The organism is Geodermatophilus amargosae, from assembly GCF_900116515.1.
In the GTDB taxonomy this organism is placed as follows: domain Bacteria; phylum Actinomycetota; class Actinomycetes; order Mycobacteriales; family Geodermatophilaceae; genus Geodermatophilus; species Geodermatophilus amargosae.
Genome location: NZ_FPBA01000014.1, coordinates 56,306 through 152,277 on the forward strand (window position 1 = coordinate 56,306; position 95,972 = coordinate 152,277).

Annotated in this window: 79 protein-coding genes and 5 pseudogenes (1 of these 84 cut by a window edge); 35 read left to right on the top strand and 49 right to left on the bottom strand. The window is 72.7% G+C overall.

Annotated features, from left to right (window positions below):
- The 4 genes from BM414_RS17590 to BM414_RS31420 all read right to left on the bottom strand — a co-directional run.
- Positions 1–88, bottom strand: partial view of a hypothetical protein gene (locus BM414_RS17590; RefSeq protein ID WP_093581381.1) — the beginning only. Its footprint begins 218 nt before the window's first position; 88 of the gene's 306 nt are visible here — the first part of the coding sequence; its start codon is at positions 86–88; the stop codon falls past the left edge of the window.
- The gene (locus tag BM414_RS17595) at positions 85–849 is read right to left on the bottom strand and encodes a ParA family protein (RefSeq protein ID WP_093581383.1); all 765 of its coding nucleotides are present in this window, start codon (positions 847–849) and stop codon (positions 85–87) included. The genes BM414_RS17590 and BM414_RS17595 overlap by 4 nt, the downstream gene beginning before the upstream one ends.
- A 318-nt stretch (positions 850–1,167) precedes the next feature.
- Positions 1,168–2,187: an adenosine deaminase gene (add, locus tag BM414_RS17600; protein WP_093581527.1), complete on the bottom strand. Its 1,020-nt coding sequence runs from the start codon at positions 2,185–2,187 to the stop codon at positions 1,168–1,170.
- Positions 2,188–2,487: 300 nt separating this feature from the next.
- Positions 2,488–3,882, bottom strand: coding sequence for an alpha/beta hydrolase (locus BM414_RS31420; RefSeq protein ID WP_139245933.1), 1,395 nt, complete (start codon positions 3,880–3,882; stop codon positions 2,488–2,490).
- Positions 3,883–3,966: 84 nt separating this feature from the next.
- On the opposite strand from BM414_RS31420, the gene BM414_RS17610 reads away from it, so the two are divergent.
- The gene (locus BM414_RS17610; protein WP_217644785.1) at positions 3,967–4,935 is read left to right on the top strand and encodes a GlxA family transcriptional regulator; all 969 of its coding nucleotides are present in this window, start codon (positions 3,967–3,969) and stop codon (positions 4,933–4,935) included.
- A 150-nt stretch (positions 4,936–5,085) separates the two neighbouring features.
- Here BM414_RS17610 and BM414_RS17615 read toward each other — a convergent pair whose 3' ends face one another.
- Positions 5,086–5,475 carry a hypothetical protein gene (locus BM414_RS17615; RefSeq protein WP_139245934.1) on the bottom strand — a complete coding sequence of 130 codons (390 nt, stop codon included), beginning with the start codon at positions 5,473–5,475 and terminating at the stop codon, positions 5,086–5,088.
- Positions 5,476–6,117: 642 nt separating this feature from the next.
- Between BM414_RS17615 and BM414_RS17620 the strand changes: the two genes are divergently transcribed.
- From BM414_RS17620 to BM414_RS17630, 3 genes are all read left to right on the top strand, one after another.
- A complete protein-coding gene (locus BM414_RS17620; protein WP_281246750.1) occupies positions 6,118–7,335 on the top strand; it encodes an APC family permease in 1,218 nt (405 codons plus the stop codon).
- A 114-nt stretch (positions 7,336–7,449) separates the two neighbouring features.
- On the top strand, positions 7,450–7,923 hold the full coding sequence (locus BM414_RS17625; protein WP_093581391.1) for a universal stress protein: 474 nt from the start codon (positions 7,450–7,452) through the stop codon (positions 7,921–7,923).
- Between the two features lie 445 nt (positions 7,924–8,368).
- Complete coding sequence (locus BM414_RS17630; protein WP_245784803.1) at positions 8,369–10,483, top strand: glutamine synthetase III family protein; 2,115 nt, start codon at positions 8,369–8,371, stop codon at positions 10,481–10,483.
- Between the two features lie 513 nt (positions 10,484–10,996).
- Here BM414_RS17630 and BM414_RS17635 read toward each other — a convergent pair.
- The 4 genes and pseudogenes from BM414_RS17635 to BM414_RS31620 all read right to left on the bottom strand — a co-directional run.
- Positions 10,997–11,881 (bottom strand): Rieske 2Fe-2S domain-containing protein, encoded by an 885-nt coding sequence (locus tag BM414_RS17635; protein ID WP_093581395.1) that lies wholly within the window; start codon positions 11,879–11,881, stop codon positions 10,997–10,999.
- A gap of 138 nt (positions 11,882–12,019) precedes the next feature.
- The gene (locus tag BM414_RS17640; RefSeq protein ID WP_093581397.1) at positions 12,020–12,286 is read right to left on the bottom strand and encodes a hypothetical protein; all 267 of its coding nucleotides are present in this window, start codon (positions 12,284–12,286) and stop codon (positions 12,020–12,022) included.
- Positions 12,287–12,630: 344 nt separating this feature from the next.
- On the bottom strand, positions 12,631–12,738 hold the full coding sequence (locus BM414_RS30915; RefSeq protein WP_245784804.1) for a hypothetical protein: 108 nt from the start codon (positions 12,736–12,738) through the stop codon (positions 12,631–12,633).
- A gap of 79 nt (positions 12,739–12,817) precedes the next feature.
- Positions 12,818–12,898, bottom strand: a pseudogene (locus tag BM414_RS31620) (hypothetical protein); the annotation flags it as partial.
- Between the two features lie 41 nt (positions 12,899–12,939).
- Here BM414_RS31620 and BM414_RS32000 point away from each other — a divergent pair.
- From BM414_RS32000 to BM414_RS31835, 4 genes and pseudogenes are all read left to right on the top strand, one after another.
- Positions 12,940–13,032: pseudogene (locus BM414_RS32000) on the top strand (tyrosine-type recombinase/integrase); the annotation flags it as partial.
- 18 nt (positions 13,033–13,050) lie between these two features.
- Positions 13,051–14,064: a tyrosine-type recombinase/integrase gene (locus tag BM414_RS17650; protein ID WP_245784805.1), complete on the top strand. Its 1,014-nt coding sequence runs from the start codon at positions 13,051–13,053 to the stop codon at positions 14,062–14,064.
- A gap of 174 nt (positions 14,065–14,238) precedes the next feature.
- Positions 14,239–14,535, top strand: a complete 297-nt coding sequence (locus tag BM414_RS17655; RefSeq protein WP_093581401.1) for a hypothetical protein — start codon at positions 14,239–14,241, stop codon at positions 14,533–14,535.
- A 162-nt stretch (positions 14,536–14,697) separates the two neighbouring features.
- A pseudogene (locus BM414_RS31835) lies at positions 14,698–14,943 on the top strand (GNAT family N-acetyltransferase); the annotation flags it as partial.
- Positions 14,944–14,972: 29 nt separating this feature from the next.
- Here BM414_RS31835 and BM414_RS17665 read toward each other — a convergent pair.
- The 3 genes from BM414_RS17665 to BM414_RS17675 form a co-directional block, all read right to left on the bottom strand.
- Complete coding sequence (locus BM414_RS17665; protein WP_093581403.1) at positions 14,973–15,839, bottom strand: alpha/beta fold hydrolase; 867 nt, start codon at positions 15,837–15,839, stop codon at positions 14,973–14,975.
- A gap of 138 nt (positions 15,840–15,977) precedes the next feature.
- Positions 15,978–16,931 carry a DoxX family protein gene (locus tag BM414_RS29515; RefSeq protein ID WP_175551657.1) on the bottom strand — a complete coding sequence of 318 codons (954 nt, stop codon included), beginning with the start codon at positions 16,929–16,931 and terminating at the stop codon, positions 15,978–15,980.
- Between the two features lie 31 nt (positions 16,932–16,962).
- The gene (locus tag BM414_RS17675) at positions 16,963–19,041 is read right to left on the bottom strand and encodes an MFS transporter (RefSeq protein WP_217644790.1); all 2,079 of its coding nucleotides are present in this window, start codon (positions 19,039–19,041) and stop codon (positions 16,963–16,965) included.
- A gap of 117 nt (positions 19,042–19,158) precedes the next feature.
- Between BM414_RS17675 and BM414_RS17680 the strand changes: the two genes are divergently transcribed.
- Positions 19,159–21,516, top strand: a complete 2,358-nt coding sequence (locus BM414_RS17680; RefSeq protein WP_093581406.1) for an ATP-binding protein — start codon at positions 19,159–19,161, stop codon at positions 21,514–21,516.
- Between the two features lie 223 nt (positions 21,517–21,739).
- Here the strand turns inward: BM414_RS17680 and BM414_RS28530 are convergent, their stop codons facing one another.
- The gene (locus tag BM414_RS28530) at positions 21,740–22,072 is read right to left on the bottom strand and encodes a hypothetical protein (RefSeq protein WP_139245936.1); all 333 of its coding nucleotides are present in this window, start codon (positions 22,070–22,072) and stop codon (positions 21,740–21,742) included.
- 43 nt (positions 22,073–22,115) lie between these two features.
- On the opposite strand from BM414_RS28530, the gene BM414_RS32005 reads away from it, so the two are divergent.
- Positions 22,116–22,904, top strand: coding sequence for a winged helix-turn-helix domain-containing protein (locus BM414_RS32005; protein ID WP_483866621.1), 789 nt, complete (start codon positions 22,116–22,118; stop codon positions 22,902–22,904).
- Here BM414_RS32005 and BM414_RS31425 read toward each other — a convergent pair.
- Positions 22,877–24,904, bottom strand: a complete 2,028-nt coding sequence (locus BM414_RS31425; protein ID WP_093581410.1) for an ArnT family glycosyltransferase — start codon at positions 24,902–24,904, stop codon at positions 22,877–22,879. The genes BM414_RS32005 and BM414_RS31425 overlap by 28 nt on opposite strands.
- Complete coding sequence (locus BM414_RS17695; RefSeq protein ID WP_093581411.1) at positions 24,901–26,175, bottom strand: bifunctional glycosyltransferase family 2/GtrA family protein; 1,275 nt, start codon at positions 26,173–26,175, stop codon at positions 24,901–24,903. Before BM414_RS17695 ends, BM414_RS31425 begins: the two co-directional genes overlap by 4 nt.
- Before the next feature lie 177 nt (positions 26,176–26,352).
- On the opposite strand from BM414_RS17695, the pseudogene BM414_RS17700 reads away from it, so the two are divergent.
- The 3 genes and pseudogenes from BM414_RS17700 to BM414_RS17710 form a co-directional block, all read left to right on the top strand.
- Positions 26,353–26,806: pseudogene (locus tag BM414_RS17700) on the top strand (transposase); the annotation flags it as partial.
- A gap of 194 nt (positions 26,807–27,000) precedes the next feature.
- Positions 27,001–27,825: a DMT family transporter gene (locus BM414_RS17705; protein WP_342716235.1), complete on the top strand. Its 825-nt coding sequence runs from the start codon at positions 27,001–27,003 to the stop codon at positions 27,823–27,825.
- Between the two features lie 745 nt (positions 27,826–28,570).
- Positions 28,571–29,773, top strand: coding sequence for a tyrosine-type recombinase/integrase (locus tag BM414_RS17710; RefSeq protein ID WP_175551658.1), 1,203 nt, complete (start codon positions 28,571–28,573; stop codon positions 29,771–29,773).
- A 573-nt stretch (positions 29,774–30,346) separates the two neighbouring features.
- Here the strand turns inward: BM414_RS17710 and BM414_RS17715 are convergent.
- The 9 genes from BM414_RS17715 to BM414_RS17755 all read right to left on the bottom strand — a co-directional run bounded on the left by BM414_RS17715 (position 30,347) and on the right by BM414_RS17755 (position 42,942).
- On the bottom strand, positions 30,347–30,883 hold the full coding sequence (locus BM414_RS17715) for a DinB family protein (protein ID WP_093581416.1): 537 nt from the start codon (positions 30,881–30,883) through the stop codon (positions 30,347–30,349).
- Between the two features lie 470 nt (positions 30,884–31,353).
- Positions 31,354–32,769 carry an MFS transporter gene (locus tag BM414_RS17720; protein WP_175551659.1) on the bottom strand — a complete coding sequence of 472 codons (1,416 nt, stop codon included), beginning with the start codon at positions 32,767–32,769 and terminating at the stop codon, positions 31,354–31,356.
- 395 nt (positions 32,770–33,164) lie between these two features.
- Positions 33,165–33,827, bottom strand: a complete 663-nt coding sequence (locus BM414_RS17730; RefSeq protein ID WP_093581422.1) for a GNAT family N-acetyltransferase — start codon at positions 33,825–33,827, stop codon at positions 33,165–33,167.
- A gap of 102 nt (positions 33,828–33,929) precedes the next feature.
- Positions 33,930–37,193: a heavy metal translocating P-type ATPase gene (locus BM414_RS17735; RefSeq protein WP_093581424.1), complete on the bottom strand. Its 3,264-nt coding sequence runs from the start codon at positions 37,191–37,193 to the stop codon at positions 33,930–33,932.
- A gap of 219 nt (positions 37,194–37,412) precedes the next feature.
- The gene (locus tag BM414_RS17740) at positions 37,413–39,938 is read right to left on the bottom strand and encodes an ABC transporter permease (protein ID WP_245784809.1); all 2,526 of its coding nucleotides are present in this window, start codon (positions 39,936–39,938) and stop codon (positions 37,413–37,415) included.
- A 5-nt stretch (positions 39,939–39,943) separates the two neighbouring features.
- Positions 39,944–40,741, bottom strand: coding sequence for an ABC transporter ATP-binding protein (locus tag BM414_RS17745; protein WP_093581428.1), 798 nt, complete (start codon positions 40,739–40,741; stop codon positions 39,944–39,946).
- Positions 40,742–40,805: 64 nt separating this feature from the next.
- Entirely contained in the window at positions 40,806–40,940 is a 135-nt protein-coding gene (locus BM414_RS31430; protein WP_281246751.1) for a hypothetical protein, read from the bottom strand.
- Positions 40,941–41,045: 105 nt separating this feature from the next.
- On the bottom strand, positions 41,046–41,279 hold the full coding sequence (locus BM414_RS17750; protein WP_093581430.1) for a heavy-metal-associated domain-containing protein: 234 nt from the start codon (positions 41,277–41,279) through the stop codon (positions 41,046–41,048).
- A 115-nt stretch (positions 41,280–41,394) separates the two neighbouring features.
- Entirely contained in the window at positions 41,395–42,942 is a 1,548-nt protein-coding gene (locus BM414_RS17755; RefSeq protein ID WP_093581432.1) for an MFS transporter, read from the bottom strand.
- Positions 42,943–43,069: 127 nt separating this feature from the next.
- Here BM414_RS17755 and BM414_RS17760 point away from each other — a divergent pair, with 127 nt between their 5' ends.
- The 3 genes from BM414_RS17760 (at position 43,070) to BM414_RS17770 (ending at position 47,582) form a co-directional block, all read left to right on the top strand.
- Positions 43,070–45,775, top strand: coding sequence for an AAA family ATPase (locus BM414_RS17760; protein WP_093581434.1), 2,706 nt, complete (start codon positions 43,070–43,072; stop codon positions 45,773–45,775).
- A gap of 146 nt (positions 45,776–45,921) precedes the next feature.
- Positions 45,922–46,395 (top strand): DUF6010 family protein, encoded by a 474-nt coding sequence (locus tag BM414_RS17765; RefSeq protein WP_093581436.1) that lies wholly within the window; start codon positions 45,922–45,924, stop codon positions 46,393–46,395.
- Positions 46,396–46,451: 56 nt separating this feature from the next.
- Positions 46,452–47,582, top strand: coding sequence for a flavin-containing monooxygenase (locus BM414_RS17770; protein ID WP_245784806.1), 1,131 nt, complete (start codon positions 46,452–46,454; stop codon positions 47,580–47,582).
- Between the two features lie 134 nt (positions 47,583–47,716).
- Here BM414_RS17770 and BM414_RS31625 read toward each other — a convergent pair.
- The 4 genes and pseudogenes from BM414_RS31625 to BM414_RS17785 all read right to left on the bottom strand — a co-directional run.
- Positions 47,717–47,878: pseudogene (locus BM414_RS31625) on the bottom strand (DUF4389 domain-containing protein); the annotation flags it as partial.
- A gap of 48 nt (positions 47,879–47,926) precedes the next feature.
- Positions 47,927–48,304, bottom strand: a complete 378-nt coding sequence (locus BM414_RS31840) for a DUF4389 domain-containing protein (RefSeq protein ID WP_425432360.1) — start codon at positions 48,302–48,304, stop codon at positions 47,927–47,929.
- Positions 48,301–49,383 carry an NAD(P)-dependent alcohol dehydrogenase gene (locus BM414_RS17780; RefSeq protein WP_245784807.1) on the bottom strand — a complete coding sequence of 361 codons (1,083 nt, stop codon included), beginning with the start codon at positions 49,381–49,383 and terminating at the stop codon, positions 48,301–48,303. The genes BM414_RS31840 and BM414_RS17780 overlap by 4 nt, the downstream gene beginning before the upstream one ends.
- A gap of 128 nt (positions 49,384–49,511) precedes the next feature.
- Positions 49,512–52,250 (bottom strand): LuxR family transcriptional regulator, encoded by a 2,739-nt coding sequence (locus BM414_RS17785; protein ID WP_175551660.1) that lies wholly within the window; start codon positions 52,248–52,250, stop codon positions 49,512–49,514.
- Positions 52,251–52,439: 189 nt separating this feature from the next.
- Between BM414_RS17785 and BM414_RS17790 the strand changes: the two genes are divergently transcribed.
- From BM414_RS17790 to BM414_RS17800, 3 genes are all read left to right on the top strand, one after another.
- Positions 52,440–53,336 carry an ATP-binding cassette domain-containing protein gene (locus BM414_RS17790; protein ID WP_093581442.1) on the top strand — a complete coding sequence of 299 codons (897 nt, stop codon included), beginning with the start codon at positions 52,440–52,442 and terminating at the stop codon, positions 53,334–53,336.
- A gap of 62 nt (positions 53,337–53,398) precedes the next feature.
- Positions 53,399–54,235 carry an ABC transporter permease subunit gene (locus BM414_RS17795; RefSeq protein WP_093581444.1) on the top strand — a complete coding sequence of 279 codons (837 nt, stop codon included), beginning with the start codon at positions 53,399–53,401 and terminating at the stop codon, positions 54,233–54,235.
- Positions 54,236–55,006: 771 nt separating this feature from the next.
- A complete protein-coding gene (locus BM414_RS17800; protein ID WP_093581446.1) occupies positions 55,007–56,296 on the top strand; it encodes an acyl-CoA dehydrogenase family protein in 1,290 nt (429 codons plus the stop codon).
- On the opposite strand, the gene BM414_RS17805 is transcribed toward BM414_RS17800, so the two are convergent.
- Together BM414_RS17805 and BM414_RS17810 are read right to left on the bottom strand one after the other, a co-directional pair.
- On the bottom strand, positions 56,196–57,173 hold the full coding sequence (locus BM414_RS17805; RefSeq protein ID WP_139245939.1) for a helix-turn-helix transcriptional regulator: 978 nt from the start codon (positions 57,171–57,173) through the stop codon (positions 56,196–56,198). The two genes, BM414_RS17800 and BM414_RS17805, sit on opposite strands and share 101 nt — an antisense overlap.
- Before the next feature lie 189 nt (positions 57,174–57,362).
- Positions 57,363–58,157, bottom strand: a complete 795-nt coding sequence (locus BM414_RS17810) for a FadR/GntR family transcriptional regulator (RefSeq protein WP_093581448.1) — start codon at positions 58,155–58,157, stop codon at positions 57,363–57,365.
- 110 nt (positions 58,158–58,267) lie between these two features.
- Here BM414_RS17810 and BM414_RS17815 point away from each other — a divergent pair, with 110 nt between their 5' ends.
- The 4 genes from BM414_RS17815 to BM414_RS17830 all read left to right on the top strand — a co-directional run bounded on the left by BM414_RS17815 (position 58,268) and on the right by BM414_RS17830 (position 62,320).
- The gene (locus tag BM414_RS17815) at positions 58,268–58,783 is read left to right on the top strand and encodes an acetyl-CoA carboxylase biotin carboxyl carrier protein (RefSeq protein ID WP_175551661.1); all 516 of its coding nucleotides are present in this window, start codon (positions 58,268–58,270) and stop codon (positions 58,781–58,783) included.
- 61 nt (positions 58,784–58,844) lie between these two features.
- On the top strand, positions 58,845–60,302 hold the full coding sequence (locus BM414_RS17820; RefSeq protein WP_093581452.1) for a carboxyltransferase: 1,458 nt from the start codon (positions 58,845–58,847) through the stop codon (positions 60,300–60,302).
- Between the two features lie 87 nt (positions 60,303–60,389).
- On the top strand, positions 60,390–61,577 hold the full coding sequence (locus tag BM414_RS17825; protein WP_093581454.1) for a thiolase family protein: 1,188 nt from the start codon (positions 60,390–60,392) through the stop codon (positions 61,575–61,577).
- Positions 61,574–62,320 (top strand): tyrosine-protein phosphatase, encoded by a 747-nt coding sequence (locus tag BM414_RS17830; RefSeq protein WP_175551662.1) that lies wholly within the window; start codon positions 61,574–61,576, stop codon positions 62,318–62,320. The genes BM414_RS17825 and BM414_RS17830 overlap by 4 nt, the downstream gene beginning before the upstream one ends.
- A gap of 10 nt (positions 62,321–62,330) precedes the next feature.
- On the opposite strand, the gene BM414_RS17835 is transcribed toward BM414_RS17830, so the two are convergent.
- From BM414_RS17835 to BM414_RS17845, 3 genes are read right to left on the bottom strand one after another with little or no spacing between them, the layout of a single operon-like run.
- Positions 62,331–63,101 (bottom strand): tyrosine-protein phosphatase, encoded by a 771-nt coding sequence (locus BM414_RS17835; protein ID WP_093581458.1) that lies wholly within the window; start codon positions 63,099–63,101, stop codon positions 62,331–62,333.
- Complete coding sequence (locus BM414_RS17840) at positions 63,098–64,585, bottom strand: AMP-binding protein (protein ID WP_093581460.1); 1,488 nt, start codon at positions 64,583–64,585, stop codon at positions 63,098–63,100. The genes BM414_RS17835 and BM414_RS17840 overlap by 4 nt, the downstream gene beginning before the upstream one ends.
- Before the next feature lie 43 nt (positions 64,586–64,628).
- Complete coding sequence (locus BM414_RS17845; RefSeq protein ID WP_093581462.1) at positions 64,629–65,366, bottom strand: SDR family NAD(P)-dependent oxidoreductase; 738 nt, start codon at positions 65,364–65,366, stop codon at positions 64,629–64,631.
- 290 nt (positions 65,367–65,656) lie between these two features.
- On the opposite strand from BM414_RS17845, the gene BM414_RS17850 reads away from it, so the two are divergent.
- On the top strand, positions 65,657–66,358 hold the full coding sequence (locus BM414_RS17850; protein ID WP_217644792.1) for a PEP-utilizing enzyme: 702 nt from the start codon (positions 65,657–65,659) through the stop codon (positions 66,356–66,358).
- Positions 66,359–66,371: 13 nt separating this feature from the next.
- On the top strand, positions 66,372–67,937 hold the full coding sequence (locus BM414_RS17855) for a hypothetical protein (RefSeq protein ID WP_093581466.1): 1,566 nt from the start codon (positions 66,372–66,374) through the stop codon (positions 67,935–67,937).
- Positions 67,938–68,013: 76 nt separating this feature from the next.
- Here BM414_RS17855 and BM414_RS17860 read toward each other — a convergent pair whose 3' ends face one another.
- Genes BM414_RS17860 through BM414_RS17890 form a run of 7 tightly spaced genes read right to left on the bottom strand, consistent with a single transcriptional unit; the run spans position 68,014 to position 76,056 of the window.
- Complete coding sequence (locus tag BM414_RS17860; RefSeq protein ID WP_093581468.1) at positions 68,014–68,703, bottom strand: HAD family hydrolase; 690 nt, start codon at positions 68,701–68,703, stop codon at positions 68,014–68,016.
- Positions 68,700–70,157, bottom strand: a complete 1,458-nt coding sequence (locus tag BM414_RS17865; RefSeq protein ID WP_093581469.1) for a pyruvate carboxylase — start codon at positions 70,155–70,157, stop codon at positions 68,700–68,702. Before BM414_RS17865 ends, BM414_RS17860 begins: the two co-directional genes overlap by 4 nt.
- Complete coding sequence (locus BM414_RS17870; protein WP_093581471.1) at positions 70,157–71,701, bottom strand: class I adenylate-forming enzyme family protein; 1,545 nt, start codon at positions 71,699–71,701, stop codon at positions 70,157–70,159. The genes BM414_RS17865 and BM414_RS17870 overlap by 1 nt, the downstream gene beginning before the upstream one ends.
- A complete protein-coding gene (locus tag BM414_RS17875) occupies positions 71,698–73,092 on the bottom strand; it encodes an acetyl-CoA carboxylase biotin carboxylase subunit (RefSeq protein ID WP_093581472.1) in 1,395 nt (464 codons plus the stop codon). The genes BM414_RS17870 and BM414_RS17875 overlap by 4 nt, the downstream gene beginning before the upstream one ends.
- A gap of 5 nt (positions 73,093–73,097) precedes the next feature.
- Positions 73,098–73,655, bottom strand: a complete 558-nt coding sequence (locus tag BM414_RS17880; protein ID WP_093581474.1) for an acetyl-CoA carboxylase biotin carboxyl carrier protein — start codon at positions 73,653–73,655, stop codon at positions 73,098–73,100.
- Complete coding sequence (locus BM414_RS17885; RefSeq protein WP_093581476.1) at positions 73,652–75,451, bottom strand: pyruvate, phosphate dikinase; 1,800 nt, start codon at positions 75,449–75,451, stop codon at positions 73,652–73,654. The genes BM414_RS17880 and BM414_RS17885 overlap by 4 nt, the downstream gene beginning before the upstream one ends.
- Entirely contained in the window at positions 75,451–76,056 is a 606-nt protein-coding gene (locus BM414_RS17890) for a hypothetical protein (protein ID WP_093581478.1), read from the bottom strand. Before BM414_RS17890 ends, BM414_RS17885 begins: the two co-directional genes overlap by 1 nt.
- Positions 76,057–76,284: 228 nt before the next feature.
- Here BM414_RS17890 and BM414_RS17895 point away from each other — a divergent pair, with 228 nt between their 5' ends.
- Complete coding sequence (locus BM414_RS17895) at positions 76,285–77,088, top strand: SDR family NAD(P)-dependent oxidoreductase (protein ID WP_175551663.1); 804 nt, start codon at positions 76,285–76,287, stop codon at positions 77,086–77,088.
- A 21-nt stretch (positions 77,089–77,109) separates the two neighbouring features.
- Here BM414_RS17895 and BM414_RS17900 read toward each other — a convergent pair whose 3' ends face one another.
- Positions 77,110–78,306 (bottom strand): thiolase family protein, encoded by a 1,197-nt coding sequence (locus BM414_RS17900; RefSeq protein ID WP_093581482.1) that lies wholly within the window; start codon positions 78,304–78,306, stop codon positions 77,110–77,112.
- 32 nt (positions 78,307–78,338) lie between these two features.
- On the bottom strand, positions 78,339–78,686 hold the full coding sequence (locus tag BM414_RS17905) for a glycosyl hydrolase family 2 protein (protein ID WP_093581484.1): 348 nt from the start codon (positions 78,684–78,686) through the stop codon (positions 78,339–78,341).
- A gap of 597 nt (positions 78,687–79,283) precedes the next feature.
- Here BM414_RS17905 and BM414_RS17910 point away from each other — a divergent pair.
- Positions 79,284–80,024 carry an SGNH/GDSL hydrolase family protein gene (locus tag BM414_RS17910; protein WP_175551664.1) on the top strand — a complete coding sequence of 247 codons (741 nt, stop codon included), beginning with the start codon at positions 79,284–79,286 and terminating at the stop codon, positions 80,022–80,024.
- A 624-nt stretch (positions 80,025–80,648) separates the two neighbouring features.
- Here BM414_RS17910 and BM414_RS17915 read toward each other — a convergent pair.
- On the bottom strand, positions 80,649–82,127 hold the full coding sequence (locus BM414_RS17915; RefSeq protein ID WP_093581488.1) for an amidase: 1,479 nt from the start codon (positions 82,125–82,127) through the stop codon (positions 80,649–80,651).
- A gap of 164 nt (positions 82,128–82,291) precedes the next feature.
- On the opposite strand from BM414_RS17915, the gene BM414_RS17920 reads away from it, so the two are divergent.
- Both BM414_RS17920 and BM414_RS17925 read left to right on the top strand, forming a co-directional pair.
- Positions 82,292–82,528: a site-specific integrase gene (locus BM414_RS17920; RefSeq protein WP_093581490.1), complete on the top strand. Its 237-nt coding sequence runs from the start codon at positions 82,292–82,294 to the stop codon at positions 82,526–82,528.
- An 18-nt stretch (positions 82,529–82,546) separates the two neighbouring features.
- Positions 82,547–82,726, top strand: a complete 180-nt coding sequence (locus BM414_RS17925) for a hypothetical protein (protein ID WP_093581492.1) — start codon at positions 82,547–82,549, stop codon at positions 82,724–82,726.
- Between the two features lie 189 nt (positions 82,727–82,915).
- Here the strand turns inward: BM414_RS17925 and BM414_RS17930 are convergent, their stop codons facing one another.
- From BM414_RS17930 to BM414_RS17945, 4 genes are all read right to left on the bottom strand, one after another.
- Positions 82,916–83,365: an SRPBCC family protein gene (locus tag BM414_RS17930; RefSeq protein ID WP_175551665.1), complete on the bottom strand. Its 450-nt coding sequence runs from the start codon at positions 83,363–83,365 to the stop codon at positions 82,916–82,918.
- A gap of 381 nt (positions 83,366–83,746) precedes the next feature.
- Positions 83,747–84,001 (bottom strand): hypothetical protein, encoded by a 255-nt coding sequence (locus BM414_RS30295; RefSeq protein ID WP_093581495.1) that lies wholly within the window; start codon positions 83,999–84,001, stop codon positions 83,747–83,749.
- Between the two features lie 794 nt (positions 84,002–84,795).
- A complete protein-coding gene (locus tag BM414_RS17940) occupies positions 84,796–86,223 on the bottom strand; it encodes an MFS transporter (RefSeq protein ID WP_093581497.1) in 1,428 nt (475 codons plus the stop codon).
- 18 nt (positions 86,224–86,241) lie between these two features.
- Entirely contained in the window at positions 86,242–87,123 is an 882-nt protein-coding gene (locus BM414_RS17945; protein ID WP_093581499.1) for an SDR family oxidoreductase, read from the bottom strand.
- A gap of 70 nt (positions 87,124–87,193) precedes the next feature.
- On the opposite strand from BM414_RS17945, the gene BM414_RS17950 reads away from it, so the two are divergent.
- Together BM414_RS17950 and BM414_RS30300 are read left to right on the top strand one after the other, a co-directional pair.
- Complete coding sequence (locus BM414_RS17950; RefSeq protein ID WP_093581501.1) at positions 87,194–87,805, top strand: TetR family transcriptional regulator; 612 nt, start codon at positions 87,194–87,196, stop codon at positions 87,803–87,805.
- Positions 87,806–88,317: 512 nt separating this feature from the next.
- A complete protein-coding gene (locus BM414_RS30300; protein WP_217644793.1) occupies positions 88,318–88,941 on the top strand; it encodes a pyridoxal phosphate-dependent decarboxylase family protein in 624 nt (207 codons plus the stop codon).
- 332 nt (positions 88,942–89,273) lie between these two features.
- On the opposite strand, the gene BM414_RS17960 is transcribed toward BM414_RS30300, so the two are convergent.
- Positions 89,274–90,890 (bottom strand): acyl-CoA synthetase, encoded by a 1,617-nt coding sequence (locus tag BM414_RS17960; protein ID WP_093581503.1) that lies wholly within the window; start codon positions 90,888–90,890, stop codon positions 89,274–89,276.
- Positions 90,891–91,210: 320 nt separating this feature from the next.
- Here BM414_RS17960 and BM414_RS17965 point away from each other — a divergent pair, with 320 nt between their 5' ends.
- On the top strand, positions 91,211–91,732 hold the full coding sequence (locus tag BM414_RS17965; RefSeq protein ID WP_245784808.1) for an NAD(P)H-binding protein: 522 nt from the start codon (positions 91,211–91,213) through the stop codon (positions 91,730–91,732).
- 101 nt (positions 91,733–91,833) lie between these two features.
- Positions 91,834–94,365: an excinuclease ABC subunit UvrA gene (locus BM414_RS17970; RefSeq protein WP_093581505.1), complete on the top strand. Its 2,532-nt coding sequence runs from the start codon at positions 91,834–91,836 to the stop codon at positions 94,363–94,365.
- Positions 94,366–94,640: 275 nt separating this feature from the next.
- On the opposite strand, the gene BM414_RS17980 is transcribed toward BM414_RS17970, so the two are convergent.
- Entirely contained in the window at positions 94,641–95,144 is a 504-nt protein-coding gene (locus tag BM414_RS17980; RefSeq protein WP_093581508.1) for a MarR family winged helix-turn-helix transcriptional regulator, read from the bottom strand.
- A 116-nt stretch (positions 95,145–95,260) separates the two neighbouring features.
- Between BM414_RS17980 and BM414_RS17985 the strand changes: the two genes are divergently transcribed.
- Positions 95,261–95,635 carry a DoxX family protein gene (locus BM414_RS17985; RefSeq protein ID WP_093581510.1) on the top strand — a complete coding sequence of 125 codons (375 nt, stop codon included), beginning with the start codon at positions 95,261–95,263 and terminating at the stop codon, positions 95,633–95,635.
- Positions 95,636–95,676: 41 nt separating this feature from the next.
- Positions 95,677–95,972, top strand: a 296-nt coding sequence (locus BM414_RS17990) for an alcohol dehydrogenase catalytic domain-containing protein (RefSeq protein ID WP_175551667.1), incomplete at its 3' end; no start/stop codon positions are given.

Genomic DNA, 95,972 nt, shown 5'->3' on the forward strand with positions numbered 1-95,972 from the left:
GGGCGGCCTGGCGAAGGTCGGCCAGCAGGTCGTCCTGCAGTGTGCGCGGGCGTGCGCGCGGCGTGGTGGTCGATCCCGAGGTGGTCATGCAGGCACCCTTTCGGCGGCGAGTACCTCGTCCGCGAGCGCCGTGTAGGCGGACGCAACGGGGCTGGTCGGATGGGAGAGCACGACGGGTCGCTTGGCGAGCGTGCTGGTCGGCACTCTGCGGGACAGCGGGACACGGGTCGTCAGCAGCGGGAGATCGGTGCCGACGAGGGCGCCTGCGACATCCCGAGCAGCACGTCCGCGCTCATCCCAGACGGCGCAGGCCACTCCGATGAGGACTGCAGAGGTGTTCTCGTAGGCGCGGTGCTGCTCGAGGAAGGCCGCGACCCGCGCGACCCCGAGGGCGGAGCCGGGGTCACTCGTGTAGACCGTGAGCACGGCGTCCGCGGCGCACACCGCAGCGAGGGTGAGGCCGCCCAGGTCGCCTCGGGTGTCGAGGACGATGTGGTCGTAGTCACCGAGGAGTGGTCGGAGGACACGCCGGACGCTGGTGACGAGGCCACCTGTGCTGGCCAGCCGGGCGGCAGCGGTCTCCAGCGCCGGGTGGGCCGGCAGGAGGTCGAGCCCAGGGGCGACGTCGTGCCGGATGACTGCTCGGGTCTCGGTGGCCGGGTCGTCCAGGAGCGCAGCCAAGCTGTCGTCCGGCCGTTCGGCGACGACCCCGAACGCCCGCCCGAGGCTGTCTTGTGGATCGACGTCCACAGCGAGCACCCTGCCGCGGCGGGCAAGAGCGGCGGCGAGGTTTGCTGCGGTCGTCGTCTTGCCCACACCGCCCTTGGAGGAGCAGACAGCCAAGCGCATGCCAGGAGTGTGTCGACGAGAACTCAGGAGCCAGGGAGGCGGGCCGCTGCTCCCTTGGGATCGTTCCCCACGTGCCTCAATGTGCCCAGCGTCACCATCTGCGCCCCGGCTCCAGGCGTCGGCCGACGTGGCCGACCGGAGACCGGCCGAACGCCGGGAAGATGCCCCGCGCCTGAAGATGCCCCGCGCCTGAAGATGCCCCGCGCCTGAAGATGCCCTGCAGCTGCAGGTGCCCTGCAGCTGCAGGTGCCCTGCAGCTGGGGACCCCGGCGAGACTCGTCCACTGGCCCTCTCCGCGGGCCTCGTCGTCGGGGGGGCTCAGCCCGGGAGAACGGCGTCGACCTCGTCGAGGAAGCGGGCCTGCAGCGTCGTCGGCAGCCAGGCCATCTCGAACGAGTTGCGCGCCAGGGTACGGACCTCGGCGATGCTCAACGGCGTCTCCTGGTGCACCCGCAGAAAGCAGTCGGCAACGTAGCCGTCGAAGTACGCGGGGTCATCGGAGTTCACGCTCACCAGCACGCCCGCGTCGAGCAGTCGTTTGGTGGCGCCGTCCCAGGCGGAGCCACGGACGAAGCTGTTGGAGATCGGACAGACCGTGAGCCCGATCTCGCGCTCGACGACCTCCGCGAGCAGCGCTGGGTCCTCCAGCACGTTCACGCCATGATCGATCCGATCGACGCCGATGACGTCCAGCGCCTGGCGGATGTGGTCATGCGTGCCCGGCTGGTCGAGGTCGCAGTGCATGGTCAACAGGTAGCCCTCCACGCGGGCCCGGGCGAAGACCTTCTCGAACTTGACCGGCGGATTGCCCCGCTCGTCGGAGTCGAGCCCCACGCCCACGATCCAGTCCTTGTACGGCAACGACTCCATGAGGGTGGCCATCGCGTACTCCGCGGAGAAGTCGCGCAGGAAGCACATGATCAGCGAGACGCGCAGGTCGAGGGTGCGGCGCGCGTCGACGACGGCCCGGCGCAACCCACGCAGGACGGTACCGAACTCCACGCCGCGCGACGTGTGCGCCTGGGGATCGAAGAAGATCTCGGCGTAGCGGACGTTCTGCGCGGTGGCCCGGGTGAAGTAGGCGGTCGCCAGGTCGTAGAAGTCCTGTTCGGTGATGAGCACCTGCATGTTGCGGTAGTAGCCGACCAAGAAGCTGGCCAGGTCGTGGAAGGGGCTCTCCCGCTTCATCTCGGCGGCGTCGGCGTAGGGCAGGTCGATGCCGTTGCGCCGGGCGAGCTCGAAGACCAGCTCGCCCTCCAGCGTGCCCTCGATGTGCAGGTGCAGCTCACACTTGGGCACCGCCGCGATGAAGCTCGCCACGTCCAGGTCAGTGGTCATGATCAGAGTGTTGCCCCATCCCATCGGCCCGTCGAGCCGTCCCACTCCGGGGACCGGCCAGGTCCGGTCAGGGCAGGTGGTCCACCCTGCTGGCGCAGCAGCTGCGGCTCGGCCCTGGGCGGCGGCAGCGGCGGACGAGACCAGGCCGGTCACGCCTCGGAGCCGTGGAGAGGTCGAGGCTGCGCGCCCAGGCCTGTCCTGTGCATCGGGTGCGCGGGCCGAGGACGAGGCAGGCGCCGGGAGCGATTCACGGCGGCCGCCCGGGCACGCGGCTGACCCCGTGCGCCGGCCGGGGTCCGCTCAGCTCCCCGGCACCGCTGTCCGCGTGCTCACCGCCTGCACCACGTCCTCGATGGCGGCGACGCTGAAGGCGGAGTCGGAGGCGTCGAGGAGCAGGGGCGAGTGGGTGGCTGGTACGAGCCGGTGGGCGCTGGCGGGGGAGAGCTCCGCCAGGGCGTCCTGGGCGGCCGGCCAGCCGGGTTGGGTGTCGCCGGCGGTGGCGGTGACGACGACGAGCGGCGTGCTGCCCATCCCGGTCAGAACCTGTGCCTGCTCGAAGACCGCGGGGTAGGCCGCCACCTCGTCCCGCTCGGCGCGCAACTGCCGGGTGCTCCAGTCGAACGCCTGCATCTGAGCCCGGGCCGCGGGCGGGAGGTCGGCCGGGACGCCGGAGCTCAGCAGCGGGCCGGCGCCGAGGCGCTCCAGGGTGGGGAGCAGCGCCGTGGACCTCCGCAGGAGCGAGTACGTGCCGGGGTAGTCGGGCAGGGCGGTGAACTGCTGGGGGCTCGCGGAGTCCAGCAGGACCAGGCCGGCGACGTCGTCGGGGTAGTCCGCTGCGTAGACCATCGCGTACGCGCCGCCCACGGAGTGCCCGGCGAGCACGTACGGACCGCGCTCGCCCGCCCGGCTCAGCAGCGCGTGCAGGTCGGCCGCCACCTGGACGCCGTCCTTCGGTCCCGGCGCGCTGTCGCTCCACGCCTGGCCGGCTCGGTCGTAGGCGCACACCCGCGTCGTCCCGGCGACGGCGGGCTGCACGAGACCCCAGGCGGCAGAGGTCTCGCCCATCCCACCCAGCAGCACGACGGTCGGGCCGCCGGTGCCGGTGCAGGTCAGGTGCAGCCGGCGGTCGCCGACGTCGTACAGCTGCCCGGGCATGGGCGGCGGGCTCCCGGCCACCGCCGTCCGCAGGGTCGCCGCACCGCCGCCGAGCGAGGCGAGCACCAGCAGGACCAGTCCGGGGGAGAGCAGCCAGAAGGGGACCCGGACGCGCATCGACCGAACGGCACGGACGGTGGTCCAGGCCGCGAGCGCGAGGAGGAGGGGCGGCCAGAACCAACCGGCGGCGGTCAGGGACCCGTCGCCGGGGGCGAGGACGAGCAGCGCCGCACCGACGGCGCCCAGCGCGGCCGCCGGCACCGCCGCCCAGCGCTGCGGCCGGTCGCTGAGCGTCGACGACCCGAGGGCGAGTGCAGCCCAGCCCAGCGCGAGGCCGAGGAGTCCTGTGCCGGAGAGGACGTGCTCGGGCGCGCCGGCGAAGACGCCGACGGACAGCGCCGCGGCAGCGAGCGGGCCGATCACGACCGACCCGTCCACCACCCAGGCCAGGCGGCGTGCCGACGCGCGGCGGCTGCCTCCCGGCGAGTGCCGGCGGCCGGAGGGTCCCGTCGTCGTGGGGGAGGCGGCTGTCGTGGACACGAGACCACGATGGGACCCGGAGCTTCGACGGCGCCAGGACGCCGATTTGACGATCTCGGACATGCCGAGCCGTACAGTGCGGGGGTGGCTGCCCTCGACGTCGCGGTCGTCACATTCCCGTCGGCGCAGATCCTGGACGTGACCGGCCCGCTCGAGGTCTTCTCCAGCGCCACCCACCTGCTGCCGGCGGCGGAGTACCGCACGCAGGTGGTGAGCACGTCGGGCGGTCCGGTGCTGGCCAGTTCGGGGTTGTCGTTCAGCACCACGGCGCTCTCCGACGTCGTGGAGCCGGTCGACACGCTCGTGGTCGCCGGCGGCCGGGACATGGACGCGGCGCGCACGGACGAGGACCTGCTGGCCCACGTCCGGCAGCTGGCGGGCAGCGCCCGACGGGTCACCTCGGTCTGCTCCGGGGCCTTCGTCCTGGCAGCCGCCGGGTTGCTGGACGGGCGTCGGGCGACCACCCACTGGGCCGAGTGCCAGCTGCTGGCGACCGCGCACCCGCAGCTGTCGGTCGACGATGATGCGATCTACGTGCGCGACGGCGACATCTGGACCTCCGCCGGCGTGACGGCGGGCATCGACCTCGCGTTGGCCCTCGTCGCCGACGACCACGGCGCGCGGGCAGCGGCGGTGGTCGCCCGCCACCTGGTGGTCTACCTGCGGCGGTCCGGTGGGCAGGCGCAGTTCTCCACGCTGCTCGCCGCGCAGGCAGCCGAGAGCGAACCGGTGCGGGAGCTGCTGGCGTGGCTGCCTGACCACCTCACCGCAGACCTGTCCGTGCCCGCCCTGGCCCGCCGGGTGCACCTGTCCGAGCGACAGTTCAGCCGGGTGTTCAAGGCCGAGGTCGGCGCGACGCCGAGCGAGCACGTCGAGGGGTTGCGGCTCGAGGCAGCCTGTCGGCTTCTGGAGACGACCGGCCACGCCGTCGACCACATCGCCCGCATCTGCGGGTTCCGGGTGCCGGAGACGATGAACCGCACGTTCCGCCGTCGGTTGAACACCACCCCGGGAGACCACCGCCGGCACTTCGGCCACCTCGCCGGGCAGTAGCCGTCCCCCTCACCGACGACTGCTCGGGCTTCGACCCTCGCCGGGCACGGACCCGCGTCGTCCCTGCGGGTGGCATGCCCGCGATCCGCTGCCTCCGAGGTCGACCTCGCCGGAGGCGTAGCGGCCTCGGGACTCGGGCGCGTGCGGTCGTCACCACCCCACCCGCAGGTCCGCGAGGATGGCGACAGTGAGGAGGACGGCAGCGACGAAGTCGACGGTGGCGCAGAACGGGGGCCACCACCGGGTGTTCGCCACGAACCCCGTCCGGTGCTGCCAGAGATCCTTGAGACCGTGCCCGGCCAGTCCCGCGACGAGCACCCATCCCGATCCGTTCACCCCCACCGCTGCGATGACGACGAAAGCCGAGGCGACGCAGGTCTCGACGGCCAGGACCTGGGTCCGCCCGTCGGCGACTCCGAACCCGATGTAGACCGCGGCGATGAGCGAGAGCCCGAGTGCGTAGACGGTTGCCGGGTCCAGCCACGAGAAGGCCAGCGGCGACGCAGCCTGGAGGCTGCCCCACAGCACTCCCCAGGCCACCGGCGTACGCAGGGCCCGGCCGCGAAGGACGTCGGTGCCCGGCCGCCGAGCGTCCGCGGCGTGCGGCAGACCAGTCATGACGGTCGGCCGCCCATGCGCTCACCGGAGGTCGCAGGACAGGACCTTCGCCCATTGCTCACCGGCAGGTCGTCCGTCGGCGGACCCAGGGGGCTGCGCCCGCCGGTGCACAGCTTGTCCGGGAGCGCGTGCTGACGGAGCGCGGCGGCGGCGAGCGGGCCGACGGCGGCCGAGCCGGCCGCCAACCGGGCCAAGCGACGTCGGCAGGCCCGACCGCCTTCCTCCCGCGCATCACCGTCCTCGACTGGTTCCGTCTTCATGAGTGGTGCTGCAGTCGTGGGCACGGACCGAGGCTGGGTCAGCCGCATGCGCGGCGCCAGGACGCCGTGTTGACGATTCCGGCCAGGCAGATCCCGTACGGTGTCGGGGGCCGGGCAGACGTCGCGGTGGTCTCTCCGTCGGCGCAGGCCCTCGGCGTGACCGGTCCACTGGAGGCCCTTCTCCGGCGCCACGTCTGGTCTCGGGCGCGGGATGCCGCACGCTCAGGGAGCCGCGGATGACGTCCGGTGGGCAGGTCACAGGAGTCCGCGCTGTCCCGGTCGTTCGAGCCCGCGGGCACTCTCGATGACGAACCCCCACCGCTCGGAGCGACGGGGGTTCGGCTCGGTGTCCGAGGGGCGACCCGCTACACACGCACACGACTCGACGGCTGGTGACGGGCCGTCATCTCGTGTCCGAGGAGGGACTCGGGCACCGCGACGGGGGCCCCATCCATCAGCGGCCCCCGTCCTGACCTTCTTCATCACGATCTGCATGCTGTCGGCCAACATGGCCGCCGTCGGATCGCTGGCGTCGGGTTTCGTCCGGTACTTCGCCGGGGTCGTCGGGATGTCCGAGGACGCGGTCGTCCCGACGCTGCTGATCGCGCTGGCCTTCATCACCGTCATCACGGTCATCAACCTGATCGGGATCAGTGAGTCGGTCGTGGTGAACGTCATCATGACGTTCATCGAGATCAGCGGCCTGGTGATCATCATGATCATCGGGGTCGTCGCGCTGTTCACCGGCATCTCCGACCCGGGCGTGCTGCTGCAGTTCAGTGGCGAAGGCAGCAAGGCCATCGCCGTGGTCTCCGGCGTCTCGCTCGCCTTCTTCGCCATGACCGGGTTCGAGAACGCGGCCAACGTGGCCGAGGAGACGATCGACCCGTCCCGGGCTTTCCCGCGGGCGCTGATCGGCGGCATGCTGACTGCCGGTGTGGTCTACGTGCTGGTCTCCGTCGCCGCAGCCCTGGCCGTGCCGATCGACGTCCTGTCCGGCAACACGCTGCTGGAGGTGATCCGGGCCGGGATCCTGCCGATCCCGGTGAGCGTCATGCTGATCGTCTTCGGTCTGATCGCCATGATCGCGATCAGCAACACCACGCTGGTGACCGTCGTCGCCCAGTCCCGGATCCTGTACGGGATGGCGCGCGAGGACATCGTCCCCTCGGTGTTCGCCAAGGTCCACCCGACCCGCCGCAGCCCGTACGTGGCGCTGCTGTTCGGTGCCGCGGTCGTGGGCGCGCTCCTGCTGATCGGCGCGCTGATCCGACTGAGCGGCTCCGACATCGACGTCGTCGACCGACTGGCCACGATCACCGTGGTGTTCCTGCTGTTCATCTACGCGTTGGTGATCGTCTCCTGCCTCAAGCTGCGGGGCAGCGACGAGACCCCGGACACCTACCGGGCGAGCACCCCGCTGCTGATCCTCGGCATCGTCGGCAACCTGGTGGTGCTGGTCTACACCGTCGTCGACGACCCGGGCGCGCTGCTGTGGGTGGCCGGGCTGCTGGCGATCTGACTGGTCCTCTTCCTGGTCCAGCACTTCGGCAAGAAGCGGGTGCGGCCGGCGGGCGCCGAGGGCGGGGACCCTGCAGCCGCCGACGCTCCGCCGACCGACAGGGGACTCTGAGCCATGCACGTGATCGTCGCCACCGACGGGTCCCAGGCCTCCCTGGCGGGCGCCAAGCAGTTCCAGTGGATCGCCGACTCCCGCGAGATCACCGACGTCACCGTGGTGGCCGTGGTCAGCCCCTACGCCGCGGTGCCGTTCGCCAACGAGCTCACCGAACGCCGCAACGTCGAGCCGACCGACTTCAGCTTCCAGGCGGAGGCCGCGGCCGCGGTCGACCTGGTCGCCGGCGTGTTCGACGGCTGGGGTCCGACCATCCACAAGCAGGTGCGCAGCGGTTCGCCCGCCTCGGAGATCATCCGGGCGGCCGAGGAGGTCGGCGCCGGCCTCATCTCGCTGGCGTCCGGCAGCCGCGGGCTCACGGCGACCATCCTGCTGGGCACCACCGCCTCGCGCGTGCAGCACTCCGCGCCCTGCCCCGTGCTGGTGTGTCGGCCTTCCCGCACGGGCGACGCGAGCGCCGCGCCGGTCGGCTGATCTCGGGGGCGCGCCCCTCCGGACTCCCCGCCCGGCCCACTCGCCTGTCTCCACGTCGCGGACCTCGTCCCCGTGTAGCCCCCTCGCGATCCCGGTGGAGACCGGGGACAGCACCAGGGGGTTGGAGCGCCTGCTCAGCCGAGTGCGTGGCGGACGAGGCAGGCACGACGACGAGGACGACCGGAAGCATTCCGGTGGTCTCGGCGAGGTCGAGCGAGCGACTGGAGCGTCGGACGCCGTCTCGAGTGCGAGGCAGTGGCGGCACGCATCGCGAGTCCGGTGTTCACGGGCGCGAAACGCCCCCGGTGCGGGGCGTTCCTAGGTTGGTGGCATCGGGTTTCGCCGGGGTTCCCGAACGCACCGCCATCCCAGGGGAGCCGCCATGAGCGGGAACGCCGTTCGTACGCAGGCCATCACAGGCGTCGAGGCCTATGCGCCCCCAGCCGTGAGCTTCACGGCCGGAGAGACCCCGGGTGAGGTCTTCGGCGCCAATGTCTTCAGCAAGGCCGAGATGCAGAAGCGGTTGCCCAAGTCGGTCTACAAGTCCGTCCTCGCCACCATCGACCATGCCGCGCGACTCGACCCGCTGGCCGCCGACTCAGTCGCCGCGGCGATGAAGGACTGGGCGATGGAGAAGGGTGCGACGCACTATGCGCACGTCTTCTACCCGCTGACCGGGCTGACCGCGGAGAAGCACGACAGCTTCCTGGAACCAGCCGGTGACGGATCGGCGTTGGCCGAGTTCGCCGGCAAGACCCTGGCCCAGGGTGAGCCGGACGCCTCCAGCTTCCCGAGCGGCGGGCTGCGCAACACCTTCGAGGCCCGCGGGTACACCGGCTGGGACGTCACCAGCCCGGCCTACGTCCTGGAGAGCCCCAACGGGAACACACTGTGCATCCCGACGGTCTTCGTCTCGATGAACGGCGAGGCTCTCGACCACAAGACCCCGCTGCTGCGCTCTCAGCAGTCGATGGCCAGGCAGGCCGAGCGGGTGTTGCGCCTGTTCGGGCACGCCGCGCCGGACGCGGTGGTGTCCTACTGCGGCCCCGAACAGGAGTACTTCCTGGTCGACCGGCACTTCTTCCTCGCCCGGCCGGACCTGCTCAACGCCGGCCGCACACTGTTCGGCGCGAAGCCGCCCAAGGGCCAGGAATTCGACGACCACTACTTCGGTGCCATCCCCGAGCGCGTGCTGGGCTTCATGATGGACACCGAGCGAGAGCTGTTCAAGCTCGGTATCCCGGCCAAGACCCGGCACAACGAGGTCGCGCCCGGGCAGTTCGAGATCGCCCCGATGTTCGAGCGCGGGAACGTGGCCGCCGACCACCAGCAGTTGCTGATGACGACGTTCAAGCGACTGGCGCGGAAGCACGGCATGGAGTGCCTCTTCCACGAGAAGCCGTTCGAGGGCATCAACGGCTCGGGCAAGCACGTCAACTTCTCCCTCGGCAACGCCACGGAAGGCAACCTGCTGCTACCGGGGGACACCCCCCACGAGAACGCGCAGTTCCTGGTGTTCTGTGCCGCGGTGATCCGCGGAGTTCACAGGTACAGCGGTCTGCTCCGGGCCTCGGTCGCCTCGGCGAGCAACGACCACCGCCTCGGCGCCAACGAGGCACCCCCGGCGATCATCTCGATCTTCCTCGGGGACCAGCTGGCCGACGTCTTCGACCAGGTGGCCAAGGGCGGGGCCACGTCGTCCAAGGAGAAGGGGACGCTGATCATCGGCGTCGACACTCTGCCGGTCCTGCCGACCGACCCCGGCGACCGGAACCGGACGAGCCCGTTCGCGTTCACCGGCAACCGGTTCGAGTTCCGGGCACCCGGCTCGCAGCAGACGGTCGCCGGCCCGATGGTCACGATCAACACGATCATGGCCGAGGCGCTGGACCACATCGCCACGGAGCTCGAGGCCGCCGTCGCCGCCGGTACCGAGTTCAACGTCGCGGTGCAGAAGCTCCTCGAGGAGATCATCACCGAGCACGGCGCCGTCGTCTTCAACGGCGACGGCTACTCCGATGACTGGCAGGTCGAGGCGGCGGCGCGTGGGCTGCCGAACCTGCGGACGACGTTGGATGCGCTCCCCGAACTGGTCTCGGAGTCGGCGATGCAGCTCTTCAGCACCTACGGGGTCTTCAGCGAGCGGGAGATGCACAGCCGGTACGAGGTCGGGCTCGAGCACTACGCGCTGACCGTGGGCGTGGAGGCGCGCCTGACCCTGGAGATCGGGACGACGTCCGTCCTCCCCGCGGCGGTGCGTCACCAGACCGAGGTCGCGCAGAACATCGGCGCGCTCAGGGCCGCCGGCGTGGAGGCCGACACGTCAGCGCTGGACGAGGCCACCCGTCCGCTCACCGAACTGCGGGTGGCGCTGGCCGGTCTGCGCTCGGCACTGGACGAGCACCCCGGCTCGACGGTGATGGACGAGGCGCAGCACGTGCAGGACGCGCTGCTGCCGGCGATGGCGGCGGTGCGGGCAGCGGTCGACGTGCTCGAGGGCCTGGTCGCTGACGACCTGTGGCCCCTGCCGACCTATCAGGAGATGCTCTACATCCTCTGATCAGGCACGACAGATCCTCTGTTCAGGCACGACGCTGCGCTGGAGCGCGTCGGGCCGAGTGCCACGGGACCGGCGATGGAGGCGGGCTTGTGGCCGGCCGGTGCGGCGCGTCCGCCCCGCGTGCGCAGCGGTGTCCGGGGGCGCCGGTGGTCCGCTGGTGCCGGCGGGTGCGGCTGCCGCGGCGGTGGGGTCGCTGGCGCAGGTCGGGATCGGATCGTCTGCGCCGCCGAACCGTTCGAGCGGGCTGTCCAGCAGGTTGGCGTCGAGGTGTCTCGGAGGCAGCCTTCAGGGGGCGACGCGGCGTCAGGACTCGTGCCAGGACGATGCGGGCTCGCCCCGACAGCTCTGGTGCCCCGGGCGGGCGGACCCAGAGCACCCAGTCGCGTCGTCAACGGCCCGACGGGAGCGGGGCGCGGTTCGACCCTGCTGAGGGTGCGCGGACCGGTCCTCCGTGACCAGTGCCCGAGCCGTGCTCCCGTGAGGAGCGGCGCAGCGGGATGGGCGTGAGGACGCTCAGCTGCGGCCCTCGACCACGCTGCGGGGATCGACGTCCTCTCCGGCCAGTCCCCGCGCGTCGTGGTGCTGCTCGTGGAAGGCCAGCCACTCCTGGCCGAGCTCCTCCCGGCGCGCCCGGTCGGTGTTCTCGCGGAAGAGGGGCAGGGGGTCACGCTCCTCCTCCTGCAGGTGCTCCTCGTTGACCTCGCGGGCCCTCCGTAGTGCGTGCCGCCAGCCCTCGCTGCCGACGGCGTGCTCCTGCACTGTCCGGACGCTGTCGCGGATCTCGTTGTGGTCGTGGACCGCGTGCTCGGCTTCCTCGGCTCCCTCGTCGGCGGCTCGCGCCAGCTTCGGATAGAGGATGGCCTCCTCTGCGCTCGCGTGGATCTCGAGGAGGTCGCGCAGGGTGGCCCACGCTGCCGTCAGCTCCGGTGCATCCGTCAGCGAGTCGATGGCCTCGAACTGGCGGCGCATCGCCGCGTGTTCGAGCTCCACGAGGACGGTGACGTCGGTGTCCGGACGCGCGGCGGGCGACGGCCCCGCGTCCTCGTGGGCCGCTCGGTCGTCCTCGGCCGGCTCGGGGTCCTGCGGCTCACCGAGGACGAGTGCTCCGTCGGCGACCGTGACCGACCAGGTGGCCACCCCGGATGGCGCCGGGCCGTCCACGACGGCGCCGGTCGTCACGTCGAAGGTGGCCATGTGGCACGGGCAGACGACGGTCTGCCCGTCCAGCTCGCCCTCTGCCAGGGAACAGCCGGCGTGCGGGCAGGTGTCGTCGAAGGCGTGCAGGGTGCCGTCGAGCATGGCGACTGCCACGACAGAACCCTCGTGCTCGGCGGTCACCATCTCCCCCTCGGCAGGAGGTGCGGGCGAGGACGGCTCCGATGGGGGCATGCCGGCCATCTACCCACGGCCGGTCCGGCTACCCGACCGTCACGTCCCGCGACCACGGCTGCACCCGCGGCTTTCAGAGGTCGTGACGAGCACCTCGTGCCCCAGCGCCTCGTGCGCGCGGTGGTACCGATCTGCTCGAGCGACGGGTCATCCGATCGGCACGCCGTTCAGCGCGGCGGTGACCGCCGCCTCCCCGTGCGCTCCCGTGGTCGGGAAGACCGGGACGGGACCGTGGTCAGCCCCGACGAGCAGCTCGACCCCGGTGCAGTCGAGGATCACATCCTGCGCTCCCGCGTCCAGGAGCTGTTCGATGACCTGCCGGCACAGCTGGCGGGACTCCGTCCGCACGGTGCCGAGGCACAGCTCGTCATAGATGACCGGTGGAGCCCGGCCCGGTCCGGAGACCGTGAGCACTGCGGAGTCAGTGGCCGTGCCCGCCGAACCGCGGAAGCCGCCTCCCCGTCCGGACACCGGTGACGCGCGGCTCACCGCTGCGAGCGCAGTCCACCCGGTCACGGTCTGCCCGACCGGCGTGCCGCAGCGGGCCGGTCAGGCCGACCCGTCCGCCGACGGTGTAGCTCCGTGGGCGACCTGCGCGCAGGTGGGGCAAGGCGTGGCGTGCCGCTCCTCCTGCAGGGAGCGCTGGAGGTCGAAGGGACCACAGCGGGGGCAGCGGACTCGTTTACCGGCACGGGTGCTCCTGTCGGAGGGAGTTGGCCGGTGCTCCGGGCCGGTGAGGCCCGGAGCACCGGTGCGGGTCAGTCGGCGGTGAGGTCGCGGCCTCCGCCGGCGCCACCGGGGAGGATGTTCCGGTCGAAGATGGACAGGGGGATGCTGAGGGACACAGCGCTGTTGGGGATGTCCACGACGCCGCCGATGCGTCCCTCGATGGGGGGCGGCGCCGAGGAACAGATAGGCCTGCTCGAAGGTCCAGTCCAGGGTGGGCATCAGGTAGTTGATGGCGTTGAGGCAGGCCTGGCGGTAGGCGACGGTCGCGTTCACGTAGTAGTTCCGGCCGCCCCCCACGCCCGAGCAAGCAGCGCCTGGACGCCCATCTCACCGGGTGGATGGGGACCCAGCGATTGCGCCCGTCCACGGTGTCCTCCTACCGGAGGAACATCCGGCTGCACATCGACCCCTACCTCGGGGCGCAGACGGTCGCCCGGCTGACCGGCCTGATGGTCGACGCCTGGATGCGCCAGCTCGAGGTGTCCGGAAGGGCCGACGGAACGGGTGGTCTGTCGGCGCGGGCCGTCCGATACGGCTTCATCCTCCTGCGAGCGGCGCTGAGCGATGCGGTCAGGCAGGGGCGGCTGGCGGGGAACCCGACCGACCGGGCGACCCCGCCGAGCCCGTCGGAGGCTCGGCCGCCAGAGATGCAGGCCTGGACCGCAGCTGAGCTCGCCCGGTTCATGCGCTGGGCGGACGCCGATGACCCAGACCTGGCCATGTGCTGGCGGCTGCTGGCGGCCACCGGGATGCGCCGGGGTGAGGTCCTCGCGCTGCGGTGGCGCGACGTCGACCTGGACGCTGGCCGGCTGCAGGTGCGTTGCAGCGTCGGGACGGTCAAGGACAAGGGCGCCGGCCAGCGACTGATGGAAGGCCCGACCGAAAGCGGCCAGTCCCGGGTCGTCGACCTCGACGCCGGCACCGTCGCCGCGCTCCGTGCCTACCGGGCGGCCCGTGAGCAGGTGTCACCTGGCTTGGTGCGGGATTCCGCGCTGGTGCTGAGCGGGCTCGACGGCAGCCACCGCCACCCGGAGCGGTTCTCCCGCCGCTTCACCGCCCAGGTCGTGCGAGCACGCAAAGCACTGGGGGAGGAGCAGTTGCCGGTGATCCGGCTGCACGACCTGCGCCACACCCACGCCACGCTGCTGCTTGCCGATGGCGTGCCGGTGAAGCTCGTCTCCGAGCGCCTGGGGCACGCAAGCGCCACCATCACGCTCACCGTCTACCAGCACGTGCACCCCGGCATGGGCCGGCGCGAGGTCGGCCTGCCACCGCGTCGGCGCCGGATCTCGCGCCTCCGCCACCCCGACCATGTCGTTCCCGGCCGCTCTGGCGGCTGCCGCACCGACATCGACTCGCCGGGACTGTGTGACCGGCTCGCGCCACACGGCCCTGCATCACCTCCGCCGAGGAGCACGCATGACCGGAGAGCAGGAGCTCGGGCAGGACCGCGATCGCCCTGACCGGCCGGCGGGCGTGCGCTCAGCCGGACCTCCGGTGCCAGACTTCTGGCAGCCCTTCTTGCCTGCGGGCTGGCGATCGTCGTGGCGTTTCAGGTGTCGCTGGTCGCGGGCGCTCCATGGGGCGCCGCCGCGTGGGGCGGGGCCCAGCCCGGCTAGCTGCCCACGAGCCTCCGGGTGGCGAGCACGTTCAGCGCCGCACTCCGGCTGCTCGCCACCTTGACCGTGCTGTCGCGGGGTGGGGTCACGACGGTGCCCGTCCCGTACTCCTTCAGCGCGCGTGCGTTCTGGGCGCTGACCGCGATCCTGGGGGTCGGTGCGGTGACGATCGCAGCCTCGCCGAGCAACTGGGAGCGCTTCGGCTGGGCACCCTTCGTGCTCGTACTCGCCGTCCTCTCCCTTCGGCGGGCCCGGTCCCCGATCGACGGGCACGGAAGGATCCCAGACACCATTGAACGGAGCGGGATGGCATGACGCCGGACGTGGCCACGGGCTACCTCGCCTCCCCGGAGGCGCTCCCGGCAACGGTCGTAGCGCTCCGGTCCGGGATGCCGCCGGAGTGGTCCAGCTACCTCGTCATCGACCCCGTGGAGGACCTCGTCGTGGGATCGGCGGGTTCACGGACCGCCCGTCGACGGGGTCGTGGAGATCGGTTACAGCGTGGCCCCCGACCACCGTGGACGCGGGCACGCCACCGCCGCGGCGGGGCTGTGGCTCGACCTCACAACGCGGAAGGGGGTCTCGTTGGTCCGGGCGCACACCCTGGCGGAGGAGAGCCCATCGATGACCGTCCTGCGGGGGCTCGGGTCGCTGAGATCGACGACGCGGAGGACGGTCCGGTGTGGCGGTGGGAGCGCGCACCGGTGCGGACGGCGTGACTGACGACCGTCCCCGGTCGCTCGTGGGGGTGCTCACCGTCCTCCGGCGCGGCCGGTGTTGTCCATGATCGCGCGGATGAGCAGCGGCCACGCCCCACGAGGCAGGTCGTGGCCCATCCCGGGGACGAGCACGAGGCGGGCGCCGGGGATGGCCTCGGCCGTCGCGTGCCCGCCGGAGGGATGGCACATCAGGTCCGCGGTGCCGTGGATGACGACGGTGGGGACCGTGAGCAGGTGGAGCGCCTCGGTCCGGTCCGGGGCGGCGCGCACGGCGCGGTGCTGGCGTCGACGGCCGTCGCGCGCGTCGGGATCGCGCTCGAACGCGAGCGCGCTGACCCGCCGCAGCTCGTCGAGGTCCTGGTCGAAGCCCGTCGACCCGATCAGGGAGAAGACCCGAACGCGGCGTTCGATCGCCTCCTCCTCGGTCCGGGGCGGTCGGGCCAGGGCGTGGCGGAAGACGCGCAGGGAGGTCCGGCCCTTGCCGCGGCGACCGGGGGTCGACATCAGCGAGGCCAGCGAGCGCACGCGACGGGGATGCCTGATGGCCATCGTCTGCGCGATCATCCCGCCGAGCGAGGCACCCACGATGTGCGCTGAGTCGACACCGAGGGCGTCGAGGAGGCCGACGGCGTCGTCGGCCATGTCCTCGAGGGTGTAGCGGCGTCCGGGCAGGTGTGTGGAGCGGCCTGCGTCGCGGTTGTCGAACCGGACCACTCGGAAGCCCTCGGCCGCGAGTTGCCGGCAGAAGTCCTCTGGCCAGTGGATGAGCTGGAAGCCCAGGCCCATGATCAGCAACATCGGAGGGGCATCTGGGTCCCCGAACGCGTCGTAGCAGAGGTCCACCTCGCCGACGGTCGCCATGCGCGGTGGGTGGTACGGCACCGCAGCGGCGGCGCTCATGCCACGGCCTCCTGCACCTGGGCCCGGTCACGGTGGTGGGAAACGCGGAGGCTGGCCACGGAGGTCTCCTTGTCCTGTGCTCGGGAACGCGGGGAGGCGGGGCGACGTAGGCGCTGCGTCGCCCCAGCCAGTTGACGCTCACTTCTCCTGTTCGGGCGTCCGCCCCGCACCCGTCGCGGCGTGTGATCGATCCGACGGGAGCTCCGAGTCCGGCCGGATCGACCCGGTCAGCGCGCGCACCTCGGCCCAGGTCGTAGGGACTGTGACCTGCGCAGGGTCGAGGATGTGGAACGTCGAGCTCCGCATGCGGGTGCGGTAGGACCGCATGACGCCGACGTGTAGACGCGACCGGGTGTACTCCTGCAACGCCGGCTCGTCGGCCCACGACGACCAGGTCCAGAACGTCCCGGCCAGCGGGCTGGCGGCCAGCCGCAGCGTGATGGCGCCGGCCGAGGTGCGGAAGGCGCGCCGCAGGCGCAGTGCGGCGCGGAGGAACCCCGGGACGTCCCGCAGTGATCGCAGCTCCAACCGGGAGACCATCACCACCCCGGGGCAGGACGGGTGCGCGGACCCGTGGGTCGGCGGCAGCGTCACAACCGGCCTGGCAGGGTCCCTTCGCTCCGGTGGTGCGCTGCGCTCGTCGCGGCGCAGGCCGGCCCAGACGGCAACGGCGGCGGCGATGAACACGATCTGGATGACCGTCCGGACACCGAGCGGGGTCGGCGCCTCGCCGTTCAGCCCGGTGCCGGACAGGGCCGCGTAGACGTTGGCGGGGAACATCGCGAGCAGCAGGCCGGTCAGGCCCGCCGCCGACCAGCGTGCTGTAGGCCGCCACAGCAGCCCGGCCGCCCCGGCCAACTCCAGGATCCCGGTCGCGGTGACCAGCAATCCGGGTGCCGGCAGCGCCGGCGGCACCATCGCGATCAGGTCCTCCCGCAGGGCCACGAAGTGGGTGGTGCCGGTCATGGCGAACATCGCGGCCAGTCCACCGCGTAGCGCGGTGGTCCAGTGCCCGTGCAGTGACCGCGAAGTTGCAGCGGAGATGACGATTACGACGCCGGTCGTGCTGATGAGGACGAGCAATGGGGCCATGGTGACCTCTCCGTTCCAGGGTTGACGGCGGCTAGATCCGCCCGGACAGGACTCGGGTGACGTGGAACGGCCGTAGCCGTGTCGCTGCGACGAGCGCCAGGCCGGCGAGGACGACGGCCGCGCAGGCGGCGGTGGCGCTGAGGCCGGAGGTGGCTGCGTCGCGGATGGCGGCGATCAGCTCGACGCTGGCCGCTGTGTCGGGACGTGCGGATACCACGGCCACCGCCGCCGCGAGGCTTTCCCCTGCGGCCGATGGCGCTTCGGTGGTCGTCGCGGACGGGAAGTCGGCGCTGAGTGCCTGCCGGTGGACGGCTGTGGCCAGGCTGCCGAGGACGGCCACTCCGAGGGCGAGTCCCAGTTCGCTGGTGGTCTCGGACACGGCAGCGGCGGAGCCGGACCGCTCGGGAGGGGCCGAGGCCACGATCAGGTCAGTGGTCGCGGTGAACACCGGGCCGAGGCCGCCATGGATGACGGCGATGGCGACCGCGGCCATCAGCGGACCGTCGGCACGGGAGAGCAGGAGGCTGCCGGCTGCCGCGGCAGCCAGGCATGCCGCCAGGACGGAGTGCACCTGGCCTCGCCGGAGCAGGCCCGGGGCCAGTAGCGACCCAGCCGCCATCGCGAGAGCCGCGGGGGTCAGCCACAGCCCGGCGCGGAGCGGGGACAACGGCTGCGCCATCTGTATGTACTGGCTGAAGACGAGGAAGAGGCCGCCCGTGGTAGCCGCGGTCACCAGTCCGATCGCCGCGACGATGCGGAAGGACCGCTGGGCGAACGGGCGGAGGTCGAGCAGCGGAGTGACGAGCCGGCGCTGTCTCCGGGTGAACGTCACAGCGCAGCCCACGCCGACAACTGCCGCCGGCAGCGCCGTGGCCACAGCCGACCATCCGTGTGCTGCGAGTTCTTTGACGGCGTAGACCATCGGCAGGACGGCGGTGAGCGACAGGCCAACGCTGGTCACGTCGAGGGCACCTCTGCCCGTACCGCGATCCTCGGGCAGAACGACGGACCCTGTGACAAGCACCAGGAGGGCCACCGGCACCGCCGGCAGGAACACCGAGCCCCACCAGAAGTGCTCGAGGAGCACGCCACCGAGCACTGGGCCGAGGGTGGCACCGGCCATCAGGCAGCCCATCCACAGCGCGATCGCTCGCCGGCGCTGGCGCGGATCGCCGAACATGGTGCTGATCAGGGCCAGCGTCGAGGGCATGAGCGTCGCTCCGACGATGCCGAGCAGACCGCGCACACCGATCAGCACCTCGGCGGTGGGGGCGGAGGCCGCCAGAACGGAGAGGACGGCGAAGGCGCTGGTTCCCACCATCAGCAGTCGGCGTCGGCCGATCCGGTCACCCAACGACCCCATGGTGATCAGGCAGCCGGCGATGAGGAAGCCGTAGACATCGGTGATCCACAGCAGCTGGGTGCTGCCGGCCTGCAGCGCAGCGCCGAGCTGGGGCAGCGCCAAGAAGAGCACACCGATGTCGGAAGACACCATCGCCGTCGGCAGGGCGAGAACCGCGAGGCCGGTCCACTCCCGTCGCGTCGCTGGCCCTACCGGGGCGAGGTCGGCAGATCGTAGGGCCACAGCCCCTCCCGATGGTCGGGGAATCCCGGTTGCCGAACGCCGGGCTCCGGGGAACCGGGTGTCATGCGACGTACCGGCCACCGGCGAGTGCAGCCGAGTGCTGGCGAAGGAGAACCTGCTCTGGCCGCTGGAGATGGTGGATCCGGGCTGTTCGGGCGGACGCCGCGACAGCTGAGAGGCACGACGGCGCGGTAGGCCGCGATACCCAGGCTGCCGAAGAGGGCCAGGCCCGAGGGCGGTGCCGAGTTCCACGGTGGTCTCCGCGATCGCCGCCACCGATCCGGCGCGCTGGAGTGGCGCCGCGTCGACCTCGGCGCTCTCCTGTTCGCACTGCCACAGCTGGACGAAGCTGGAGACGACCGCCGCGGGCAGGGTCGGGATCGCCGGAGCAGGCCATTCCGGGCGCCCGGCCAGCCGTCCCTCGTTCCTGCTCTCCGTGGGTGAGGCGATCCGACCCACAGTCAGCAGCTGGCCGCGGCCAGGCACCTGGGAATTCGTGAGCCCGTCGGCGAGCACTCCCTCCATGCGGCAGAGCGTGGATGCACCGGGCTCGAGGGGGCCACGAAGAGGTCCCACTCACCGGCCCACTCACTAGACTGAGCGGGCGCTGGCTGGCGCTGGGAGCAGACAGGAACGGCGGGCATGTCGCTCAGCGGTGTCGAGGCCTTCGGTGCCCGACTGCGGCGTCTCCGCCACGCCGCAGGGCTCACTCAGGAGCTACTGGCGCACTCGGCCGGGCTGAGCACCAATGCGGTCAGTCAACTGGAACGCGGCCTGCGCCGGCATCCCTATCCGCACACCCTGGGCGCGTTGGCCGACGCGCTGGGTCTGGACGGGGCCGAGCGGGCGGCATTCGTGGCGCGGCCTGCGCCGCCTGACTCCAGCGCAGGATCGGGGTCCTCGTCAACCCTGGCAGATGGCTCGCCCGGTGCGGACACCTCGCTCATCGGCCGTGACGACGAAGCGAAGTCGCTCGTGTCTCGCCTCACCGGCGTCGCCGGCGGCCGCCTGCTGACCCTCACCGGTCCTGGCGGGGTGGGCAAGACCCGTCTCGCGGGTGATCTCGCAGCCCGCATGCGGAGCGCGTTCGCCGACGGCGTCGTCTTCGTACCACTTGCTTCCCTCACCGACCCCTCCCTCGTCGTCCCGACGATCGCGCGGGCGGTGGGACTGCGCGAAGAAGCGCAGACGCACCCCGGCGAGTTGCTCAGCGAGCACCTGCGGGACAAGAGCCTGCTGCTCGTGCTCGACAACTGCGAGCACCTGCTGGCCGCCGCTCCTCGGATCGCCGAACTCTTGTCGGTGTGCCCGGGCCTGCGGATCCTGGCGACCAGCCGCAGCCGGCTCGGTGTCCGCGGCGAACGGGCGTACCCGGTCGAGCCGCTGGCCGTGCCGGAGGCCGGGGCGGCCACCGATGTCGATCGGGTCTCGAACGCCCCAGCGGTGCAGCTGTTCCTCGCCCGGGCCCAGGATGCCGACCCGGAGTTCGCGTTGACGCCTGACAACGTCGAGGAGATAGCCGAGATCAGCCGGCGCCTGAGCGGACTACCGCTGGCTCTGGAGGTCGCGGCTGCTCGGGTGAGGTTCCTCGGCTCGACGCAGCTGCTCGCCCGCCTGGACGAGGTAATGGGCCTGCGCGGCGCGCGAGACCTGCCGGAGCGACAGCGGACGCTGCGGGCGACGCTGGACTGGAGCCACGACCTGCTCTCTTCGGCCGAGCAGGTGCTGTTCCACCGTCTGGCGGTCTTCGCCGGGGGCTTCGACCTCGAGGCGGCCGAGGCAGTCAGCGCGGGGGGCGTCCTGACGCCGGACGTCGTCCTGGCCTCGCTCGAGAACCTGTGGGAGCAGGCGCTCGTGCGCACCGCTGCGGTCTCGGGTCCCGCTGGGGTCCGGTACGGCATGCTGGAACCGGTCCGGCAGTATGCGCTCGAGAGACTGGCTGACAGCGGCGAGGAAGACGGAGCTCGCGCGCGCCATGCCGCCTGGTACCTGACCCTGGCCGAACGGGTTGAACCCGAGCTGAGCGGGTCGGAGCAGACCGGGTGGCTGGAGGTCCTCGAGGCTGAGCACGGCAACTTCCGAGCCGCCCTCGCCCAGACACTCAGGCGCACGGAAGACGACACCGCGCTGCGGCTCGCGGTGGCGCTGCGGCTGTTCTGGTACGTGCGCGGCCACCTTCAGGAAGGACGCCGATGGCTGCAGGAGGCGTTGACCGCCTGCCCGTCCGCCGCGCCACCGCTTCGCGGCGCAGCACTGGAAGCACTCGGTCACATCGCGGTGAAGCAGGGGGACATCGCCGCCGCCGAGAGCTCCTACGCCCAGGCCCTGGCACTCGCCAGGACGTCCGCGAGCACCCCCGCGACCGCCGCGGCGACGGGCGGGCTGGCGGTGGTGGCGCTGTGGACCGGCGCCCACGAGCGAGCGACCCAGCTGTCCCGGCAGAGCATCGCGCTGTGGCGGCAGACCGACAACGCCTCCGGCCTTGCGAGCGCGCTCAACGCTGCCGGTCTGGTGGAGATCCAGCGGGGGCGCCACCGGGACGCGATCGTGCTGCTGGAGGAAGGGCTGGCGGTCTCCAAGGCGGCTGGGGACCAGGGGCTGACGGCCGCTCACCTGAACAAGCTCGGCTGGTGCAGCCTGGAGGACGGCCATCTGGACCAGGCCGCCCGGTCCTTCGGCGACGCCCTGGCCCGATTTGCCCGGCTGGGGGAGCAGTGGCTGGCCGCCGACTGCCTAGACGGTCTCGCGCGGGTCTCACTCGCACAGGGCAGGCCGACGAGGGCGGCACGGCTGTGGGGAGCCGCCGACGCGCAGTGCGTCGTCATCGGCGCCACCACCCTGCCGCTGGATCCTTCCGTGTACGAATGCCTCACGAGCCGGGCGCGCGACGAGATGGGCGAGGACGCGTTCGCCGAGGCATGGGCACAGGGAGCCGCCCTAAGCCCCGACCGGGTCCTCGGTGAGGCGCTCGCAGGTATCGCCATCGAAGGCGCCGAGTAACCAGCAGCAGCACATGACGCCGACGGGTCGCCCGGAGCCCGCAGTCCCCTTCCCCGGACCCCCGCAACCCCCTCGCAACGCCACGTGGTGGTCAACTCGGGCAGTAGCGGCTGTTCGAGCGGCCCCGACGTCACCTATGCGGGACCAACCGATCGAACGCAAGGACCGCTGACACGGCGTCCGAGCAGGCCCAACGTCAGGAGGCACCTGGAACGCCCCCCACTCAGGCGGTCGAGTCCCACCACTCATTCGCAGGAAGTGAGTGGGTGGTGTGCGCGCCGGTGTTCTCCCGAGGTCGCCGGTGGTCCTGTTGCTGGGGCCTGGCGGCATCGGCAAGACACGGCTCGCTGTGGCGGCGGCGCGGCGCCCCGACGTCCATCTCGACGGTGGCGCCTGGCTCGTTGAACTTGCCACCGTCACCTCGTCGAGCGACGTGCCCCGGGTCGTGGCCGACGCTCTGGCAGTCCAGGACACCGCGGAGCGCACCCTGAAACAGTCGGTCGTCGCCGCCCTTCAGGTCGCGGCTCCGCTCGTGGTGTTGGACAACTGCGAGCACGTTCTCGGCGGTGCCGCACCCTCGCCGCCGCCGTCGCCGAGGGGTGCGCGGGCGCGCGGGTGCTGGCGACGTCCCGGGAGGCGCTCGGCATCGCCGACGAACGTCTCGTTCACCTGGAACCTCTCGATCCGGCCGGGCCGGGCGCCGAGCTGTTCACCGAGCGCGCCCGGACGGTGTCACCGACGTTCGACCCGCACGCGCGGCGAGCGAGATCGAGGAGATCTGCCGACGCGTCGACGGGCTTCCGCTGGCCATCGAGCTGGCCGCCGCCCGGCTGACCCAACGCCAACAGGCGTTGATCAAGCGGCTCTCGGTCTTCCCCGGCCCGCTCGACCTCGACGGGGCGGCACACGTGGCCGGTGATGACCAGTTGGACTCAGCCGACGTCGACGACCTGCTGCAGGACCTCGTCGAGCGGTCGATGCTCGCCGTCGCGTCCGGCCCGTTCGGCCGACCGTTTCGCCTGCTGGAGACCGTCCGCGAGTTCGCCGCCGAGCAGCTCGCATGGGACCCCTCGCCCGACGCGGTTGCCGAACGGCACGCGCAGTGGTGCCTCGGCCAGGTCGCCCAGGTCCACCAGCCGCTCGTCGGCCCGGCCGAGATCGACGGTGTCGCCGGCTCGGCCAGCTCTGGCCCGATCTCCGTGCCGCCGTCGACCGGGCCGTGCGCATCGGCGACCTTCAGCTGGCTCCACCCACCCACCCCTCGACGTGCGAGGGCCGGACCCTGTCCAGCGTCAGGCACCCGACCGAGCTGTCGACGATGTGGGTGCGTGCGACACCGGCGTACGTCGATGGAGGCCGATCAGTCGGCCGGCTTGCCCACGTCGTAGATCGTCACTCCGTCGACCGTCTCTGACTTGAAGGTCTCCGCGACCCAGGCGGCGATCTGCGACGCGGCGTCGCTGCCGCCGTTGCTGGGCAGCCCCAGTCCGTCCCCGATGAACCAGTGGATGCGGCCCTCAGCCACGTACTGCTGGAACTCTTCCAGGGTGGGGGAGGGGTCGCTGCCGTTGAACCCGCCGACGGCCATCACCGGCAGCCCGGTGGCCAGCTGGTAGCCGGCGGCGTTGTTCGCCCCGACGGTCGCGGCGGCCCAGGTGTGAGACGAGGCGTCCTCCGACAGCAGCGCCGCTACCTCGTCGCTCACCTGACCGGCGCCGAGCAGGCCGCCGGTCGCGCCGCCTCCGCCCGGGACGGTGGTGGCGGCGCCGTTCCCGGGCGCGCCGGCTAGCCCGGGGCCGTTGGAGCCGCCCGGCGGCGGGCCGCCCGAGCCGGCCGCGCCGGGTCGTGGGGCGCCGGGACCCGTCGGGACGACGACCCCCGTGCCGGTGGCCCCAGACATCGCCGGTCCTGCGGTCGGGATGGCGCCGGTGTGCGGGGTCGCGGCCGTCTGCACTCCATAGGCGGCCGGACCGGCGAGGCCGACGACGATGCCGACGGTGAGCAGCGCCGCGACGATCCTCCGGCCGAGGCGGTCGACGACGAGCAGGCCGGCCGCGGTGAGCACGCCGGCGGCCAGCACCACCCACTTCAGCCAGGGGAGGAAGTCCGCGGAGCGGGCCAGTAGCACCCACGCCCACAGAGCCGTGCCCGCCATCGTGGCCGCCAGGACGAGCCGGGCCCAGGTGCGGCCGCGCCGCTGCCACACCAGGGCACCGCCGATGCCGACCAGCGCGGCGACCGCCGGGGCCAGGGCGACGGTGTAGTACTCGTGGAAGATGCCGGCCATCAGACTGAACACCGCGCCGGTGACCAGCAGCCAGCCGCCCCAGCTCAGCAGTGCCGCCCGGGGGACGTCGGTGCGAGGCGCCCGGCCGACGATGACGAGGCCGGCGACCAGCAACACCAGCGCCGCAGGCAGCAGCCAGGCCACCTGCCCGCCGACCGCGGCGCCGAGCAGCCGACCGATCCCGGCGTCCCCGAAGCCCGGTGCCGGACCGACGCTGCCGATCTCCTCCCCGGTGAGCCGGCCCAGGCCGTTGTAGCCCCAGATCAGCTCCCACACCGAATCCGTCTGCGAGCCACCGATGTAGGGCCGCTGCGACTCCGGCACGAGCTCCACGACCGCGACCCACCACCCGCCGGCGACCAGCAGGGCGACACCAGCACCGAGGAGATGCCGGATTCGCCGTCCCAACGTCGTGGGCGCGGCCACCAGGTACACCGCTGCGAACGCCGGGACGACGAGCAGCGCCTGCAGCATCTTGGTGAGGAACGCGAATCCGACGAGGACGCCGGCCAGCGCGAGCCATCGCACTGACGCTCCTTGCACCGCCCGGGTCAGCGCGTACGCCGCCAGGGTGAGCAGCAGCACCAGCAGCGCGTCGGGGTTGTTGAAGCGGAACATCAGCACCGTGACGGGGGTGAGCGCCATCGCCGTTCCGGCGAGCAACCCGGCTCCCGGCCCGGCCACCCGCCGCACCGCCAGGTACAGCACCCCGACGGTCGCCACGCCCATGAGCGACTGCGGCGCGAGGACGGACCACGACGAGAGCCCGAACAAGCGCACCGACAACGCCATCACCCACAGGGCGGCCGGCGGCTTGTCCACGGTGATCGAATTGGCGGCGTCGGAAGAGCCGTAGAAGAACGCCGCCCAGTCCTGGGAGCCGGCCTGCGCGGCCGCGGAGTAGTAGGCGTTGGCCCAGCCGGAGGCCGACAGGCCCCACAGGTAGAGCAGACCCGACCCGGCCAGCAGCCCCAGCAGCGCCGGGCGCACCCAGGTGGGGTCCTCGCCCCGGCCGCGCGTCAGTCGGCCGAGCCGGCCGCGCCCGGGAGGCGCCTGCGGGGACGGGCCGGAGGTGGGCGGGGTGTGGACCGCAGTGCTCATCGAAGAGACTCCCTCGAAGGTCGGGCGGAAGGGGGTGCGGGCACGGCGGCGGTACGGAACACCCAGCCGCGAAGGAGCAGGAAGCGCAGCAGCGTGGCCGCGGCGTTGGCGGCGAGCAGCAGGGCAGACTCGAGGGCCGTCGCCGGAGCGGGGTCGACAGCGTGCAGTAACGCGAGCGTCCCGCTGGTCAGCGCCAGGCCGAGGACGAAGACGAGCAGCCCCTGGACGTGGTGACGTGCGGCGCCGTCCGGGCCGCGGATGCCGAAGGTGATCCGCCGGTTTGCCGCGGTGTTGGCCACCGCGGTGACGAGCAGCGCCACCAGGTTCGCCGCCTGGGCACCGGTCATGTCGCGCAGCAGCAGGAACAGCAGCAAGTAGGCGACCGTCGAGGCCCCGCCGATGAGCGTGAAGCGGACCAGCTGGGCGGCCAGCCCGGCGGAGACGCCGGGCACCGGGTTCGGCAGCGGTCGGCGGCCGATCTGTGCGCGGAGTTCGGCGACCGGCAGCCTGCCGGTGGCCAGGGCGCGCATCATCCGGGCGATGCCGGCCAGGTCGGCCTTCGCTGTGGCGAGGACGTCGACCCGGCTGTCGGGGTCGTCGACCCAGTCGACGGGCAGTTCGTGGATGCGCAGCCCGGCCCGCTCGGCCAGCACCAGCAGCTCGGTGTCGAAGAACCAGCCGCTGTCCTCGACCAAGGGCAACAGCCGGGCGGCGACGTCGGCGCGGATCGCCTTGAAGCCGCACTGGACGTCCGACAGAGAGGTGGCCAGCGTTCGGCGCAGCAGCAGGTTGTAACCGCGGGAGATGGCCTCGCGCTTGAGCCCCCGGACCACCCGCGAGGACCGCGCCAGTCGTGTTCCGATGGCCACGTCGGAGTGGCCGGTGATCAGCGGCGCAACCAGCGGCAGCAGTGCGGCGAGGTCCGTGGAGAGGTCAACGTCCATGTAGACGAGGACCGGCGCGTCCGAGCCCAGCCAGGCGGTGCGCAGTGCCCGCCCGCGGCCGGCGTCGGGGACCGTGAGCACCTCGACGTCCGGCAACTCCGCGGCGAGCCGGTGCGCGACCTCCAGCGTGCGGTCGGTGCTGCCGTTCTCCGCCACAGTGATCCGGAACGGGTACGGCACCGCCTCGGTGAGATGAGCGTGCAGGCGGCGCAGGCACCGCTCCAGGTCGCCCTCCTCGTCGTGCACCGGGACGACGACGTCCAGTACCGGACTCCCGCGTGCGGCGGTCCCGGCACTGCCGGGGCGCTCATCCAGTAGGGATGGCATGGCGTCACGGTGGAAGGGCGAGCTGGGGACAGACTCCTCAGTTCACTGAGGATCGGCTGTGAACCGCGGCCGCCTGGCCCTCCGCCGCTGAGGTCGAGAGGATGGGCCTCGCCCCCTTGGAAGACGTTGCGGAACTGGGTCCTCGGGCTCTGACCGCCAGCGCCCCATCGGCGCAGCGTGCCGAGCAGGTCGTCGTCGGCGTCTTCCCCGCACCGCGGCTGATCCGTGACGAGCTGTGGGCGCTGGTCGAGCCGCTGATCCACCCCGCAAGCCGGCGGTGCACGGCCGCACCGGCCGGCCCCGGACCTCGGACCGGGACGTGTTGGAGGGCATCGCGTTCGTGCTCTCGACCGGCATCGGCTGGGCCAAGGTGCCCGGTGAGCTGGGCCACGGGTCGGGCTGGACCTGCTGGTGCCGGCTGCACGAGTGGGCCGACGCCGGCGTGTTCGACCAGCTCCACCAGGCCGTTCCCGACCGGTTGGGCGAGGCGGGCCGGCTGGACTGGCCCCGGGTCAGCCTGGACTCGGTCAGCGTCCGGGCGAAAAGGGGGCGAGATGATGGGCCGACCCTCACCGACCGGGGCAAGGCCGGCAGCGAGTACCACCTGCTCGTCGACGCGGCAGGGCTGCCGCCCGCGTCCAGTACTCGACGGCTCGATCTCGCCGCTACCGGGCCACACCGCTCCGCCTGACGAGTCAACGGCGGTCGGGCAGTGCCGTGTGTCGTCCTCGAGCGGGCTCCATGTCACGGACCTCCTGGTAGTTGCGGCACTAGTACCGCCAGCGTCTTCCTGCTGCCGGAGTGGTCGCGCACGGTCTCGGGGTGGTGAGTGGCCTACTCGTTGCGTTGTGCGCCGGGGTGCTGTGGGGAACGGCCGACTTCGCCGGGGGCCGGCTCAGCCGGCGGCTACCGCTGCTGGTGGTGGTCGTCTGCAGTCAGGGTGCCGGCCTTGTATCGCTGCTCCTGGTCATTCTCGCGCGCGGACACATCACCTCCGGCGCGATCGGTTGGGGCGTGGTGGCCGGGGTGCTCTCGCTGGGGAGCGTCACCTGTCTCTATCGAGCGCTTGCGGTGGGGACGATGAGCGTGGTCGCTCCGCTCGTGGCCACCTCCGCCGCGGTCCCCGTGCTGGCGGGGGTCTTCGGTGGGGAACGCCCTGGGGCGGCGGCTGCGACGGGCATCGCGTTGGCGTCGGCCGGGATCGTGCTGGTGAGTAGGCAGGTGGCGCTCGAGCCGCCGCTGGATCACCGACTCAGCGTCGTCCTGGCGGTGGCTGCTGCCCTGTTCGCCGGGGCCCAGCTCGTGGCACTGCAGCGCGCCGGCGCCATCGACGCGTTGACCGGAGTGGCAGCCAGCAGAGCCACGAGCGTGGCGGTCCTCGTCTGCGTGCTGATCCTCAGCCGAGCGTCCGCGCCGGCGCGGGCCCTGCCGGGCGCCGCGTTGGTGGGGTTGCTCGACACCGGGGCGAACCTGGCCTACACCCTGGCGAGCGCGCGATCGCTGTTGTCGTTGACCGCAGTACTCGCCAGCCTCTATCCCGTGGTGACGGTCGCCCTCGCGCGGCTGCTGCTGCACGAACGCCTGCGCCCGGCCCAGCGGGTCGGTGCCTCACTGGCGATGACAGGCGTACTGCTGATCGTCAGTGGATGACGTCGGGCCCGTACGGCACGCGGGGCACAGGAACGACCCGGTACAGCAGCGCACCTCGGTCGGCGGCGGATCGGACCGAACGGCAGTGAACGCCTCAGGCGCCTGAGCGACACTGTCAGTACAGCGCTGACCGCCAGCGGATGACTCAGAGGTGAGTGGGGGACAAGCAGCTCGACAACCGGCGGCGGGATCCTCCTGCCGTTCCTCGTGATGCGGAGCGGTGCTCGACGACCCTTCACCACGGCCGCCCTGAGTCACGAGGGAGTCGGACAGGCCAGGCGGGTGTCCTCGCAAGTCAGGACGCCTCTCCTGACCACCGATCCGCCTGCGTTCGCTGCGGTTCGCTGCGGTTCGCCATCGTTCCGTATGTCGTTTGATCTGCGCATTCAAACTTCGACGAACTGTCGCGGACACGCTGCCGTCGCCTAGGGGTTTCCGGCCGTCAAGGGGTCACCTCATCGAGCCAGCCTTCGGTCGCGCCACCGGCAGCGGTGCCTGATCTCCGCCGGACCAATCCGTCGCGATCGGGACTAGAGGAGTGCTGGAGACGAACTTGAGAACGCGGGTGAGGCTTCAGTGAGGGCTGATGGACCGCCTCTCCCACCGCGGCAGGTGGTCCACAGACCGTCGTGTGTCCACAGATTGCTGGTTCGGCAGCCGGTGGTCCGCTGTCGGCGGTAGTCCGTCCTCGGGGCTGGCATCGAAGGCGCCGAGCCCTCGACGCACGAGGACGTGGAGGCGGTCGATGGCGGGCACGCGACGGCGTCAGGCAGGCGAAGGCGGGATCAGCGAGTACCAGACGAAGGCCGGCCCACGCTTCCTCATCAAGTACGCCGCCCAGCGGGCCGATGGCACCAAGCGCGTGGTCCTGAAGCGGGGCTTCCGCACCCGCCGGGAGGCTGCTGCGGTCCTGCGTGCGGAGATCCGCAAGACCGAGATGGGGGAGTGGGTCGATCCGAGCAAGCAGCGGCTGGACGCCTACCTGGCCGAGTGGATGGCGGCTCAGCGACTGCACCCGTCCACGATGTCCTCGTATCGGAGGAACATCCGGCTGCACATCGACCCCTACCTGGGTGCTCAGTCCGTTGCCCGGCTGACCGGCCCGATGGTCGACGCCTGGATGCGCGAACTCGAGGCGTCGGGGCGGGCCGACGGAGCCGGTGGCCTGTCGGCACGGACTGTCCGCTACGTCTTCACCATCCTGCGGGCGGCGCTGAGCGACGCGGTCCGACAAGGACGGTTGGCCGTGAACCCGACCGACCGGGCGACCCCGCCGAGCGCGTCGGAGGCTCGCCCGCCGGAGATGCAGGCCTGGACCGCAGCCGAGCTCGCGCGGTTCATGCGCTGGGTCGACGCCGACGACCCCGACTCGGCCATGGGTTGGCGGCTGCTGGCGGCCACCGGGATGCGCTGTGGCGAGGCGCTCGCGCTGCGCTGGCGTGACGTCGACCTCGACGCCGCTCGGCCGCAGGTGCGCCGCAGCGTAGGAACGGTGAAGGACAAGGGCGCCGGCCAGCGCCTGGTGGAGGGGCCGACCAAGACCGGACAGTCCCGAGTGATCGACCTCGACGCGGGCACCGTCGCTGCCCTCCGGCGCTACCGCGCCGCCCGGGAACACGTGTCGGTAGACCTGGTGCGGGACTCCGCGCTGGTGCTGAGCGGGCTCGACGGCAGCCACCGCCACCCGGAGCGGTTCTCCCGCCGCTTCACCGCCCAGGTCGTGCGAGCACGCAGGGCACTGGGGGAGGAGCAGTTGCCGGCGATCCGGCTGCACGACCTGCGCCACACCCACGCCACGCTGCTGCTGGCCGACGGCGTGCCGGTGAAGGTCGTCTCGGAGCGCCTGGGACACGCGAACGCCACCATCACGCTCACCGTCTACCAGCACGTGCACCCCGGCATGGGCCGCGAGGCCGCCGACCGCTTCGCCGCCCTCCTCGAGGGCTGACCGGGTGCGATAGGTATCAAATAGGTATCACGAGGCCCTTTGGCCCTGAGACGGCGCCGCCCCGGGCCTCTGACCTGCAAAGACACCGGGGCGATGCTGTGTCCGAGGGGGGAGTTGGACACCGTGGACTGGGAGCCGTCCCACCTGCTGCCTGCCCGGTGGGGGAGGGGCGCGGTGTGCGCGGCTTCGTGGTCATGATCGGAACGTAGCGCGCCGGTCGGACAGTGCAAGATCGTCGCCGCTGGTCAGACGGGGCCTGGCCGCACTGTGGGCCGCGCCGCTGGACTGACTACCCGGACCTGTTGGTGCCAATCGCTCGGAGATTGGCCGACGAAGCGATTGGCACAAGCAACTCGTGGCACAGGCACCCGCCGGGGCCCGGGCTCCCTGCCGGCCCGAGGCGGCCCTCGGCGGCGTCGAGGAGGTTCGGCCGCCCGACGAGTAGTCCAGCGACGTCCCGGAGCTGTGCCTAACGCTAGGAGCCTGTTGATGCCCGACCGGCGTTCGTCGCGTCGGCCGCCGGCGTTCGGGCGGTCACGAGCGGTGCGGTCGTGTCCGGTCCGGAAGGAGCGGTCACCGGAGTTGGGCGGCCAGCTGCTGGGCGTGGTCGAGCTGGTGTCTCGGGAGGAAGTCGAGCACTTCAGCGACGCTGATCCGCCCGTCGACGGCGTGGAGACCGGTTCGGTCCAGCTCCGTGGCGCCCACGCCGGCCACGGTCCGCAGCAACTCGTCCTGCGCCCTGCTTAGCTCTTCAAGCAGTTGCGCCGGCGGCCTGGACCGGTAGTCGGCCAACCGCTCCGGAGCGTCGGTGGCGAAGTCGGCCAGCTGCGGCTGGCGCTCCCGGCACATGCGCCTCAGTCGATCGGTGAAGATCCGGGCGCTGTCGCGGAGGTGTCCGGCAACGTCACCGACGGTCCAGTCCAGTTCGGTGGCGTACTCGGGGAAGTGGCCGAGGCGAATCAGCCGGTTCCGGTCCTCGGGGTGTAGGGCTGCGTGCCAGCGGTCGTCGGAGGCTGCGGCAGCTACGAGCAGGGCGACCCTCGACTGCTGGGCTTCGAGTGCGACTGTGGACCTTGCGACTAGGCCCGGTACGGAGCCGATCACCGTCATGCCGCTGAGGATCTCCGGCCGACCGTTCCAGCACGAGGGAGCTGGCCGCCGGGAATCGCCGGAAACCTGCCAGCACGAAGCCGCCGGGGTGGGATGCGGCGGAGCCGGCCGTGACGGTCCGATTCCGCAGGCGCCGTGGCAGCGCGGGCCGCCGACAGCCGCGATCGGGAGGCGGCGGCGCGGCTGGGCCGCGCGCAGCCGAGCCCACCGTCGGAGGCCAGGCGCGGCTCTGTAGACGGGCGGTGACGCCCTCGCCCTCGGCGACCTCTACGTCAAGTCCGGTCACCGAGACCTCGGGAGGGTCGGCTGCTCATGGCCCCGCTCTCTGACGTTGCCCGAGCAGCCGCTGATCCGCTCCGGCGTCGAGCTTGACAACCTGGACGCCAGCGCGGCACCGCTGCCTCGGCGCCAGGCGGCGGCTCGAGGTCCTCGACGCCTGGCAGCCCGCCGGGGACGCCGCTGTCGCGGCGTCAGGTGCGTGACAGGGGCGACGCAGACGCGTCCCGCTGTACGGCGAGGGCTGGTCTCCGAGCGTCCCTCCGTACCTCGAGTTCCGCGAGGTCGACCGAGTACGTTTCCGGCCCGCGCGTCGCACCGGCCGCCAACAGTGCCGCTCCCACGGCAAGGAGCACGAGCTGGGTGTACTCGAACGGCATCACCCGGCCGAGGCCGGCCAGGTAGAACGCCGACAGACTCGGCAGCACCACGGACAGGCTGTAGCCGATGCCGAACCCCGACGATCGGACAGCGGTCGGGAACCGCTCGTTGCAGTAGCTCGACGCGGCGCCCCACGCGCCGACGACCAGTACGTGCACGACCGCGACCAGGGCGAACGCCGAGGCGACGCCGATCCGCGCGTTCGCCACGACGGCGTAGACCGGCAGTCCGAGAACGACCGCGACGACCGCGCCGCCGAGCAGCACCTGCCGTCGTCCGATGACCTGGCTCGCCATTCCCACGGCAACGACGGTCAGGAACAGGACGACGTTGGCCGCCAGCAGTGCCCACGTCACCGCGACCGGCGAGGTGTCGTACTGCGTCAGCAGCAGACGCGGCATGACGGACACGACGCTGCCGCTCATCAGCCACAGGCCGGTCATGAGCAGGAGCACCTGGGTCAGGTCACGCCGCAGCGTTCCGTGGGCCAGTGCGCGCAGTGGGCGGTCGATCTTCGGGGTCTGCTGCCAGACGTCGGACTCCGGGACCCGAGCGCGCAACAACAGGAGCGCGAACCCGAGGCCGGCGCCGAGCAGGAAGGGGATGCGCCAGCCCCACTGCACGTAGGGCGACGCGGGCCCCCCGGCGGGTGCGAGTGCAAGCACGGCGAGGACGACGAGGCTGATGAACACGTAGGCGAGCGTGTAGGCACCCAGCAGAAGCCCGCCCAGCAGGCCACGGGCACGAGGTGGACAGTGCTCGAACGCCAGCGGTGTTCCGGCGCTGTACTCGCCGCCGAGGAAGATGCCGTTGACGAAGCGCAGTCCGACCAGCAGTGCCGGTGCCAGAGCTCCCCACGCCGCATACCCGGGCAGCAGCCCGATCGCCGCGGTGCAGGTGGAGAACCCCGCGACCGACATCAGGGTCAGCCGCCGACGGCCCAGACGATCGGCCAGGTGACCGAAGAGCAGCGCTCCGATCGGCCGGCCGAGCATGGTGGCCGCGAACGTGCCGATGAACAGCACACTGGCCAGGTCGGCCGACACGCTGGCCGGCTGGAAGTACGCGATGGCCGGCGCGAGGGCCACAACGGGCAGGTACACGTCCACCATGTCGATCCAGTAGCCGGCCCAGCCACTGGCCATCGCACGCCGCTGCCGGTCATCGGCCCGGCGCAGCGCGACGATCTGCTCTCGCGGCCTCGCCCGGAAGGACATGGGCTCGTCCACAACCGTCATCGGATGGACCCCCAGCGGCGGCGTCGCGGTCGGCAGGAGCGGCGATGAGGACACCGCTGCGTCCCACCGTCGTCAAGACGTTCCGGGGCCGAGGCTGTTCGAGGCAGGGGATCCGGTGCTCAGCGCCTCTGCCGCGCCGGAACCGCGGGGCCGCGACAGGCGGTCCGGATGCCGTCGCACGGGCTTGCGGCTGGCCGTCGGTCAGCGGCGTGGGCCGGTGAATCGCCGCCCGGCACCCTCTTGCGGGATGAGGGCGTGAGGGCCCTGCTCTGTGTCGGGGTGCGGAATGGTGTCGGCCCACGTCGGGGCCAGCGCCCCGCCAGGCTGGGCGGAGTCCGCTGGGGTGCCGGCCTCGCAGGTCACGATGAGAGCGATCAGCAAGCCGTTCACCGAACGCGCTCCTGCCAGTTGTCCTCCGGGCCGGCCGCGGTCGCCGCCCGATCGGCGGCCGTCGTTCCCGGACCGCGAAGCATCAACCAGGTGCGCGGGCCACCACCGGGCAGGTCGACGACGCCGACCACCGCGAAGCGGAGTCGGCGGTAGAACCGCACATTCGGCTCGCCGCTCGTCTCCAGCCACACCGGCAGCCCGTCCCGGTCGGCGCGATCGAGCCCCGGGGCCAGCAGCGCGGCACCGAGCCCCTGCCGCTGTCTGTGCTGCACGACGCCCAGGCTGGCCAAGGTCAGGTGCCGCTCACTCGGGCGCCGGCCGGCCAGCACCTCCTCGGCTGCAGCGGCGGCCGCCGCCCGGTGCCCCGCCAGCTCGGCGGCCGCCGGGCCGACCCGCTGCCACACCTCGTCGGGGATCCCGGTGCTGGGCATCCAGACGGCGACGCCCAGGAGTTCCTGCCCCGCCTCCCCGACGTCGACGCGGCCGAAGGGCACGGCGACGGCGGACAGGTAGAGGTAGTGCAGGGCCCGCAGCCGCTCGCCGTGGCCGTCGGCGTCGACCGTCCATCGGGTCCACGGGTAGTCGGTGAAGGCGGCGGCGAGCACCTCGGCGGCGGCCGGGACGTCGTCGGGCCCAGCCGCGCGCACGTGCAAGGTCATGGGTGCCTCGGTCGGTTCTGAGGGCGTGTTCGGCGGGCGGATCAGGTGGTCGAGCAGCAGCCCCGCATGCTGATCGCAGCATGCGGGGCCGCCGGTTTGCGTTCAGGTCGCCTCGACGGTGAACGGCACCGTGATGACCTGGCCGTCGGCCAGCCGGAACTGGGCCCACAGCTGGTAGGTCCCGGCGGTCGGGAACTCGGCGTGAACGTCGAGTTCCGGCCCGAAGGTCTGGCCCGGCAGCGCGAAGACCGGGCGGCCGGACGCGTCGGTGACCTCGGCGTGCTCGTGGGCGAACGTCGCCCCGTCGACCCGCATCACGACCACGTGGCCGGCGGCCGCCAGGTAGGGCTGGAGGTCGTCGACCGGTCGACCGGTCCCGGCGTCGGTGAAGGTGAAGTCCAGGTCGCTGCGCCCGCCACCCACGGCGTCCCCCTCCAGCTCGACGCGGACGCCGTCGACCACCACGCTCCGCGGTCCGGCCGCCAGGGTCACCGGCTCGGGCGCCGGACCGGCCACCGTGATCACCTGCCGCTGGTGGACGTCGCTCATCTCGCCCTGCTGGCGGAACTCGGTGTTGACGATGTACCGGCCGGCGGTGGGGAACGTGAGCTCGACGGTGAGCTGCCCGGGCTCGCCGGTGGGCTGCGGGTGGACGTGGGTGAACGTGCCCAGGTCCTCCCGGGTGGCGATGAGGTGCATCCATGCCTCGTGGCTGCGGGTGAGGTCCTCGACCGGGTCGCCGGTGGCGGTGTCGACGACGGTGGCGACGAGCCTGGCAGGCTCGCCGGGTCGGATCTGTGCGGGCAGCTCCAGCCGCACCTCGGTGCTCGCCTCGGCGGCATCGACCGGTGGCATCTCGGCGGTCATCATCTCGCTCATCGCCGGGCGCATCGGCATGCCGGTGCCCTGCATCCAGGCCAGCGTGCCGTTCATGCCGCGCTCGGCGAAGTCCATCCGGGACACCGCGGTCAGCCCGGCGCCGAGGGCTAGCGCGACGACGGCGACGCCGGTCAGGTAGGCGTACTGGCCGATCCGGGCGCGCAGCGGCGGGTGCAGGATCTCCGAGGCGGTGGCGGGCCGGCGGAAGCGGCGCAGCCGCAGCGCGTTGGTGACCACGCTGACCGAGCTCATCGCCATCGCCGCGGATGCCAGCACCGGGTCCAGCAGCAGGCCGTTCCAGGTGTACAGGGCGCCGGCGGCGACCGGGATGAGCAGCAGGTTGTAGCCGAACGCCCAGGCCAGGCCCTGCTTCATGGTGGTGACGGTGCGCCGGGACAGCGCGATCGCGGAGACGATGCCGCGCAGGTCGCCGCCGACGAGGGTGATGTCGGAGGCGGCGATGGCGACGTCGGCGCCGGTGCCGATGGCGATGCCGACGTCGGCGGCGGACAGGGCGGCGGCGTCGTTGATGCCGTCCCCGCAGAAGGCGACGACGTGTCCCTCTTGCTGCAGGCGGCGGACCTGCGCCGCCTTGTCGGCGGGCAGCACCTCGGCCAGCACGTGCTCGATGCCGACCTGCTCGGCGATCGCAGTGGCGGTGGCGGCGTTGTCGCCGGTGAGCATCCACACCCGCAGGCCGAGTGCCTGCAGCTGGGCGACCGCATCGGCCGACTCGGGCTTGACCGTGTCGGCGACGGTGAGCACCGCGGCCGGGGCCCCGTCCACGGCCGCGAACATCGGTGTCTGTCCCGCGGCGGCGGCCGCGGCGGCGATGTCGGCGAGGGGGGTGACGTCGACGCCGCGGGCGGCCATCAGCGCGGCGTTGCCGACCAGCACGTGTCGCTCGCCGACGACGGCGTCGATGCCGTGACCGGGGACAGCGTCGAAGGAGCGCAGCGGCGGCAGGTCGAGGAAGCGGGCGGTGGCGGCGGCGACGAGCGCCTCACCGACCGGGTGCTCGCTGCCGGTCTCGGCGGCGGCGACCAGGGCCAGGATGTCGTCCTCGTCCCAGCCGCCGGTGGTGGTGACGCCGGTGAGGGCCGGCTTGCCGCGGGTGATGGTGCCGGTCTTGTCCAGGACGACGGCGGTGACCCGACGGGCGGTCTCCAGCGCGTCGCCGTTGCCGATGAGGATGCCGAGCTCGGCGGCGCGGCCGGTGCCGACCATGACCGCGGTCGGCGTGGCCAGACCGAGCGCGCACGGGCAGGCGATGATCAGCACAGCGATGGTGGTGGTGATCGCCATCGTCATCCGTCCGGTGTCCGGGCCGAACAGCGCCCAGGCGGCGAACGTGGCGGCGCCCAGCAGCAGCACGATCGGCACGAACCACGCCGAGACCCGGTCGGCGAGGCGCTGCATCGGCACCTTCGCGCCCTGCGCGTCCTCGACCAGGCGGACGATCTGGGCCAGCGCGGTGTCGGCGCCCACGGCGGTCGCTCGGAGGACGACGGTGCCGGTGCGGTTGATCGTGGCGCCGATGACGGTGTCCCCGACGCCCTTGTCGACCGGCAGGCTCTCACCGGTGAGCATGCTCTCGTCCACCGCGGTCGCGCCGTCGGTGACGACTCCGTCGACCGGGACCTTCTCGCCGGGCCGCACCCGGACCAGGTCGCCGACGACGACCTGATCGACCGGGACGTCGACCTCGGCGCCGTCGCGCAGCACCCGCGCGGTCTTCGGCGCGAGTCCGACCAGCGCGGTGATCGCCGCGGCGGTGGCCTTCTTGGCGCGGGCCTCCAGCCACCGGCCGGCCAGGACGAGGGCGAGGATGACCAGCGAGGTCTCGAAGTACACGTGCAGCGGCAGACCCCAGCGCTCCGCGGCGGCCGGCCACAGCGTGACGAAGGCGCTGTAGCCGTAGGCGACACCGGTGCCCAACGCCACGAGGGTGTTCATGTTGGTGCTGCGGTGTCTGGCGGCGGCCCAGGCGGCGCGGTAGATGTCACCTCCGGCCCAGAACTGCACGACGGTGGCGACCACGAGGATGGCCGGCATCAGCCAGTCCATCGTGTCGATGTACAGCGGCACGTACATCAGCACCATCAGCCCGAGACCGGTGGCGAGGGTGATCTGCCACTTCCGCTTGAGCGCCGTCACATCGGACTCGCCGTCCCGCTCCTCGGTCACGGCGTCCATCCCGACCCGGGCAGCCTCGGCGGGGGGCTGGGTCTCGCGGCGCGGGGTGGCGGAGTACCCCGCCCGGGTCACCGCGGCCGTGAGGTCCTCGAGGTCGACCTGGGCGGGGTCGAATCGGACGGTGGCGACCTCGGTGGCCAGGTTGACCTCCGCGCCGGTGACGCCGGGAACGCGGTTGAGTGCCTTCTCTACGCGACCGACGCAGGAGGCGCAGGTCATGCCGCCGATGTCGAGGGTGCAGCTGGCGGGCTCGGTTGTCGCGGCGGTGGTGGCCGGTGCGGTGGTCGTCATCGCGGTCTCCAGGCTGGAGGGGGCTCGGTCGGGCTACGGGGTGATCGTTGGTGGCGGTGAACGGGCTCGGACCGGGGAAATCGCCAGGTTCTGCTGGGCTGATCGGCCGGTGCGGAGCTGGCACGGGTCAGTTGTCGACGGCGAGCGGGGTGTACGCGGGCGGCGGCGAGACGGCACCCTCGGGGCGCCGGCCCGCCCGATGGGGGCCGGCGCCCCGAGTCACTGGGTGGCGATTGCGGTCAGCACGTCGAGCCGGGCGGCGCGGCGGGCGGGCAGCAGCCCGGCGACCAGCCCGGCGAGGACCGCGGTGGCGACGACGGCCAGCAGTTGCCCGACGGGAACCTCGATGACCAGGGCGTTGTCTGCGGACAGTCCGGCCAGGGTGGCCGCGGCCAGTCCCAGCCCGAGGGCGACGCCGGTGACCACGGCGACCGCGGCGATGAGCACCGCCTCGGCGCGGACCATCCAGGACAGCTGCGCCCGCGTCATGCCGACCGCCCGCAGCAGCCCGATCTCCCGGGTCCGTTCGACGATGGACAGCGCCAGGGTGTTGGTGATGCCCAGCAGTGCGATCAGCACCGCGAACCCGAGCAGCACGGTGATCAGCCCGAGCACCTGGCCCACCGCGGCGGCGCGGCCGGCGGCGGCCTCGGCCTGGTCGAGGACCTCCGCGTTCGGGAAGTCCGCGACCGCGGCCCGCAGCGCCGTACGCGCCGCCGCCGGGCCGACACCGTCGGCGAGGGCGACGTAGACGGTGGCGTCGACGTTCTCGCTGAAGTGCTGCGCGTAGGTGCCCAGCGAGAGGACGTAGCTGGTCGACAGCGCCCGGGCCGAGTCGTCGGCCATCAACCCGACCACTCGCAGCCGCTGTTCGCCGTCCCGGGAGAAGGTCATCGCCAGCGTGTCGCCGACGGTCAGGCCGCGCTCGGCGGCGACGTCGGCGGCGAGCACGACGCCCCCGCCGTCGAGCGCAGCCAGTGCCCCGCCGGTCATCTGCACGTCGGCGACCTGCGGGAGGGTGGCCGGGTCGACCGCGGTCAGTGCACTGGTCATGTCCCCGTCCAGCCAGTGCCCGAAGCGGACCGAGGAGGTTGCGGCGACCTCGGGCAGCGCAGCGACGCGGGCGGCGACCTCCGGGGAGAGCCCGCCGAGCATCTCATCGCGGGAGCTCTGCACCAGCAGGTCGGCGGTGATCGCCTCGGTCGAGCTGGCGCCGATCGCCTTCACCGAGCTGCCGAGCACCGCGACGAAGGAGATCAGCGCCAGGCCCAGCGCCAGGGCCATCGCGGTGGCCGCGGTGCGCCGCGGGTTGCGCACGATGGACTCCCGGGCCAGCTGCCCGGGCACGCCGAGGCCGGTCAGCGGGCGACCGACCGCCTGCGCCAGCCGCGGCGCGAGCACGGGGCCGAGCACGACCAGTGCGGCCAGCAGCAGCACGGCGCCGAGTCCGACGCCGACGATCTGCCGCAGCAGCGCGGCGGTGCCGAGCTGGACCACGCCGAGGCCGAGCAGGATCCAGCCGGTGATCAGCCGGCCCCGCCGGGGACCGGCGGGCGCCGGGTCGGAGACCCGCATCGCCTCGACCGGGGCGGTGCGGGCAGCGCGGCGGGCCGGGCCGAGCGCGGCCAGCAGGGTGATCAGCGTGCCCGCCACGAGGCCGACGACCAGCGTGCGGACGGTGACGGTCAGCGGGCCGTCGGGCAGCGCCAGCCCGGCACTGGAGGCGAAGCCGCGCAGCGCGTAGGCGGCGCCGACGCCGACCGCGGTGCCGCCGGCCGCGCCGGTGAGCCCGACCAGCAGCGCCTCGCCGAGCACCAAGCCGAGCACCTGCCGCCCGGTGGCACCGGCGGCGCGCAGCAGCGCCAGCTCCCGGGCCCGGTGAGTGAGCACGATGCCGAACGTGTTGGCGATCAGGAACGCCCCGACCACCAGCCCGGCCGCGGCGAGCGCCAGCAGTACGATGCGCAGGTAGTTGATGCTCTCCTTGGCCGCGTCGGCGCTGGCGGCTGCGGCGTCCTGGCCGCCGGTGACGGCGTACTGCGCACCGAGCGCCGCGGCCAGGTCGGCGCGCAGGTCGGGCACGGCGACACCGTCGGCGGCGATCACGTCGACGGCGGTGACCCCGGAGCCGAGGTCGAGCAGCGTCTGCGCGGTGGGCAGGTCGACCAGCACCACGGTGCTGTTGGTCAGCCCGTCGCCATCGCCGATGCCCGTCAGGCCGACCACGCGCAGCGGCCTGCTGGCGGTGGCGGAGACGGTGACGGTGTCGCCGACGGCGATGCCGTGGTCGGCGGCGGTGGCGGCGTCCAGGACGACTTCCTCGCCGTGCGGGGCGTGCCCGGCGCGCAGGGTGTAGGCGGTGAACGGGGCCTCGGCCCAGGTGCCGAGGATCGTCGGCCCGGCCGGTTCCACGGCGGTGCCGCGGACCTGCAGCTGCCCCGGCCCGGAGGCGACCGGGCGGACCCGGTCGACACCGGCGGTGCCGGCGACGCGCTCGGCGAGGTCGGCCGGCAGCGGGTCGCGGGCCACCTCCACGCCCATCGCGGCGTCGAAGGCGGCGGCGCCGCGGACGGTGAGGTCGACGCCGGCGGCGGTGGTGCGGAACTGCTCGTCCAGCAGCCGGGTGCTGGTGTCGGTGAGCACCAGGCTGCCGGCGACGAAGGCGACGCCGAGCGCGACGGCCAGCCAGGTCAGCGCCAGCCGAGAACGGTGCGCGAGGGCGTTGGAGAGCGACAGGCGCCACATCGGGATCACGCCCCCACCGGCTCGTCGAGGCGGGTCGCGTCCAGGCCGGCGAGGCGGGCGAGCACGGTCTCGGCGGTCGGGTCGGTGAGCTCGTCGACGATGCGGCCGTCGGCGAGGAAGACGACGCGGTCGGCGTAGGCGGCGGCGACCGGGTCGTGGGTGACCATGACGATCGTTTGGCCGTAGGTGCGGGCGGCGTCGCGCAGGAACGCCAGCAGCGCGGCGCCGGAGCGGGAGTCGAGGTTGCCGGTCGGCTCGTCGGCGAAGACCAGCTCGGGGCGGGCGATCAGCGCGCGGCCGACGGCGACCCGCTGCTGCTGTCCGCCGGAGAGCTGGCCGGGACGGTGGTCGAGCCGGTTGGCCAGGCCGAGCATGTGCACGAGCTCGTTCATCCAGGCCGGGTCGGGTCGCTTGCCGGCCAGGGTGAGCGGCAGGGCGATGTTCTCCGCTGCGGTCAGTGCCGGGATGAGGTTGAACGCCTGGAACACGAAGCCGAGCCGCTCGCGGCGCAGCAGGGTGCGGTCCCGCTCGGCCAGCGTGGTCAGGTCGGTGTCGCCGATGAACACCTGGCCGGCGTCGATGCCGTCCAGGCCGGCGAGGGCGTGGATCAGGGTGGACTTGCCCGACCCGGACGGGCCCATGACGGCGGTGAACTCTCCGGCCGGGATGGCGACGCTGGCGGAGTCGAGGGCACGGACGGCGGCCTCGCCGCGGCCGTAGGTCTTCACCACGTCGACCGCCCGGGCGGCGATCGCGGGCCGGGTCTGCGGCGGCGGGGCGAGCTGGGGATCCGTGACGGTCATGGCTTCTCCTGCGGGGGCGGGTCGCCGGGCGGCGAGCGGGTCGAGGTGGGCAGGGCGGCGGCGGTCAGGGGCAGGGACACCGGCGGGGGCGGCGCCACGGCCGGGCAGGTCGCAGGCAGCGGACCACCCGGGCCTGCTGTGCCTCGCGGATCAGTTCTTGCTGGCGGAAGCGGATGAGGTGCTCGTGGGCGAAGGTCATGGCGGGCTCCTCGCGAGCGGTGACAGACGGCTGGGGGCGGCCGTTGCCCGGGTCGTGCGGGCGGTGGCGCTGGTGGACGACCCGGGCAACGGGGTGCGGGAAGGGCTACGGAACGAGGGCGTAGCCGGCCTCGTCGATGGCGGCGGCGATGTCGGCGCGGTCGACGGGGCGGGCGGCGGTGACAGTGACGGTGCCGGTGGCCAGGTCGACGGTGACCGACTCGACGCCGTCGACGGCGGCGATCTCGGTGGTGACCGCGCGCTGGCAGTGCGCGCAGGTCATGCCGGTGACGGTGAAGGTGGTCGAGCCGATGAAGGTGCGGGGCGTGCCGGACAGCATGGGAACTCCTTGAAGGTCGGTGGTGCGGTGGTGGTGCGGTCGGTGATGAGAGTCGGCGCGGAAGGGGGTGCGTCTCACCGGGGAAATCGCCGGGATTCCGTCCCGGTGGCCCGGGTCAGTGGCCGTGCCCGCCGGGGCCGTGGACGCCCGCGCCGGCTACGGGCTTGCCGGCGGGAACGGTGAGCAGGGTGAGCAGGAAGAGGGCGGCGAGGACCCCGGCGGTGGCGGCGAAGGCGCGGCCGTAGCCGTCGATCAGGCCGGCGGATGTCGCGAGGTCCCCGGCGACGGCGGTGAGCCCGGCGACGCCGAGAGCGGCGCCGATCTCGTGGCCGGTCATCATCAGCCCCGAGGCCAGACCCGACTGGTCGTCGGGGACGTCGCTCATCGCGGCGACTGCGATGGCGACGAACATCGGGCCGACGCCGGCACCCACGAGCAGGAGACCGGGCAGCACGTCGGCGGCGTAGGACGTTCCGCCGGCGTGCGCGGAGAGCAGGAGGACGCCGACGGCCATGATGGGCAGGCCGGTGAGGATCAGTGCCCGGGCGCCGACGTGTCCGATGACCTTCGACGCGACCGTGGCGGCTGCCGTGATGGCGGCGGCCAGCGGCAGGAACCGCAGACCGGTGACGACCGCGGAGGCGCCGAGGACGCCCTGCAGGTACAGCGAGGTCAGGAAGATCGCGCCGACCACCACGCCGGTGACGCCGGCCATCACCGCCGAGGCGGAGACCAGCGAGCGGATCCGCCAGGTGGCGGGAGGCACCAACGGATCGGCGGCCCGGCGTTCCAGGAGGGCGAATGCGCCGAGCAGCGCCGCGGCGAGGATGAGGGAGACCCAGGTGCGCGGCGCCGTCCAGCCTGCGGAGCGGGTGGCCTCGATGCCGAACACCAGGGCCAGCAGCCCACCGACCAGGGTCAGTGCACCGGGCACGTCGAGGCGCCGCAGCGCGCCGGGCTGCGATCCGCCGCGGGCCACCGACCGCATCGTGCCGAGGACGACGGCGGCGCCGATCGGCACGTTGATGAAGAACACCGCACGCCAGCCCAAGGCGCTGGTGAGCGCGCCGCCGAACAGCACACCGGCGGCGATGCCGAGGCTGCCGACAGTGCCCCACACGGCGAGGGCGGTCTGCCGCTGCCGGCCGGCGTAGGCGGTCATGATGATCGACAGCGCGGCCGGGGTGAGCAGCGCGGCACCGGCACCTTGGGCGGCGCGACCCAGGATGAGCGTGAGCGGGGTCTGCGCCAAGCCGCTGACCAGCGAGGCGGCGGTGAACAGGCCGATGCCGGCGAGGAACGCGCCCCGCCGGTTGAGCAGGTCGGCGATCCGTCCGCCCAGCAGCAGCAGGCCACCGGAGAGCAGCACGTAGGCACTGATCACCCACTGGTAGTGGGTCGCTGACAGGCGCAGGTCCTCGCCGATGGACGGCAGCGCGACGTTCACCACCGACACGTCCAGGATCACCATGAACTGCGCGGCGATCATCAGCGCGAACACCGTCCACGGCCGGCGCGGCTCGTCGTCGGCGGCGGCCGCCGAGTGGCCCGGCGCCGGGTGGACCGGCTGCCCGTGGGCGTGGGCGGGGGGTGCGCCGTGGCTGGGGCCGTGCGGTCGCTCGGCGGTGTGGGCAGCCGGTTCGGCGGTGGGGTGGGCCGACATGGCTCCTCCTCGGGTGGGGTCTGCGGTGTGGCCGCCACGCTCGCCGCCGCCGAGGTCGCTCACGCCGGGAGAATCACCAGGATCGTGATCACCGGCCCTGTCCGCGGCGGTCGGTACGGTTCCGCTCGTGCTGGTCGGACGGGACCGCGAACGTGCGGCGATCACTGCGCTGCTCGACGCCGCGCGTGCCGGAGCCGGCGGGTCGCTGGTGGTCCGCGGCGTGGCCGGGTCGGGCAAGTCGACGCTGCTGGCCGACGCGGTGACGGCCGCCTCCGGCATGCGGGTGATGCGCACGTCGGGGGTGGAGTCGGAGTCCCCGCTGGCGTTCGCCGCGCTGCAACGGCTGCTGTGGCCGCTGCGCCCCCGCATCGACAGCCTGCCCGCGCCACAGCGCGCCGCGCTGCGGGCCGCACTGGGCGAGGCCGCGGGCGAGGGCGACCGGTTCCTGGCGTTCCTGGGCACGCTGAGCCTGCTCGCCGACGCCGCCGAGGACGCACCCGTCCTCGCCGTGGTCGACGACGCGCAGTGGCTGGATGACGCCTCGGCCGCGGCGCTGCTGTTCGCCGCCCGCCGGCTGCAGGCGGAGCGGGTCGCGCTGCTGTTCGCCGCCCGCGACGGCGAGGCCTACGGCTTCGACGTCCCTGACCTGCCGACAGTCGTCCTCGGCGGCATCACCGGAGCGGCCGCCGACACGCTGCTGGCCGCCCGGGCGCACGGTGCGGTCGACCCGGCGGTCCGCGACCGGCTGGTCGCCGCCACCGCGGGCAACCCGCTCGCCCTAGGTGAGCTCGCCGGGGTTCTGACCGGCGACCAGCTGGCCGGCCGGGCACCTCTGCCGACGGCCCTGCCGCTGACCGGCGGGGTGGAGCGCGGGTTCCTCGACCGCTACCGGCGGCTGGCCGAGCCGACGCAGCGCTTCGTGCTGATCGCCGCCGCCGACGACACCGGCCTGCTGACCGTCGTGCGCGACGCCGCCGAGGAGCTGGACGCCGGCGAAGAGGCCCTCGACGAGGCCGAACGGTCCGGGCTGCTCACGGTCGACGGCAACGCCGTCTCCCTCTACCACCCGCTGGTGCGCTCGGCGGTGTACCGCGCAGCGACCAGCGCCCAGCGCCGCGCCGCGCACCGGGCGCTGGCCGACGTGCTCGGCGCCGACCCCGACCGCCGCGCCTGGCACCTGGCCGCGGCCGCCGACCGCCTCGATGACGCCGTCGTCGCCGCGCTCGACGGGGTGGCCGAGCGTGCGTCCGGGCGGGGCGGACACGAGGCGGCCGCCGCCGCCTGGGCACGCGCCGCGGAGCTCACCGCGGACTCGGCCGCGCGGGCCCGCAGGCTCGCCGCCGCGGCGCACGCGGCGTGGTTCGCCGCACAGCCGGAGCGGGCCAACTCGCTGGCCGAGGCGGCCCGCCCACTGGCCACCGATCCGCTGCTGCGCGCCGACGTGGACCGGCTACGGGCACGGGTGGAGTGGAACGTCGGGTCGCCGCTGGTCGGGCACCGCATCCTGCTGCACGCGGCTACCGAAGTCGCCGACGTCGACATCGACCGCGCCCGGGCGATGACCATGCTGGCCGCGGCGGTCGGCACCCACGCCGGCGAGGGCGCCGAGGACATGACCGCCCAAGCGGCCCGGCTCGGCGACCCGGCCACCGCCGACGACGACCGCGGCCGCTGCTACGCCCGGCTGCTGTCCGGGTTCGTGCACGCCCGCGCCGGGCGCTGGCCCCAGGCCGCCGCGCAGTTCCGCCCGGCGTTCACCGAGTGCGACGCCGGCGAGGACGAGTACCTGCGGTCCAACCTCGGCGTGGCCGCCTTCCTGCTCGGCGACGCCGAGTCCGTCCTCACCCAGCACACACGGCTGCTGTCCTGGGCGCGTGAGTCCGGCGCGCTGGTCACCATCGTCTACGCGCTCACCCTACGGGCATTCGGCGAGATCGCCACCGGTGACTGGCGGGCGGCCCTAGCCGGCGCAGCCGAGGCCCTCGACCTGGCCACCGGCAGCGGCCAGCCAGCGCTCACCCGATTCCCGCACGCCTGGCTCGCGCTGCTGGCCGCGCTCCGCGACCAGCCCGCGCAGCTGGCCGAGCACCTCGCCGCGGTGGACAGCACCCCAGGCGCCGGGGTGACCGCGCCGATCGTCGGCGACCTCATCCGCTGGGCCCGCGGACTGACCGCCGACACCCCCGCGGCGGCGGTGCATCACCTCCAGCAGCTGGGCCAGGGCACTGCCACCGTCGCCCGGCTGGCCGCCCTCGACCGGCTGGAGACCGCCGTTCGTGCCGACCGCCCCGACCTGGCGCGGACCTGGGCCGACGAGCTCGAGGACTTCGGTTCGGCCGTCGACGCCGGATGGGCGCTCGCCGCCGCCGCCTACGGCCGGGCATTGCTCGCCGAGGGGGCAGACGTCGAGGCGGAGTTCGAACGGGCGGTCAAGCACGCTGACGCCACCACCCACCGGTTCGACCGCGCCCGCATCCACCTCGGCTTCGGCGAGCACCTGCGCCGAGCGCGCCGTCGCGTCGACGCCCGCGCCCACCTGCGCGACGCCCTGGAGGTGTTCGAGGAACTCGGCGCCACCCGCTGGGCGACCCGCGCGACCACCGAACTACGGGCCTCCGGAGAGACCGCCCGCCGCCGTGACGTCACCACCACCACCGAACTGACCGCGCAGGAACGCCAGGTCGCGGCCCTGGTCCGACAAGGCCTGTCCAACCGGGACGTCGCCGCACGGCTGTTCGTGTCCCCACGCACCGTCGACTTCCACCTGCGCAACGTCTTCAGCAAGCTCGGCGTGGCCTCCCGCGCCGAGCTCACCGCACTACCGCTCGACTGACCCCCCCCCAGCACGCCCCCCGGGGCCACCCGCATGTCCGACCTGGCGGTCACCCCGGTGGCGGACCTGGCGGTTTTCCCGGCGTGACCCCGCCGGCCCCCTCCTAGCGTTCGAGCCAGCCCAGCCCGGACCAAGGAGCCCCTCTCATGACCCGCACCACCGCGGCGCCCACGGAGTTGGCCACCCGCCGCAGCGGCGGCCTACGCGGCGCGCTGGCCCGCCGCTGGCCGGCCGCGCTCGGCGCCGTCGCCGCCGTCTCCAGCCTCGTGCTCGTCGCCCCGCTGCCCGCTCCCGCGCAGGTCTCGATCAGCGCCTGGTGCGTGCTGCTCGCCGCGGTGATCTACCTGACCTGGGGCACCGCCCGCGGCGACCTCGGCGACCGGCGGCTGCTGACCGCGCAGACCGCGGCCGTCCTCGCCTTCGGCGCGGTGGCCATGGCGGCGGTCGCCGTCGACCCGGCCACCGCCCGCTACGTGCTGGCCGCCGGCTGGCTCGCCCACGCCACCTGGGACGTCGCCCACCACCGCATCGGGCGGGTCGTGCCCCGCTGGTACGCCGAGACCTGCCTGGTCGCCGACCTCACCCTCGCCACCGTGCTGCTCACCATCGGCCTCGGCTGACCGCCGCTGGCCCGCCAGCCCTGCCCGTTCCACCCGTCGTCCTGTCAGGAGATCTCATGCCCACGCCGCTGCCCCTGCCCCGCTCCACCGCCGATGAGGTCCTCGATGTGCTCGTCGTCGGCGCCGGCCAGGCCGGCCTCGCCCTCGGCCACCACCTCAGCGCCCAGGGTGCGGACTTCCTGCTCGTCGACGCCGCACCCGAGATCGGCTCCTCGTGGCGGTCCCGCTGGGACTCGCTGCGGCTGTTCAGCCCCGCGCAGTACGACTCGCTACCGGGCCTGCCGTTCCCCGCACCCGCCGACACCCACCCGACCAAGGACGAGGTCGCCGACTACCTGGCCGCCTACGTCGACCACTTCGCCTTGCCGGTGCGCCTCTCCACTCCGGTGTTCAGGCTGCACCGCGACGCCGACGGCACCTTCGCGGCGACCACTCCGACCGGCACGGTGCGCGCCCGGCAGGTCGTCGTCGCCACCGGCCCGTTCCAGACCCCGCACATTCCCACCCTCGCCGACCGGCTGGACCCGGACGTGAGGCAGCTGCACAGCGCCGAGTACCGCAACCCCACCCAGCTGCCCGGCGACGGCCGCGTGCTCGTCGTCGGAGCGGCCAACTCCGGCCTGCAGATCGCCGCCGAACTGGCCGCCACCCAGGCGGTGACGGTGGCCGTCGGCACCCGTCCGACCGAGCTGCCCCAGCGCATCGCCGGCCGCGACTTGTTCTTCTGGCTGACCCGCTCGGGGTTCTTCACCGTACCCAGCCACACCCGTATCGCTCGCCGGCTGCGGGCGCGCGGCGATCTGGTCATCGGCACCCGCAGCCGCGACCTGCGCCGCCGCGGCATCGACTTCCGGCCGCGGCTGACCGACATCGACGGCCGCACGGCCCGGTTCGCCGACGGCAGTAGCGTCGCCGTCGACGCGGTCGTGTGGGCCACCGGCTACCGGCCCGACTACTCCTGGCTGCACGTACCCGGTGTCGTCGTCGACGGGGCCGTGCGCCACACCGCCGGGGTCACCGACGTGCCCGGGCTGTACTTCCTCGGGCTGCCGTGGCAGACCTGCCGCGGCTCGGCACTGCTCGGCTTCGTCGGCGCCGACGCCGCCGCTCTCGCCGGCCGCCTGGCCGCCGACGCCGCCCAGCCCGAGCGGCCGACGCCGGTGACCCCGGCGGTTCTCCAGGCGTGACGCCGGTTCCGCGGCGAGGGCGGGACGGGTCCGGCGGCACCGAGCCGGGGTCGGTGCCGCCCCTGGTCGAGCCGGAACGGCGGATAGCGGTCGGTCATGAGCGCCGCGTAGGTAGCCACCCGCAGCGCCCACCGGTCGATGCCGAGGACGACGTCGTGGAGCGGCCCGGGGTAGCGGGCGGTGAACAGCAGCACGATCGCGGCAATCAGGACGAGCAGGCTCAGCAGGCCGCCGGCGCCCCAGTCGGTGCCCCAGTCGCTGTGTCCCGCCGCGGGTGCCCAGCCACAACCCGCCACCGACGAAGACGGCGAGGACGAGGAAGTGCGGGATGACCAGCAGCCACTTCACGAAGATGAGGCCCCGGGACAGCCGTTCGGGGTAGGCCACGTCCAGGTCCGCCGGATAGTCGGGCACGTCGGCAAGCGTGAACGACGAACAACGGTCGGTGCCCAGGGCGCCGTAGCCGTAGCCGTAGTAGTGCACGCGCCAGGACCACCGCATGACTCCGACGTTGAGGTCGAACAGCGACCCGGATAGCGACCCGTGAACAGGATCGCGAAGAACGCGATCACCGTGACGACGACAAGGGCCACCGACAGGAAGAACAGCACGACGTAGTGCGGAATCAACAGCAGCCACTTCACCAGCCACAACCCGCGGGAAAGCGACGGGTCCAGTGCCGCGTCGACGCGTACCGGATAGGACGTCCGGGGATCGGTCACGTCACGCTCCCCGAGGCCGGGGTCTTGACGTTGCAGGGGCGAATGGAGACGACGAGCTTGCCGCGGGCCTGCCCGCCCTGCATCCGCTCGATGGCCGCAGGGACCTCGCGGAGGGGGTAGATGCGGTCGATCGCGGGGACGAGCTCTCCGGCCTCGATCAGGTCGCGCAGGGTCATCAGGTCGGCGGCCTTCTCCGACGCCACGAACGTGCCCATCTGCTGACCCACGAACAGCGACAGCACCTTGGCCCGGATCCCGCGGTCACTGCCACCGAGCAGCCGTCCGCCGGTCTCTCCGCCGACGATGACCAGTCGTCCGCGTGGGGTGAGGGCGCGCCGGAGACGTGGCAGCCGGGCGTTGCCGCCGATGTCGATGATGACGTCGAAGCGGGGTCCGCCGTCGGCGAAGTCCTCATGGGCGTAGTCGATGACGTGATCGGCGCCCCGCGCCCGGACCAGGTCCGCCTTGCTGGTGCTGCACACACCGGTGACCTCGGCGCCCGACGCCTTGGCGATCTGCACCGCGAAGCTGCCCACTCCTCCCGAGGCGCCGATGACCAGCACCTTCTCACCGGGATGGACGCGTCCGAGGCTTCGGACTGCCTGCAGGGCGGTGCCCCCGGACACCGGGACGGCGGCCGCCTGCTCGAAGGAGAGGTTCGCCGGCTTCCGGGCCAGCTTGGCCGGTCGGGCGGACACGTACTCGGCGAAGGTGGCGGTGGCCATCCCGTACACCTCGTCGCCCGGGACGAAGCCGGTCACGTCGGCGCCGACGGCCTCGATCGTTCCGGCCAGGTTCCGGCCCGGGTTGGCGTACTTCGGCCGACGGAGACCGAACCCCGCGATCCGGATGGGGTAGGGGAGGCCGGCCATCATGTGCCAGGTCCCCCGGTCCACGCAGGCCGCGTGCACGCGCACCAGGACCTCGTCGCCTGCGATCGTGGGCTGGTCGATCTCCGTCAGCCGGAGGACGCCCTCGGGGTCAGGGCCGTAGCGGTCCTGGACGATGGCCGACATGGTTCGACGGCCGGGGGATGGGGCGTCGCCCATCTCGACGACATCTTCAGCGTGCACGTTCACGTTCTTCACCTCATGTGGGTCGACGGGGCTGACACCACGAGGATCCGGAGTGCGACGTCGCCGTCGCCTCCGTGGAACTACCTGGGTCGGACGATGTGCGTCAGGCGCTCGTCACCGGTCGCACGCGATCAGCTGAGATCGAGCTGGGCCATCTCGCCACGGGACCGGACGCCGAGTTTCTGATAAGCGTTGCTCAGGTGGTATTCCACGGTCCGAGGGCTGAGGAACAGCCGGGCGGCGATCTCGCGGTTGGCGAGGCCGGAGCTGACGAGCAGGGCCGTCTGCCGCTCCTGCGGCGTGAGATCCCCGGTGGTCGTGCTGTTCCGTTTGCGGGCTGTCACGCCGGACGCGCGCAGCTCTTGCCGCGCCCGCTCAGCCCACGGTTCGGCCCGCAGGTCGTCGAACACCTGGAGGGCGGCGCCGAGGTGGGAGCGGGCGTCGACGCGGCGGCGGTTCCGTCGCAGGAACTCCCCGTACGCCAGTTGCGTGCGGGCCTGCCCGAACGGACGTCCGGCGGCCTGATGCAACTGGAGGGCGTCCTGGAAGTGCCGCTCAGCGACGTCGCCATGGGTGAGGAGCGCACGTCCGTGCTCGGCGATCGCTGCAGGGGCCGCCGCCCCGACCTGGGCGGCCCACGCCGTCAACTCGTCGACCACCTGCTGGACGACGTCGGTCCGGCCGGCGCGCTGGGCGACCTCCAGCCGGTCGAGTGCGGCGGACCGGCAGATCGTCGGATGACGGATCCGCTCGAGGTGGTGCAGTGCCCCGTGGGTATCGGAGGCGTTGGCGGCGAGTACGCCCTCGGCCCACTCGGTCATGTCCACGGCCGCCGCGCCGACGATGCCCATGGGGCCATCAGCGCGCATCGCCTCGAGTTCGGCCAGCGGGTCCGGCCGGGCGGATTCACCGCGGAACGCCGCCAGCAGCCCCAACCACGCCAGCGGCATCGCGGTCAGCGGCGCCTGCCCTACGCCGCGGGCGAGGACGAGGGCCTCGTTCGCCGACGCTGCTGCCCCACTCCAGTCCCCGTCGGCGAGCTGGGCGGACGGGAGTCGCGACAGGGCCCACACGGCGTTGGTGAGCGAGCCGCCGTCCCGCGCCAGGGCGAGGAGCCCTCCGTAGGTCCACCGGATCGCTTCGCGATCGGCGAGGTGCAGAGCCGCCACGCCGAGGTTTCCCAGCAGGTCGGGGTCCGGGGGGAGCGATTGTCCGATGCGGAACGCGTCGTGCCAGGCGGCTGCGGCGCCGGCCATCTCGCGGCGGAGGAAGTAACGGTGGCCGCGCAGGAGGGCCGCGAAGCACCGCAGTCGCGCCGGTGCACTCTCCTCGGCGGCCCCCGAGAAGTTGACGTCTTCGTCGGCGGGGATGTCCCAGCTCCAGGTCGCCAGAGCCGTGGCCAGCATCGCCATCTCGAGGGCGCGGGCGCTGTCGAGGACGGCGACGTCCCGGGCGGCACTCAGGACGATCCGCCGTCCTGTCTGCGGCGAACCGATGTGCCACTCGATCCTGCCCCGGAGCCAGTCGACGTCGGCACGCAGCAACGGGTCGTCCGTGGCCTCGCGGGCACCGTCGGCCAGGGTCCGCGCGCGGGCACCGTCACCGGCCAGCCAGGCGCTGCTCGCGGCAGCGAACAGACGCTGCGCCCGGGCACCGGCAGAGCAGCTGAGTTCGGCAGCACGCTCGGCAGCCCTGCTCGCAGCCTCGTGTCCGCCGCGGCGGGTGGCGCGCCCAGCGAGTGCGTCGAGGTCACCGGCCACGGCGTCGTCGAGGCCGGTGGTGGCGAGTGCGGCATGCCAGGTCCCGCGGTCCGGGTCACCCGCCGCGGTCAGCACGGCCGCCAGCACCCCGTGCGTGCGCTGCCGCTGCGACGCGCTCGCTGCGCTGTAGACCGCTGAGCGCACGAGCGGGTGCCGTAGCCGGACGTCGTCGCCATCGACGTGGAGCAGCCCTGAGCGCTCTGCGGCGTCCAGCGCCCCATCACCCGCGCCGAGTCGAGCGGCCGTCTGCCGGATGATCGACAGCCGGCCGGAGTCATCGGCGGCGGCAGCCAGCAACAGCGCTTGAGCGTCGCCGGGCAGCCGGCGGCACCGGTCCAGGAAGGCCCTCTCCACCCCCTGCGTCAGCGGTAGCTGTGCCGGGAGCCGCAACCGCCCGGCGAGCTGCCCCTCGGACAGGACGGTGGGGAGTTCGACGAGCGCGAGTGGGTTGCCGCCGGTGCGGATCCGCAGCTCGTCGCGCACCGCGACGCCCATCTCGACGCCGACGTGCTGGGCGAGGAGGGCGGAGGCCGCGTCGGCGTCCAGGCCGGGTACGACGAGTTCGGGGACGCCGAGCGCGTCGAAGTGGTGCTCTTCGCCGTCGCGGGCGGCGAAGAGCAACGCGAGGCGGTCGGCGTGCAGTCGACGGGCGACGAAGAGCAACGCCTCGGCAGACGCCGCATCGAGCCAGTGGGCGTCGTCGATGATGCAGATGAGCGGCTGCTTCTCCGCGGTCTCGGCCAGTAGCGACAAGGTCGCTGCGAACACGAGGAAGCGTTCGTCGGTCGACCCGTCGCCGCCACTGCGGTCCTCGTCCTCACCCAGCGCGCCGCGCAGCGCCCGGGCCTGGACGGGCGGGATGCGCCCCAAGTTCCCGAGGACGGGCCGCAGCAGCCGGTGCAGCGCCGCAAAGGGCAGCGGTGACTCGGACTCGATGCCCGCGGTCCACAGGACGGCGACGGCGTCGGCACGGTCGATCGCGTCGGTCAGCAGCGCGGTCTTGCCGACCCCCGGCTCACCGTGCACCACGAGGGCACTGCCACGGGCATCGATGGCCCCGGCGACGAGCAGGTCGATCCGGGCTCGCTCCGCTTCCCGCCCGTGGAGCACGTCGCGGACCGTACTCCGTTCCAGCGCGGGGGAGCCGGTCCTCGCACCCGCCGGACGCCGGCATCGCCACACCGCTCAGGGGTGCTCAGTTCCACGGGGATCCCCGTGGTTCCACGGAGGCGACCACGCCTCGCCGCGAGCAACCTCGACAGCATCCACACCAGCGATGACAGGCCAGGAGTGCCACTCATGATCACGGTTTCAGATCTCACCAAGCAGTACGGCAAGCGGCTTGCCGTCGACGGCATGACCTTCGACGTGGCCGCCGGCCGGGTGACGGGCTTCGTCGGACCGAACGGCGCGGGCAAGTCCACGACCATGCGGATGATGGTCGGGCTGACCCGACCCGGCCGCGGTGACGTCCGCTACTCCGGTGTCCACTATCGGGACCTCAAGCACCCCGCGCGGACCGTTGGCTCGGTGCTCGACGCCCGCTGCATGCACCCAGGTCGCACCGCCCGGAACCACCTGCGGGCCACTGCTGCCCTCAGCGGGATCCCCACAGCCCGGGCCGAGGAGGTCCTGGCCGAGGTCGGACTCGGGACGGCGGCGGACCAGCGGGCGGGCAAGTTCTCCCTCGGCATGCGTCAGCGGCTCGCGCTGGCCGGAGCCCTCCTGGGGGACCCGCAGGTGCTCCTGCTCGATGAGCCGTCCAACGGTCTCGACCCTGACGGCATCCGTTGGCTGCGGGACTACCTACGCGACTTCGCCCGCCGCGGTGGCACGGTCTTCGTCTCCAGCCACCTCATCGGCGAGCTCAGCATGTTCGCCGACGACCTCATCGTGGTCGGCGGCGGCAGGCTGCTCGCGGCCGAATCGGTCCAGGAGATCACGGCCCGCAACGACGTCGCTGTGCTCATCCAGACCCTCCAGCCGGCCGAGCTCGCCTCCCGTCTGGCCGCACACGGCCTCGTCGTCGAGGTAGCAGCCGACCGGCTGATCGTTCGAGGAACCACCAGGGCGGCCGTCTCACAGATCGCGTTCGACAGCCGCATCCAGGTTCTCGAACTCCGCGAGACGTCCCGCTCCCTCGAAGACAGCCTGCTGGACATGACCAGGGCCTCCGCCGAGTTCGCCAGCGCCTGATCCCTCTCGACCCATACAGCCCGCCCGATCCGCCCATCTCGACACTCCCGAAGGACGAGACCATGACCACCACAACCGCGACCACGTTCCAGCGGCCGGCGACCACCGTGCCCTCCGAGCACCGACCGGAGATGCGCTCCACCGGCGATGGCGCCAGGGCCGTCGGTGCCGCACTGAGGAGCGACTGGATCAAGGTCTCGACCGTTCGAGCGAATCGAGCGCTGCTCCTCTTGACCATCGCCGGCGGCCTACTCGTCTCGTGGGCAGTCGGGGTGATGGTGACCGACCAGGTTCAGTACGTCGCCCAGGTCGGCTTCTTCTGGACCAGCGTGACGTCGATGTTCGCCGCGATCGGCGGGGTCCTGCTGTTCGGCTCCGAGGTCCAACACGGCACCCTGGCCAGCGCGCTCGCCGCTCGGCCGGCGCGCTGGGTGCTCGCACTGTCCAAGACGCTGACCGCCGCCGCCCTCGGCCTGGTGATCGGAGCCGCCGGACTCGCCGGCGGCTTCGGCGGTGCGGTGCTGGCCGGCCTCGGTGCGGGCGACACGTCGGCACTGGCCGCCTCCGTGGGCTGGGCTCTGGTCTTCACCATGCTGTCGGCGGTGCTGGGGCTGGGGACCGCCATGGTCGTCCGCAACACCACCGCGGCCATCGCAGGGATCCTGGTCTGGGGGTTCGTCGTCGAGAACCTGATCAAGCTCTTCCTCGCCGAAGAGGTCGCCCGCTTCCTGCCCTTCATCGCGGGTAATCACCTGCTGGCCTACAGCTCCGACTTCGAGACGCCCGGGACGCTCGCCGTCGCCCTCACCCAACCCGAGAACGCACTCGTCTTCGGCGGGTACGCCGGGGTCACGTTGGTGGTAGGCACCGTCCTGCTGTACCGGCGGGACACGAACTGACCGAGTGCTCGACCCCATCGCCCCGGCCGCCTTGCGCGGCCGGGGCGATCGCGCCGCTGGGCAGCCCCGAGCACCGGGTTGTCGTTCCACGCAGCGGCCCGGTGCGGTTGCTGGTCCAGCTCAGCGGCCCCGACGGCGTGGCCGCAGGTCAGCGACTGCTGGATGAGGTGAGGCGCCTCAGCGACCAGGTGTCGTTGCCGCGCTGTCCGGCGGGTCCGCCGATGATCCTTGCGGCCGATCGGCGACAGGAGTGAGCTCGGAGGCCGACCGCGGCGAATGACGAGCGTAGCTGCTCGTCCTGCGGGTCGCCGCCAGCGCATGAGACCGGGCCGAGATCGTCCTTCAGGTGCCGAGCTGGCCCGCCGACATCAGAAACCGAGGACCCCCCGCCGGCCCTCAGACCGTGGGGTACAACTCGGTGTCCGAGGGGCGACACGGTCCATACGCACACGGGTCGGAGTCCGCCGTGGCTGACATCGAGGGCGGACTCGACGGCTCGCGGGCGACCTGGAGGCAGGCTGTCGAGACGCAGGTCGAACGTCTGCAGGGCCACACCAGCCGGCCGATGGCAGACACCGGCCGCCGTGACGTGGAGCCGCCTGTCGATGTCCGGCAGTGGCGAGTATCACTATGGTCTCCCCGCGTGAGGGCGGGCGCGCAGCCGCCACCTGCGCGGTGAGGTCCGTGATCCGGTCCTGCCCGTGCGGAGGACCGGAGACTCCTGCGCCGGGCAGGGCGCAGCGGACGTGACCAGCCAGGGAGAGGGAGATCATGCAGTTCAGCGAGCAGGGCAGGACGGCCCTGGCCGAGGTCCAGCGGTTCATGGTGGACCACGTCTACCCGAACGAGCGCGAATACCACGAGCAGCTCGAGCGGGTGGGGCCGGCCGGCTATCCGCCGATCATGGACAAGCTGAAGGCGGCCGCACGTGAGCGTGGGCTGTGGAACCTGTTCCTGCCGCACCTCGAGCCGGACCACCCCGGCACGAAGCTGTCGAACCTGGACTACGCGCCGATCTCCGAGGAGCTCGGCAAGGTCGGGTTCGCGTCCGAGGCGCTCAACTGCAACGCGCCGGACACCGGCAACATGGAGGTCTTGAACCTCTACGGATCGGCGGAGGTCAAACAGCGGTGGCTGCTCCCGCTGCTGGAGGGCGAGATCCGCTCCGCGTTCTGCATGACCGAGCCCGACTCGGCGTCCTCGGATGCGACGAACATCAGCCTGCGCATCGAGCGGGACGGCGACGAGTACGTCCTCAACGGCCGCAAGTGGTTCAGCTCGGGCGCGCTGGGCGAGCGGTGCCAGGTCCTCGTCGTCATGGGCAAGACGGATCCGCAGGCCTCCCGGCACACCCAGCAGTCGATGATCGTCGTCCCCAAGGACGCGCCCGGCATCTCCTTCGGCCGCATCCCGAGCGTGTTCGGCTACGTCGACCGGGGTGGGCACCCCGAGGTCGTCTTCGAGGACGTGCGCGTCCCGGCGGGCAACCTGCTCGGCCAGGAGGGCAGCGGCTTCGCCATCTCGCAGGCACGGCTCGGGCCCGGCCGCATCCACCACTGCATGCGCTCGCTCGGCGCCGCGGAGCGAGCCCTCGACCTGATGGTCGAGCGGGCGCTGCAGCGCGAGACGTTCGGGACGCTCGTCGCGCAGAAGGGCGTCGTGCAGGACTGGATCGCCGAGTCCCGCATCGAGATCGACATGGCGCGCCGGTACGTCCTGCACACCGCGCACCTCATGGACACCGTCGGCAACAAGGCCGCAGCGACCGAGATCTCCGGCATCAAGGTCGCCGTGCCCAACATCGTGCTCAAGGTCATCGACCGCGCGATCCAGGTGCACGGCGCGGCCGGCGTCACGCAGTTCACGCCGCTCGCCGAGATGTATGCCCACCAGCGCACGCTCCGCATCGCCGACGGGCCGGACGAGGTGCACAAGATGACGATCGCGCGCCGCGAGATCCTCAAGCACGACCCCGCCTTCCGGATGTCGGGCAGCGGCAGCACCAGGCCGTGGACCGCCACGGACCAGAAGGACGACGTGCAGGTGTTCTCCCGGCCGTAACACGCCGCGGGAGGGCCGGAGACCCCCGATCGGACCCCAGGGACCCGGGCGATCCACCGATGGAGCCACGCAGCGTGCCGAGGACGGGGACCCCGCCGCCGAGGGGGACCTGCGCGACATCGTCGCGTCGGCGCAGGAGACGGGGGACCGGGACGTCGGAACGCGCGCCGCGGCCGCTCTCCTCGCAGCCCGTGGCGGCGACAGCTGAGCTGGAGCTGGCCAGCTCCCCGCGGGACCGGACGCCGAGCTTCGCGTACACGTTGCTCAGGTGGTACTCGACCGTGCGGGGACCGAGGAACAACCGGGCGGCGATGTCCCGGTTGGCCAGGCCTTCCCCGACGAGCAGGGCCGCCTGCCGCTCCCGCGGGGTGAGGGCTCCGGCGGCCACGGCGCCCCGCGTCCGGGCGGTGCTGCCGGACGCACGCAGCTCCCGCCGCGCCCGCTCGGCCCAGGGTCCGGCGGGCAGGTCGGTGAACACCTGCAGGGCAGGGGTGAGCTGCGCGCGGGCGTCGACGCGGCGTCGGTTGCGGCGCAGGAACTCGCCGTAGACGAGTTGGGTGCGGGCCAGGGAGACCGGGCGTCCGCTCCGGACGTGCAGCCGGAGGGCGTGCTCGAAGTGCTGTCCGGCGTCGTCGCCGGCGCTGATCAGCGCTCGTCCGTGCTCGGCCGCCGCCGCGGCCCAGTCTGCGTCCACCGCCGCCAGGTCCTCGGACCAGATCCGCACCAGGTCGGCTCGGCCGGCACGGGCCGCTGCCTCCAACCGGTCGACGGCCGCCGACCTGGCGATGGTCGGGTGCCTGATCCGGCAGAACTCGTGCACCGCTCCGGCGACGTGGGATCCGTGTGCGGCCATGACCCCCCGGGCCCAGGCCGCCATGTCCGCGACTGCCCCTCCGACGAAGCTGCTGCAGACCAGCCTGGGCAGCGTGGCTGCTCACGAGGACGGGACGGCGCACTCGGGAGCGGGCACGACCGCTCTAGGTGGCTCTTCCGCTCGGTCGCGGCTGGTGTCGGTCCACCGGACGCCATCGGCATCGGACCGGGGACAGCGGGGTGAGGCGTCCCGTCAATCGAGGTTCCAGGCGTCAGGTGTCGCAGCAGACCCGGCCGCGGCGCCGTGGGCGGCAGGACGCCCCACGGCATGGGCGTCGTGGACCGGGGGCGAGGGGGTGCGCGGCTCGTCGTCGCCCTCCAGCAGGTGCCTGATCCACTGTTCGGACGCGGCGACGTGGACGGTCGCCGCGGCAGTGGCCAGTGTGGCGTCGCGCTGGGCCAGCGCTTCCACGATGAGGTCGTGCTGGGCGTAGGTCCAGTCCAGGGCCCCGCGATCCCAGATTCCGCGCCAGATCCGTGCACGGGCGGTCCTGTTGAACAGTGCTTCCAGCAGTGACACGAGCGTCTGGTTGCCCGTCGCCTCCACGACCGAGCGGTGGAAGTCCACGTCGAGAGCGATCAGCTCCTCCGCCGTGGTCGTCCGTCGCATGGCTTCGAGCAGCCCGCGCAGCTCGTCGATCGAGTGGTCGGTGATACGGCAGGCAGCCATCCCCGTGGCGGCCGGTTCCAGGAGGCGGCGGACCTCGAACAGCTCGAGGACCGTGCGGTCCTGGATGAGGTCCATGACGAACGCCAGACCGCTCAGCAGGAGCTGCGGCTCGAGGCTGGTGACGTAGGTCCCGTCGCCCCGCCGCACATCGAGGACGTTGGCCTGGATGAGGGCGCGCACGGCCTCCCTGAGGGAGTTCCTCGAGACGCCGAGGAGTGCGGCGAGTTCCGCTTCGGGCGGGAGGCGGTCGCCGGGCGCGAGCTCTCCGGCAGCGATGCGGTCGCGGATGCGTGTGATGGCGGTGTCGATGACCCCCATGACCGATGGCCTCCTCCGTCTGCGCTTTCGCAGACTAGCGCCATGCGCTAGAAAGGATCCCCAGACATGGGATGTCTGCGGCGACGCTGCCAGTTCAGGTGGGGATGTGCATGGGCCTGACACCGGACGACCTGCAGGAACTGCTGGCCGCCTTCGAACAGAGCAGCTGGCAGGAGATGACGGTCTCGGTCGCGGGTGACACTCTCCACGTCTCGCGCCGCGAAGGTCCGCCGGTCACCGGGCGGCCGGCGGACGTCGCCCCCGTCCCCGCGGCTGCGCCCGCACCGACGCTGGACCCACCCCCCGCGCCGCCGGGCGCACCGCAGCCCGACCCCGTCCCCGTCCCGGGTGCGGGCGCGGTGCCCGCGCCGCCGGAGGCACCGGGGGTCCCCGTGGCTGCCCCCTCCGTGGGTCTGTTCTGGCGGGCACCCAGTCCCGGGGCGCCCCCGTTCGTCGACGTCGGCACCCGGGTGGGGCCTGAGGACGTCATCGGGATCGTCGAGGTCATGAAGTTGATGAACCGGGTTCCCGCCGGGATCTCCGGAGTGGTCACCGCGGTGCTCGTCGAGAACGGCGGGATGGTCGAGCACGGTCAGCCGCTCGTCCTGATCGACCCCTCTGCCTGACCAGACATCCGGGCGGGGCGCCACGTCGCCACCGGGAGCCGAGACCGAGAGGTGGCATGCGATGGCCACGATCGAGTTCATCGACCAGTCCCTGCGCGACGGGCAGCAGAGCCTGTGGGGCATGCGCATGCGCGCCGGGCACATCCTGCCGGTGGCCGAGGCGATAGACCGGGCGGGCTACCGGATCGTCGACCTCACCGGCAGCTCGCAGTTCGAGGTGCAGGTCCGCTACTGCCGGGACAACCCCTGGGAGGGCCTCGACCTCGTCAAGGCGGCCATGCCGAACAGCACGCTGCGCGCGGGGACCCGCAGCAACGGCGTCGTCGGGATGGGGCGCACCCCCGACTCCATCGTCGAGCTGTGGGTGCGGACGCTGGCCAAGCACGGGATCGGCAGCCTGTGGATCTTCGACTGCCTGTTCAACCTCGACCAGATGCGGCACATCGCCGGCGTCGCCAACGACGCGGGGATGCGCGTCTCACCGCAGGTGATGTTCAGCCACTCGCCCGTGCACACCGACGAGTACTTCGAGCGCATCGTGCGGGACATGGCCGGCTGGGACGGCCTGGACACGATCATCCTGGGCGACGAGCCCGGCGTCCTGACCGCGGAACGGGCGCGCTCCTGGATCCCGCGGATGCGCGACGCCGCGGGCACGGTGCCGCTGGAGATGCACTTCCACAACACCACCGGGCTGGGCACGGTCAACTACCTGACCGGTGCCGAGGAGGGCGTGACCATCGTCCACACGGCGGTGTCCACGTTGGCCAACGGGCCCTCCATGCCCTCCACCGAGGCCACCCTCGACAACATGCGCCGGCTCGGGCACGACGTGGCGGTCGACGACTCGCGACTGCCCGAGGTCGCCGAGCACTTCCGTGCCGTGGCTGCCGCGGAGGGCTATGCCACCGGCACGCCGGCGGAGTTCCGCCTGGCGGTCTACCACCAGCAGCTGCCCGGCGGCATGACCGGGACGTTGCTCAACCAGCTGCGGACCTACGGCATGGAGGACCGCCTCACCGCGGTCCTCGAGGAGGTCGAGGTCGTCCGCGCCGAGATGGGCTACCCGGTCATGGCCACGCCCTTCTCCCAGCTGGTGGGCATCCAGGCGATGCTCAACGTCGTCAACGAGGAGCGCTACGGCGTGATCCCGGACGAGAACCTCGTCTACCTGGCCGGGCACCTGGGCCCGCACCCGGGCGAGGTGGACCCCAACCTGCTCGACCGGGCCTTCTCCAGCCCCCGGGGCAAGCACATCCAGGAGAACCCGCCGCCCCAGCCGAGCCTCGCGGAGGTCCGGCGCGAGTACGGCGAGACCCTGTCGGACGAGGAACTGCTGCTGCGGTACCTGATGCCCGGCCCGGACGTGGACGCCATGTACGCCGCCGGCCCGATCCCGCAGCGGATCCCCACGGACGTCTCGCCGCACACCCGCTGGGTCCGTGACCTGGTGGCCTCGACCACCGCACGGTCCCTCGAGGCCCGATCCGGTGACGTGTCGGTCACGCTGCGGCGCTGAGCCTGCTCGTCCCTGTCCGTGACCGGCCGGCGCGAGCCCGACCTCCCCTGACGCGACACCGGTCAGGCCGACCCCCGTGGAGATGCCATGACGCGCCGAGCGGTCGTCGTCGACGTGGTCCGCAGCCCGTTCACCAAGGGCAAGGACACCGGAGCCCTCGTCGGGGTCCACCCGGTGGACCTGCTGGCCGGGGTGCTCGCCGCCCTCCAGGAGCGCACCGGGATCGACCCGGGACGGATCGACGACGTGATAGCCGGCTGCGTGCTGCCGGTCGGCGAGCAGTCCGGCAACGTCGCCCGGCACGCCGTGCTCGCCGCCGGATGGCCTGAGGAGGTCCCCGCGACCACCATCGACCGCAAGTGCGGCTCGGCGCAGCAGGCCCTGCAGTTCGCTGCCCAGGCCGTCGTCGCCGGCGAGCAGGACGCCGTCATCGCCGCCGGCGTGGACATGATGAGCACCGTCCCGATGAAGGCCAACCGGCTCGGACGCGACGAGCTGGGACCGCGGCTGCGCGGGCGGTATGCCGACGGCATGGTGCGCCAGGGCATCTCCGCCGAGCTCATCGCCGCGCGCTGGTCCATCGGCCGGGAGGAGTGCGACGCCTGGTCGGTCCGCTCCCACCGGCGGGCCGCAGCGGCCGAGGAGGCCGGTGACCTGACCGCCCAGATCCAGCCGGTGATCCGGCCGGACGGCACCGTCGTCGACCGCGACGAGGGGATCCGGGCGGAGTCCTCGATGGAGACGCTGGCGCGCCTCAAGCCGGCGTTCCGCGACGAGGCCATGGCGGAGCGGTATCCCGAGATCGGCTGGGTCGTCACGGCCGGCTCCTCCTCCCAGGTCAGCGACGGCGCCGCGGCCGCGCTGGTCGTGGCCGAGGACGTCGCGGAGCGCTGGGGGCTGCGGCCCCGCGCCGCGGTGGTGCGCGGTGCCGTGGTGGGCGTGGATCCGGTGCTGATGTTGCACGGCGTCATCCCGGCCACCGAACGCGTGCTCACGCGCACCGGCCTGGCGATCGACGACATCGACGTCGCGGAGGTGAACGAGGCGTTCGCGCCGGTGGTCCTGGCCTGGCTCAAGGAGACCGGCGCCGATCCCGAACGGGTCAACGTCCACGGCGGCGCGATCGCCTTCGGCCATCCCGTCGGCGCGTCGGGTGGACGGCTGCTCGCCACGCTGCTCGACGCGTTGGAGGGGCGGCACGGGCGGTACGGACTGCTGACGATGTGCGAGAGCGGGGGGATGGCCAACGCCACGGTCCTCGAGCGGCTGTCGTGACCGCGCCCTGGCGTCCGGCGGGGACCGCGAACTTCCGTGACCTGGGTGGGCTGCCGACCGAGGACGGCGGCCGCATCCGTCCCGGCCTGCTATTCCGCAGCGACACGCTGCAGGAGCTCACCGCAGCCGACGTCGACGTGCTCGTCCGGCGGCTGGGGCTGCAGCTGGTGGTGGACCTGCGGGCGCCCGGCGAGGTGGCCGGCGAGGGCCGGGGTCTGCTCGAGGCCGAGCCGGTCCGCCACGTGAACCTGGCGCTGCACAGCCGGGACCAGCGGCCGATCCCGGACCTGACCGCCGACACCCTCGTCGAGCACTACCTGGGCTACCTGGCGGTCAGTGCGGCGGCGGCTGCGGAGGCGTTCCGGCTCCTGGCCGGCGAAGGGCTCCCGGCGGTCGTGCACTGTGCGGCGGGGAAGGACCGGACCGGGGTGATGGCCGGTCTGGTGCTGCGGGCGGTCGGCGTGCCCGCCGACGTGGTGGCGGAGGACTACGCGCGCAGCGCCGAGGCCGTTCCGGCGATCATCGCCAGGCTGCGCCGGCTGCCGGCCTACGCCGACCGCATCGACCTGCTGCCGCCCGAGGTGCACGAGTGCCGGGCCGAGACGATGGCGGATTTCCTCCGCGCGGTCGACGAGCAGTACGGGTCGGTGGCCGGCTTCCTGCGGGAGGCCGGGCTCGAGGACGACGTCGTGCGGCGGCTGCGGGAACGGCTGGTCGTCCCGCCCGGACCGACGGCCGGCTGATCCGGCCGGGCTAGCCGCGCAACGCCGTCCGCAAGCGGGCCAGGACCGTGGGCTCCAGCCCGGCCTGCAACGCCCACTGCTCCGCGCCGCCGAAGCGTTCCTCCAGGGCAACGAGGAAGCGGCGCATCGTGGCGGCCTCGGCGCGGTAGACCTCCGGTGGCAGGGCCGCGATGTGGTGGGCGTAGGTGGGCGAGGGCATCAGCCGCTCGCGCAAGATGATGTCGGCGCTCTCCGCGCTGAGCAGGTAGTCGTCCACCACGGCCTCGGGCTGCACGCCCACCAGGCGCAGGACCAGGGCCGAGAGGACGCCGGTGCGGTCCTTGCCGGCGGCGCAGAAGAAGACGGTGGGCGCGGTCTCCGCCTCGCTGAGCAGCTCGATCGCCCGCAGCATCGTGCGCCCGGGGGAGTCCAGGTAGGAGAGGTAGCGCGGAACGAGGTCGACCGTGCGGCCGTCCTCGAGGTAGCTGACCAGGGAGCCGTCCTCCTGGACCAGCGGGAGGTTGACGTAGCGGACGTCCCGGTCGGCCAGCGGACCGCGGCCCTCGGCCACCACCTCGTCCTCGCCACGCAGGTCGACCAGCGACCGCACACCCAGCGTGTCGTGCAACCGGGCGACGTCGCCCAGCGACACGGACTGGAGGCTGTCGCTGCGGAACACCCGGCCGGTCAGGGTCTCCCCGCCGTCCTCTGTCGGGAGGCCGCCGAGATCACGCAGGTTGTAGGCGCCCTCGAGCGGGTGCAGCCGCCGATTGGCCGCGTCGTCCGGCGGGTCCGTGGTCATGCCTGCTCCTGCTGCAGCCGCGCGCGCTCGGCGTCGCGCACCTCCCGCCGGAGGATCTTGTTGGCGGGGCTCTTCGGCAGGGCGTCCCAGACCGCCAGGCTCCGGGGTCGCTTGTATCCGGCCACCCGGTCGGCAGCGAAGGCCAGCAGATCCTCCGTGGACGCCTGCTCGCCGGGCCGCAGGGCCACGACGGCGTGCACCACCTCGCCCCAGCGTTCCGAGGGCAACCCGACGACCGCTGCCTCACGGACGGCCGGATGGCCGGTCAGCGCGTCCTCGATCTCGCGGGGGTAGACGTTGGACCCTCCGGTGATGATGACGTCGTTGCGCCGGTCGACCAGGTAGAGGAAGCCCTCGTCGTCCATCCGGCCGATGTCGCCCGTGTGCAGCCAGCCCCCTCGCAGCGTCTCCGCGCTCGCCTCCGGACGGTTCCAGTACCCGCTCATCACGTGCTGGCCGCGGGTGACCACCTCGCCGGACTCGCCGACGGGGACCTCCCGGTCGTCCTCGTCCACCACCCTGACCTCCACGAGGGTGTAGGGGCGGCCGGCCGAGCCGATCCGGTCGTGCTCGTCCGGCTGGAGGACGGTGATGGCCATGGGGGCCTCGGCTTGCCCGTAGGTCTGGGCGAGAACCTGCCCGAAGACCTGCTGGGCTCGCTCGCTGACCGACGGCGCCATGGGTGAGGCTCCCCAGCAGAGCCGGCGCAGCCGCGGTACCTGCAGCGCGTCGGCGCCCGGCTCGTCGACCGCCATCGCGATCATCGTCGGCACCAGGAAGGACGCGGTCGCGCCGGTCCGCTGCAGTTCCTCCAGGTACGCGGAGGGGTCCCAGGCGGTCATCACGACGTTGTGCGCGCCCCGGACCAGGTGCGGGAGGAAGAAGGCCCCGCTGGCGTGGATCACCGGTGCGGCGTGCAGCATCACGTCACCAGGTCCGACGCCGGGCAGCAGGTCGACCAGGAAGTGGGCGAGCTCGGCGTGCTCGCTGCGCATCGTGAGGACCGCTCCCTTGGGCTTCCCGGTGGTGCCCCCCGTGTAACCGAGTCGATACGGCGCCTCGACGTCCCGGTGGACGTCGCACGGCTCCGCGGGACCCGACCAGGCGGTCCGCTCCAGCCAGTCCGGATCCCACGACTGCACCAGGTCCGGGCCGTCGATAGCGGTGCCGCTGTGGACCAGGCCCCGGGACCCCGAGTCCTGGAGCTTGTACGTCCACTCCGCGGGCGTCTCGCGGTGGTTCAGCGGCACCCGCACCAGCCCGGCCTTGGCCAGCGCGTAGTAGACGACCAGGCCCTCGATGCCGTTCGGCAGCAGCACGCCCACCCGGTCCCCGGGGGACATGCCGCCGGCGAGGAGGGCGTTGCCGACCCGGTCGGTGGCCTGGTCGAACTCGGCGAAGGAGACGGTGCGCTCCTCCGCCGTGAGGCAGGGCGCGTCGCCGTACCGACGCGCGGCTGTCCGGATCAGAGAACCGACCTGCACTGCTCCTCCTTCGACGAACGTCGTCCCGACCGTGGCCGCTGCGTCAGCCGAGCAGATCCGCTCCGCCGTACACCCCGAGGACCTGTCCGGTGACCATGGCAGCGGCCGGCGAGGCGAGGAAGGACACCAGCGGCAGGTAGTCCTCGTGCGCGACCCCGCGGCCGGCCGGCGACCTGGCGGCCCTCTCCTCCAGGGCCGCGTCGGCCCGGTCCCCGAGGAGCGTCCGCACGGCCGCGGTGTCGAGCATCCCCAGCGCCAGTGCGTTGACCCGGACGCCGCGCGACGCCAGGTCCACGGCGAGATACCGGACGAGTGCCTCGCCCAGGGCCTTGCCGACCCCCACCGACGCGTAGCCGGGGATGACCACGCGCCCGCCTCGGCTGGTCAGGTACAGGACGAGCCCGCCGCGGGCCATCCGGGGGAGGGCCGCGCGGACGAGGTGCAGCAGGCCGAGTCCGTTGACGGCGACGGCGTGCGCAAAGCGCTCCGCGTCGCTGTCCAGCACCGAACCGGGCACGACTTCGACCGCGCAGTGCACCAGCTGGTCGACCGGCTCGCCCGCGGGCACGGCGGCCACCAGCTCCTCCGCGCCCCCGGGGGTGGCCGCGTCCATCGCGACGGCCACGGGCAGCGCGCCGGCGGCGGCCAGGCGGGCACAGGCGGACTCGGCCACGGCAGCGTCCTGCCGGTAGCCGAGGGCAACGGTGAGACCAGGCCGCGCCAGCGCGGCGGCGATCTCCAGGCCGATGCCCCTCGTCCCGCCGGTGACCACCACCGCCATCCCGACCTCCGTCGCCCCCGGACATCCGAGGTCTGCAGACTCCCGCGAGGAGAGAACGGCCGTCAAGGCGAGCCCGACGTCGGGGGCGCCGCCCACTACTCTGGGCCAGAAATGAGACTTACGCTACATTCTCGGCACGAGGGGCGGCTGTCCCAGCGCGGACAGCCTCGGTGAGGTGGGTCCGGGCGCCTTCCGGCGGCTCGTCGCAGTCACCACCCGCTGACCTGCTGCCACCGAACCATCCGATGTTTAGGGGTCGATGTCTCCGTGACCCCACCCGAGGAGGGGCCATGACAGAAGCCGGTGCCATTCCCGACAAGTGGGGCGGGGAGGCGATGAACCCGACGGTGGAGTTCTTCCACTCCGCGATACGCAAGACGGTGGCCGAGCGCCTGGCGGCCTCCGGCAAGACCTGGGAGGAGGCCGTGGGCGACCCTTCCCTGGAACTCACCCGCGAGGACTTCGTCCGCATCGAGGCCGACATGCTGGCCACCGGCTACCGGTTCGAGGCCTCCGCGCAGGTCTCGGCGGTCGAGGAGCCCGACAAGTACAAGCCGGAAGCGGCCATCGCCAACACGGGCCAGCAGCCCCGTGACGAGCAGGGGCGCCTGGTCGTCGGCACCGGGGACAACGTCTTCCAGGCCAAGGGCGACGTCACGGGCACGGCCCGGCTCATCAGCACGGTCGACGTCGTCATGGACATGCTCGTCAACGGCGTCCCCGAGAACACCATCGCCGTGATCGACGACTCGGGAGGAACGCTGACCGCGCCGATCCTCGAGGGCTTCGCCGGTGTGGTCTGCATGGGCGGGACCATCCGCTCCCACCTGGGCATCCTCACCCGTGAGTACAACATCCCCTGCCTCATGGCCGCCGACCTCGACGGTCTGCAGGAGGGCGACACGGTGCTCGTGGAGTACTCCAAGCCCGCGGCCGATGCCTACGCAGAGCGGGACGCCGCGGCGCGGCCCCGCATCATCAAGGTCGACTGAGAGGACCGCCCCGATGCCCGCTCAGCACAGCTACGCCGACCTGCTCGCGGCGAACGCCTGGATCCGCAAGGCCAGTGACGCCTTCTACTTCCAGTGCACGGCCCGCACGGTGCAGGAGTCCAAGCTCTTCCCGGTCAATCCCTACATCGCGCTGTCCTATCTGAACGCCTGGTACCGGTACCCCGAGCTGTTCCGCAAGATCGAGGCGGTCATGTCGGCCGAGGAGCTCGGCGACCACGCGCGCGAGCGGACCACGTCGGCCAACATCATCACCAATGGCATCATCGAGCAGTTCTACCTCGGTGGACGCCAGATGCTGATGGACATGGGCATGCTCAAGGCGACGGACGCCATGGACGACGTGATGTACGTCCTCGACTTCACCCAGCGCCTCAACCTGAGCTATCACCGCAACCACGCGCACGTCCTGCCCACGGATGCGGGCCTGTCCGCCCAGTTGCTGCCGGAGCGGCAGGTGCAGGTCTTCGAGGCGGATGCGCTGGGGACCAAGCCGGGAGACAAGCTGCACACCTCCGTGGCGCACTTCCTCGCCGCGGTCTCGCAGTACGCGTTCCTCAAGAACTCCGAGTGCCGGCTGGGCATCCACAACTCGGGCCCCTACAAGGTCGGCGGCGGCGAGATGCTCGTCCGCGAGTTCGTCGACCTGGCCGAGAGCGACCTGCCGTGGTTGGACGGCGTCGCCGAGAACGTCGAGCTGAACAACGTCACGATGCCGGTGTTCATGAAGGACACCCACTTCAACATCGTGGACGACTGGGCCAGCTTCGAGGCCCAGCCCAGCTACAACCACGACAACATGTACGCGGTCGGGCTCTACACCTCCGACTACCTCTCGGACGGCTACATCCCCGTCCACATGGACTCCGCCGCCGAGCTGGCCGACTACCTCGACCACCTGCGGGACACCATCCACGACGCCACGCAGCGGCTGTGGAAGGAGGTCGCCGGGTGGTCCCGTGACCAGATGATCGACTCCGGCCTGCTCGTCTACTACAACGTCCCGAAGGACCTGGCGCACATCGCCGGCGTCTACGAGCAGGAGGACTGGTACACCGTCGAGGACCGGGTGCAGCGCTTCAAGCCCCTGTTCAACGACGAGTACGGCAACCACCTGATCGCCGAGCTGGTCGGCTACATCTCCCTGCGCTCGCAGCAGGGCAACGAGTCCCACATGGCCAAGCTCTCCGGGGCTCGGGGCGACATGTGGTCGACCATCCCGTACTCGGTGCTCGGCGACGAGGAGTGGACCGGCAGTGTCGGCCCGATCCGTGGCGGCAGCACCTCACTGCCGCAGAAGACCGCGCTGTACACCACGACCCGGGGCAAGCTGACCCAGGACCAGTGCAACGAGGCGGCACGGGCCCTGCGGATCCCGACGCTGGAGGACGGCCTGCGGCACCTCGACGACGCCTGGGTCAAGAACCACCCGGACGATCCGCGGGCGCACGAGCTCTACCGGCGTACGCAGGCCCGCTCGCTCGTGCTGAAGGACAAGGGGGCGGGGCTCTTGCGCGAGGACGTCCTGGCCCTGCGCAAGGAGGCCGGCCGGGACGACTGACGCCAGGCGCGGGACCTGGCTCCGGCCGGGTCCCGCGCTCGGCGCGGACCACCGGCCGGCGACCGGCCGGGCCGGGTCAGACGACGGCGAGCGGACCGGTGCTCAGCGCGGCGCGGAGCTCGTCGAAGGTCCCGACGACGGCGTCGGCGCCCGCCTCGACGAGCGGGCCCGCGGGCGTGGATCCCCAGGTCACCCCGATCGAGCGGAGCCCGGCGGCCCGGCCGGTCCCGATGTCCACGACCGTGTCCCCGACCATCACCGCACGGTCCGCGGGAACGCCGAGCTGATCGAGAACCGAGAGCGCCGCCTGGGGATCGGGCTTGCCGCGGACCACGTCCTCCGCGCAGGTCGCCGCCGCGATCAGGTGGCTCAGTCGGCCCCGTGCCGCGTCGGCCGTGTAGCGCACCCGGGCCTTGCTCGTGACCACCCCCACGGCGATGCCGCGGCCGTGCAGCTCCTCGAGGAGACCCACCGCGCCGGGGAAGGGGCGCACCCCCTCGGCCGCGTGCCGCTCGTACGCGGGCGTGAAGGCGTCGGCGAGCGCCTGGACGACCGCGGGGTCGTCGCTGAGCGAGGGGAAGACCTCGGTGCCCCGGCGGCTGAGAATCACACGGACGTCGTCCTCCTCGACCGGCCAGGTCCGGCCGAGGACCTCCGCCGTGACGTCGTGCCAGGCGGCCAGCAGCGCCTGCCTGCTGTCCACCAGCGTGCCGTCCCAGTCGAACAGCGCCGCACCGGCCCAGGGCGGGCCCTCCGCCGTCGTCACGAGCGACGCAGCTCGAGGTCCATGGACTCGGTCACCACACGGACGTAGGGGGTCGCGGTCGCCCGGAGCAGCGCGCGCACCTCCTCGACCTCCGGCGAGGCCAGCGGGAAGTCCCGCCGCACGGGACCAGCGGCGCGCATCGCCGCCAGCGCAGGTTCGGGAAGGAGCGCCCGCAGGACCAGCTCGTCCCCGTCGGTGGTCCCGTGCCGTGCCTGCAGCCCCTCGAGGGTCGGCTGCTCGGGAGGGCTGTCGGTCACCAGGGCGGCGCGGGGAGCGGCCATGATCCGGTCCAGGACGTCGGCGTCGATCGGCGCGGGGGGCGTGCCGTAGTGCCCGGCGGCGTAGGCGATCACCTCGTCGGGTACGTGCCCGTAGCGCTCGCCGGTGACGATGTTGAGCACCGCCTGGGTGCCGACCAGCTGGCTCAGCGGCGTGGCCATCACCGGGTACCCCAGCTCGCGGCGCACCGCGGCCGTCTCCTCCAGCACCTCGTCGAGGCGGTGGTCCATCCCGTGCTGCACCAGTTGGGCCTTCAGCGTGCCGACCATGCCACCGGGCACCTGGTGGGTCGTGTTGAACAGGTCGTACTCGCTGATCTGGTCGACCAGGTAGCCGGCCGCCCTGCCGACGGCGCGCATGTGGTCGGCCACCGGCGGGAGCAGGGCGGTGTCGACCGAGTGGGTGCACCCCATCATCTCCAGGTTGCGCACCACGCTCTCCGTGGAGGGGACCGACGGACCGTTGGCCATCGGGCGGCTCGCGGTGTGCAGGATGGTGATGCCGTGGCGCACGGCCTCCACGTAGGCCAGCCCCGAGAGCCCCATCAGGTTGTTGGAGTGGAACTCCACGGGCTTGCCGTCGGCCGCGGACACGATCGCGGGGACGAGGGTGCGCAGCCGGTCGGGGTCGAGGTTGCCCGCGGTGTCGTAGAAGAGGATGGTGTCGATCTCGGGAACGGCAGCCATCTCCGCCGTCCGGGCCCGGAAGTACTCGTCGGTGTGCACCGGGGAGAGGGCGTAGAAGACCGTCCCGGCGATCTCGGAGCCGTATTCCTTCGCCACCCGGCCCAGGCGGGCGAAGTTGTGGACCCCGTAGAGGACGTCGTAGATCCAGAAGGAGCGGACGCCGTGCTCGTTGAGCCGGCGCATCCACAGGTCCATCAGCGCGTCCGGGGTGACGCCGAAGGACACCGCCGCGTTCCCGCGCATCCCACCGCGCATCGGGGTGCGCCGGATCCGCTCGCGGATGAGGTCCAGGCCCTCCCACGGGTTCTCCCGGCAGTACTTGACGAGCACCTCGAACATCGAGCTCCCGGCGTAGTCGATCACCCGGAACCCGGTCTGGTCGAGCAGGTGGGCGATCGGCAGCGCCATGCCCGCCTGCATCCGCATGCCCCAGAGGCTCTGCTGCCCGTCGCGCAGGGTGGTGTCGAGGATCTCGACGTGCGTCGTCATCAGGCTCCCGTCTCCGCCGCGCCGGGAACCTGTCGGCGCAGCTCCGTCTTGAGCACCTTGCCTGTGGGGTTGCGGGGGAGGGCGTCGACGATGACGTACTCCTTCGGCCGCTTGTGCCGCGCGATCGCCGCCAGGCACCGGGCGTCGAGCGCCTGCGGGTCCGGCCGGCCCCGCCCACCGGGGACGACGAAGGCGACCAGGCGCTCACCCCAGACGGGGTCCGGAACGCCCACCACCGCGGCGTCGCCCACGGCGGGATCGGTCAGCAGCACGTCCTCGACCTCGCGCGGATAGACGTTGTAGCCACCGGAGATCACGACGTCCTTCGCCCGGTCGACCAGCGTGAGGTACCCGCCGGCGTCCATGCGCCCCAGGTCGCCGGTGTGCAGCCATCCGCCTCGGAGGGCCTCGGCGGTCGCCTCCGGGCGGCCGAGGTAGCCGGCCATGACCGTGGGACCGTCGACGACCACCTCACCCACCTCGCCGACCCCGACCGGCCGGTCCTCGCGGTCGACCACGCGGACCCGGGTCGCCCAGCGCGGCGTCCCGACGGAGGCCAGCCGCTGAGGGTCGTCGAGCGCCGCCGCCGTGGCCGAGGCGGACATGGCCGTGATCGTGCAGGGGCTCTCGCCCTGGCCGTAGCCGTTCCAGACCCGCGGGCCCAGTGCGGCGATGCCGCGGCGCAGGTCGCCGGCCGGCACGGGCGCCGCGCCGACCAGGACGGTGCCCAGGCGGTCCACGGGGGCCGCCGGCGCCTGCTCCACCGCCGCCACCAGCCGGCGGAGGAGCACCGGCGGGACGAAGAAGGTCGAGCGCCGGTGCCCGCCCACCAGGTCCAGGAGCTCGGCGGCGTCGAAACCGCCCGACGGCGGGAGGACCTGCGCCGCTCCTCGGGCCAGGAAGGGCAGCGCGAACAGCCCGGAGGCATGGCTGAGGGCGGCGACGTGGAGGAAGCTGTCCCGCGGCCCGACCCCGGCCACGTCGGCGTAGTACGCGGCGCTCATGGCCAGCAGGTTGCCGTGGCTGAGCCGCGCGCCCTTCGCGCGGCCGGTCGTCCCCGACGTGTAGAAGATCCAGGCGTCGTCCGGCGCGCTGCGGCGGACCGGCTCCATCGGAGCGGCCAGGGTGGTGGCCCGCTCGTCGGCCGAGCCCACGACCAGCAGCCGGGTGGCGAGCGGCAGGAGCGGTGCCAGGCTCCCGGCCAGGTCCTCGCTGGTGACGCAGAGACCGGCCGCGCAGTCGTCGACGAGAACGGCCGCCTCGCGGACGTGCAGGCGGCTGCTGATCGGAACGGCGACGGCCCCGGCGTGCCAGACGGCGAACAGCAGCTCCAGGTACTCCGGGCAGTTGCCCGCCACCAGGGCGACCCGGTCGCCCGGCCGGATCCCGTAGGACGCCGACAGCGCCGCGGCGCGCCGGGCGACCACCTCCGCGAGACCCTGCCAGCTGCGGACCGGCCGGTCGCCGAGGAGGACGGCCGGGTCGTCGGACACCACGCGCGCCGGTGCGTCCAGGAGGAGGGCCAGGTTGGCCGAGCCGCTCATGCAGGAGCGGCAGCCGGTTCGGGGGCCTCCAGCAGCGCAGTGAGGGCCGGCATCAGCTCCTGCTCGACCCATCGGGTGTGGTGGGTGCCGGCCCGGAACTCGGGCGCCTCGATGACCGCCAGCAGCATGGGGACGGTGGTGGGCACGCCCTCCACGACCAGTTTGCGCAGGCCCCGGTCGAGGCGGCGCAACGCCTCCTCGCGGTCCGGGCCGTGTGCGATGACCTTGGCCAGCAGGGAGTCGTAGTGCGGAGGGATGCGGTAGCCGCCGAAGCAGTGGGTGTCGATGCGCAGCCCGCCGCCGACCGGCTCCACCCACCGGCTGACCGTGCCGGGGCCCGGGGCGAAACCGCGGTGGGGATCCTCGGCGTTGACCCGCACCTCCACGGCGTGCCCGTCCAGGCGGACGTCGTCCTGCGAGAAGGGCAGGGGCAGGCCGCCGGCGATCTGCAGCTGCGCGCGCACGATGTCGATCCCGGTGACCATCTCCGTGACCGGGTGCTCGACCTGGACGCGGGTGTTCACCTCGAGGAAGGCGTAGTCGCCGCTCTCGGCGTCGACCACGAACTCGACCGTGCCGGCACCGACGTAGTCGAGCGCCCGGGCCAGCTCCACCGCGGCCTCGCGCAGGGCCCGCCGGACGTCGAGGGGAACGGCCGTGGCCGGCGCCTCCTCGACGAGCTTCTGGTAGCGGCGCTGCGCCGAGCAGTCGCGCTCGCCCAGGTGCACCACCGTGCCGTGGGTGTCGGCGAGCACCTGCACCTCGACGTGCCGGGCCCGGGTGATGAAGCGCTCGAGGTACATCCGCCCGTCGCCGAACGCGGCCTGCGCCTCACGGCTGGCGCCCTCGAAGGCCGACTCGACAGCGTCGGCGCTCTCGACCAGGACCATGCCGCGGCCGCCGCCACCGGCGGCCGCTTTGAGGACCACCGGATAGCCGACCCGGTCGGCCACGTCGCGGGCGGTGACGGCGTCGGCGATGGTGTCCGACCCGGCGCCGACCGGGATGCCGAGGGACGCGGCGAGCTGCCGGGCCGCGGCCTTGTCCCCGCCGCGGCGGATGGTGTCCGCCGTCGGACCGACGAACACCAGCCCGTTGTCCGCGCACGCCTCCGGCAGCTCGGGGCGTTCGGACAGGAAGCCGTAGCCGGGGTGGACGGCGTCGCAGCCCGTGCCGAGTGCCGCCGTCACCACACGGGGGATGTCGAGGTAGCTCGACGTCGCCGAGGCGGGCCCGATGCACACGGCACGATCGGCCACGAGCGCGGCGCGAGAGTCGCGGTCGGCCTCGGACACGGCCACCACGCTCTCGATGCCCTCGTCGGCGCAGGCGCGGACGACCCGGACGGCGATCTCGCCGCGGTTGGCGACCAGGACGCGACGCAGCGGCACCGGACTCAGCCGTCCAGGTCGATGAGGAACAGCGTCTGCCCGTGCTCCACCATCGCGCCGTTCTCGACCTCGACGGAGCGGACGACTCCACCGGCCCCGGCCTGGACGTGGTTGAACAGCTTCATCACCTCGACGATGCAGACGGGGTCCTCGGCGTCGACCCGCCGGCCGACCTCCACGAAGGGCGGTGCGGAGGGATCGGGTGCCCGCCAGAACACCCCCACGCTGGGCGAGGTGACGCGGTGGACGCCGCTGGCGTCTTCCAGGATCAGCTCGGCGGACCGCTCCGCGGCCTCCACCGCGGGCACCGGCGCGACCTCGGCGGGGGAGCCGACGGCGCCGGCCGCGGTCGCCGCGGGCAGGCGCGCCCCCGCGCCAGCGCGGAGGCTCGCGGCCCGCGGGCCCGGGGTGGGCGGCTGGGCGCCCGCTCCGCCGGTCGCCGGTGGCTGCCCGGTCCTGCTCAGTTGGACGCTGGCGCCGTCGAGGACGAGCGTCATCTCATCCCACTCGGAGGCGTCGAAGGCCGCCATCAGGGCCTGGAGGTCGGCCGGGGTGAGGCTCACGCGCCGTCTCCCGCGGCGGTGGCCCGCCGCCGGGACGCGGCCTGCAGCAGGTGGAGGAGCAGCACCAGCGGGTGCTGGCCCGGCGCGGCCGCGACGGCCGGGACCCCGGCGTCGAGGACGGCGTCCGCCGCCGCCGGCGTTGCGACGACCGTGCCCCGGGCGCAGTTCGCGCCCCTCAGCAGCTCGGCCACGCGCGCGGGATCCGCAGGCGTGGAGGGGTCCAGTCCCACGCCCGAGGCGTCGAGATCGACCGTTCCCTCGGGGGGCTCGTCGACGACCTGCACCGGGCTGGCTTCCCGTGCCCACTCCAGCAGCCGCGACAGGGCGGGGTCGTCCTCGGCGCGCACCGCCTCGGTCGGCAGTCGCCCCGCGTAGACGACCCCCGCGGTGGCGTCGACCGTGACCTCTCGGCCGGACCAGCCGGCGGTGGCGCCGGTCCCGACACCCACGACGCACGGGCGTCCGAGTGCGCGGGTGACCACGGCGGCGTGCGAGGTCGAGCCGCCGAGCTCGGTGACGACGGCGCGGGCCGCGATCATGCCCGAGATGTCCTCCGGGCTGGTCGTCGGACGGACGAGGACGACGGCCCGGCCTTCGGCGGCTGCCGCGTCGGCGGCCTCGCTGTCCCCGACGACGACGCCGGCCGCCACGCCGGGGCAGGCCGGCTCACCGCGCGCGAGGACCTCGGCGGCCTCGGCGGCCCCCGGGGCCAGCCGGGGTTGCAGGACGCTGGCGACCTGCTCGGAGGTCACCCGCTGCAGGGCGGTCATCCGGTCGACCAGGCCCGCCTCCGCGAAGTCGACCGCGGTGCGCACCGCGGCCGCCGGGGAGCGCTTGGCCGACCGGGTCTGCAGGAGGAACAGCCGTCCCCTCTCGACGGTGAACTCGATGTCCTGCACGTCGCCGTTCTCCCGCTCCAGGACGAGCCCGGCCTCGAGGAGCTCGGCGTGCACGTCCGGCAACTGCGCGGCCAGGTCGGCGAGGGTCTGCACCGCGTGGGTGCCGCTGACCACGTCCTCGCCCTGGCCGCCGGGCAACCACTCGCCATAGGGCTCCGGCGCGCCGGTGAGCGGGTCGCGGGTGAAGAAGACCCCGGTTCCGGATGCCTCGCCGAGGTTGCCGAAGACCATGGCCTGGACGGTGACCGCGGTCCCGCCCTCGTCGCTGATGCCCCAGTGCTTCCGGTAGGCGATGGCCCGGCGGGACCGCCAGGACGCGAAGACCGCGTCGATCGCCTCACGGAGCTGGTCCAGCGGCTCGCGCGGAACCTCCCGTCCGCTGTCCTCCACGACCTCCGCCCGGACGCTGTCGGCGTCCGCCCCGGGCTCCGGGTCCTCGACGTCGGCGCCGAGCACGACCTTGCCGAACTGCGCGCAGAAGCGGGTGTGGGTGTCCCGGGCGAAGCCGGGGTCCCCGGCCAGATCGGCGAGTGCCCGCTCGACCTCGTCGGTCATGCCGAGGTTCAGGACGGTGTCCATCATGCCCGGCATGCTGACCGGCGCGCCGCTGCGGACCGACACCAGCAGCGGGGCACTCGGGTCGCCCAGTCGCCGTCCGGTCTCCTGCTCGAGCCATCTCAGGCCGTCGAGGACCGCCTGCCAGGTCTCCTCGTCCAGCCGTCCGCCGGACTGGTGGTACCGGCGGCACTCGGTGACCGGGATGGTGAACGCGGGGGGTACGCGCAGGCCCAGCCGGCGCATGCGCACGATGCCGTCGGCCTTGCCGCCGAGGCGGTCCTTGCCTGGGGACACGGAGCCGTCGAGAGGGACGACGCGCTCGCTCGTCAGCGTGGCCATCACTCCTCCCGGGTGCGCCCGAGCATGCGGAGCAGATCCTCGTGGAGTTCGTGCCACACGACGTGGTAGCTGTCCACGCGGACGCCGCTGACGTAGTCGGTCTCGCCCGCGAGGGCCTTGTCATAGGCGTCGTCCAGACGGCGGACGTATGCCTCGAGCCGGGGCTCGGCCGCGGTGAGGCGGTCGAGGACCTTGGCCGCGCGGTCGTGCAGGTCGCCCAGCCGGTCCAGGATGCCGCGGTCGTAGTCGGGGTCGGTGTGGGTGTTGGGCACCCGTTCGCCGCCCGCGGGCATGCTCTGCCAGTCCGTCAGCAGAGCCAGCAGGTCCCGGTTGATCCGCTCGAACTTGTCCGCCGCGGTGGTGAACGCCGAGTCGTCCCGGTGCGGGGCGAACGCCTGCGGGTAGTTCTCATCCAGCCAGGCGCGGCCGCCGGGCGTCACCATGAACCTGCCCTTGGCCCCGATCGCATGCCCCTCGCCGACGGCGGACTCCAGGGCCTGCTGCACGTCCTCGGGTGACTGCCCGATCAGAGCGGCGACGGCCTCCGGAGTGGCAGCGCTCTTCACCGCGAGTCCGTGCAGCGTCAGCAGTCGCAGGTCGGTCACCCGCTCCTCCTATACGTCCGATGTCTGCGTCGGCGGCGTGGCCGTCGCAGCGAACCCACACCAAGCCATTGCGCAGGAGCGATGCGGGAAATAGCGTGACCCGCGCCACACTACCCGGGGCGGGGGCCGAGCGGTACCCGCCCGGTGCACCCCTCAATGACCCGACCCTTGCGTGACGGCCGTGCGGCCATGGCCCGCACGAGCGTCGGCGGACCGACTGGAGGAACGGTGGACAGCAGCAGGTTGAACGGCAGGCTCGACGGCAAGGTCGCGGTCATCACGGGTGCCAGCACCGGGATCGGCCGCGCGGCGTTCGAGATGTTCGCCGCCGCCGGGGCCAAGGTCGTCGGGGCCGCGCGGACCCAGTCCAACCTCGACGAGGCCGTCAAGGCGGTGGAGGGCCTCGGGGGCGAGGCGGTGGCGGTGTCGGCGGATCTCGCGTCGGACGCCGCGGCGGCCACGGTCATCGACGCCGCGGTGTCGAACTTCGGCGGCATCGACATCCTGGTCAACAACGCCGGTGTGGGGTACTCGTACCGCAGTGTGCGGCCGGGGTCGATGAACGCCATCGGCGACTCCACCGCCGAGGAGTGGGACCACGTCATGTCGATCAACCTCGGTGCCGTGGTCAACTGCAGCCGCCACGCGATCCCCAAGCTGCAGGAGCGGGGTGGTGGCGCCGTCGTCAACGTGGCCAGCGTGCTGGGCCTCGTCGGCAACCCCGATGCGCACGCCTACACCGCGGCCAAGGGCGCGATCATCAACCTGACCCGCTCGATGGCCGTCGCGTACGGCAAGGACGGGATCCGGACGAACGTGGTGTGCCCCGGCTACACCGAGACCCCGCTCGTCGAGGAGTACATCGACTACCTCAACAGCGAGGAGAACCGGTTCAACTGGAACCCGATGGGCCGGATGGGGACCTCGGAGGAGATCGCCTACGGCCTGCTCTACCTTGCCTCGGACGAGGCCCGGTACTGCAACGGCGCCATCCTGACCATCGACGGCGGGATGATCTGCAAGCCGAGCTGACCGCTCCAGGGCCGGTCGGGGTCACACCGACAGCAGGGTGACCCCGATCGCCGCCGAGTCGTTGTCCAGGTAGCCGCCGGCGTTCTCGGCCAGGGCGACCCTGGCCCCCGGGACCTGCCGGTCGCCGGACCGTCCCCGCAACTGGTCCACCAGCTCCACGAGCTGTGCGCACCCGGTCGCGCCGATGGGGTGGCCCCGCGAGAGCAGCCCGCCCCCGGTGTTGACGGGGATCCGGCCGCCCAGCGCCGTGTCGCCCGAGGCGAGGAGCTTCGGCCCCTCCCCGCGGCCGCACAGCCCCAGCTGCTCGTAGACGATGAGCTCGGCGGGCGCGGCCCCGTCGTGCACCTCGGCGACGTGCACGTCCTCCGGGCCGAGCCCGGCGCCCTCGTAGGCCGCCTGCGCGGCCAGCGTGACCCCCGGGGATTCGCCGGTTACGCGGTCCGTGCCGGACCTCAGCTCGCAGGCGCGCACCCGGACCTCGCCGCCGCCGTGCCGCCGGGTGAACGCCTCGGAACACACCACGATCGCCGCGGCGCCGTCGCCCACGGGGGAACACATCAGCAACCGCAGCGGAGCGGAGATGACCCGACTGGCCAGGACCTCCTCGCGGGTCACCCCATTGCGGTACTGCGCCTTCGGGTTCAGCGCGCCATGGCGGCCGTTCTTCACCGCGACGTCCGCGAAGTCGGCCTCGGTCGCCCCGGACTCCCGGGAGTACTCCATCGCCATGGCCGCATAGACGTCCATGAAGTAGGACTTGGGCCCGGCCGGGACCTGGTCCGCGGTAGTGCGACCGCCGAGGGTGGGCGGCTCCGACAGGTCGATCGCCGTGCCGATCGCGGCCAGTGGGCGGGCCTTGTCCGCGTGCGTGAGCTTCTCCGCGCCCACAGCCAGCGCGACGTCGGCGGCGCCGGACTCGACCGCCATGCAGGCCAGCCGGAAGGCGGTCGTGGCGGACGCGCACGCGTTCTCGACGTTGACGACGGGGCGGCCGAGCAGCCCGGTGTGGCGGAGGGCGGACTGTCCGCGCACCATCTCCTGTCCCGAGATGAGTCCTTCCGCGGCGTTGCCGAAGAACACCATCTGGACGTCCTGCGGGCTGAGGGCCGCGTCGGCCAGCGCGTCGCGGACGGCTTCCTCCGCGAGGCTCCTCAGCGTCCGGCCGGGGATCTTGCCGAAGGCGGTGATCGCCGCTCCGGCTATCCGGACCTCGGTCATGGGGAGCTCCCTCCGTGCGCAGGGCGTCGTCGTCACGGTAACCCGGTCGGCGCGGACCGGTGGGGTCGCGGCGGCTGGGCTTCACTGCCGCGGCCGAGGCGTCTCACCGCGTCCGGGTGCTCGCGGGCACGGCCGGCCAGGGTGACCGCCGGGAGGATGCCGAGGATTCCCGCGAGGTGGACCGCCCCCACCGGCTCGTCCAGGAGGCAGGCGTCGAGCGCCAGTGCGACGAGCATCTGCAGGGCCGGCGGGGCGGCCATCCTGCTGGCACCGTCCTGGGCCAGCGCCGCGTACCTGCAGGCGGTGGCCGTACCCATGGTGCCGCCGGCGACCCCCAGCCACATCCACTGCCTCGCGTCGAGCGGCGGGATGCCCTGCACCCCGGCGGCGTCCGGCGACGAAGACGAGCAGCAGCAGGGCTCCACACCCGCCCGCGCAGGAGCTGAGGACGGTCCCCCAGGCGGACGCCGGGGCGGCGGTGCAAGCGGTTCCATTGAAGGTGACATGGAACCGGACCACGCGGTGGGACGGGGATCCGTCGCCTTGCTGCCCGCGGGAGGTCTCCGGACCGGGATCCCCGCCGGTTACTCCGCCCCAGACCGTCCCCATCCCTGAGCCATGAGATCGCTTCGGGGAGATGACCGTGGGGCGTCCTGCAGGGACTGTTCCGACCTCGATCGACCCGCGAGGGCGGGTGGCGGAGCCGGCCGCGGCCCTCCGCACGGCCCCAGCCCGATGGAGGTCCATGCCCCGGCCTTCGGGAGCGAGATGAAGGGCAAAGATCATCCTTTCGCCGTACCGGTGGTGGCGCTGGTCCTCTTCGCGGTTCCCCTTCCGGTACAGGTGCTCGAGGTGCTCGTGCACCGTCCGAGGCGACGTGTGCGAGCCGTCGACCTGAGCGAGGAGCCGGGAGTCCGGCACGCACGACACCCGCGCGGCAGGCGGTGGCGCCCCGGAGTCGAGCGCAGGATGGTTTCGTGCCCCCTGATCCGCGACCGTTCCCTGTTGCTGCGGGACCGTTCTACGTCGCCCTGGGTGACTCCATCTCCATCGACGACTACGCGGGCGGACCCGGTCGGGGAGGGGCCAGCCTGCTGTTCCGCAACCGCGACGACGACTTTCCCGACTGGCGCGGCCGCGACCTCCTCACGGTGGACCCCGGGACCACCTTCGCCCTGTTGGCCACGGACGGCGCGACGACCCGCACGCTGCTGCAGGCGCAACTCCGTCGTCTGCGGGCGCTGCCGGAACGGCCCACGGTGGTCACGCTCACGATCGGGGGCAACGACCTGCTGTCGGTGTACGGGGACAGCGCCGCAGCTCGAGAGGTCGTCGCTCGCGTCGAGGCGGCCGTCGACGGCGCACTGGCTGAAATCGCCGGCCTCGTGGCGCCCGGCGGTCGGATCGTCGTCGGGACCGTCTACGACCCGAGCGACGGCACGGGGGACGCCGTCCGGCTGGGGCTGCCGCCCTGGACCGACGCCGTCGCGGTGATCGACGAACTCAACCAGGCGCTGCGCGGTGTCGCCGGGCGGCACGGTGCTGCGGTGGCCGACATCGCGGGGACCTTCCACGGTCACGGGCTCCGGGCGGGTGACCCTGCGCGGCCCGAGGCCCGTCCGGCGGAGCGGGACCTGTGGTTCTGCCGCCTCATCGAACCGAACGCCTGGGGAGCCGGTGGCGTCCGGACGGCCTTCTGGACAGCGCTGCACGCATGACAGCGGTGGTCCACCGTCCGACGCCGGCGGAGGGGGTGGTCCCGAGTGTCGGGGGCTCGACCGATGGACGGTGGCGCGGCAGTTCCCGGTGGCGTTCGGCACCGGCCCCACTCGGTGCCGGACCACGTGCCTGCTGGACCTGGCTCGCAGTCCGGTGGTCGGCGGTCGACCGCTGGACGTGGCCGCCGCGGCGGCTGAGTTCGCCGACCAGGGCCACCTCACCCGGCTGTTCCACAGGCGCGTACGGGATGACGCCGGCCGCGTGGCCGTGCCTCCGGCGGAGCGCTCGAGGGTGCGCGGACGGCGCCGGGCGACCTCCGAGGCCTGGACACGGAAGCGCCCCGGGCTCCTGATCTGCAGGAACACCGGGACGATGCTGTGTCGGAGGGGCGACTCGGTACATACGCACACGCCTGCGCCCGGTGCTCGGCTGATCCGGGCTCGCCGGGGCTCACATCCGAGAGATGACCAGTCCGCCCCCGAACCTGTGGGCAACCCGTCCGCCTGACGGGCCCCGGTCCGTCCTGGATCCGGCTCTTGGCGTGGGAGCAGGGGATGCGGGGGACCGTCCAACCATGAGCCGGGGCGCTTGCGGTCGTCACGGCACTGCGGCGCCCTGCGCGGTCAGCTGAGCGGTCGGTGCGCGCACCGGGCGTAGGCGTCGTGCCAGGGCCGCAAGCGTTCGTAGACCGCGCTCGCGGCGAGCACGTCGGCGTCGCCGTAGCGACGTCCGATCAACTGCATGCCGACCGGCAGCCCGTCGACATCCCCGGCCGGAACCGAGGCGGCCGGATGACCGGAGAAGTTGACGACATAGGTGAGGCACCAGCCGATGAGCGGGTCGACGTCCACGCCCTCGATGGTCCTGGGGCCGACCGTGTTGCCGTCCTCGGCATTGGTCACGGGCAGCGCGGCAAGGGTCGGGGTGACCAGCAGGTCGTGGGAGCGCAGCACCTGCTGGATCCGGTCGTAGACGTGGGTGCGCATGCGCTGGTCGCGCAGCACGTCCTGGGCACTGAGCCGGTAGCCCTTGTCGATCCAGCGCAGGTACTCCGGTGGGAAGTCGTCCCGGTGCTCGCCGAGCAGGTCGATGCCCTGCGCGCTGAGTCCCTCGAGGCCCTCGATGTTGAGCGGCATGATCAGACGGCACCACAGGTCGCTCAGCTCGCGCTGGTCGTGGTCGAACGCGAGGTCGACCTGCTCGACGGAGGCGCCCGCCTCCTCGAACGCCCGCACCGCTCGCTCCACGACGGCGGCGACCCGGCGGTCGACCGGGATGCCCCCCAGGGTGGCGCTGAGGGCGATGCGCCATCCGCTGATCGACCGGCGGGTGGCTCCCGCGAAGGAGACGGGGTCGTCGAGGGCGAAGGGGTCCCGGTCGTCGTAGCCGGCGAGCACGTCGAGGGCGAGGGCGGCGTCGTCCACGGTGCGGGTCAACGCCCCTTCGAAGAGGAACGGGTTGATCGAGCCGAAGGCGTTCGGCCGCGCCGTGTAGGGCACGCGGCCGAAGGAGGCCTTGTAGCCGTACAGGCCGCACCAGGAGGCGGGGATGCGGATGGAGCCACCGCCGTCGGTGCCCTCTGCCAGGGGCAGCAGCCCGTCCGCGACGGCGGCTGCGCTGCCGCCCGAGGAGCCGCCGGTGTTCTTCGTAGTGTCGAAGGGGTTGCGGGACGGGCCGAACAGGTAGTTGTCACACGTGCCGCGGAAGCCCATGACGGGGCTGTTGGTCTTGCCGAGGAGGACGGCGCCAGCGGCTTCCATCCGCTCCGCGTACGTGCAGTAGGCGGGGACGCTGAAGCTCCCCAGCGCACGTATCCCACCGAAGGTCGCCGGCCATCCGGGCTTGAAGTCGAACAGGTCCTTGATGGCGGTCGGGACCCCGTGCAGGGGCCCGAGCGCCGCGCCGGACGTCACCGCCCGCTCGGCCTCCCGCGCCCGCTCACGAGCCTCGTCGAACGCGGTGAAGACGAGTGCGTTCAGGCTGGGGTTCCGTTCCTCGATGCGGGTGATGGCGGCGTCGATGACCTCGACGGGGGAGAGGTCACGGCGTCGGATGCGGGCGGCCAGCTCGGTCGCGGTGGCGTAGGCCAGGTCGTCGGACATCGTCGTCCGCCCCTTCGTCAGCCGGGCACGTTGAGGGGACGGAGTCTGCCGAGCCTCATCGGCCGCGACAAGGTCGGAGAACCGCCTACCGGCACAGCAGGGCGTCGTAGAGGAACTCGATCAGTTGGTGGACCGGGGCCACGCCCAGGATCCCGGACCTCGGTATGAGATGGCGGCTGCTGGCGGCCATCGGGATGCGCCGCGGGGAGGCGCTGGCCCTGCGCTGGCGGACGTCGACCTGGACGCCGGCCGGCTCGCGGCCCGCCGCAGCGTCGGCGTCGTCAGCCGAGGGCGCCGGCGAGCGCCTCGTCGAGGGCACGACCAAGACGGGCCGGTCTCGGGTCGTCGACCTCGACGCAGGCACGGTGACCGCGCTCCACGCCTACCGGGCCGCCTGCTGAGGGCTGGCGATCGACCTCGTGCGGGACCCGGCTCGCGTACTGAGCAATCTGGACGGCACCCAGCGGCACCCCGAACGGTCCTCCCGCCGCTTCGCCGGCCAGGTCGCCCGGGCCCGCGAGGCGCTGGAGGTGGAGCGGCGGCCGGTGATCCGGCTGCACGACCTCCGCCACACCCACGCCACCCTGCTGCGGGGCTGAGGTCGCCCGCGAAGTATCGCACTGGTATCACGAGGCGTTGCTGACCTTGAAACGACGCCGCCCAGGGCCTCTGTCCTGCAGAGACACCGGGGCGATGCTGTGTCCGAGGGGCGACACGGTACCTACGCACACGACTGGGCACGTGACCTCGGGCCGGGTCGGCCGTGCCACAGGTCCCAGCTGAGCCGGTCAGCGGGGCGGTCGCTCCTCGACGTGCCGCTTGATGGATCGAAGGCTGGCACGCATCGTCTTCTCGAACCGTGGGCGCATGAGCGGCAGGAGCAGGTTCAGCGGCATCTTGGCCCGGGTGTCGATGATCAGGAGCAGGTGTGTTCCGCCGGCCGCGCCGGGAGAGCAGCCAACCTGCTGCTCGAGCCGGAACGGCGCCATCTCGACGACGGCGGCGAAGTGACTGTCCGGCCGGTACTCCGTGACGGTCACGAACCCCTCGCTCCGCCTGCCGCCGTCACTCCGGACGAGTCGGGCGGTCGCCCCCTGGTGCACGGGACCGGGTGAGGTCGGCGTCATCTCGACGACCGAGGGGTCCCACCTCGGATGGTTGTCGAAGTGCTCGGTGGCCACGAACCGGAAGACGTCGGACGGCGCGGCGTCGATGTGTATCTCCGCTTGCAGACGCACGGGTCCTCCTCGGCCTGCGACGGACGCGCCCACTCCCGGGCGCGCTCGGAGTCTGCTCGCCCGGCGTGATCCCGGGGAGCCCTCCCCGCCTGCGCACGTGTGAGGCAGTCACGACCCCGGGCGCCCGCACCGTCCGACCGTGCGCGAGGACAGCGCGTGCCACGGCACTGCCCTGACGTCCCGTCGCCCGGTGACCACGACCATGCATCCGCTGCCCACGTGGTCGTTCCTTGCTCACCGGCAGCCGGTGAGGGACGCGCCGGAGCGTGGACTCCGCAGCATCCCCCTGGCCGGGTGTCGGCGCCCGGCCGCAGGCGGGAGGCGACCGTCCGGGCCCATCACGGGGCGGGTCGGGACGCCTCGATCCCCATGGCTCGGGCATCAGGCGGTGGACGGGCCCCGCTCCACCCCGTGGCCGCAGGAGGCGGACCGCCGGTCCTCCTCGTCAGCCGAGCTCCCAACCGGAATCGTGATGCGGCGGCGTTTGCCTACCTCGGGCCCGGGCTCGGCGAGCTGCGTGGCCGTCACCTCCACCTGGACCGCGGGCTCGGCGCGGGAGGCCGGGTGGTCCGGGATGTTCTGCGGCACCTGCGGATAGCCCGCCGGGAGCGGCTTGAGGAACGGGCAGACGGGCATCGCTGCACGTCTTCGCTGCAGGGGTTGGGGTCAGACCGGTGCGCACACCGGGCGAGACGGCTCTCGGAGGACACGCGCCGCGGGACCGGACCGGGACGTGCGGGGGGATGGCGGGGCTGAACCCTCACGGCTCTCCGATCCCGACGCGCGAGATGGCCGGCGCCGCCAGCACCGCGCAGTACGGAACGCCCGTGACCGGACGGAAGCGCTGCGGCGTGTCGCCGTGCCCACTGTGGTGATCCACGGAACGGCGGACAGGATGTGCTCCCCGTCGGGTGGACGGGCGACGGCCGCGGCCGTTCCCGGCGCTCGGCTGGAGATGGTCTGCGGGATGGGTCACGACCTGCCACCGGGAGCCTGGCCGAAGCTGGCCCGTGCGATCGCGGACAACGCCCACCGCGGCGAAGCCCACTGACGAGACCCTCATGGCCGACGACCGGGAGGGTCATGGGTGTCCGAGGGGGACTTGCCACGTACGCACACGGTCTGCGCCGAGTCGGTGACTGCCGTCCGCACGACGGGCACTCGGGCACGGCCCGGTGTGATCCTCGTGCTCCAGGCGTCCCGACCTCGCCCTCAGTTCGTGGTCGGTGGCGTCGGAAGGAGTCGGTGTCCGCCCGCCGGCGCCCGTACGCCTCGACCTCCAGCCCACGCCGCCACGTCCCGGCGACCGGGTGAAGAGGCTGGCTCCGCGCCGAGGATCGCGCTGACAGCCGCGAGGTCGACGCCGGGCGGTGCGGAGAAGTCGTTCCGCCGGGGCGCCGACCTGCGGCGGTGAGCCGGGCTTCCTGGGACTACGCCGCTCCGGCGACGGGGGTCGCTGCTCCCACGCTCGGTGTCGCCCGGCCGATGTCCCGGGGCATGCGCGTGGCGGCGACGGTCGCCGTCAGGACGAGAAGGGCGGCGCCGAGGAAGCCCGCGCGGTAACCGGAGGCCAGGCTCGCCGCCGTCGGTGCGGCGGTGACGGCGGCCGCGACCCCGGCGAGCGTGGCCAGGCCGATCGCCGGTCCCAGCTCCTGGGAGGTGTTGAGCAGACCGGAGGTGAGGCCCTGCTCGTCCGGAGGCACGCCGGTGGTTGCGGCGATGAACATCGGCGCGTAGCCGATCCCGCTGCCGACCGCCATCGCCAGCAGACCGGGCAGGACGTCGGTCCAGTAGCCGCCGTCGTGCGGCGCGCGGCTCAGCCACAGCATGCCGGCCGCCATCAGGGCCATGCCGATGACGAGCGGCGGACGAGCGCCGACCCGGGTCACGACGTTCCCCGAGAACGGCGTGATCAGCAGGATGAGGACGGTCAGCGGGGCGAAGGCCAGACCGACCGCCAGCGCTCCGTGGCCGACGACCACCTGCAGGTACAACGAGGTGAAGAACAAGCTCGCGGTCAGAGCTGCCGAGCTGAGTGCCAGCGTCGCGATGCCGGTACGGACGCCGGGCCGCAGCAGCAGCGCGAGGTCGATCAACGGTGCGCTGCTGCGCCGCTGCCGGACGGCGAACCCGGCCAGCAGCACCGCGGCGGCGGACAGGGCGACGACGACCGCGGAGGTGAGCCCGTGCTGCGGCAGCCAGGTCACCGCGAGCACCGCGGGGACGAGACCTCCCGACAGCAGCGCGGCCGCCACCCCGTCGAGCCGCGTGCCGGCGCGTTCCCGGTGCTCGGACAGCAGCGCCGTGGCCGTGACGATCGCCAGCACGCCCACCGGCACGTTGATCAGGAAGACCGACCGCCACCCGGCGAGCTCGGTCAGGACCCCACCGATCAGTTGGCCGGCGATGGCGCCACCGGCGCCGACCGCTCCCCACAGGCTGAGGGCGCGGTTTCGGGCGGGGTCCTCCTCGAAGCGGGTGGTGAGCAGGGCCAGCGCGGTGGGCGAGATCATCGCGGCACCGATGCCCTGCACGGCCCGGGAGGCGATGAGCTGCCAGCCGGTCTGGGCGAGGCCCGCCGTCAGCGACGCGAAGGTGAACACGGTGAGCCCGGTGAGGAAGATCCGGCGGCGTCCGTAGAGGTCACCGGCGCGGCCGAAGGCCACCAGCAGGCTGCCGAAAGCCACGGTGTAGGCGACCGCGACGAACTGGAGGGCGCCGTCAGGCACCTGCAGGTCCGTCCGGATCGAGGGGACGGCGACGTTCACCACGACGACGTCCAGGATCAGCATGAACTGCGCGGTGCAGAGCAGCGCCAGGGCGAGGACGTCGCCGCGGCGGGTGTGAGTGGTGTTCATGGCGGACTCCTCCTGTGCTCACGAGGCGGATGCTGCGATGTGCCGGCCCCAGTGCGGCCGGCGGCCGTCGATGTCGGTCAGGCCGTACTCCTCGCCCAGGTCCCAGCTGGTGTGGACGAGCCCGGCGCGGGCCGCGATGTCGGGATCGGCGGCCAGGGCGGCGATCGCCCGCCCGACGAAGTGGGGGGTCTCCGAGGCGGCGAAGTGCGGATCCCGCCTCGCGCCGTCGCGCCAGGTGGCCTCGGTGACCCCGAAGATCTCGAGCATGGCCTCCGAGCGCAGGAAGCCGGGGGTGACGGCCAGCGCCGTCACCCCGTGCGGCCCGAGCTCCTCCGCCATGGCGAAGGCCAGCCGGTTGACCGCGGTCTTGACGAGGTCGTAGCCCAGGCTGCCGCGGTAGTCCTCGCCGGTTCCGTCGGTGATCTCGACGACGAGGCCGCGGTGCCGGGCGAGCATCAGCGGCACGAGGTGCTGGCTGGTGAGCAGGTGGGTGACGACCGCCTGCTGCCACAGCTGCTGCACCTTGGCCACGTCGAGGCGCCAGAACGGTGTGTCCCACTCGGTCAGTGGATCGCCGCCCCACACGTCGTTGACCAGCACGTCGAGCCGACCGTGGTCCCGCAGCACCCGGTCGGCCAGCGCAGCGACGTCTTCGGACCGGGAGTGGTCAACGCCCAGCGCGACCCCCTCGCCGCCCGCGGCGGTGACCCGCTCGGCGGTCTCCTCGATCGTCTCCGGACGGTTCATCGCGGAGCGCCCGTGCCGGGTGCTGCGGCCGGTGACGTAGACGGTGGCGCCGGCGGCGCCCAGCTCGACGGCGGTTCCTCGGCCGGCTCCACGTGTGCCGCCGGCGACGACGGCGACCTGACCGGCGAGGGGTCGGTTCTGCTTCGTTTCCATGGAACACCTCCTGTAGTAAGTAAACGATTGTTTGTTTACAAACTGAAGAGGGTCGCACTAGTCTTCCGGCATGCCCCGCCCCAGGACCGTCAGCGACGGCGAGATCCTGGCTGCCGCGGCCGTGGTCATCGGCGAGATCGGGCCCGACCGGCTGACCCTTGGGGACGTCGGCCGCAGGGTCGGGCTGGCCCCGGCCACCCTGCTCCAGCGTTTCGGCTCACGGCGGGGACTGCTGCTGGCGCTCGCGGGTCACGACGTCGACGCCGTTCCCGCCCGGCTGCGAACGGTGGCATCCGCCCCGGGCAGCCTGCTCGACGCCCTCGTCGCGGCCCTCGTCGAGACGGCGTCGCAGATCGACAGCCCCGCGCGGTTCGCCAACCATCTCGCGTTCCTGCTCAAGGACCTCGCCGACCCGGAGTTCCAGGCCCTCGCGCGCCAGTACGGCGCCGGGGTCACCGCCGCCATTCGCGACGTCCTCGCCGCCGCGGCGGACCGGGGCGAACTTGACGCCGACGTCGACGCCGTGGCGCAGCTGGTGCACGTCGCCTACAACGGGGCGCTCGTCACCTGGGGGATGATTCCCGACGGGCAACCGGCTGACCGCGTCGGACACCACCTGCGCCAGGTGCTGACGCCCTACCGGGCGGCGCACGGCCGTCGCGTGGCCGCCGGATCGACCTGATCCGTAGGGGCAGCCGAGTGGTGCCGGGGTGGCTTCCCAGGAACCGGGACGAGGGCGGTGTTGCCGCCGGGAGGGGAACGTCGATGCCTGCACCGCATCGGTCCGCAGTGCCCGCCGGCGCGGCCGCGGTCGCGACGCGGCGCAGCTCCGGCAGCAGCTCCAGCCCCCTTTGCCGGACGTCGCGCATGCGGGATCCCTCGACCGCGTGCTGGCCGATGTCGGCTGGGACGTGGAACGGGACGGCCTGGCAGGCGCTCCGCCAGTCCGCGTGGTCGCCTCGTTGGAACGGCACGCCACGATCGACCGGGCGCTGCGCCTCCTGGGGCTGGGAGCCGGCGCGGTGCAGCCGGTCGAGGCCGACGAGCAGGGCCGGATCCGGTCGCCGCGCTGGAGGAGACCCTGGCAGCCCCTGCACCCGGTCCGGTGGTCGTCTGCCTGCAAGCGGGCAACGTGAACACCGGCACCTGTGACGACCGGGCCGCGGCCGTCGAGGTCGCCCGCCGGCACGGGGCGTGGGTGACGTGGACGGTGCCTTCGGGTTGTGGGCCGCGGCCAACCCGTCGACCCGCCACCTCCTCGCCGGTGTGGAGGCGGCCGACTCGTGGGGGACGGACGGGCACAAGTGGCTGAACGTCCCCTATGACAGCGGCTACAGCTTCTGCGCCGACCCCGTGGCCCACCGCGCCGCCATGGCCTACAGCGTCGCCTACGTCACCGGGCACGGGGAGGGGCCAGTGCGGGCGCCGTCCGACTACATCCTGGAGTCCTCTCGACGGGCCCGCGGCTTCGTGACGTGGGTCGCGCTGCGCCTGCTCGGGCGCACGGGCGTGGGGGACCTGGTCGAGCGGTGCTGCCGCTTGGCGCGCCGGTTCGCCGGTCGGATGGCCGCGATAGAGGGCGTGAGCGTCGGCAACGACGTCGTCCTCAACCAGGTGCTGGTCCGGTTCGGCGAGGACGACGGTGCGACCGACGCCGTGGCCGCTGCCGCGCAGGAGTCGGGGGAGTGCTGGATGGGCTCCACGACCTGGCGCGGCAAGCGGTACATGCGCGTGTCCGTGGCGAACTGGTCCACCAGCGAGGACGACATCGATCGCACGTCCGCCGTCGTCGAGGCGGCCTGGCGCTCCCTGCGGTAGCTGGTGACGTCCGGACCGGGGAGTCCGGCCGGTCGTGTGCTGTGTCCGAGGGGCGACACGCTCCATACGCACACGCCTACACCCAGAGCATCAGTAGTCGTCCGTCCGTGATCCAGGCCGTCGTCCACTCCGGCCGACGGGTCGGGGTCTTCCCATCGGGCTGGGACCAGCGAGCGCCTGCTCGGTCCCCCACGGCCGACCCGAAGCCCATGCGCCTGCTCGACGTCAGGACGGTCGGCGACCGCTTCGCGTCTCACGTACCTCAGCGTGCGGAACGGCGTGCCCGGGCCCCGCCACGTGTGACCCGGCAAAGCGGAGGCCTACCGGGCGGCCTAGGGATCGGCAGGCGTCTCCTCGTGGGCCAGGCCGGCGTGTTCCTGGCGGAGATCGCGCTTGAGGATCTTGCCGCTGGGGTTCTTGGGCAGTGCGTCGGTGAGGACGACGTACTTGGGGCGCTTGTAGCCGGCGAGCCTCTCGCGGGCGTGGGCGTGTACGTCCTCTGCGGTGAGCGTGGTGCCAGGCTTGGGCACGACGACGGCGGTGACGGCCTCGACCCAGTAGGGGTGGCTGATCCCGAAGACGGCGACCTCGGCGATGCCGTCGAGTTCGTAGATCGTCTCCTCGATCTCGCGGCTGGCGACGTTCTCCCCGCCGGTCTTGATCATGTCCTTCTTGCGGTCGACGACGGAGAGGTAGCCGTCGGCGGTCATGACCCCGAGGTCGCCGGAGTGGAACCAGCCGCCGGCGAAGGCGGCGGCTGTCTTGTCTTCGTCGCCGTAGTAGCCGAGGGTGGCGTGCGGGCTGCGGTGCACGATCTCGCCGACGGTGCCGACCGGGACGGGCGTGCCGTCGTCGTCGACGAGCATCGTCTCCACGTTCAGCGCGGCCCGGCCGGCGGAGCCGGCCCGTTCCAGCTGTTCGTGCGGCTGCAGGATGGTGGCCACCGGCGCCATCTCGGTCTGGCCGTAGAAGTTCCACAGCTGCACGTCGGGCAGCCGTCGCTGCAGTTCGCGCAGCACCTCGACGGGCATGGCCGAGGCGCCGTAGTAGCCCTTGCGCAGGCTGGACAGGTCGGTGGTGTCGAAGTCGGGGTGCCGGAGCAGGGAGATCCACACCGTCGGCGGGCAGAACAGCTTGGTGACCTTCTCCCGGGCGATCGTCGCCAGCACGGCGGCGGGGTCGGGCGCTGGCAGGATGATGCTGGTCGCGCCGAGGTAGACGTCGACGGAGAAGAAGCAGTCCAACTGCGCGCAGTGGTACATGGGCAGCGCGTGCACCTCGACGTCGTCGGCGCTCATCCCGCCGTCGACCACGCAGGTGACGTACTGGGCGATCAGCGAGCGGGACGACAGCATGGCGCCCTTCGGGCGGGACTCGGTGCCCGAGGTGTACATCAGGCGCAGCGGGTCGTCGTCGGCTACCGCCACGTCCGGCGGGCTGTCGTCCCCGGTCTGCCACCAGGCGTCGACGTCCTCCCAGCCCGCGGGTGGGGTGGCGCCGGACAGCCCAATCCAGCCCTGCAGCCCGCCGTCGACCCCGGCGGCGGTCAGGGCGCCCTCCGCCGTGGGGGCCAGCGCGTCCTCGGCGACGATCGCGCGCGCACCGGAGTGCCGCAGGATGTAGGCGACCTCGTCCGGGCCGAGCATGAAGTTCACCGGTACCAGCACCACGCCCAGCTTGGCGGTGGCGAAGGCCAGGACGGCGTACTGCCAGCAGTTGTGGCTCAGCAGGGCCAGCCGGTCGCCCTTGCCCAGGCCGCGCGCGGTCAGGGCGTGGGCCGTCCGGTTCGCCGCGGCGTCGAACTCCGCGTAGGTCACCCGCCGGTCGCCGTCGACGACCGCCGGCTTGTCCGGGTACCGGCGGGCCGTGCGGTGCAGCAGGTCGCCCACCGAGTGCTGGCGCGCACGGGTGACGGCGGTGTCGGTCGCCGGGCTGAACGTGGCCTGCATGGTGGTCCTACCTCTCGGTCTGGACGTGGGGACGACGTCGATGCCCGTCACTTCAGTGATCTTCGACGATGGACCGGCGCTTCGGCATGCGCGCCGGCTCCGCGATGCCCAGCAGCCCTCGTCGTCCATGCTGCGGCCGGATCCGTCGCAGGTGATCGCCGGTGACGAGACGCGGCCGCGATGGAGGCATTGGCAGCCGGCGTCCCCGTCGCCACCCGGGACCTGCCGGTGCTGCGAGAGGAGTTCGGCGAGGCGGCGGTGTCCGCGACGGACGCCGGGGAACGGGGGGCGCTCCTGTCAGCCGTGGAGCGGAACTCCCGGTGGACGGCCAGCCCGTGTCCGTCGGGCGCAGCAGGATGCGGCTGCGCAAGACCTCCATCGCGGCATCTCCTCCCAACCGGCCGTCCGTGGAGTCGATCACCGCCGCAGGTGCCACGAGGCCCCCCGGTGCGAACGGGTCGGTCGGCGCCGCGGTGTGCCGGGCGCTCGTCGAGCGGTCGGCGCAGGTGCGCGCTGTCGTCCGTCGCGGCGGCAGCGCCCCCGCGCTCGACGGGGTCACCGAGCACGTCGGCGACCCCACCGACGAGGGCCTCGCCCGAGACGCGACCCGGGGCGCCGACGCGGTCGTCACGACGGTCCACCCGATGGACTGGTCCCGGGAGGTGCAGCACCGGGTCGGCGTCGGCAGCTTGACGCTCCCCGCCCGGGTCTCCCGCGACGCTGGCGTCGCCCGGGACCAGGCTGACGTCACCACGATCACCGCGGAGGACGTCGCCCGCGCGCTGGGCGAGGAGCCGGCGGGTGACCCCGCGCTGCCCGGTTGGCGACGCTGGCTCGGGTGACGTCCCGCTCGGTGCCCGCATCGACGGTGCGGGCAACGCCGGCGTGACCGGGTACGTGCCCCGCGTGCCCCTCCGGCCCGGGCGCAGGTCAGGCTGGAGCCATGATCGACGAACCGGGCCGCGCGTCCTCGCCGACCGACCGGTTCGTCCGGGTGCGCGGCGCCCGCGAGCACAACCTGCGCAACGTCGACGTCCAAGTGCCGCGGGACGCCCTGGTCGTCTTCACCGGCGTCTCCGGATCCGGGAAGTCCTCGTTGGCCTTCGGCACGATCTACGCGGAGGCGCAACGCCGGTACTTCGAGTCCGTGGCCCCGTACGCCCGGCGGCTCATCCACCAGGTCGGCGCACCCGTCGTCGACGAGATCACCGGGCTGCCGCCGGCGGTGGCGCTGCAGCAGAGCCGGGGCACCCCCAGCAGCCGGTCCACCGTCGGCACCGTGACGACGCTGTCCAACTCGCTGCGGATGCTGTTCTCGCGCGCCGGCACCTACCCGCCGGGGTCGACCGGCCGGCTGGACTCCGACGCCTTCTCGCCCAACACCGCCGCCGGTGCCTGCCCCGAGTGCTCCGGTCTGGGCAGGGTGCACCTGGTGACCGAGGACAGCCTGGTCCCCGACGCATCGCTCAGCATCCGGGACGGCGCGATCGCCGCCTGGCCGGGCGCCTGGCACGGCAAGAACCTGCGCGACATGCTGGTCGAGCTCGGCCACGACATCGACCGGCCGTGGCGGGACCTGCCGCAAGCCGAGCGCGACTGGATCCTGTTCACCGACGAGCAGCCGGAGGTCACCGTGCGCCCCGTCCGCGGGGTGGGTCAGGTCCAGCGCGACTACCAGGGCCGGTACACCGGCGCACGGGCCTACGTGCTGCACACCCTGGCCAACACCAAGAGCCCGACCATGCGGCAGCGGGTCCTGCGGTTCGTGCAGACCTCGACCTGCCCGGTCTGTTCGGGCAGCCGGCTGCGGCCCGAGTCCCTGGCCGTCACCATCGGCGGCCGGACCATCGCCGAACTGGCGGCCCTGCCGCTGTCCGCGCTCGTCGAGACGCTCCGCCAGGCACCGCAGGCGACCGACGTCGAGGCGCGGATCACGGCGGACCTCCTCGGCCGGATCGAGGTGCTCACCACATTGGGCCTCGGTCACCTCAGCCTGGACCGTGCGACCCCGACCCTGTCGCCGGGCGAGCTGCAACGGCTGCGGATCGCGACCCAGCTGCGGTCGGGGCTGTTCGGCGTGGTGTACGTCCTGGACGAGCCATCCGCGGGGCTGCACCCGGCCGACGCCGAACCGCTGCTGAGGGTCCTGAACCGGCTGACCGCGGCCGGCAACTCGTTGTTCGTCATCGAGCACGACATGGCGCTGGCCCACCGCGCCGACTGGATCGTCGACGTCGGCCCGCTGGCAGGGGAGCGGGGCGGCCGCGTCCCCTACAGCGGGCCCGTCGCCGGCCTGTCCCACGTAGACACTTCGGTGACCCGGCGCTTCCTCTTCGACCGGGAGCCGCCGATCGGTCGGCCGCGACGGCAGCCCGCGGGGCAGCTGCGCCTGGGTGGCATCGACCGGCACAACTTGCGCGACGTCGAGGCGGGGTTCCCGCTCGGGGTCTTCACCGCGGTCACCGGCGTCTCCGGCTCGGGCAAGTCGACGCTGGTCAGCCAGGTGCTGGCCGATGTCGTCTCCCGGCGGCTCGGCTCACCCGCGACGGCCGCGGACGGCGCCGGCGACGCCGGAGACGACCCGACCGCCGACCCGGACGACGTCGTCCAGGACACCGCGGGGGTGACGGTGCAGCTCGAGGGGCCTGCGGCCGTCGACCGTCTGGTGCGCGTCGACCAGAAGGCCATCGGTCGGACCCCCCGGTCCAACCTGGTCACCTACACCGGGCTCTTCGACGCGGTGCGCAAGCTCTTCGCGGCCACCGAGGAGGCCCGCAGGCACGGCTACGGCGCCGGGCGGTTCTCCTTCAACGTGGCCGAGGGGCGCTGCCCGACGTGCCAGGGCGAGGGCTTCGTGACCGTGGAGCTGCTCTTCCTCCCCGGGACGTACTCGCCCTGCCCGACCTGCCACGGTGCGCGGTACGACCCCGAGACGCTGGAGATCACATACCGCGGCAAGAACATCGCCGAGGTGCTCCACCTGACCGTCGACGCGGCCACGGACTTCCTCGCCGACCTCGCGCCGGTGGTCAAGAGCCTGCGCGTGCTGCAGGAGGTCGGTCTGGGCTACCTGCGCCTCGGACAACCGGCGACGGAGCTGTCCGGCGGCGAGGCGCAGCGGGTGAAGCTGGCCAGCGAGCTGCAACGGGCCCGACGGGGGCACACGCTGTACGTCCTCGACGAGCCGACCACCGGGCTGCACCCCGCTGACGTGGAACTGCTGATGCGCCAGCTGCGCCAGCTCGTCGACGCGGGCAACACCGTGGTGGTGGAACACGACATGGACGTCGTCGCCGACGCCGACTGGGTCATCGACCTGGGTCCTGGAGCCGGTGACCAGGGCGGCAGGATCGTGGCCGCCGGCACGCCGGAACGGGTGGCCACCGCGCCGGAGAGCCAGACCGCCCGCTTCCTCGCCCCCCGGCTACCGAGGGCGGAGCTTCCTCTGTCGTCGGGCCGCTCGGCAGTCCGGTGAGACCGCCTCCGGCCTGACTCGGCCGGTCACGAGACCTCGCGGTCATCGCGGTCGTCACCGGGGTGATCGGACTCGTCCGGTTCGCCGCGTTGCGCTGGCTGTTCCGCCCGCCCGTCCTGGCCTGACCCGCTGCGCAACCCCGCCGATCCGCCCCGGCCCGGGCTCGCCGGGCCGCCGGTCCCTGACCGCGCCGCCGCCCGTGGGGTCCGGCATCGGATCGACGCGGTCGGAGCGGGGTCGCACCGTTCATCCTGAAGGGTGCGGCGGTCGGGACGTCAGGCGGTGCCGGGCGCCGGCAGGGTCGGGAAGCTGCCCTCGGGCTGGACGACCTGGCGGATCCGGGTGGCGATCTCGTGCAGCTGGCGGACCTGGGTCCTGGTCAGCGGGTCGAGGACCAGGCGGCGCACCTCGGCGACGTGCCCGGGGGCGGTGGCCACGACCTTCTCCCAGCCGGTGTCGGTGAGGACGGCGAGGGTGGCGCGGCCGTCGTCGGGATCGGGCCGGCGGGTGACCCAGCCGCGCTTCTCGAGGCGGTCGACGGTCCGGGAGAGCCGGGTCAGCGAGCCGTTGGCCAGGGCGGCGACCTCGCTCATCCGCCGGGTGCGCTCCGGGGACATGGAGAGCATGGCCATGACCTGGTACTCGAAGTGGCTGACGCCGGCGTCGCGCTGCAGCTGCGCGTCGATGGCGTCGGGCAGCCAGACGGCCATCGCCAGGACGGCCAGCCAGGTGTCCTGTTCCTCCGCGTTCAGCCACCGCGGCTCGTCGACAGTGCCCACGACATCGCTCCTCGTTCGACCCGGCGGACGACCCGCCCGCCGAGATACTTGACGGAACAAGTGACTGCTCATATGGTTGCTTGCGTCGGCAAGTAAACCATGCGAGGAGTCAGAACGTGAACGTCGTCTTGTGGATCGTCGCCGGGGTGCTCGCCGCGGTCTTCCTGGGTTCGGGGCTGAGCAAGCTCGCGCAGCCGCGGAAGAAGATTGTGGATTCCGGCATGGGCTGGGCCGAGGACTTCAGCGACGGCGCGGTCAAGGCCATCGGTGCGCTGGAGGTCCTCGGCGCGCTGGGCCTGATCCTGCCCGCGGTGTTCGACGTCGCTCCGGTGCTCGTGCCGATCGCGGCCGTGGGCCTGGCCCTCGTCATGGCCGGCGCTGCCGTCGTGCACGCCCGCCGCAAGGAGACGCCGATGGTCGTCGCCAACCTCGTGCTCCTCGCCCTGGCCGTCTTCGTCGCCTGGGGCCGCTTCGGCCCGTACGCCTTCTAGTCCCTCCCCGTCCCCGCACCGCGTCCAGAGGAGTCCCCGTCATGCGCGCACTGCACGTCCCCGCCGCCGGTGAGCAGCCCCAGATCTCCGACATCCCCACCCCCGAGCCGACCGAGGGCACGGTCCTCGTCCGGGTCAAGGCCGCCGGCCTCAACCCCATCGACAACGCCGTCGCCGCCGGCTTCCTGACCCAGATGGGCCTGCCGCACGAGTATCCGGTCGTCATCGGCCGCGACGCCGCCGGTGTCGTGGAGGCCGTCGGGGCCGGGGTCGACCACGTCGCCGTCGGCGACGAGGTGCTCGGTCACGTGCTGCTCGCCCCGCCGATCTCGGCCGG

What these genes read in the sequence shown, in the direction of transcription:
- BM414_RS17845 (WP_093581462.1), bottom strand. Translation starts at nt 65,366, where the DNA reads ATGGCGGTGGTGGTCACCGGCGGGACGAGGGGCATCGGCCTGGAGATC.
- BM414_RS17650 (WP_245784805.1), top strand. Translation starts at nt 13,051, where the DNA reads ATGGTCGACGCCTGGATGCGCCAGCTCGAGGTGTCCGGAAGGGCCGAC.
- BM414_RS17735 (WP_093581424.1), bottom strand. Translation starts at nt 37,193, where the DNA reads ATGACGACCACCGCACCGGCCACCACCGCCGCGACAACCGAGCCCGCC.
- BM414_RS17795 (WP_093581444.1), top strand. Translation starts at nt 53,399, where the DNA reads ATGACCACCACAACCGCGACCACGTTCCAGCGGCCGGCGACCACCGTG.
- BM414_RS17820 (WP_093581452.1), top strand. Translation starts at nt 58,845, where the DNA reads ATGGCCACGATCGAGTTCATCGACCAGTCCCTGCGCGACGGGCAGCAG.
- BM414_RS17765 (WP_093581436.1), top strand. Translation starts at nt 45,922, where the DNA reads ATGACCCGCACCACCGCGGCGCCCACGGAGTTGGCCACCCGCCGCAGC.
- BM414_RS17810 (WP_093581448.1), bottom strand. Translation starts at nt 58,157, where the DNA reads ATGGGGGTCATCGACACCGCCATCACACGCATCCGCGACCGCATCGCT.
- BM414_RS17855 (WP_093581466.1), top strand. Translation starts at nt 66,372, where the DNA reads ATGCCCGCTCAGCACAGCTACGCCGACCTGCTCGCGGCGAACGCCTGG.
- BM414_RS17870 (WP_093581471.1), bottom strand. Translation starts at nt 71,701, where the DNA reads ATGAGCGGCTCGGCCAACCTGGCCCTCCTCCTGGACGCACCGGCGCGC.
- BM414_RS31430 (WP_281246751.1), bottom strand. Translation starts at nt 40,940, where the DNA reads ATGACCTTCGCCCACGAGCACCTCATCCGCTTCCGCCAGCAAGAACTG.
- BM414_RS17815 (WP_175551661.1), top strand. Translation starts at nt 58,268, where the DNA reads ATGGGCCTGACACCGGACGACCTGCAGGAACTGCTGGCCGCCTTCGAA.
- BM414_RS17850 (WP_217644792.1), top strand. Translation starts at nt 65,657, where the DNA reads ATGACAGAAGCCGGTGCCATTCCCGACAAGTGGGGCGGGGAGGCGATG.
- BM414_RS17915 (WP_093581488.1), bottom strand. Translation starts at nt 82,127, where the DNA reads ATGTCCGACGACCTGGCCTACGCCACCGCGACCGAGCTGGCCGCCCGC.
- BM414_RS17755 (WP_093581432.1), bottom strand. Translation starts at nt 42,942, where the DNA reads ATGTCGGCCCACCCCACCGCCGAACCGGCTGCCCACACCGCCGAGCGA.
- BM414_RS17745 (WP_093581428.1), bottom strand. Translation starts at nt 40,741, where the DNA reads ATGACCGTCACGGATCCCCAGCTCGCCCCGCCGCCGCAGACCCGGCCC.
- BM414_RS17620 (WP_281246750.1), top strand. Translation starts at nt 6,118, where the DNA reads ATGACGAACCCCCACCGCTCGGAGCGACGGGGGTTCGGCTCGGTGTCC.
- BM414_RS17950 (WP_093581501.1), top strand. Translation starts at nt 87,194, where the DNA reads ATGCCCCGCCCCAGGACCGTCAGCGACGGCGAGATCCTGGCTGCCGCG.
- BM414_RS17595 (WP_093581383.1), bottom strand. Translation starts at nt 849, where the DNA reads ATGCGCTTGGCTGTCTGCTCCTCCAAGGGCGGTGTGGGCAAGACGACG.
- BM414_RS17730 (WP_093581422.1), bottom strand. Translation starts at nt 33,827, where the DNA reads ATGACCTTGCACGTGCGCGCGGCTGGGCCCGACGACGTCCCGGCCGCC.
- BM414_RS17740 (WP_245784809.1), bottom strand. Translation starts at nt 39,938, where the DNA reads ATGTGGCGCCTGTCGCTCTCCAACGCCCTCGCGCACCGTTCTCGGCTG.
- BM414_RS17920 (WP_093581490.1), top strand. Translation starts at nt 82,292, where the DNA reads ATGAGATGGCGGCTGCTGGCGGCCATCGGGATGCGCCGCGGGGAGGCG.
- BM414_RS17665 (WP_093581403.1), bottom strand. Translation starts at nt 15,839, where the DNA reads ATGAGCGCCGCCGCTGCGGTGCCGTACCACCCACCGCGCATGGCGACC.
- BM414_RS17945 (WP_093581499.1), bottom strand. Translation starts at nt 87,123, where the DNA reads ATGGAAACGAAGCAGAACCGACCCCTCGCCGGTCAGGTCGCCGTCGTC.
- BM414_RS31425 (WP_093581410.1), bottom strand. Translation starts at nt 24,904, where the DNA reads ATGAGCACTGCGGTCCACACCCCGCCCACCTCCGGCCCGTCCCCGCAG.
- BM414_RS17865 (WP_093581469.1), bottom strand. Translation starts at nt 70,157, where the DNA reads ATGACGACGCACGTCGAGATCCTCGACACCACCCTGCGCGACGGGCAG.
- BM414_RS17825 (WP_093581454.1), top strand. Translation starts at nt 60,390, where the DNA reads ATGACGCGCCGAGCGGTCGTCGTCGACGTGGTCCGCAGCCCGTTCACC.
- BM414_RS17695 (WP_093581411.1), bottom strand. Translation starts at nt 26,175, where the DNA reads ATGCCATCCCTACTGGATGAGCGCCCCGGCAGTGCCGGGACCGCCGCA.
- BM414_RS17800 (WP_093581446.1), top strand. Translation starts at nt 55,007, where the DNA reads ATGCAGTTCAGCGAGCAGGGCAGGACGGCCCTGGCCGAGGTCCAGCGG.
- BM414_RS30295 (WP_093581495.1), bottom strand. Translation starts at nt 84,001, where the DNA reads ATGCCCGTCTGCCCGTTCCTCAAGCCGCTCCCGGCGGGCTATCCGCAG.
- BM414_RS17940 (WP_093581497.1), bottom strand. Translation starts at nt 86,223, where the DNA reads ATGAACACCACTCACACCCGCCGCGGCGACGTCCTCGCCCTGGCGCTG.
- BM414_RS17900 (WP_093581482.1), bottom strand. Translation starts at nt 78,306, where the DNA reads ATGACCGAGGTCCGGATAGCCGGAGCGGCGATCACCGCCTTCGGCAAG.
- BM414_RS17625 (WP_093581391.1), top strand. Translation starts at nt 7,450, where the DNA reads ATGCACGTGATCGTCGCCACCGACGGGTCCCAGGCCTCCCTGGCGGGC.
- BM414_RS17770 (WP_245784806.1), top strand. Translation starts at nt 46,452, where the DNA reads ATGCCCACGCCGCTGCCCCTGCCCCGCTCCACCGCCGATGAGGTCCTC.
- BM414_RS17805 (WP_139245939.1), bottom strand. Translation starts at nt 57,173, where the DNA reads ATGGCGGCCTGGGCCCGGGGGGTCATGGCCGCACACGGATCCCACGTC.
- BM414_RS17680 (WP_093581406.1), top strand. Translation starts at nt 19,159, where the DNA reads ATGTCGCTCAGCGGTGTCGAGGCCTTCGGTGCCCGACTGCGGCGTCTC.
- BM414_RS17960 (WP_093581503.1), bottom strand. Translation starts at nt 90,890, where the DNA reads ATGCAGGCCACGTTCAGCCCGGCGACCGACACCGCCGTCACCCGTGCG.
- BM414_RS17790 (WP_093581442.1), top strand. Translation starts at nt 52,440, where the DNA reads ATGATCACGGTTTCAGATCTCACCAAGCAGTACGGCAAGCGGCTTGCC.
- add (WP_093581527.1), bottom strand. Translation starts at nt 2,187, where the DNA reads ATGACCACTGACCTGGACGTGGCGAGCTTCATCGCGGCGGTGCCCAAG.
- BM414_RS17970 (WP_093581505.1), top strand. Translation starts at nt 91,834, where the DNA reads ATGATCGACGAACCGGGCCGCGCGTCCTCGCCGACCGACCGGTTCGTC.
- BM414_RS17675 (WP_217644790.1), bottom strand. Translation starts at nt 19,041, where the DNA reads ATGGAGGGAGTGCTCGCCGACGGGCTCACGAATTCCCAGGTGCCTGGC.
- BM414_RS17885 (WP_093581476.1), bottom strand. Translation starts at nt 75,451, where the DNA reads ATGGCCACGCTGACGAGCGAGCGCGTCGTCCCTCTCGACGGCTCCGTG.
- BM414_RS17635 (WP_093581395.1), bottom strand. Translation starts at nt 11,881, where the DNA reads ATGGCCGGCATGCCCCCATCGGAGCCGTCCTCGCCCGCACCTCCTGCC.
- BM414_RS17710 (WP_175551658.1), top strand. Translation starts at nt 28,571, where the DNA reads ATGGCGGGCACGCGACGGCGTCAGGCAGGCGAAGGCGGGATCAGCGAG.
- BM414_RS29515 (WP_175551657.1), bottom strand. Translation starts at nt 16,931, where the DNA reads ATGGCCCCATTGCTCGTCCTCATCAGCACGACCGGCGTCGTAATCGTC.
- BM414_RS17835 (WP_093581458.1), bottom strand. Translation starts at nt 63,101, where the DNA reads ATGACCACGGACCCGCCGGACGACGCGGCCAATCGGCGGCTGCACCCG.
- BM414_RS17715 (WP_093581416.1), bottom strand. Translation starts at nt 30,883, where the DNA reads ATGACGGTGATCGGCTCCGTACCGGGCCTAGTCGCAAGGTCCACAGTC.
- BM414_RS17750 (WP_093581430.1), bottom strand. Translation starts at nt 41,279, where the DNA reads ATGCTGTCCGGCACGCCCCGCACCTTCATCGGCTCGACCACCTTCACC.